Source organism: Proteus sp. fly-1008 (assembly GCF_040140305.1).
In the GTDB taxonomy this organism is placed as follows: Bacteria; Pseudomonadota; Gammaproteobacteria; order Enterobacterales; family Enterobacteriaceae; genus Proteus; species Proteus vulgaris_B.
In genome coordinates this window covers 1-115343 of sequence record NZ_JBEEWH010000012.1, presented here as the reverse complement: position 1 = coordinate 115343, position 115343 = coordinate 1, and the positions used below count along the sequence as shown (strand labels likewise).

The 115343-nt window shown below is 36.9% G+C and carries 95 protein-coding genes, 1 tRNA gene and 1 pseudogene (1 of these 97 running past the window's edge); 27 read left to right on the top strand and 70 right to left on the bottom strand.

The window, feature by feature from the left end; translation table 11 throughout:
* From mnmA to ABN256_RS16725, 6 genes are all read left to right on the top strand, one after another.
* Window positions 1-873: the 3' portion of a tRNA 2-thiouridine(34) synthase MnmA gene (mnmA, locus tag ABN256_RS16750; RefSeq protein ID WP_109409358.1), read on the top strand. Its footprint begins 231 nt before the window's first position; only the last 873 of its 1104 coding nucleotides appear in the window; its start codon lies beyond the left edge, outside the window; the stop codon is at window positions 871-873.
* Window positions 874-875: 2 nt separating this feature from the next.
* Window positions 876-1505, top strand: coding sequence for a high frequency lysogenization protein HflD (gene hflD / locus ABN256_RS16745; RefSeq protein WP_196553243.1), 630 nt, complete (start codon window positions 876-878; stop codon window positions 1503-1505).
* 31 nt (window positions 1506-1536) lie between these two features.
* A complete protein-coding gene (purB, locus tag ABN256_RS16740) occupies window positions 1537-2907 on the top strand; it encodes an adenylosuccinate lyase (RefSeq protein ID WP_197269339.1) in 1371 nt (456 codons plus the stop codon).
* A 213-nt stretch (window positions 2908-3120) separates the two neighbouring features.
* Window positions 3121-3795 (top strand): two-component system response regulator PhoP, encoded by a 675-nt coding sequence (phoP, locus tag ABN256_RS16735; protein ID WP_072069878.1) that lies wholly within the window; start codon window positions 3121-3123, stop codon window positions 3793-3795.
* Window position 3796: 1 nt separating this feature from the next.
* Complete coding sequence (gene phoQ, locus ABN256_RS16730; RefSeq protein WP_197269340.1) at window positions 3797-5260, top strand: two-component system sensor histidine kinase PhoQ; 1464 nt, start codon at window positions 3797-3799, stop codon at window positions 5258-5260.
* Between the two features lie 183 nt (window positions 5261-5443).
* On the top strand, window positions 5444-6565 hold the full coding sequence (locus tag ABN256_RS16725; protein ID WP_072069880.1) for a ribosomal protein uL16 3-hydroxylase: 1122 nt from the start codon (window positions 5444-5446) through the stop codon (window positions 6563-6565).
* Between the two features lie 97 nt (window positions 6566-6662).
* On the opposite strand, the gene ABN256_RS16720 is transcribed toward ABN256_RS16725, so the two are convergent.
* The 6 genes from ABN256_RS16720 to lolC all read right to left on the bottom strand — a co-directional run bounded on the left by ABN256_RS16720 (window position 6663) and on the right by lolC (window position 12743).
* Window positions 6663-6971 carry a hypothetical protein gene (locus tag ABN256_RS16720; protein WP_196553246.1) on the bottom strand — a complete coding sequence of 103 codons (309 nt, stop codon included), beginning with the start codon at window positions 6969-6971 and terminating at the stop codon, window positions 6663-6665.
* A gap of 332 nt (window positions 6972-7303) precedes the next feature.
* Entirely contained in the window at window positions 7304-8548 is a 1245-nt protein-coding gene (gene pepT / locus ABN256_RS16715; RefSeq protein ID WP_196553247.1) for a peptidase T, read from the bottom strand.
* A 52-nt stretch (window positions 8549-8600) separates the two neighbouring features.
* A complete protein-coding gene (cobB, locus tag ABN256_RS16710; RefSeq protein WP_196553248.1) occupies window positions 8601-9458 on the bottom strand; it encodes a Sir2 family NAD+-dependent deacetylase in 858 nt (285 codons plus the stop codon).
* 84 nt (window positions 9459-9542) lie between these two features.
* On the bottom strand, window positions 9543-10790 hold the full coding sequence (gene lolE / locus ABN256_RS16705) for a lipoprotein-releasing ABC transporter permease subunit LolE (RefSeq protein ID WP_349439785.1): 1248 nt from the start codon (window positions 10788-10790) through the stop codon (window positions 9543-9545).
* Entirely contained in the window at window positions 10790-11500 is a 711-nt protein-coding gene (gene lolD / locus ABN256_RS16700) for a lipoprotein-releasing ABC transporter ATP-binding protein LolD (RefSeq protein WP_072069987.1), read from the bottom strand. The genes lolE and lolD overlap by 1 nt, the downstream gene beginning before the upstream one ends.
* Window positions 11501-11540: 40 nt before the next feature.
* The gene (lolC, locus tag ABN256_RS16695; protein ID WP_349439784.1) at window positions 11541-12743 is read right to left on the bottom strand and encodes a lipoprotein-releasing ABC transporter permease subunit LolC; all 1203 of its coding nucleotides are present in this window, start codon (window positions 12741-12743) and stop codon (window positions 11541-11543) included.
* A 193-nt stretch (window positions 12744-12936) separates the two neighbouring features.
* On the opposite strand from lolC, the gene mfd reads away from it, so the two are divergent.
* Window positions 12937-16380 carry a transcription-repair coupling factor gene (gene mfd / locus ABN256_RS16690; protein WP_340896063.1) on the top strand — a complete coding sequence of 1148 codons (3444 nt, stop codon included), beginning with the start codon at window positions 12937-12939 and terminating at the stop codon, window positions 16378-16380.
* An 86-nt stretch (window positions 16381-16466) separates the two neighbouring features.
* On the opposite strand, the gene umoD is transcribed toward mfd, so the two are convergent.
* The 21 genes from umoD to yceD form a co-directional block, all read right to left on the bottom strand.
* A complete protein-coding gene (umoD, locus tag ABN256_RS16685) occupies window positions 16467-16967 on the bottom strand; it encodes a flagellar biogenesis regulator UmoD (RefSeq protein WP_196553251.1) in 501 nt (166 codons plus the stop codon).
* 853 nt (window positions 16968-17820) lie between these two features.
* Complete coding sequence (locus tag ABN256_RS16680) at window positions 17821-19128, bottom strand: NAD(P)/FAD-dependent oxidoreductase (RefSeq protein ID WP_349439783.1); 1308 nt, start codon at window positions 19126-19128, stop codon at window positions 17821-17823.
* Between the two features lie 449 nt (window positions 19129-19577).
* Window positions 19578-20117, bottom strand: a complete 540-nt coding sequence (ycfP, locus tag ABN256_RS16675) for an alpha/beta hydrolase YcfP (protein WP_072069889.1) — start codon at window positions 20115-20117, stop codon at window positions 19578-19580.
* A complete protein-coding gene (gene nagZ / locus ABN256_RS16670; protein WP_072069890.1) occupies window positions 20114-21133 on the bottom strand; it encodes a beta-N-acetylhexosaminidase in 1020 nt (339 codons plus the stop codon). The genes ycfP and nagZ overlap by 4 nt, the downstream gene beginning before the upstream one ends.
* A gap of 38 nt (window positions 21134-21171) precedes the next feature.
* Window positions 21172-22071, bottom strand: coding sequence for a phosphotransferase (locus ABN256_RS16665; RefSeq protein WP_349439782.1), 900 nt, complete (start codon window positions 22069-22071; stop codon window positions 21172-21174).
* Window positions 22049-22630, bottom strand: coding sequence for a penicillin-binding protein activator LpoB (locus ABN256_RS16660; protein ID WP_196553254.1), 582 nt, complete (start codon window positions 22628-22630; stop codon window positions 22049-22051). Before ABN256_RS16660 ends, ABN256_RS16665 begins: the two co-directional genes overlap by 23 nt.
* Before the next feature lie 17 nt (window positions 22631-22647).
* Complete coding sequence (locus tag ABN256_RS16655; RefSeq protein WP_072069893.1) at window positions 22648-23049, bottom strand: YcfL family putative periplasmic lipoprotein; 402 nt, start codon at window positions 23047-23049, stop codon at window positions 22648-22650.
* Between the two features lie 39 nt (window positions 23050-23088).
* Window positions 23089-23439, bottom strand: coding sequence for a purine nucleoside phosphoramidase (gene hinT / locus ABN256_RS16650; protein WP_098943364.1), 351 nt, complete (start codon window positions 23437-23439; stop codon window positions 23089-23091).
* Between the two features lie 42 nt (window positions 23440-23481).
* Window positions 23482-24267 carry a metal-dependent hydrolase gene (locus tag ABN256_RS16645; protein WP_340896053.1) on the bottom strand — a complete coding sequence of 262 codons (786 nt, stop codon included), beginning with the start codon at window positions 24265-24267 and terminating at the stop codon, window positions 23482-23484.
* 78 nt (window positions 24268-24345) lie between these two features.
* The gene (gene holB / locus ABN256_RS16640) at window positions 24346-25329 is read right to left on the bottom strand and encodes a DNA polymerase III subunit delta' (RefSeq protein WP_196553256.1); all 984 of its coding nucleotides are present in this window, start codon (window positions 25327-25329) and stop codon (window positions 24346-24348) included.
* Entirely contained in the window at window positions 25326-25973 is a 648-nt protein-coding gene (gene tmk / locus ABN256_RS16635) for a dTMP kinase (protein ID WP_196553257.1), read from the bottom strand. Before tmk ends, holB begins: the two co-directional genes overlap by 4 nt.
* A gap of 2 nt (window positions 25974-25975) precedes the next feature.
* Complete coding sequence (mltG, locus tag ABN256_RS16630; RefSeq protein ID WP_196553258.1) at window positions 25976-26998, bottom strand: endolytic transglycosylase MltG; 1023 nt, start codon at window positions 26996-26998, stop codon at window positions 25976-25978.
* A 17-nt stretch (window positions 26999-27015) separates the two neighbouring features.
* On the bottom strand, window positions 27016-27843 hold the full coding sequence (pabC, locus tag ABN256_RS16625) for an aminodeoxychorismate lyase (protein ID WP_349439780.1): 828 nt from the start codon (window positions 27841-27843) through the stop codon (window positions 27016-27018).
* A gap of 134 nt (window positions 27844-27977) precedes the next feature.
* Window positions 27978-29219 (bottom strand): beta-ketoacyl-ACP synthase II, encoded by a 1242-nt coding sequence (gene fabF, locus ABN256_RS16620; RefSeq protein WP_072069900.1) that lies wholly within the window; start codon window positions 29217-29219, stop codon window positions 27978-27980.
* A 74-nt stretch (window positions 29220-29293) separates the two neighbouring features.
* Window positions 29294-29530 carry an acyl carrier protein gene (acpP, locus tag ABN256_RS16615; protein WP_004247087.1) on the bottom strand — a complete coding sequence of 79 codons (237 nt, stop codon included), beginning with the start codon at window positions 29528-29530 and terminating at the stop codon, window positions 29294-29296.
* Between the two features lie 157 nt (window positions 29531-29687).
* Window positions 29688-30422, bottom strand: a complete 735-nt coding sequence (gene fabG / locus ABN256_RS16610) for a 3-oxoacyl-ACP reductase FabG (RefSeq protein ID WP_115349522.1) — start codon at window positions 30420-30422, stop codon at window positions 29688-29690.
* A gap of 8 nt (window positions 30423-30430) precedes the next feature.
* Complete coding sequence (fabD, locus tag ABN256_RS16605) at window positions 30431-31363, bottom strand: ACP S-malonyltransferase (RefSeq protein ID WP_196553260.1); 933 nt, start codon at window positions 31361-31363, stop codon at window positions 30431-30433.
* A gap of 19 nt (window positions 31364-31382) precedes the next feature.
* Window positions 31383-32336: a beta-ketoacyl-ACP synthase III gene (locus ABN256_RS16600; RefSeq protein ID WP_109409383.1), complete on the bottom strand. Its 954-nt coding sequence runs from the start codon at window positions 32334-32336 to the stop codon at window positions 31383-31385.
* Window positions 32337-32340: 4 nt separating this feature from the next.
* On the bottom strand, window positions 32341-33378 hold the full coding sequence (gene plsX / locus ABN256_RS16595; protein WP_197269343.1) for a phosphate acyltransferase PlsX: 1038 nt from the start codon (window positions 33376-33378) through the stop codon (window positions 32341-32343).
* 24 nt (window positions 33379-33402) lie between these two features.
* Window positions 33403-33573 (bottom strand): 50S ribosomal protein L32, encoded by a 171-nt coding sequence (gene rpmF / locus ABN256_RS16590; RefSeq protein ID WP_006537252.1) that lies wholly within the window; start codon window positions 33571-33573, stop codon window positions 33403-33405.
* Between the two features lie 5 nt (window positions 33574-33578).
* Window positions 33579-34112, bottom strand: coding sequence for a 23S rRNA accumulation protein YceD (gene yceD / locus ABN256_RS16585; protein ID WP_023582576.1), 534 nt, complete (start codon window positions 34110-34112; stop codon window positions 33579-33581).
* Window positions 34113-34253: 141 nt separating this feature from the next.
* Between yceD and ABN256_RS16580 the strand changes: the two genes are divergently transcribed.
* Together ABN256_RS16580 and ABN256_RS16575 are read left to right on the top strand one after the other, a co-directional pair.
* Entirely contained in the window at window positions 34254-34853 is a 600-nt protein-coding gene (locus ABN256_RS16580; RefSeq protein ID WP_196553262.1) for a Maf family protein, read from the top strand.
* Window positions 34854-34898: 45 nt separating this feature from the next.
* Window positions 34899-35294 (top strand): hypothetical protein, encoded by a 396-nt coding sequence (locus ABN256_RS16575; protein ID WP_196553263.1) that lies wholly within the window; start codon window positions 34899-34901, stop codon window positions 35292-35294.
* 106 nt (window positions 35295-35400) lie between these two features.
* On the opposite strand, the gene rluC is transcribed toward ABN256_RS16575, so the two are convergent.
* Window positions 35401-36354, bottom strand: coding sequence for a 23S rRNA pseudouridine(955/2504/2580) synthase RluC (gene rluC, locus ABN256_RS16570; protein WP_196553264.1), 954 nt, complete (start codon window positions 36352-36354; stop codon window positions 35401-35403).
* A 531-nt stretch (window positions 36355-36885) separates the two neighbouring features.
* Here rluC and rne point away from each other — a divergent pair.
* Window positions 36886-40383 carry a ribonuclease E gene (rne, locus tag ABN256_RS16565; protein WP_349439779.1) on the top strand — a complete coding sequence of 1166 codons (3498 nt, stop codon included), beginning with the start codon at window positions 36886-36888 and terminating at the stop codon, window positions 40381-40383.
* A gap of 182 nt (window positions 40384-40565) precedes the next feature.
* Here the strand turns inward: rne and tmaR are convergent, their stop codons facing one another.
* Window positions 40566-40904 (bottom strand): PTS system regulator TmaR, encoded by a 339-nt coding sequence (tmaR, locus tag ABN256_RS16560; RefSeq protein ID WP_036937771.1) that lies wholly within the window; start codon window positions 40902-40904, stop codon window positions 40566-40568.
* 255 nt (window positions 40905-41159) lie between these two features.
* Entirely contained in the window at window positions 41160-42422 is a 1263-nt protein-coding gene (locus ABN256_RS16555) for an MFS transporter (RefSeq protein WP_196553266.1), read from the bottom strand.
* A gap of 339 nt (window positions 42423-42761) precedes the next feature.
* On the opposite strand from ABN256_RS16555, the gene sbcB reads away from it, so the two are divergent.
* Together sbcB and ABN256_RS16545 are read left to right on the top strand one after the other, a co-directional pair.
* Complete coding sequence (sbcB, locus tag ABN256_RS16550; protein WP_349439777.1) at window positions 42762-44192, top strand: exodeoxyribonuclease I; 1431 nt, start codon at window positions 42762-42764, stop codon at window positions 44190-44192.
* Between the two features lie 161 nt (window positions 44193-44353).
* A complete protein-coding gene (locus ABN256_RS16545; protein ID WP_349439776.1) occupies window positions 44354-45343 on the top strand; it encodes a DUF4917 family protein in 990 nt (329 codons plus the stop codon).
* Window positions 45344-45403: 60 nt separating this feature from the next.
* Here ABN256_RS16545 and dld read toward each other — a convergent pair whose 3' ends face one another.
* Complete coding sequence (gene dld / locus ABN256_RS16540) at window positions 45404-47173, bottom strand: D-lactate dehydrogenase (protein ID WP_349439774.1); 1770 nt, start codon at window positions 47171-47173, stop codon at window positions 45404-45406.
* Window positions 47174-47406: 233 nt separating this feature from the next.
* Window positions 47407-48294: a LysR family transcriptional regulator gene (locus tag ABN256_RS16535; RefSeq protein WP_349439773.1), complete on the bottom strand. Its 888-nt coding sequence runs from the start codon at window positions 48292-48294 to the stop codon at window positions 47407-47409.
* A gap of 148 nt (window positions 48295-48442) precedes the next feature.
* Between ABN256_RS16535 and ABN256_RS16530 the strand changes: the two genes are divergently transcribed.
* A complete protein-coding gene (locus tag ABN256_RS16530) occupies window positions 48443-50092 on the top strand; it encodes an alpha-keto acid decarboxylase family protein (RefSeq protein ID WP_349439771.1) in 1650 nt (549 codons plus the stop codon).
* Between the two features lie 199 nt (window positions 50093-50291).
* Here ABN256_RS16530 and ABN256_RS16525 read toward each other — a convergent pair whose 3' ends face one another.
* Window positions 50292-50678 (bottom strand): hypothetical protein, encoded by a 387-nt coding sequence (locus ABN256_RS16525; RefSeq protein ID WP_349439770.1) that lies wholly within the window; start codon window positions 50676-50678, stop codon window positions 50292-50294.
* Between the two features lie 1179 nt (window positions 50679-51857).
* Here ABN256_RS16525 and ABN256_RS16520 point away from each other — a divergent pair.
* Window positions 51858-51992, top strand: a pseudogene (locus ABN256_RS16520) (IS256 family transposase); the annotation flags it as partial.
* A 73-nt stretch (window positions 51993-52065) separates the two neighbouring features.
* Here the strand turns inward: ABN256_RS16520 and ABN256_RS16515 are convergent.
* From ABN256_RS16515 to yieE, 30 genes are all read right to left on the bottom strand, one after another.
* Complete coding sequence (locus ABN256_RS16515; RefSeq protein WP_231619313.1) at window positions 52066-52590, bottom strand: hypothetical protein; 525 nt, start codon at window positions 52588-52590, stop codon at window positions 52066-52068.
* Window positions 52587-53957, bottom strand: a complete 1371-nt coding sequence (locus ABN256_RS16510) for a VENN motif pre-toxin domain-containing protein (protein WP_349439769.1) — start codon at window positions 53955-53957, stop codon at window positions 52587-52589. Before ABN256_RS16510 ends, ABN256_RS16515 begins: the two co-directional genes overlap by 4 nt.
* Window positions 53958-54185: 228 nt before the next feature.
* On the bottom strand, window positions 54186-54425 hold the full coding sequence (locus ABN256_RS16505; RefSeq protein WP_072069916.1) for a hypothetical protein: 240 nt from the start codon (window positions 54423-54425) through the stop codon (window positions 54186-54188).
* Window positions 54409-55635, bottom strand: coding sequence for a hypothetical protein (locus ABN256_RS16500; RefSeq protein ID WP_349439768.1), 1227 nt, complete (start codon window positions 55633-55635; stop codon window positions 54409-54411). The genes ABN256_RS16505 and ABN256_RS16500 overlap by 17 nt, the downstream gene beginning before the upstream one ends.
* A gap of 69 nt (window positions 55636-55704) precedes the next feature.
* Window positions 55705-55908 (bottom strand): hypothetical protein, encoded by a 204-nt coding sequence (locus ABN256_RS16495; protein WP_349439767.1) that lies wholly within the window; start codon window positions 55906-55908, stop codon window positions 55705-55707.
* A 545-nt stretch (window positions 55909-56453) separates the two neighbouring features.
* A complete protein-coding gene (locus ABN256_RS16490; protein ID WP_349439766.1) occupies window positions 56454-56786 on the bottom strand; it encodes a hypothetical protein in 333 nt (110 codons plus the stop codon).
* The gene (locus ABN256_RS16485) at window positions 56783-56956 is read right to left on the bottom strand and encodes a DNA/RNA non-specific endonuclease (protein ID WP_349439765.1); all 174 of its coding nucleotides are present in this window, start codon (window positions 56954-56956) and stop codon (window positions 56783-56785) included. Before ABN256_RS16485 ends, ABN256_RS16490 begins: the two co-directional genes overlap by 4 nt.
* A 514-nt stretch (window positions 56957-57470) precedes the next feature.
* Window positions 57471-59498: a VENN motif pre-toxin domain-containing protein gene (locus ABN256_RS16480; RefSeq protein WP_349439764.1), complete on the bottom strand. Its 2028-nt coding sequence runs from the start codon at window positions 59496-59498 to the stop codon at window positions 57471-57473.
* A gap of 190 nt (window positions 59499-59688) precedes the next feature.
* Window positions 59689-60288, bottom strand: a complete 600-nt coding sequence (locus tag ABN256_RS16475; protein WP_196553278.1) for a hypothetical protein — start codon at window positions 60286-60288, stop codon at window positions 59689-59691.
* Entirely contained in the window at window positions 60288-61703 is a 1416-nt protein-coding gene (locus tag ABN256_RS16470; protein WP_349439763.1) for a VENN motif pre-toxin domain-containing protein, read from the bottom strand. Before ABN256_RS16470 ends, ABN256_RS16475 begins: the two co-directional genes overlap by 1 nt.
* A gap of 600 nt (window positions 61704-62303) precedes the next feature.
* Window positions 62304-62444, bottom strand: a complete 141-nt coding sequence (locus ABN256_RS16465; RefSeq protein WP_349439762.1) for a hypothetical protein — start codon at window positions 62442-62444, stop codon at window positions 62304-62306.
* Between the two features lie 140 nt (window positions 62445-62584).
* Window positions 62585-63454 (bottom strand): VENN motif pre-toxin domain-containing protein, encoded by an 870-nt coding sequence (locus ABN256_RS16460; protein ID WP_349439761.1) that lies wholly within the window; start codon window positions 63452-63454, stop codon window positions 62585-62587.
* 80 nt (window positions 63455-63534) lie between these two features.
* Window positions 63535-63900 (bottom strand): ribonuclease toxin immunity protein CdiI, encoded by a 366-nt coding sequence (cdiI, locus tag ABN256_RS16455; protein WP_164526147.1) that lies wholly within the window; start codon window positions 63898-63900, stop codon window positions 63535-63537.
* Between the two features lie 8 nt (window positions 63901-63908).
* Complete coding sequence (locus ABN256_RS16450) at window positions 63909-77264, bottom strand: hemagglutinin repeat-containing protein (RefSeq protein WP_349439760.1); 13356 nt, start codon at window positions 77262-77264, stop codon at window positions 63909-63911.
* 81 nt (window positions 77265-77345) lie between these two features.
* Window positions 77346-79058, bottom strand: coding sequence for a ShlB/FhaC/HecB family hemolysin secretion/activation protein (locus ABN256_RS16445; protein WP_349439759.1), 1713 nt, complete (start codon window positions 79056-79058; stop codon window positions 77346-77348).
* A gap of 426 nt (window positions 79059-79484) precedes the next feature.
* The gene (locus tag ABN256_RS16440; RefSeq protein WP_340896033.1) at window positions 79485-80651 is read right to left on the bottom strand and encodes a hypothetical protein; all 1167 of its coding nucleotides are present in this window, start codon (window positions 80649-80651) and stop codon (window positions 79485-79487) included.
* Window positions 80652-80686: 35 nt separating this feature from the next.
* Window positions 80687-83272, bottom strand: coding sequence for a fimbria/pilus outer membrane usher protein (locus tag ABN256_RS16435; RefSeq protein WP_340896031.1), 2586 nt, complete (start codon window positions 83270-83272; stop codon window positions 80687-80689).
* Window positions 83273-83306: 34 nt separating this feature from the next.
* Window positions 83307-84053 (bottom strand): fimbrial biogenesis chaperone, encoded by a 747-nt coding sequence (locus ABN256_RS16430; protein WP_349439758.1) that lies wholly within the window; start codon window positions 84051-84053, stop codon window positions 83307-83309.
* A 4-nt stretch (window positions 84054-84057) separates the two neighbouring features.
* Window positions 84058-84750 (bottom strand): fimbrial biogenesis chaperone, encoded by a 693-nt coding sequence (locus ABN256_RS16425; RefSeq protein ID WP_197269355.1) that lies wholly within the window; start codon window positions 84748-84750, stop codon window positions 84058-84060.
* An 8-nt stretch (window positions 84751-84758) separates the two neighbouring features.
* Window positions 84759-85301 carry a fimbrial protein gene (locus ABN256_RS16420; protein ID WP_196553284.1) on the bottom strand — a complete coding sequence of 181 codons (543 nt, stop codon included), beginning with the start codon at window positions 85299-85301 and terminating at the stop codon, window positions 84759-84761.
* A gap of 10 nt (window positions 85302-85311) precedes the next feature.
* Window positions 85312-85866 carry a fimbrial protein gene (locus ABN256_RS16415; protein WP_072069924.1) on the bottom strand — a complete coding sequence of 185 codons (555 nt, stop codon included), beginning with the start codon at window positions 85864-85866 and terminating at the stop codon, window positions 85312-85314.
* Window positions 85844-86542, bottom strand: coding sequence for a fimbrial biogenesis chaperone (locus ABN256_RS16410; RefSeq protein WP_115351021.1), 699 nt, complete (start codon window positions 86540-86542; stop codon window positions 85844-85846). Before ABN256_RS16410 ends, ABN256_RS16415 begins: the two co-directional genes overlap by 23 nt.
* Window positions 86543-86600: 58 nt before the next feature.
* Window positions 86601-87152, bottom strand: coding sequence for a fimbrial protein (locus tag ABN256_RS16405; protein WP_072069926.1), 552 nt, complete (start codon window positions 87150-87152; stop codon window positions 86601-86603).
* 576 nt (window positions 87153-87728) lie between these two features.
* Window positions 87729-89108: an APC family permease gene (locus ABN256_RS16400; RefSeq protein ID WP_072069927.1), complete on the bottom strand. Its 1380-nt coding sequence runs from the start codon at window positions 89106-89108 to the stop codon at window positions 87729-87731.
* Window positions 89098-89307, bottom strand: coding sequence for a hypothetical protein (locus tag ABN256_RS19265; RefSeq protein WP_071788546.1), 210 nt, complete (start codon window positions 89305-89307; stop codon window positions 89098-89100). The genes ABN256_RS16400 and ABN256_RS19265 overlap by 11 nt, the downstream gene beginning before the upstream one ends.
* A gap of 767 nt (window positions 89308-90074) precedes the next feature.
* On the bottom strand, window positions 90075-92093 hold the full coding sequence (locus ABN256_RS16395) for a ligand-gated channel protein (RefSeq protein WP_072069928.1): 2019 nt from the start codon (window positions 92091-92093) through the stop codon (window positions 90075-90077).
* Between the two features lie 171 nt (window positions 92094-92264).
* On the bottom strand, window positions 92265-93047 hold the full coding sequence (locus tag ABN256_RS16390) for an ABC transporter ATP-binding protein (protein ID WP_349439756.1): 783 nt from the start codon (window positions 93045-93047) through the stop codon (window positions 92265-92267).
* Window positions 93047-94054, bottom strand: coding sequence for a FecCD family ABC transporter permease (locus tag ABN256_RS16385; protein ID WP_419775814.1), 1008 nt, complete (start codon window positions 94052-94054; stop codon window positions 93047-93049). Before ABN256_RS16385 ends, ABN256_RS16390 begins: the two co-directional genes overlap by 1 nt.
* Window positions 94055-94620: 566 nt before the next feature.
* Window positions 94621-96111, bottom strand: a complete 1491-nt coding sequence (locus ABN256_RS16380) for an amino acid permease (RefSeq protein ID WP_072069931.1) — start codon at window positions 96109-96111, stop codon at window positions 94621-94623.
* A gap of 118 nt (window positions 96112-96229) precedes the next feature.
* Window positions 96230-97123: a DNA-binding transcriptional regulator YeiE gene (yieE, locus tag ABN256_RS16375; RefSeq protein WP_072069932.1), complete on the bottom strand. Its 894-nt coding sequence runs from the start codon at window positions 97121-97123 to the stop codon at window positions 96230-96232.
* Between the two features lie 184 nt (window positions 97124-97307).
* Between yieE and ABN256_RS16370 the strand changes: the two genes are divergently transcribed.
* Window positions 97308-98402 (top strand): YeiH family protein, encoded by a 1095-nt coding sequence (locus tag ABN256_RS16370; protein ID WP_197269359.1) that lies wholly within the window; start codon window positions 97308-97310, stop codon window positions 98400-98402.
* A 168-nt stretch (window positions 98403-98570) separates the two neighbouring features.
* Window positions 98571-99413 (top strand): deoxyribonuclease IV, encoded by an 843-nt coding sequence (gene nfo / locus ABN256_RS16365; protein ID WP_115351016.1) that lies wholly within the window; start codon window positions 98571-98573, stop codon window positions 99411-99413.
* A gap of 46 nt (window positions 99414-99459) precedes the next feature.
* Here nfo and fruK read toward each other — a convergent pair whose 3' ends face one another.
* Window positions 99460-100398: a 1-phosphofructokinase gene (fruK, locus tag ABN256_RS16360; RefSeq protein ID WP_196553288.1), complete on the bottom strand. Its 939-nt coding sequence runs from the start codon at window positions 100396-100398 to the stop codon at window positions 99460-99462.
* Window positions 100399-100584: 186 nt separating this feature from the next.
* On the opposite strand from fruK, the gene ABN256_RS16355 reads away from it, so the two are divergent.
* From ABN256_RS16355 to yeiP, 3 genes are all read left to right on the top strand, one after another.
* Window positions 100585-101001: a nucleotide triphosphate diphosphatase NUDT15 gene (locus ABN256_RS16355; protein WP_072069936.1), complete on the top strand. Its 417-nt coding sequence runs from the start codon at window positions 100585-100587 to the stop codon at window positions 100999-101001.
* Window positions 101002-101291: 290 nt separating this feature from the next.
* Window positions 101292-102533 carry a tryptophan permease gene (mtr, locus tag ABN256_RS16350; RefSeq protein ID WP_349439755.1) on the top strand — a complete coding sequence of 414 codons (1242 nt, stop codon included), beginning with the start codon at window positions 101292-101294 and terminating at the stop codon, window positions 102531-102533.
* Between the two features lie 141 nt (window positions 102534-102674).
* Window positions 102675-103247, top strand: a complete 573-nt coding sequence (gene yeiP / locus ABN256_RS16345; protein WP_072069938.1) for an elongation factor P-like protein YeiP — start codon at window positions 102675-102677, stop codon at window positions 103245-103247.
* Between the two features lie 141 nt (window positions 103248-103388).
* On the opposite strand, the gene ABN256_RS16340 is transcribed toward yeiP, so the two are convergent.
* Complete coding sequence (locus ABN256_RS16340) at window positions 103389-103718, bottom strand: YmdA family protein (protein WP_349439754.1); 330 nt, start codon at window positions 103716-103718, stop codon at window positions 103389-103391.
* Window positions 103719-103984: 266 nt separating this feature from the next.
* Complete coding sequence (locus tag ABN256_RS16335) at window positions 103985-104296, bottom strand: YmdA family protein (RefSeq protein WP_349439753.1); 312 nt, start codon at window positions 104294-104296, stop codon at window positions 103985-103987.
* Window positions 104297-104642: 346 nt separating this feature from the next.
* On the opposite strand from ABN256_RS16335, the gene ABN256_RS16330 reads away from it, so the two are divergent.
* Window positions 104643-105350 carry a phosphatase PAP2 family protein gene (locus ABN256_RS16330; protein ID WP_349439751.1) on the top strand — a complete coding sequence of 236 codons (708 nt, stop codon included), beginning with the start codon at window positions 104643-104645 and terminating at the stop codon, window positions 105348-105350.
* Window positions 105351-105714: 364 nt separating this feature from the next.
* Window positions 105715-106329: a bifunctional murein DD-endopeptidase/murein LD-carboxypeptidase gene (gene mepS, locus ABN256_RS16325; protein WP_072069942.1), complete on the top strand. Its 615-nt coding sequence runs from the start codon at window positions 105715-105717 to the stop codon at window positions 106327-106329.
* Between the two features lie 125 nt (window positions 106330-106454).
* Here the strand turns inward: mepS and ABN256_RS16320 are convergent, their stop codons facing one another.
* From ABN256_RS16320 to rsuA, 3 genes are all read right to left on the bottom strand, one after another.
* The gene (locus tag ABN256_RS16320) at window positions 106455-106802 is read right to left on the bottom strand and encodes a YejG family protein (RefSeq protein ID WP_072069943.1); all 348 of its coding nucleotides are present in this window, start codon (window positions 106800-106802) and stop codon (window positions 106455-106457) included.
* 521 nt (window positions 106803-107323) lie between these two features.
* Complete coding sequence (locus ABN256_RS16315) at window positions 107324-108508, bottom strand: Bcr/CflA family multidrug efflux MFS transporter (protein ID WP_231619316.1); 1185 nt, start codon at window positions 108506-108508, stop codon at window positions 107324-107326.
* Window positions 108509-108545: 37 nt separating this feature from the next.
* Window positions 108546-109250 carry a 16S rRNA pseudouridine(516) synthase RsuA gene (gene rsuA, locus ABN256_RS16310; RefSeq protein ID WP_164526138.1) on the bottom strand — a complete coding sequence of 235 codons (705 nt, stop codon included), beginning with the start codon at window positions 109248-109250 and terminating at the stop codon, window positions 108546-108548.
* A gap of 193 nt (window positions 109251-109443) precedes the next feature.
* Between rsuA and radD the strand changes: the two genes are divergently transcribed.
* Entirely contained in the window at window positions 109444-111207 is a 1764-nt protein-coding gene (gene radD / locus ABN256_RS16305) for a DNA repair helicase RadD (protein WP_340896010.1), read from the top strand.
* 144 nt (window positions 111208-111351) lie between these two features.
* Window positions 111352-111636, top strand: a complete 285-nt coding sequence (gene rplY, locus ABN256_RS16300) for a 50S ribosomal protein L25 (protein ID WP_006537318.1) — start codon at window positions 111352-111354, stop codon at window positions 111634-111636.
* A gap of 83 nt (window positions 111637-111719) precedes the next feature.
* Here rplY and yejK read toward each other — a convergent pair whose 3' ends face one another.
* On the bottom strand, window positions 111720-112724 hold the full coding sequence (gene yejK, locus ABN256_RS16295) for a nucleoid-associated protein YejK (RefSeq protein ID WP_109408876.1): 1005 nt from the start codon (window positions 112722-112724) through the stop codon (window positions 111720-111722).
* A 155-nt stretch (window positions 112725-112879) separates the two neighbouring features.
* Between yejK and ABN256_RS16290 the strand changes: the two genes are divergently transcribed.
* From ABN256_RS16290 to ABN256_RS16275, 4 genes are all read left to right on the top strand, one after another.
* The gene (locus ABN256_RS16290; RefSeq protein WP_004247042.1) at window positions 112880-113107 is read left to right on the top strand and encodes a YejL family protein; all 228 of its coding nucleotides are present in this window, start codon (window positions 112880-112882) and stop codon (window positions 113105-113107) included.
* 26 nt (window positions 113108-113133) lie between these two features.
* Entirely contained in the window at window positions 113134-114870 is a 1737-nt protein-coding gene (gene yejM, locus ABN256_RS16285) for an LPS biosynthesis-modulating metalloenzyme YejM (RefSeq protein WP_349439749.1), read from the top strand.
* An 85-nt stretch (window positions 114871-114955) separates the two neighbouring features.
* Window positions 114956-115032, top strand: a tRNA-Pro gene (locus ABN256_RS16280).
* Between the two features lie 189 nt (window positions 115033-115221).
* The coding region (locus tag ABN256_RS16275; protein WP_349439787.1) for a DNA polymerase III subunit theta at window positions 115222-115343 on the top strand (122 nt) is incomplete at its 3' end.

Below are 115343 nucleotides of genomic sequence, written 5' to 3'. Positions count from 1 at the left end.
GAGTATTGGGATAATGTTTTTGAACATTTTTTATCTGAATATAAAGCAGGTCGCACTCCAAACCCCGATATTCTGTGCAATAAAGAAATAAAATTTAAAGCATTTTTAGAATATGCGGCAGAAGATTTAGGTGCTGATTATATCGCAACAGGCCACTATGTTCGCCGTCGTGATATCAATGGCAAAAGCCAATTACTTCGTGGCGTCGATAATAACAAAGACCAGAGCTATTTCTTATACACGTTAAGTCACGAGCAAATCGCACAAAGCCTTTTCCCTGTTGGTGAAATGGAAAAACCTGAAGTTAGAAAAATCGCTGAAAAGCTTGATTTAGCAACAGCAAAGAAAAAAGATTCAACGGGTATTTGTTTTATTGGTGAGCGTAAATTTACCGATTTCTTATCACGTTACCTCCCAGCTAAACCTGGTCCTATAATCACTGTTGACGGTGAAACTATTGGTGAACACCAAGGATTGATGTATCACACATTAGGTCAACGTAAAGGTTTAGGTATTGGTGGAACAAAAGACGGTGGAGATGATCCTTGGTATGTCGTTGATAAAGATGTTGAAAATAACATTCTTGTTGTGGCGCAAGGTCATGAACATCCAAGATTAATGTCTGTCGGCTTAATTGCTCAACAATTACATTGGGTATCGAGAGAGCCAATTACTGAAGCTTTCCGTTGTACTGTTAAAACACGATATCGCCAACCTGATATTGCGTGTACAGTAACACCATTAAGTGAAGATAAAATTGAAGTCCGCTTTGATTATCCCGTTGCTGCTGTAACGCCGGGACAATCAGCCGTCTTTTATCAAGACGAAGTCTGTTTAGGTGGCGGTATCATTGAAACCCGTATTCAGGAGTAGACGTGGCTAAAGATTTTCGTGATATTACACTTGCACTGGCAGGCGTCTGCCAGGCAAGTCGTCTTGTTCAGCAAATTGCTTACCAAGGTAGTGCGAACGAGAATGATGTTGAAGTGATGGTTAACAGTATTTTTAATCTCAATCCAACATCAACACTTGATGTTTATGGCAATCAAATCAGTCATTTAAAATTAGGCTTTCAAACACTGAAAGCTATTCATCAGGCAGTAAGAAGAGAAAAGTTAACGCTAGAATTGATGACTTATCAACAAGGTTTAATCAACTTAGAGCGCTTAATCGGACGAAATGATGATTATAGTTCACGGTTATCACAAAAAATTTCTCAATTAGAGCGCCAAAAAAGCTATTTTGAACCTATGTCCGAAGGTGTATTCAATGCACTCGCTGGAGTTTATGTTGATGCGGTTAGCCCTGTAGGCCCTCGCATTCAAGTTCATGGCTCTATTGAACTGTTAAAAAACCCAATTATTCAAGCTAAAGTTAGAGCGTTATTATTAACGGGTATCCGTAGTGCCGTGCTCTGGCGCCAAGTTGGTGGCCGTCGTTTTGATTTTTTATTGCATCAAAAGACGATAATCCGACAAGCTGATGATTTTCTCGCTCAATGTTAATACTTTAAATTCAACCTGGGAGTTGCCAACAATGGAATTATCTTCGCTGACAGCGATTTCACCGATTGACGGTCGTTACGGTAGTAAAACTTCGTCGTTACGTTCTATTTTTAGTGAATTCGGTCTTCTGAAATTCCGTGTACAGGTAGAAGTTCGCTGGCTACAAAAGCTGGCATCTTGCACCGACATTAAAGAAGTTCCCGCCTTTGAAAAAAACGCAAACGATTACCTTGATGCAATTGTTGCTAATTTTAATGAAGAAGATGCAACACGCATCAAATCTATCGAACGCACCACTAACCACGATGTGAAAGCCGTAGAATATTTCTTAAAAGAAAAAGTGGCGACTATCCCTGCTTTACATCAAGTTTCTGAGTTTATTCACTTTGCTTGTACTTCTGAAGATATTAATAATCTGTCTCATGCCATTATGCTAGAAACAGCCCGCCAAGAGATCCTGCTACCTGCATGGCGTGAACTTATTGATACAATTAGTAAAATGGCGCAAGAATACCGCGACTTACCTCTTCTTTCTCGCACTCATGGTCAACCTGCTACCCCGTCTACAATGGGTAAAGAGTTTGCTAACGTAGCTTACCGCATGGAACGTCAATATCGTCAACTTACGCAAGTTGAGATTTTAGGTAAAATTAATGGTGCCGTCGGTAACTATAACGCCCACTTGGCCGCTTATCCTGAAGTAAACTGGCACCAATTTAGTGAAGAATTTGTGACTTCATTAGGTATTACATGGAACCCATACACAACACAAATTGAGCCGCATGATTATATTGCTGAACTTTTTGATTGTATTAGTCGTTTCAATACCATTTTGATCGATTTCGATCGTGATATTTGGGGTTATGTCGCACTGAATCACTTCAAACAAAAAACTATTGCGGGCGAAATTGGTTCATCGACCATGCCACATAAAGTAAACCCTATTGATTTTGAAAACTCGGAAGGCAACTTAGGGTTAGCTAATGCCGTTATGGGGCACCTTTCTAGTAAATTGCCGCTTTCTCGTTGGCAACGTGATTTAACTGATTCAACCGTTCTGCGCAATTTAGGTGTGGGTATTGGTTATGCGTTAATTGCTTACCAATCAACCATGAAAGGCCTTAATAAGCTTGAAGTAAATGAAAAACATCTTCGCGAAGAGTTAGATTGTAATTGGGAAGTGTTAGCAGAGCCTATTCAAACTGTAATGCGTCGTTATGGCATTGAAAAACCGTATGAAAAACTAAAAGAATTAACTCGTGGTAAGCGTATTACTGAGCAAGATATGGTTATTTTCATCGACGGTTTAGAATTGCCTGAGCATGAAAAAACTCGTTTAAAAGCGATGACACCTGAAAGCTATGTTGGTTTTGCAACTCAGTTTGTTGATAAGTTAAACTAATTTTTCACACGAAAAGGCAGATAATTTCTGCCTTTTTTTATAACAAAAAAACGAAGAAAACTATCTATAACCTAAACACGTCGCTGGCTACAGTATTTTTTAATCAATAGATTGTCTATGATAACCTTATATTTTTATCTAATAGACTGACTATCATGTCCTATATTTATTTTACAACGGTGTATTTTTACCGATTGTACTCAAGGTGGAATAATGCGGATCTTAATTATTGAAGATAATATTTTACTTCGTCATCACTTATCCGTGCAGTTTCGTGATGCAGGCCATCAAGTTGATGCGGCAGAAGATGCCAAAGAAGCAGATAGTTTTATAACCGAAGGTACACCCGATGTTGCTATTGTAGATTTAGGATTACCTGATGAAGATGGCATTAGCCTTATTCGAAGATGGCGAGAAAACAATATTACGTTACCTATTATGGTGTTAACTGCGCGTGAAAGTTGGCAAGAAAAAGTCTCCGCATTAAATGCGGGCGCTGATGATTATGTGACAAAACCTTTTCATTTTGAGGAAATTGTTGCACGTATTCAGGCATTAATGCGAAGAAACATGGGAATTGCATCACAAATACTCTCTATTGAGCCTTTTGAGTTGGATTTGTCACGTAAAGAGTTCATGATTTCAGGCGAGCAAATCAAATTAACAGCGTTTGAATATACCATTTTAGAAACATTAATGCGTAATCAAAACAAAGTTGTTAGCAAAGATGCATTAATGCGTCAGTTGTATCCAGATGCTGAATTAAAAGAAAGCCACACTATTGATGTACTAATGGGGCGATTACGTAAAAAAATCTTAGAAAAATACCCTGATGATGTTGTCGTGACAGTCCGTGGACAAGGCTACCGTTTTGATATGAAACCTTAATATGCAAAAAAAACAGCGCTCTCCACTCTCATTACGAACACGATTTTTACTTGCAACGAGTGCTATTATTTTAGCTCTTACACTCTCTTATGGGTTGGTTGCTATAGTCGGTTCTATTGTCAGTGTAGATAAAACCACTTTTATGCTGATGCGTAGTCAAAGTAATCTTTATTACAGTTTAGCCCAGTGGAATAAAGGCAAGCTGAATATTGAATTTCCAACAAATTTGAATAATAACAATACATCGCTGGTGGTCGTTTTTGATGATAAAGGTAATGTCTTATGGACACCTTCTGATTTACCTAAAGCCATTCCTAATAGCATTAAGCATAAATGGCGCCATGAAGAAGGGTTATTTGAAATTTCGGTTGATGTCAAAACAACTCGTTTAATGCTACAACAGTTGCCTCAATACCGTGTTTATCTCAAACGACTCGAAGAATATTCAAGTAACGAATTTTTAACTCACTCCGTGGTAATTAATCATTATCCTGCGGCTGATAATATGCCTTATATGGCAATCGCGGTTATTGATCCTATCCCTCAGCGCATGCAAAAAGTCAGTCAAGTTTGGGACTGGTTTTTATATATTATTCTCGCTAATTTATTTTTAGTTGTGCCTTTAATTTGGTTAGCTGCACACTGGAGTTTACGGCCTATAAAACAAGTGATAGAACAAATCAGTGCATTAGAAAAAGGTACACGTAATGATTTGGATGAAAACCCACCAACCGAGTTAAAAGGCTTAGTTAGAAATTTAAATGTGTTATTGCGTAATGAACGAAGCCGTTATAGTAAATATCGCACAAGTTTATCTGATCTTACCCACAGCTTAAAAACGCCACTCGCCGTATTACAATCAACATTACGCTCTTTACGATCAGGTAAGCAAATGACGATAGAGCAAGCTGAACCTATCATGCTTGATCAAATAGAACGAATTTCACAACAAGTCGGTTATTATTTGCATCGAGCATCTATTCATGGTGATCACGACATTACCACGCGAAAACTCCATTCACTATCAGGGTTGTTAGATAATCTTTGTAGTGCATTAAGTAAAGTTTATCAGTCAAAAGGCGTTGATTTAACACTCAATGTTTCACCTGAAATCATGTGGTTAGGTGAGAAAAATGATTTTATGGAAGTGATGGGCAATATTCTGGATAACGCTTGTAAATACTGCTTAGAGTTTGTTGAAATCAATGTAAGTAATAATGAAAACAGCGTAATAATGATTGTTGATGATGATGGCCCTGGTGTTAGCTCTGAAAAAAGAGAGATTATTTTCCAGCGAGGAACAAGAGCAGACACGCTACGACCGGGGCAAGGTTTAGGATTATCTATCGCGGTAGATATTATTGAACAATACAGTGGCGAAATTACTATTACCGATAGCCCTTTAGGTGGCGCTCGTATCACTGTAATCTTTGCTGAACAGCAACTTACCACTGAGCGTGAATAACCATTCATGATAAAAAATGCTTTTTTATCAAACTCCCCACTCCGTATATTGCATTATGTATGATATCTGCTCAGTTATTACAGTGTTACTCGCTATTACTCACATTGCTCAAAGTAATGTTTAGCAGGAAGTTAGAATTCATTATACTATGGCTTCAGGCTTCCCGAATTCAGGATATACACAATGGACTATAAACTTAATTTAGATTGGCAATCATTTCTCGAAAGCCATTGGCAAAAACGCCCTTTATTAATTAAAAACGGCTTCTCACGTTTTGTTGATCCTTTATCTCCTGACGAACTTGCTGGTCTTGCAATGGAAGATGAAGTGGATAGCCGTCTTGTTAGCTGTCAAGACGGACAATGGGGAGTCAAACATGGGCCTTTTGAGCACTTCGAAGGACTTGGTGATAAAGATTGGTCTTTACTTGTACAAGCCGTCGATCACTGGCATTTTCCTAGTGCGGCATTAATGAAGCCATTTCGTGTATTACCTGATTGGCGCATTGATGATTTAATGATCTCTTATTCTGTTCCCGGTGGTGGTGTAGGCCCGCACCTCGATCAATATGATGTCTTTATTATTCAAGGACAAGGTCGTCGTCGCTGGCGTGTGGGTGAAAAAATCCCGATGAAACAACACTGCCCTCACCCTGATTTACTTCAAGTTGACCCTTTTGAAGCAATTATTGATGAAGAATTAGAACCGGGTGATATTCTTTATATCCCACCTGGATTCCCACATGAAGGCTATGCGATTGAAGAGTCGCTAAACTACTCTGTAGGTTTCAGAGCGCCTAATGCTCGTGAACTTTTCAGTGGTTTCGCTGACTATGTGTTAGCAAATGATTTAGGCAGCTATCGTTATAGTGATCCAGACCTAACACCGCGTGAAAACCCAGCATTAGTGCAACATCAAGAATTAAATAAACTTCATGACATGATGGAAGATTTACTTGCTCAACCAGAAGTATTCCGTCATTGGTTTGGTGAATTTATTTCTCAATCTCGCCATGAACTTGATCTCGCAGTTCCAGAACCTTTATATGAAAATGCAGAAATTCACGATTTACTGCAACAAGGTGAGCAACTCCATCGTTTAAATGGTATTCGTGCGTTACGAGTTGGCGATAACTGTTTTGTAAATGGTCAATTGATGGATACTGATCATATAGAAGCGGTAGATGCGCTTTGCCAATATGATTATATTAATAAACAACACTTGGGTGATGCATTAGCTGATCCAAAATTTGTACGTTTATTAACACAGTTAGTGAATCAAGGTTATTGGTATTTTGAAGATTAATTATCACTAATTATAGTGATAAGTTATAAAGCCCAGCCATGTTAATGGCTGGGCTTTTTTATTATTCAATATCTTAAAATATCTCTGATTTTAAAACTCAGCGAATTAAATAATTTATAGATCCTTTTAAAAGCACTCTTGTATTATGAAAGAAAAAAGGAATTGAGACAAAAAAAACACTTTGTAAGAAAAAGAGTAATAAAGTGTGCTTACTATTTGTAATAAATAAAGAAAATAAAATTATAAAAGTGATAGCGAAATAACTAAAAATAATAATAAATGAATGCTTTTCAGACTTTCTGATTAAATATTCACTTTCATTATTAATATAATTTTCTTTTTGTTTATTTGATTTAACTTGTTTTTCAATTATGGGGTCAACTAATTTTTCTGAAATCGAATCCATTCTACTACCCTTATAGTATCGTTTTATAATAATTATAAATGAAATATGAACATTCTAATTTATCAATCTATTACGATAAAATAGCGTATATTTTAAGTTTGAAAAACTCATAATTAGCACTATCATTATTATAAAGTAGTTTTATTTTAGATTAAGTAACCTCTATTCAATTTATTTTAGATTAATCTTCAGCAACCACTCCTATTTTATTAATTACCCTTAAGATAGAATTAAATTAAGAATGTAAATAAATAATCAAAACTAACAAGGTAGCTAAAAAAATAATAGCCGACATATCGGCTATTATTTTATTTTCTGAGCTATACAAGCGATTAATTAATCACTTTAGCCTTTTCTCTTTCAGCCGTAATTTCAGCAATACGCATGATCACACTCACCGCAGCTTCCATTCCTTCTAAAGAGATAAATTCATGCTTACCATGGAAATTATACCCGCCCGTAAAAATATTTGGGCAAGGTAATCCACGATAAGAAAGCTGAGCACCATCTGTGCCACCACGGATAGGCTTGATGTTAGGCTCAATATCACAATCAATCATCGCTTGTTTTGCAATATCAATAATGTGTGGGAATTGAACAACTTTATCATGCATATTGTAATAACTATCATCAATAGTCAGCTCAATATAGCAATCTGGGTGTAAACCTTTACCAACTTTTTCTGCAATCGCAATCATATTCTGTTTGCGTTTTTCAAATACGTTACGATTAAAATCACGGATAATATAGTGCATTTCCGCTCTTTCTACCGTTCCTTTAATACTTTGAAGGTGATAAAAACCATCATAACCCTCTGTATTTTCAGGCGTCTCATCAGTCGGTAATTCTTGATGAATGCGCGTTGCTAATCCTAATGCATTTACCATCACCCCTTTTGCACTCCCAGGGTGAACATTGTTACCAACAATTTTGATATTCACTGATGCGGCGTTGAAGTTTTCATATTCCAATTCGCCAACACCACCACCATCAACGGTATAAGCCCAGCTTGCACCAAATGCATTTAAATCGACATAATGCGCGCCACGGCCAATTTCTTCGTCAGGTGTGAACGCAATACGGATATCACCATGAGGTCGGTTCGTTTCTTTTAAACGCACCATAGCGGTAATGATTTCAGCAATACCCGCTTTATCATCAGCGCCTAATAAGGTTTTACCGTCTGTGGTGATTAATGTTTTACCAATCATGGAATGTAAGATTGGAAACATAACAGGTGATAACACTTCATCACCAATACCCAATGCAATATCTCCGCCACGATAATCTTCAAGCACTTGTGGTTTTACATGCTTACCAGAAAAATCAGGCGCTGTGTCAAGATGCGAAATAAAACCAATCACAGGCACTGGCCAAGAGACATTGGATGGCAAACTTGCCATTACACATCCTTTGTCACTGAGTGTTACATCAGCAAAACCCAGTTTTTTTAATTCTTGTGCCAATGCCTTAGCTAGTTTTAGCTGACCATCACTGCTTGGTGACATTTTTGAAGATGGTTTTGATTGTGTATCAAAATTAATATATTCAAAAAAACGTTCTAATAATTTATCCATTTTGCCCCCTAAGATCTCTCTAATAACAATAATAGGGAACTCTATAAAATAATTATTGCGTCAAATCAGCTTTAGGATCATTAATTAATTCAAACAATTTATGAACATATTCATCAACAACCTGACTTGCTGGCCCATAATGTTTTTCTTCAAACTGGCTTTCAACTAAACTTGGCTCAAGATTTAGCTCAACAGTATGAGCGCCAGCTAGCCTAGCTTCATGTACAAAACCCGCAGCAGGATAGACATTACCAGAAGTGCCAATAGAGATAAAAATATCAGCCTCAGCCAAAGCTCGATAAATATCATCCATGCCAATAGGCATTTCACCAAACCAGACAATATGTGGACGTAGTGGTGATGGAAATTGGCAACAATGGCAGTGATCTGTTGTTTCTAAATCACCTTTCCATTCAAAAACTTGGCGGGATTGTGGGCAACGTACTTTTAATAATTCACCATGCATATGTAAAATATGCTGACTACCTGCTTTCTCATGTAAATTATCAATATTTTGCGTTACAAGAAGGAAGTTATCTTTACCTAAGCATTGCTCAAGTTTTGCTAATGCATAATGCGCTTCATTTGGCTGAATTGTAGGTTGTTGTAATTGGCGACGACGTTCATTATAAAACTGCTGGACCAATTGTGGGTTGCGTTGATAGCCTTCAGGTGTAGCAACATCTTCAACGCGATGTTCTTCCCACAATCCATCTTCTGAACGAAATGTTTTAATTCCTGATTCAGCAGAAATGCCAGCCCCTGTTAATACGACAACTTTGGGTAAACTCATTTCATGTTCCGTTTTATGGGTGAGATGAAAATAACGACAACGTGAATGTTGTCGTCGTAAACTTTTGATCTTACGAAACTTCCTAAGCCGACGATGACGAAGTTTAAGTTTCATCATTACAATCCTTGGTTTTCAAATTTAAATATTGCGTTTCTAGCGTTACTATTTTAAGTGTTTTTTCTTCTTTGTATGTCAATAAACTTATTGTCCACTTAAAATTCTTGCAGGATCTAGTTTAGTGGCTCGACGAGCAGGATACCAACTTGCTATCAGGCTTAAGATCACAGTGGTGATAAATACAGAAAAAACATCAATCAAATGTACTTCTGAAGGGAGGAAATCGACAAAATAAACATCACCAGAAAGTACACTATGCCCTGTTAATGATTCAACAACAGAAACTAAAGGTGTCAAATTATAAGCCACTAATACACCAAAAATGACGCCTGCAATACAGCCAATCATGCCTGATAATAAGCCGTACCATAAAAAGATATTACGGATATGACTATCACGTGCGCCGAGCGTACGTAAAATAGCAATGTCACTGCTTTTATCTCTTACCGCCATAATCAGCGTCGATACAATATTAAAACAAGCCACACCAATCACTAAGATCATGGATAAATACATAATGCTACGGATCATTTGAATATCGCTATACATATAGCCATAGTCACTTATCCAACTTTTAGCATAAACATACTCTTCACTATTTAAACCCACATTATGAATAATTTCATTAGCCAAAAACGGATCAACCGTTTTCACTTCAATTCCTGTAATACCTTGGCCGTAATCCATATATTGTTGAGCATCTGCTAGAGGAATTAATGCTAATTGGTGATCGAGCATTCCACTCAATTTAAATATGCCACTAACTTGTAAGCGAATACGTTTAGGCTGTAATAACTTAGTTGGATCATCATTATTCGGGATTAATACTGTTAGCCAATCACCCTGTTTAATTTTTAATGCGTCTGCAACACCTTGCCCAACAATAATTTGTTGCTTACCCGCACGAAAATCTTGCCATGCATTATTTTGTACATAGCGAGGTAATAAGCTGATATCTCCTTGTTTTTCAGGAGATACTCCCATAACTTGCACTGCTTTTAATTCAGTTCCTTTCTCTAACAATCCCGTTAATAAGATATACGGCGCGGCCGCGACAACTCCTGATGTTTTTTCAATTCGAGGTAATGCCGATTGCCATTGTACAAATGGCTGTTCTACTGAATAGATTTGCCCATGAGGCACTACCGATAAAATACGGTTTTTTAATTCGCGCTCAAAGCCATTCATGGCACTTAAGCCAATAATTAAAACAGCCACGCCAAGCATAATGCCCAGTGTTGAAATAACCGAGATTAACGAAACCATTCCCGCACGTTTTCGCCCTCTTGAAAAACGTAATGCGGTCACTAATGCAAGTGGCAATTGCGCCATTATTTCACTCCTGAAATCATATTTTGTGGCTGTAATTGACCATCTTTCATTTCAAGTTGACGCTGAAAACGAGCCGCCAGTGATAAATCATGCGTCACCACCAGAAAAGCAGTTTGCTTCTCTTTATTTAATTTAATCAATAACTCGAAAATACCTTCGGCGTTTTTCTGATCAAGATTACCTGTTGGTTCATCCGCAAGTACTAATGCAGGATCGTTAACCAATGCTCTCGCAATCGCAACACGTTGTCTTTCGCCACCTGAAAGCTCTGAAGGACGATGATGAGCACGCTCTTTTAAGCCAACCGCTTCAAGTAAAGACATTGCTTTCTCTTTCGCCTTTGCAACACTAACCCCACCAATCATTAATGGCATTGCCACATTTTCAAGTGCAGTAAAATCCGGTAATAAGTGATGGAATTGATAAATAAAACCCAGTTGTGTATTACGCAGGTCGGCTTTTTCTGAAGAAGATAATGTATTAAGTGATTGCCCTTCAAAGAAGACTTCGCCAGATGTCGGTGAATCTAAGCCACCTAATAAATGCAATAAGGTACTTTTGCCTGAACCAGAACTACCCACAATCGCTAAAAAATCACCTTTTTCCATTTTAAATGAAACCGATTTCAGCACTTGGGTTGAAATTGTACCGTCTTGGTATTGTTTACACAGGGCGTGACAATCCAATAAACAATTTTTGTCAATTTGCATGTTTTTTTCTGATGCCATTGGCTGTTTATTAATAGAAGAATTACTCATAACGTAGCGCCTCTGCTGGCTGAATAGTCGCGGCCCGCCAAGACGGGTATAAAGTAGATAAAAGGGAAATCACAACGGCTGCAAAGCCAATCATAAATACTCTTCCCCATTCAAGCGTTGCAGGTAATTCAACACCTTGTGGAATAAGCCCTACCGCTGGCATAATAGTATTTAACTGGCTAGAGAGTAATGCCCCCAAAAGACCACCAGCAACTGCACCTAACATACCGGCACCAGCACCTTGCAACATAAAAATGGACATAATCTGGGAACGTTTTAAGCCCATAGTTTGCAAAATAGCTACTTCTCCTTGTTTTTCCATCACTAATAAAGAAAGTGAGGTAATAATATTAAAAGCAGCCACAGCAATAATTAAGCTTAATAATAATCCCATCATATTTTTTTCCATTTTAACTGCCTGGAAAAATTCACCTTTACGTTCGCGCCAATCTTTCCAACTTAAGTTTGTAGCTAAAGGCTTAGCACTGTATTTTTCAATATTGAGAGGATCAGAAAAGAAAAGACGCCACCCTGTAATATTACCAGGCTGATAACGCATTAAACGCGCCGCATCTTGTTGATTGACTAGAATTTGAGAGGCGTCAGCATCCCCACCACTTTGGAAAATACCTTTAACAGTAAATAATCGTTGACTGGGTAATCTTCCCATTGGAGTGAGTTGACTAACACTTGGCACAATCAGACGGATTTTATCCCCTTCTTTTGCTTTTAGTTGTTTAGCTAAGCCACTTCCTAAGATCACGCCATATTCACCCGATTTAAGCATAGAGAAATCACCATAACGAATATGTTTTGTTAAAGGTTCATCTTGTGCTTTTTCAATCCCTAACATGACACCAACGCTGATATTATCTTTACTCTGCAAAACAACATCACCTTCTACTAAAGGGACAACGTTTATGATACCTTCTCGCGTCAGTAGATTTTCGGCTATATTTGATTGTCGGGGTAATTGCCCGTTAGGTGATGTCACTATGGCTTGTGGAAGATAAGCAAGAATGCTTTCTTGCAATGAACGCTCAAAACCATTCATGACAGAAGTCACTGTGATAAGCGCTGCTACACCTAACATGATCCCTAAAGCGGATAGCCATGAGACGAAGCGACCGAACTTATCGACCGCGCGACCCCGCATATAACGGAGCCCTATATAAAATGAGACAGAATTGTACATGAAATCTGTGCTGTTCCTGTTGCTAATGCGAAGTGTTCAGGGATAATAAAGGGTAGTCTTACTGAATGGAACCACTCTATTCCCAAACTGTGGTTTTTCTTTTATCTTAACCTGCCCGCCAGTTTAAGCTTTAGCGAGTACGCTGAAGATGTGTTGGGAGTTAACTACAACAAAGAGTTCACATTACACGCTTATGTCCTCAGAATATCGTTATCAACTTCCTATAAAACAAGGGGATACTCGCCAGCTAGGTCAACTGACTGGTGCCGCTTGTGCTCTAGAATGTGCAGAGATCATCAAACGTCATTCTGGATTAGTCGTCCTTGTTACTCGTGACATGCAAAATGCATTACGTTTACAAGATGAAATCCGTCAGTTTTGTGATTATCCAGTAGAGACATTATCGGATTGGGAAACGCTGCCTTATGACAGTTTTTCACCTCACCAAGAAATTATCTCAAACCGCCTTTCTACGCTATACCGTATTCCATCACTTCTCAAGGGAATTTTAATCTTACCCGTCAATACGTTAATGCAGAAAGTTTGCCCTACGGATTATCTCGCAAGTCATGCGTTGGTAATGCAAAAAGGAGAGATACTTTCTCGTGATAATTTACGTAAAACACTCGATGAAGCGGGATATCGCCATGTAGAGCAAGTATTAGAACACGGTGAATATGCAACACGCGGTGCATTGCTTGACTTATTTCCTATGGGAAGTGAATTTCCTTATCGTATTGATTTTTTCGACGATGAAATTGATAGCCTGCGTACTTTTGATGTTGATACCCAAAGAACATTAATAGAAGTGGAGCAAATAAATTTATTGCCCGCACATGAATTTCCTACTGATGCCAATGCAATTGAGCTTTTTCGTAGTCAGTGGCGTGAGCGCTTTGATGTAAGACGCGATCCTGAACATATTTATCAGCAAGTCAGCAAACACATATTGCCTACTGGGATTGAATATTGGCAATCGCTGTTTTTTGAACAACCGTTATCTAACTTATTTGCTTATTTTCCTAAAAACACGCTGATAGTGACGCAAGATCTACAAGATTTTGCAGATAAATTCTGGCAAGACATCAACCAGCGTTTTGAAAGCCGTCGTGTTGACCCAATGCGACCCTTGCTTCCTCCTGATGATATTTGGCTTAGTGTTGATAAATTTAATAAAGAACTTAAACAGTGGCCACGAATTCAACTTAAAACAGAAACATTGCCAGAAAAAGCTGGACAAACTAATTTAGGTTATCAACCACTTCCTGATTTATCGATCAACGCACAAAGCAAATCCCCTTTAGACAATCTACGTCGATTCCAAGAACAATTTTCAGGTAGTGTGATTTTCTCTGTTGAGAGCGAAGGCCGACGTGAAACAGTACAAGAACTGTTATCACGGATAAAAATTGCACCTAAACAGATCATTGAGTTATCAGATGCCCAAGAAAAAGGAGCCTATTTTATTATTGGTGCAGCTGAACACGGTTTTATTGATAATCATCGTCAATTAGCCATGATCTGTGAAAGCGATATGTTAGGCGAACGAATTAATCGCCGTCGTCAAGACAATCGCCGAGCAATTAATACCGATACTTTAATTCGTAACCTTGCCGAATTAAGCATAGGTCAACCTGTTGTTCATCTTCAGCATGGTGTTGGACGCTATCAAGGCATGACAACCTTAGAAGCGGGAGGCGTTAAAGCTGAATACTTGATGTTAAGCTACGCAGGTAATGACAAGCTTTATGTCCCTGTTTCATCATTGCATTTAATCAGTCGTTATTCCGGTGGTGCTGATGAAAATGCCCCTTTACATAAATTGGGGGGCGATGCATGGGTAAGAGCTCGTCAAAAAGCAGCTGAAAAAGTCCGTGATGTTGCAGCAGAGCTGTTAGATGTTTATGCCCAGCGAGAAATAAAAACGGGATTTGCCTTTAAAATGGATAAAGAGCAGTATCACGCATTCCGACAAAGCTTTCCTTTTGAAACCACTCCCGATCAAGAAACAGCAATCAATGCCGTATTAAGTGATATGTGCCAAGCCATTTCAATGGACAGATTAGTCTGTGGTGATGTTGGTTTTGGTAAAACAGAAGTGGCAATGCGCGCGGCATTCCTCGCGGTTAACAATAATAAACAAGTTGCGATTTTAGTCCCAACCACCCTATTGGCCCAGCAGCATTTTGATAATTTCCGCGATCGTTTTGCCAATTGGCCCGTTAATATTGAGATGATCTCCCGTTTTCGCAGTGCAAAAGAACAGCAACAAATTACAGAAAAACTGGCTGAAGGTACTGTTGATATTGTCATTGGGACACACAAATTACTGCAACCTAGCATTCACTGGAAAGATTTAGGACTCCTCATTGTTGATGAGGAGCATCGCTTTGGCGTTCGCCACAAAGAACGCATTAAAGCCATGCGTGCTAATGTAGATATTTTAACACTGACAGCAACGCCTATTCCTCGTACGTTAAATATGGCCATGAGTGGTATGCGTGATCTTTCTATTATCGCAACGCCACCTGCACGCCGTTTATCCGTAAAAACATTTGTGCGGGAATATGATGATTTAGTGGTGCGTGAAGCCATCTTGCGTGAAACATTGCGTGGTGGGCAAGTCTATTATTTGTATAACGATGTTGAAAATATTGAAAAGGCGCGTGAGAGACTGGCTACACTTGTACCTGAGGCACGTATTGGAATTGGTCATGGGCAAATGCGTGAACGTGAACTTGAACGTGTGATGAATGATTTCCACCATCAACGTTTTAATGTGTTACTTTGCACCACCATCATCGAAACGGGTATTGATATACCAAGCGCGAATACCATTATTATTGAACGTGCCGATCACTTTGGTTTAGCGCAATTACATCAGTTACGTGGTCGTGTAGGTCGTTCTCATCATCAAGCTTATGCTTATTTGTTAACGCCACATCCTAAAGCCATGACAAAAGATGCACATAAACGTTTAGAGGCGATTGCTTCACTAGAAGATCTGGGCGCCGGTTTCGCATTGGCAACACATGATTTGGAAATTCGAGGTGCGGGTGAATTACTTGGTGAAGAACAAAGCGGTCAAATGAATACCGTAGGCTTCTCACTTTATATGGAGTTATTAGAAAGCGCAGTAGAAGCCCTTAAAGATGGCAGAGAGCCATCACTTGAAGATCTCACTAATCAACAAACAGAAATTGAATTAAGAATGCCTGTCTTATTGCCTGATGATTACATTCCAGATGTAAATGTCAGACTCTCATTCTATAAACGAATTGCAAGTGCGATTGATTTAAATGAGCTTAATGATTTAAGAGCAGAGTTAATTGATAGATTTGGTAAATTACCTGATGCTGGTCGTTATTTACTGCGTAATGCGGCCATTCGTTTAAATGCCATGAGCCTCGGTATTACTCGTATTGAAGCCCATGACAAAGGTGGATTCATTGAGTTTGGCGAAAAAAATAAGGTTGATCCAGGCTATTTGATTAGCTTGCTTCAAGAACAACCTACAGTTTTCCGCTTAGATGGCCCATCTAAATTGAAGTTTATTATTGATTTAGCTGAACGAGAAAAGCGTCTTACTTATATTGATGATATGTTAAGTGCATTCGATGATCATAAGATGAAATAACACAAGAGCTAACCGTTCTTTAAGCTAATAAAAAGGCGTAACTGAAATGCTCATCTCCTTCATTACGCCTTTTTATATTATTGATATTAATCTTTACGGCAAGGGACTTTTTCATTCATTGAACAATAGGGTTCTTGTTCTAAGATTAGCCTACCATCAGCATCTAAAGCAATAACTTCGCCAGGTTTAAACGTGGTGCGCACTTTCCCCGGCGTGCCATCAATAGTGTAAAGCACATCATAACCCACAGTTCTACGTTCTTGTCGATAAATAGGAATACACTCTTTGAATTGAGGATAAGGGAAATTTGCAATATTGCTGTTATTAAGTGCTTCAATCATGTAAAACACACGACATTCTTGCTCTGCTGGATGAAATCGTGACAATTTTTCGGGTGTAAAAGGTGTTGGTAAGCCGATTCGATGACAGTATTCTTCTGTCACAAATACCGTTGATTTAATCGGTGTAGCGGAAACGACATGAGCAAATTGAGGTTGGGGGAAAACCCACCTCCACGCAATAAATAAAAGAATAGCTAATGCAATGATTAGTCCTATCAGTGTGTACTTTCTGACATCAACACTCACTTTTACCCCTTTTTATCTGTTTTATCCTTAATTGCTACAGATATGCAATACAAAGCCACTGTTTTACGATAACTGGCTAATATATTTAGTATTCAATAAATGAACTCTCTATCTGATAGCTTAATTCAACATCCATGCTGATTAGCATAATAAGCAAACTACGTATTTATGACATGTTAAATACACCACTTATTTCTGTTTTAATTACTTAATTAAATAAATATCACCACTTTTTTAGGATTTACCTATTATATTAAGAGTGGTCTTAATTTATTTTTCTGAAAAAATTGAAATCGTTATACTATTTATAATACATCATTATGATAACACGAGGTTAACAATTGTTGCTTAGAAATATGTGGCATTTCATTTTAAATTCATATTTTAAAATTTATCTCCAAGACTTATGAAAATATTTTAATCAATTAAAATTGAGTGAAAATAACAAGTTAAGCTTAACTTTAACGTTTTTTACTTATTATATTTTTAATACAAATTAAAGAAATACCATAACACTTTATTTGATTAATTAATGAATTAAACATCATTTTTTATTTAAGAAAAGTCTTAAATAATTCAGCATAATAACCAAAAACAGAGCCGAGCTTTAATATTACTCATTTATTCTTAATGATAAAATTATATTTACTATTGTCTTATTGAACTTTAGAGTTACTGGTTATTTTTGATATAAACAGATAAATCATCTAGTCATTTATGCTGAGATTATTTATATTATTTAGATATTCTCATTTAATTATTTAATTTGAAAGAAAAAACAGATAAAAAACCCTCATATTATATGAGGGTTTAAAAAGATAACTTTTGCCTTACTTGCAAAGCAAAAGATAAATTAATGAAGTTTTAGCTTAGGTCTGATCACTCTGTTGATAGAACCAACCAACATCATAAGCCCTGTTTTGATATAACCATGTAATGCAATTTGATGCATTCGATATAAAGAGATGTAAACAATCCGAGCAATCCTCCCTTCGATCATCATGTCACCTTTCATCAGATTGCCCATTAAACTTCCTACTGTACTAAATTTAGAAAGAGAAACTAATGAACCGTGGTCAGTAAACACATAATCTTTTAACGGCTTATTTTTTAACATTGCAATAATATTGCTATAACAGCGACTCGCCATTTGATGTGCCGATTGTGCTCTTGGTGGAACAAAGCCACCTTCTTTACGAGGACATGATGCACAGTCACCAATAGCAAAAATCGATTCATCTAAAGATGTTTGCAAAGTCGGCTTAACAACCAATTGATTAATACGATTGGTTTCTAGCCCTGCGATCTCTTTCATAAAATCAGGTGCTTTAATACCTGCTGCCCACACCATTAAGTCAGCATCAATATGCTCACCTTCTTTAGTGTTTAATCCACCTTCATCTGCACTTGTGACCATAGTTTTGGTCATGACTCGCACACCTAATTTTGTTAATTCATGATGTGCTGCGCTCGAAATACGTACTGGTAATGCAGGAAGAATTCGCTCTCCCGCTTCAACTAAAGTGATATTTAATGCAGAAGGCGCTAGTTTTTTTAATCCATAACTATTTAATTGGCGCACTGCATTGTGTAGTTCAGCAGAAAGTTCAACTCCCGTTGCACCACCACCAACAATAGCGATATTCACTTTGCGATCTTCAGCTTGTGCATTAGCATCAGCTGAATATTTCAAGAATAAATTCAGCATTTCATTATGGAAACGATGGGCTTGTTGTGGGCTATCTAAGAAAATACAGTTTTCTTTAATGCCTGGAGTACCAAAATCATTCGATTTACTGCCTAATGCCATGACTAAAATATCATAATCAAGCGTGCGTTCAGGGACGAGCAATTCTTGGCCTTCATCATAGATAGCCGCTAATGTAATATTTTTTTGTTCACGATCAAGGCCCATAAGTGAGCCTAATTGGAAGTTAAAATGATGGTTGTAACCATGAGCTAAATAACTTAGTGCATCAACTCCATCGTCTAAAGAGCCTGTCGCTACTTCATGTAATAACGGTTTCCATAAATGGCTATTATTACGATCGACTAAGGTGATTTCTGCTTTTTTGTTGCGGCCTAATTTATTGCCTAATTTTGTCGCAAGTTCCAAGCCACCAGCGCCACCACCGACAATAACAATTTTTGTTAATGACATTTAACGTCACTCCATAAAGATATTTACTGTTGTTATTTAAATAGCCTTGGTGAAATCTACTTATATAACGACAGTTAAATCGTTTCGGCTGTTATTTTTGTTCTTAAACAAAGTAATTGGAAAGATGGTCATACCAAAGTTGATTTATATCAAAAATAGTTGAATATTCATATCTCTTTTTTGAAGAAATCGACGATAACGTACCTTTATTTGATGATTAAACAACCACCAGAAAGATATACATAATGGATTTTTAAATAAATACAAAAAGTTAGAGCATAAAAAGAGACATTAGTGTAATAAAACAGGCTTTGATCATTAGCTGATGAAAATCTCATCTTAAAACAATTGTTCTAAAGTTGAAGGAAGTAAGAAAGAGATAAAAATCTTAGACGGGTAAAAATAAAAATGGATGGAAAACCACCCATTTTTTAGAAACGATTTTAATCTTATTTTTTGCTATAAAATGCTTTAATTTTAAATAGATGCTCAGAGAGACTCTTAAATTTATGCATCTGCACTTCATCCCAAATCACAGAATAATAAGGTGATAATTCATCAGCAGAACGCTGATTATCTAAGATCTCATCATTGCGAGATAAAATCACTAAAGCATTATCTTTGTTTTTAGAACGAAAATCTTTAATGCATTTCGTTGCTATATCTAAATATTCTTCAGGCCTGTCGATCTTATCAGTCATATTTTCATAAGGAAAAAGATTAGGATTAATCATTACCTGACGAATATTACATAAGAAACCAATACGCTCTGCCCAATATCCCCCTAACCCAACACCGCAAATTAATACGGGCTCTTTAGTGGACTTAATCACTTTATCCGTTTCTTTCAGTAAATGTTGCATATCATGACGAGGATGCAAGGTACTGTAGCTTAGAAAACGAACGTCAGGATCAATAAACTGTAGCTGTAAAACTTTCTCATGATTTCCAGGACTTGTGGAATCAAAACCATGTAAATATATAATCATGCGCGCTCCTGCCATTGCTCCTGTAATTGGGTCAGCAACTGATTCGCTTTTTTCCAGCGATCAGAAGTTTGTAGCTCACTCAATGTGTAACGACCACGGTGATGGTACAATGTGGAAATACGTTCTGCTTTGACTGAGGACAGGTTATCTAACACACTCACAGCCCCTTTTCGGTTATTACACACTAAAAGCATATCACAACCCGCATCAAGGGAGCGCTGTGCTCTTTCTGCATAACTACCCATAATAGCAGCACCTTCCATGGATAAATCATCAGAGAAAATAACGCCTTGGAAGCCAAGTTGTTCTCGTAGAATTGATTTCAACCAGTAGGATGAACCACTTGCTGGGCGATCATCAACCTGAGAATAAATAACATGAGCCGGCATAATCGCATCTAATAACTGGCGTTGAATAAAGTCTTTGAAAATAGACATATCACGTTGGCGAATATCATTTAAAGAGCGATCGTCACGAGGTGTTTCTTTATGAGAGTCAGCCCTTACCGCGCCGTGGCCAGGAAAGTGTTTACCTGTTGATTTCATGCCCGCAGAGCGCATACCTTTAATAAAGCTCTCTGCCATTGTCATGGCAATCTCAGGTGAATCATGGAAAGAACGCTCACCAATCGCAATACAGTTATGACCTAAGTCGAGCACAGGTGCAAAACTGATATCAATATCCATGGCAATCATTTCTGATGCCATTAACCACCCAGCTTCTTGTGCTAAATGGCTAGCTTGATAACTTTCATTTAATGCTGCATAGGATTGTGCCGCGGGTATCCGTGTAAAACCATCTCGAAAACGTTGTACCCGTCCACCTTCTTGGTCAACGGCAATCACTAGGCGTTCATGAGATGCATCACGAATTTGACGAACTAATTCATTTAATTGTTCAGCATCGTGGAAGTTGCGGGTAAAAAGGATTAATCCGCCGACAAGAGGATGCTTTAAAATTTCACGCTCTTCACTATCGAGTTCATATCCTTCAACATCAAGCATTACTGGACCCATAACATTCCTCTCTTTGTAATTGTGACAAGATAATGTCTTTAACTCGTCAGACTAAAATAACGACGTAAAGGTTCAGACATTATTAAAAATGATCCATTTTTTGTTTGTTGCCAACGAACTTCATACCACATTAGCATCATATAAAAAATAAATGGTTCTCTTGAAAGAATACGCTTTCTTAACTCTCTGACAGAATAAGAGTAAACCTCTTTTTGCTCTGTATAATGACTATGATACGAACAATAATAATCTAAAAATGCCGTTTGTTGCATTTCATCTAATTGATTAGTGGCAAAGAACGTCATTAATGAATCAGCAGTATCAATATCAGCCGCATATTCCCAATCGATAAATTTTATACCTGAATCACTAAGAAGAATATTCTCAACGTGCAAATCCATGTGAGCTGGCGCGTATTTTATGAGATTGCATCGCGGTTGGTGTAAAAAATGTTGTTGTAAGCGTAACCATTTAGCGGATAACCGTTTTCTATCGATTTGTTGCCAATAAAGGGATAACTCATGGTTTAAATTAAGAGGAAAACCAAATGGTGTTTGCTGATGTAACGTTGCTATTTTTTCAGCTAATGGCTTTAAATAGACACTAAAAAGTGATTGATGGGTAAGGTGCTCACCGGATAACCAATGAAGAAAAAACCATTCTCCATGGCGTGTTGCAACTTCAGGGGATAAATCAAGACCCGCCAGTTGTTTTAAAATGGCGTATTCTTTTCTTCCGTGTACATAAAGTTCTTTTCTTTCATTTCCGTAGTAGCGAGCAATCCAATCAATATCAGCACATTGCACACGAAAAGACCCACCACCTAATCCTGTTAATGCCGTTATTCTCCATTTACTTAATGCCGTTGCAGGGAAAAGTGTTTGCAAGGCATTAAGTAAACTTGAGTCATACCGATCACTCAACCTTGTTGCGTCCATTCCAAAGAATTTCGCCAGAAGAAACTGACATTAATTGCATACTAATAACGCGGTTATCTTTTTTGCCATCAACAGTTGAGAATAAAATATAATCTGCTTTTAAATTCCGCGCTAACCCAATAGCAGCACTACGAAGACCTAAACTGTCCTCTCCTGATAAGCCGAGCGCTTTTCGTGCTGACATCATTTGTGCATAAGGTACTGTTTGTAATGAACTAATACTATTAACTGATTCTATAATTGCATTGGTTGCATTTACTGCTTGGATATTTCCACCTGAATTATTTTTGACATTATCAATGACAATTAATTTACCCGTTTCTAAATCGTCAGTAACCGCCATCTCTCTAATTAAAGGAGTTACCACATTATTCCAATTAATACTGGTGATTTTAGGTGGTGTTGGTACTACTTCAATTGGTGGCTCTATCGGTTTAGGAGGCTCTACAGGCTCTGTCGGCGTTACTGGCTCTACAGGCACAGGAGGTTGTTGTGGCAACATAGACGGACAACCTGCTAATAAAAACACAGACATCGCCACAAATAGAAGTCTTTTCATACTCGCGTTACCTTATCCTAAGTAAAAAGATAAACTCTGACATAACTAATGGTTTTATCTGGAACATCAGCGCTAATTTCCGTATCTCCATCACCAAGAATAGTCACATCATTTACATGTCCAGCAGGGGATACTTCAAGCCCTTGTTCGTTATACCAGTAAAAGCGATAGCGAATTGAAACAGGGTAAGATTGTGTATTTGATAGCATAACTGTCGCTCTTGTGCCGTTAGTATGGTGTTCAAGGATCGGTTGTCCTGCCACAATTCCCACAGCTAAGACCGAAGGCTCCATAATAATAGCCTGCTGCCGATTAAAATAGAGTTTATTATCTGAATGAGATGATAAACACCCAGAGAGCAATGTCGTCATACACATAGCGATAAGTAATGAGTAAATAGCCTTACTTTGTCTTATCATGTATTACTTCCTGTTATCTCGCTTTTAGCATCATATCGATCATTGACTTAATAATGGCCCTAATGGTTTTCCACCTAATAAATGCATGTGAATATGGAAAACTTCTTGTCCACCATGTTTATTACAGTTCATCACTAGGCGATAACCATCTTCAGCAATACCTTCTTGTTGAGCTATTTTTGCAGCAACAACAAATAGGTGTCCTAACACTTGTTCATCTTCAACAGTAACATCATTTACCGTAGGGATAAGTTTATTAGGAATAATCAAAATATGTGTGGGTGCTTGTGGCGAAATATCACGAAATGCAGTGACTGTATCATCTTGAAAAACAATATTAGCCGGAATTTCACCACGAATAATTTTACTGAAAATTGTTTCTTCTGCCATTACCATCACCTTATTATTTATTTTAATTCCTGATTAATTCAATTAAGCAGGTAAGTTTTGAATATGAAAGAGCTTAGCAAAATTGCGCGTTGTTTGTTGTGCTAACTCCTCGACACTCACCCCTTTTAATACAGCCATATATTCTGCAACGTCACGAACATAAGCGGGTTGATTTTCTTTGCCGCGATGAGGAACTGGCGCTAAATATGGGGAATCTGTTTCAACTAAAATTCTATCAAGAGGAACAATACGTGCAGCTTCTCTAATTTGTTCCGCATTTCTAAATGTCACAATACCTGAAAAAGAGATATACATTCCAAGGTCGAGCAATGCTGTTGCCGTTTCTTTATCTTCAGTAAAGCAATGCAATACACCACCACAATCTTGCACATTCTCTTCTTTTAAAATCGATAACGTATCTTCACGTGCGCTACGTGTATGCACGATAACGGGTTTGTTAACTTGTCTGCCAATACGGATATGCTCACGGAAAATTTCACGTTGTAATGCTGCATTTTCTTGTTGGTAATAGTAATCCAGACCTGTTTCACCTAAAGCCACAACATCAGGTGCAGCAGCTAAGCGCGTTAATTCTTCAACATCGTAGCCTTCGTCTAAATTCAAGGGATGAATACCACAAGAGAATGCAATATTGTCACGTTTGCCGATAAGTTCACGCATATTTTTGAAACCTGGCAAAGTTGTTGCTACAGCTAACATATATTGAACATCACGCTGCTGTGCTTTTTCGACAACATCATCAATATTTTCATGTAGTTTTTCATAATCTAAGCTGTCGAGATGGCAGTGTGAATCAACTAAAAACATAACGTACTCTCATTTATCTGGTATGACTTATAGGTGTTTTTTATTACGGCTAGATCACAATTAATTTTATGTTGCTAATTAATGTTGTGTTACTAACTGATTTTCCCAATCTAGTAACTGTTCTGCTAGTAATAACTCTTTATTTAAGGCTGGAATGGTCATTAGCTGATAACGACACTGTTTCCATCCATCAATAATGGCTAACACAATATTTGAAGGCGATTGTGATAACGCCATAATTAAAGGTTGTTGATCTTGGTTGATACAATAAGCTTGTGCATTTGTTTGATACTTTAATGCATCGAGTAAAAGCGATAACAACCAATACAAGCGACGATCTACATTATCTTGATTTAGCTGTGGAAGAAACCCAAATAAATCATGCCGTTGTAAACTTGAATATAACGCTTGGCAAAAAGTTTCTCTTTCTTGCCATTCATCTTTCAATAATGAAAGTGCCGCTATTGGTGCATTCTGTGACAAATTTAACGCAGTTACACTATTAGCGTAAGAGACATTCGGCAACTGCTGTTGTATCCAATGGGTAGCGTGCTGATGATCAGGCGAGGCTAAATGGTAATAAAAACAGCGGCTACGCAATGTAGCTAACAAAACTTCAGGTTGCTGGCAATTAAGTAAAAAATACGTATTTTTAGGAGGCTCTTCTAACGTTTTGAGTAATGCATTTGCCGCAGCCTCAGTTAAGGCTTCAACCTCTTTGATCCAAACAACTCTTGCACCGCTTTGCTGAGCATGTTGTTCCAGTTTTTCTGTCACTTTTCTAACGGCTTCTACGCCAATAGATGTCTTGCCCTTTTCATTTTGCAAAAGATGCCAATCAGGATGTGTTTCGGCAAGCATCAAGCGGCAACTATGGCACTCATTACAGCTTTTTAATCCCTGTTTATTCTGACACATTAACCAACGGCTTAATCCATAAGAGAGAGCATCTGCTCCCATTCCTTCGGTCGCATGTAAAAGCAAAGCATGATGACCACGCCCTTCTTGATACATGCTAATAAGTTGCCGATATGCCTGATTTAGCCAAGGATACCAATTCATAATACTTTATTTTCCTGCTGGACTAACCATGTAGTGAGTGCTTGGCGAATATCCGCTTGAACTTTATCGATAGTTTGAGATGCATCTATTGTAATAATAGAGTCATCACCTTTGGTTAATGCCTGATAACGTTCACGTGTGCGATAAAAAAAGTCCATTGACTCTTTTTCAATTCGGTCTAATTCACCTCTAGCGCGTGCTCTTGCAAGCCCTATAGCTGGATCTAAATCAAGATATAACGTTAAGTCTGGGCGAAAATCACCAAGAACCGTATTGCGAAGTGACAGCATAAGATCTTTATCTAAGCCACGACCACCGCCTTGATAGGCTTGTGAAGAAAGATCGTGTCTATCGCCAATCACCCATTTACCTTCGGCTAACGCTGGTTTTATCACGTTTTCAACGAGCTGAACACGTGCTGCATATAGCATTAACAGTTCCGCTTTATCGGTAACTTTCTCACCCTCAATGCCTTGTTTAATAAGCTCTCGTAATTTTTCAGCAAGTGGGGTGCCTCCCGGTTCTCGGGTAAATGCTAAGTTGGTGATGTCTTTTTCTTTTAACGTATTAATAACGGTTTGAATTGCGCTCGTTTTTCCAGCGCCTTCTAATCCTTCAATTACAATAAATTTACTGTTATTCATAATTATCTTTGTTGTAAGCGTCGATATTGTGCGACAGCTTTATTATGTTCATTAAGTGTGGTTGAAAATTTATGACCACCCGTTCCATCCGCAACAAAATAGAGATAACGTGTATCCGCTGGATGTGCAGCGGCTCTGATTGAAGCAACACTAGGCATCGCAATTGGTGTTGGTGGCAATCCATCGATTTGATACGTGTTATAAGGGGTATAACCATTTAAATCACTGCGATAAATTGTACCTCTGTATTTATCACCTAAGCCATAAATCACGGTAGGATCGGTCTGTAATCTCATATTTGTTTTTAGTCGATTAATAAATACCGACGCGACTTTTGTTCTTTCTGCATCAATCCCCGTCTCTTTTTCAATAATTGATGCCATGATAAGCATTTCATAAGCCGATTTATACGGTAGGTCACTATCGCGTTTAATCCACTCTTCTTCTAATGTTTTTTCCATTTGTTGGTAGGCGCGCTTTAAAATTGCGACATCTGTTGTACCTGCCGTGTAATGGTATGTATCTGGTGCAAACCAACCTTCTAGGTTAGTAATTTCAGGTTTTATTCCTATTTCTTCACGTAATTTATCGCTATCCATTGTATGTGCGACAGTCATAAGTTGCGGAGCTTGTTCAAAAATAGATTGCCAGTCTTGTAAACGACTACCTTCAATAAAACGGATCGTAAATTGAGCCTCTTTACCACTTTTGATCAATAATAAAACATCACGCAAAGACATACCTTTTGTTAAACGATATGTACCTGCTTTAAATTGGCTAAGCTCTGGTTTTACTTTTAGCAAAATTTGAAAATAATCGCCTTGGTTAAGTAGATTATTTTTTATTAGCAGTTGTTCCATGGCTACGCGCCCTGTTCCTGCTGGTACGGTGAGTAACATTTCATCTTGCTTTATAACAACATTTTCTTCTAAGCCACGAATATGTTGCATCATATACAACGCAATTGCACCAATACTAATTAATAAGGCAAAAAAAACTATCCATACTATTTTTTTTATCTTCATTTATAACTCATCAAATTCTATTTAAGTGACAAACTGTGTTGTAAAACAACATGATAATACTCTCTACTCGAATACTGATAGCACTTATCATCCGAGAAAGTGATACTTGAAACAGGAAGTACAGGCATTAAGCTATTTGTTAACCAAACTTCATCTGCTTGATAAAGCGTTTCCGGCTTCTCTCTCACAATAACAATTTTCCAATTCAATTTTTGTGCTAATTGAATAATTGATTGGCGCATAATGCCATTTACACCAGAATCCGTCAGATCCGGTGTGAAAAGTGTATTCCCTTTACGCCAAAAAAGATTTGCCGCATTTGCTTCAACTAAATATCCTTCATTATCACATACTAAAACATCATCAAATTCTGTTTTTTCTAAATGGTGCTTAATAAGAACCTGCTCTAAACGATTTAGGTGCTTAATTCCCGCCAATTGTGGGTTTTTTCCTAAAGTAACAGGACTGATCGCCAGAGATATACCTTCAGTTTGCTGGTGGGAATAATGGGTAGGATAGGATGACAATGAGGTTATAACTGTTGGCGTAATAAATCCATTTGAAGAATAACCACGGCCACCACAACCACGACTAATAATAATTTTAATAACACCTTTCGCTTGAGTGTCAGAAGCGATATCTATAATGTGCTTTTTTAAATCAGGCCAATTTGGATGAGGTAGAAAAAGTGCCTCACAGCCTTGTTTTAAACGATTAAGGTGTGCGGATAGCATGGAAGGCTTGCCCTGCTCTATTGCTAGGGTAGTAAAACAGCCATCGCCAAACTGTACTGCTCTGTCACTTGCATCTACATTTTGTTGCTGTTGTCCATTTACCCAATGCATCTAACACATCCTAAATCTATGTTATTGATATCAATCTGCACATGATAAAACAACTGGCAGTAAAAGGACAAAAATAAAAGACCCAGAATAATCCTGGGTCTTTAAGTATATTTCAACTTTCTGCAAAAAACGGTTTAAACGCGCTTAAAGAGAATTGAACCATTAGTGCCACCAAAGCCAAATGAGTTACACAGAGCATATTCCATGTTCTCAACTTTACGTGCTTTATGTGGAACAAAATCAAGATGACAATTTTCGTCTTGATTATCAAGGTTAATTGTTGGAGGTACGATTTGATCACGTAGCGAAAGAATAGTAAAGATAGACTCAATAGCTCCAGCAGCGCCTAATAAATGGCCTGTCATAGATTTTGTTGAGCTAACTAATACATCTGTGCCTTTACCAAATACGTTTTCTACTGCTTGTGCTTCAGCAACATCACCCGCATTCGTTGATGTACCATGTGCGTTGATATACCCCACTTGAGATGCATCAATACCCGCATCTTTTAGTGCGTTTGTCATCGCTAGCGCACCGCCTTCGCCATTTTCTGCTGGTGAAGTCATGTGATAAGCATCGCTGCTCATACCAAAACCTACCACTTCAGCATAGATTTTAGCGCCACGTTTTTTAGCGTGTTCGTATTCTTCAAGAACAAGAACACCCGCGCCATCACCTAACACGAAACCATCACGATCTTTATCCCACGGACGGCTAGCCGCTTGAGGGTTATCGTTCCGTGTTGATAATGCACGAACTGCACCAAAGCCACCTAAACCTAATGGAGTAGTTGCTTTTTCGGCACCACCTGCGAGCATTGCATCTGCATCGCCATAAGCAATAATACGTGCAGCGTGACCAATATTATGGACACCTGATGTACATGCTGTTGCAATAGAGATTGTAGGGCCACGAAGACCATACATAATGCTTAAATGTCCTGCAACCATGTTAATGATGGTTGAAGGTACAAAGAATGGGCTAATTTTACGAGGGCCACCATTTGTCATTGACGTATGGTTTTCTTCGATAAGGCCTAAGCCACCAATACCAGAACCAATAGCAGCTCCGATACGACTTGCATTGGCTTCTGTTACTTCAAGACCTGAATCCGCAATGGCTTGCACACCTGCCGCAATACCATATTGAATGAAAAGATCCATCTTGCGCGCGTCTTTACGCGAAAGATTATAATCTTCATGATTGAAATCTTTTACCAATCCTGCGAATTTAGTCGCATGATGACTGGTGTCAAAATCTTCGATAAGGCCGATACCACTCTGTCCGGCACACACGGCTTCCCAAGAAGCTGTTGCGTTATTACCGACAGGAGATAACATGCCTAGTCCGGTCACAACTACACGACGCTTAGACACGCTTATCCTCCAAGGAGGGAAAAAGTTTAGGATTAAAAATATAGGCGGTCGAGTGACCGCCTAGATTAGCAAGCTTATTTACCTGCGTTTTCAACGTAATCAATAGCAGCTTGAACTGTAGTAATTTTTTCTGCTTCTTCGTCTGGGATTTCGATATCGAATTCTTCTTCCAGAGCCATTACCAGCTCAACTGTGTCAAGAGAATCAGCGCCTAAGTCATCAACAAATGAAGCTGAATTTACAACTTCTTCCTCTTTAACACCCAGTTGTTCAACAATGATTTTCTTAACGCGTTCGTCGATAGTGCTCATACTATTAAATTTCCTATCAAAACTCGCTTGCGCGATGATTTTCTTAGTTTATAAATACAGGAAAAGATCTAACCAATCCCGACTGTGTGGACTACTTTATTCGCTATATTTTGCATTATATTGTACGCAAAAAGCAAATATAAAGACGTCCCCATAATTAGATCATGTACATGCCACCATTGACATGCAATGTTTCACCCGTGATATAGCTCGCTTCATCAGAAGCTAAGAAAGCTACAGCACTGGCAATCTCTTTGGCATCACCTAAACGGTTAGCAGGAACTTGAGATAAAATACCTGCTCTTTGGTCATCTGTTAATGCTCTTGTCATATCAGTTTCGATAAAACCAGGTGCAACAACATTTACCGTAATGCCTCGGGAAGCAACTTCGCGTGCTAATGATTTACTAAAACCAATCACACCCGCTTTTGCCGCCGCGTAGTTTGCCTGTCCTGCGTTACCCATGGTTCCAACAACAGAACCAATGGTAATTATACGACCATAACGTTTTTTCATCATAGCACGCATAACAGCTTTAGACAGACGGAAGACTGATGAAAGATTTGTGTTGATGATATCTTGCCACTCATCATCTTTCATGCGCATCAACAGGTTATCACGAGTAATACCTGCATTATTGACCAAAATATCAATTTCGCCAAATTCAGCACGCACTTCAGCTAAAAATTTTTCGATAGAGTCGTTTTCTGTGACATTTAACACAAAACCCTTACCTTTATCGCTTAAATATTCGCTGATAGCTTGCGCACCGTTTTCACTCGTTGCAGTACCAATTACGGTCGCACCGCGCGCAACTAAATCCTCTGCAATCGCACGGCCAATGCCACGGCTTGCACCAGTAACTAGCGCTATTTTTCCGTCAAATCCCATGAGATCCCTCAGTCATTTCCTAATGCAACATCTAATGACGCAATATCATTAACTGCTGCAGCGTTCATTTCTTTAGAAATACGTTTAGTTAAACCAGTTAATACTTTTCCTGGACCGATTTCTAATAGTTGTGTGATGCCTTTTTCGGCGATAAGTTCAACCGTTTCAGTCCAACGAACTGGGTTATACAGCTGGCGAACTAACGCATCACGGATAGCATTCGCATCAGTTTGCGCTTTCACATCAACGTTATTAACGACCTGAATTTCAGGTTGTTTAAATTCAATTTCTTGTAATGCAATTGCAAGCTTATCAGCGGCTGGTTTCATTAAAGCACAATGCGAAGGCACACTTACCGCTAATGGCAATGCACGTTTAGCGCCAGCTTCTTTACATAAAACACCAGCACGCTCTACTGCCTCTTTGTTACCTGCGATAACAACTTGGCCTGGTGAATTAAAGTTTACAGGTGAAACAACTTGCCCTTGAGCAGCTTCTTCACATGCTTTTGCAATAGCATCGTTATCTAAACCGATAATCGCATACATTGCACCTGTACCTGCAGGTACAGCTTCTTGCATCAATTGACCGCGCAATTCTACTAATTTAATGGCGGCGGCGAAATCAATAACACCTGCACACACTAAAGCAGAATACTCACCAAGACTGTGACCTGCCATCATTTGTGGCATTTTGCCTTGTTTTTCTTGCCACACACGCCAAACAGCAACGGATGCTGCTAATAATGCTGGCTGTGTCTTCCATGTTTTGTTTAACTCTTCTTCTGGGCCATTTTGAACTAAATCCCACAGAGAGTAACCCAATACATCAGATGCTTGAGCAAATGTTTCAGTCACTATCGGATATTGCTCTGCAAGTTCTGCAAGCATTCCAACAGTTTGCGATCCCTGTCCAGGGAAAACCATTGCAAAATCAGTCATGTTTATTTTCCTGATAATATTAAAAACGGATAAGTGCAGAACCCCAAGTAAAACCGCCACCAAACGCTTCCAGCAAGATTAACTGACCACGTTGAATGCGATTGTCTCTTACAGCTTCATCTAATGCTGTTGGGACTGATGCTGCTGACGTATTGCCGTGGCGATCTAATGTCACCACTACTTTATCCATTGTCATATCCAGCTTTTTCGCTGTCGCTGAAATAATTCTTAAATTTGCCTGATGAGGCACAAGCCAGTCCAGTTCAGATTTATCAATATTGTTAGCTTCGAGTGTCTCATCCACAATGTGGGCAAGTTCACGAACTGCGACTTTAAATACTTCATTTCCTGCCATTGTAACGTAAGCAGGTAAATCTTCATTTTCTTTACGCTGATAAGGTAATGCTAATAAATCACCAAAACGCCCATCAGAGTGTAAATGTGTAGAAATAATACCTTCGTCTTCTGACGCTCCCACAACTGCCGCACCTGCCGCATCACCAAATAAAATAATGGTGCCACGATCGTTAGGATCTAACGCATGGGATAATCTATCAGCACCGATCACAAGAGCATGTTTAACAGAACCTGCTTTAATAAATTGATCAGCAATGCTTAATGCATAAACAAAGCCAGAACATGCGGCTGCAACGTCAAAAGCGATGCAATCATTGATGCCTAACGCATTTTGAATCTGACATGCTGCGCTTGGAAATGCATGTGAGCCTGATGTTGTGGCAACAACAATCAATCCAATATCTTGTTTATCAATACCAGACATTTCTAGTGCTTTTTCAGCCGCACCTGCGCCCATCACAGCAACAGTTTCTTCTTCTGTTGCAATCCGACGTTCATTAATACCTGTTCGGGTAACAATCCATTCGTCAGATGTTTCAACCATTTTTTCTAAATCGGCATTAGTTCGCACTTGTACAGGCAAGTAACTACCAGTACCTAAGATTTTTGTATACATTCTATCAATCGCTCTTGGGTAATACTGTTGTCAGTCGAGAAGCGATCCGTTCTGGGATTTTTCGCTCAACGGCATGAACAGCCTGTTCTATTGCTGCTGTAAACGCGCTTTCATTTGCGCCACCATGGCTCTTAATGACGATACCGCGTAATCCTAACAGAGAAGCACCGTTATACTGGTCGGGGTTCATGTGTCCAAAACGCTTAATTAGCCGTTTTTGTAACCATTTCTTCAATATTTTCATCCACCACGACGTTTTTTTATTTTCAGTAGTAGAAGATTTAATCAATGAAAGGAAAACTCGAATAACTCCTTCCATCGTTTTAAGGGAGACATTACCTGCGAAGCCGTCACACACCAATACATCTGTTTTGCCTGTCAGTAATTCATTACCTTCAACATAACCAATATAATTGATATTAGGTGTTGACTTTAATACTGTAGCGGCTTCGCGGATATTATCTAATCCTTTGCTCTCTTCTTCACCAATATTCAAAAGTGCTACTTTAGGTGAACTAATCCCTGCAATTTCTTCGGCCATCACTGCGCCCATTACGGCAAACTGTACTAACATTTGACTATCACAATTAACGTTAGCACCTAAATCCAGAACGACAGTCTTACTTTTTTTCTGGTTGGGTAATACTGAAACCAGTGCAGGACGTTCAATTCCATCAATAGCATTAAGTCGCAGTTTTGCTAATCCCATTAATACGCCAGTATTACCAGCACTTACACATGCTTGTGCTTCGCCTGTTTTCACGAGATCAAGTGCCACTCGCATTGATGTACCTTTACTGGCTCTAATACCGTGTGAAGGTTTAGCATCATTGGCGACAATATGTTCTGCGGGTATAACATGTAAACGGGAGATTAGCTCAGCATTTTGATCTGCAAGCAGAGGAGAGATAGCGTCTGGTTGACCTACCAGCAATATTTTTAAATGAGGATTAGATGCCAGCGCCCGCAAACAAGCAGGCACTGTGATGCGAGGACCGAAGTCCCCGCCCATCGCATCTAACGCTATGGTTAGATTTGTCAAGGTATCAACGAGCTATAAAGCTAATTACTTGTTGATAACCTTGCGACCACGGTAGTAACCGTCAGCAGTTACATGGTGACGCAGGTGAGTTTCACCAGAAGTTTTGTCAACTGAAACTTGAGTTACTGTCAGCGCGTCATGAGAACGACGCATACCGCGTTTAGAACGAGTTGGTTTGTTTTGTTGTACGGCCATTGACCTTACTCCTTAGTACTTTTCTTTAAACTGGCTAATACGGCAAATGGATTTGGTTTCTCTGATAATTCTTCAGGGAGTTCACCAAACACCATATCCGCGTCGGACACTTCACAGTGTTCAAAATCATGTACCGGAACCACCGGCAAGTTGAGGATTATTTCATCTTCAATCATCGCCAGCAAATCTATTTCACCAAATTCGTTTACATAAACTGGTTCATATTCTTCCGGTAATGTCTCGGCCCGTTCATCACTGACAACAGGGCTAAAACAATATGTTGCGTGAACATGATAAGGAAAATGGCCACCACAACGTTGACATTCTAAAGTGACATCCACATCGGAATGTCCTTTAATCACGGCAAGACGTTGATGGTCAATATCAAATGATAAAGCCACATCAATATTACTGTCCACACTGACCACCGATTCAGCTAAGCGGCTTACTTGCTCTGGAGAATAATGACCGTCATAGTCTAAATTCTTCTGAGCTGCTCGCAGCGCATCAATGGTCAGGGGTAATTTTACCTTTTGCATAAGGCGCGCATATTATCTTTGTAATGGAATATAGTCAAAGAAAAAGGCGGGTTATCTACACCTTTCCACCAAAATTCGCTTTATCAGCGGCGCATAGTTTAGAATGTCAGGCATCATTTTGCTACGGATTTTAAAAAAAATATGTTGCCACTCGTTCTTGCGTCTACTTCACCCTTTCGAGCTCAGTTGCTGAAAAAGCTTGGAATGCCCTTTATACAGGCATCTCCCGATATTGACGAAACCCCGAAGCCCACTGAATGTGCTCAAGATCTTGTCACTCGCTTATCCTATGAAAAAGCTAGCGCTTTACAAGTAAAATTTCCACATCACCTTATTATTGGCTCTGATCAAGTTTGTGTGTTAAATAAAAAAATCACAGGTAAGCCCCATAATTTTGATAATGCTTTCGCACAATTAAAACAAGCTTCAGGACAATGTGTGTCGTTTTATACCGGATTAACAGTATACAATAGTTTAACTTTAGAACATCAAACACATTGTGAATTATTTCAAGTATACTTTCGCCATCTAACTGATGATGAAATTACCCATTATTTAAATAAAGAAATGCCGTTCAATTGTGCGGGAAGTTTTAAGTCTGAAGGGTTAGGTATTACTCTTTTTGATAAAATGGAAGGCAATGATCCAAATTCTTTAATTGGTTTACCACTTATCCGATTGAATAAAATGTTACTCTCGCAAAGAATAAACCCAATATTATTCTCTGATGATCAAAAATAAACCCGATCATCTTATTTTTAATCTTATGTAGCGATAAAACGTATTATGAATAAACTAACATCCGTCTTGATAGCGTTAGTGATGGCAACAGCATTAGTAGGTTGTTCCGATGAAAAAGACTCAGAAATAGCCAAAACGACTAATGTGGCCAATACTGTCCAAGACAGTGTAATTTCAAATAAAAAAGATGACAGCACATCCTCATTCAAAAAGAATTTTGTCAGTAGTTGCATATTAGGATCAGGTATTACTGATGATGCACTCATTCCTCAAATTACAGAAGTGTGCGAGTGCACCTACGACAGCATCATTAAAAATTACGGTATTACCGAATTTATTCGTGTTGATATGGAAATGCGCAAAAATGGTTCAAAATCACTGCCTAAAGAGTGGGATATTGATAACATTGTTGAGCAATGTATGACAAAAGTAGAAAGTTAATGGTATTTTTAAATTAACGATTTTACATAATGTTAGCAAAAAATACGCCCAGCTAACTGGGCGCATTGAGCGTTCGGATTTTCTGTCGAAATAAGAATTTTCAGACCTAAGATTTTTGACTACGTAACACCTGCAAACAATGGCGTAATGTATTATCCATTGGTGCTTCAATTCGCATCTGTTCACCCGTTGAAGGATGAGTGAATGTCAAAGAACTTGCATGTAAAAATAAACGATTAAGCTTTGTTCCAACCAATTGCGCATCAAAATCACGATCACCATAACGATCATCAAAAGCAATAGGATGACCTGCATGTAATGTATGTACACGGATTTGGTGTGTTCTTCCGGTAACAGGGCTTGCTTTCACCAGAGTAGCAAACTCAAAACGCTCTTCCACTTTAAAACGTGTCTCTGAAGGCTTCCCTTCATTACTCACTTTTACTACACGTTCACCACTTTGAAGAATATTTTTCAATAACGGTGCTTGTATCACTTTAGTGTGTGATTGCCACTGACCACGAACTAATGCCAAATAATCTTTTTGCATCTGTTTTAAACGTAATTGCTCATGTAATGCACGTAGTGCTGAACGTTTTTTTGCAATTAACAATACACCGGAAGTATCTCTATCAAGGCGATGAACAAGCTCTAAAAAGCGAGCTTCTGGGCGTAATGCACGCAAGCCTTCAATAACACCAAAGCTTAAACCACTGCCACCATGCACTGCTGTACCTGATGGTTTATTAATCAACATTAAATGTTCATCTTCATATAAAATACAATTAGCTAATGCAGAAACTTTGTCTAATTTTGGTGATACAGCAATTTCTTCTTTTTCTGCTACTCTCACCGGTGGAATACGAATACTGTCACCTGCATTTAATTTATATTCAGGTTTAATTCGCCCTTTATTGACTCGAACTTCCCCTTTACGGATAATTCGGTAAATCATACTCTTTGGTACACCTTTTAAGCGTGCCAGTAGAAAATTATCGATACGCTGGCCTGCTTCATCGCCATCAATGGTGACGAACTGAACTTGATTAAATGATTTCATAGTGGCGATTCTTTGGCTCTCTTAAAATAAAAATAACAAACAACTTTGTGGTGCACAAAATAACATCAATTCTGTCGTCTATTTTAACCTGAATAATGGGAAAAAGACGAAACATTAGCTAATCTCTCATATTTATACAGAAAAAGTCACCAAAGCGGAAAAGTCATCTTGCTATAACCCTAACACCAATGGAATAATGCAGACTCTCCTGATTATGTTTATCAGGTATATTTATGAAAATTTTGTTTGTTTGATTTTCAAAATGCAGCAATGGCGTAAGACATAGTCGAAAATCAAACAATTTAGTATGCCACAAATACATCGCTTATTGAGTTGAAACATTGTGTTCAATTAAAGAGTGCTGAATTTTTGAACTAAAAATCAGACTCACCGAGATATTGCACCTCTATACAATCGACAACCGTGAGGTTGACGCATTTGTAAAAGACACGAGGTCATCGGTTATCAATAGTGTAATTACGTATGTTAGTGGCACATTATAAAACGTGAAAATAACGAGTAAGTCACAATATGAAAAGAATGTTAATTAACGCGACTCAACAGGAAGAGTTGCGTGTTGCCCTTGTGGATGGGCAACGCTTGTACGATCTGGATATCGAAAGCCCCGGTCATGAACAGAAAAAAGCGAATATCTATAAAGGTAAAATCACTCGAATTGAACCCAGCCTAGAAGCAGCTTTTGTTGATTATGGTGCGGAACGCCACGGTTTCCTTCCTATTAAAGAAATAGCCCGCGAATACTTTCCTAGCAATTATCACTCCCATGGCCGTCCTAACATCAAAGATGTCTTGAAAGAAGGTCAGGAAGTTATTGTTCAAGTAGATAAAGAAGAGCGTGGTAATAAAGGTGCTGCATTAACCACTTTTATCAGCCTTGCAGGAAGCTATTTGGTATTAATGCCAAATAATCCTCGTGCAGGTGGTATTTCTCGCCGTATCGAAGGTGAAGACCGTACAGAACTCAAAGAAGCCTTATCAAGTCTTGAAATTCCAGATGGTATGGGTCTGATTGTACGTACTGCGGGTGTCGGTAAATCGGCTGAAGCACTACAACAAGATTTAAGCTATCGCCTAAGACATTGGGATGCCATTAAAAAAGCAGCAGAGAATCGCCCCGCTCCTTTCTTAATCCATCAGGAAAGTAACGTAATCGTTCGCGCATTCCGCGACTATTTACGTCCTGATATTGGTGAAATCTTAATTGATAACGCAAAAGTTGTTGAAATGGCTCGTAGCCATATCGAAGCGATTGGTCGTGGTGATTTTGCCAGCAAAATTCGTCATTATACTGGCGCTGTTCCATTATTTAGCCATTATCAAATTGAATCACAAATTGAATCTGCATTTCAACGTGAAGTTCGCCTACCTTCCGGTGGTGCATTAGTTATTGATACCACTGAAGCATTAACAGCAATTGATATTAACTCTTCTCGTTCAACGCGTGGTGGTGATATCGAAGAAACTGCATTCAATACTAACTTAGAAGCCGCTGACGAAATTGCACGTCAATTACGTTTACGTGACCTCGGTGGTTTAATTGTTATCGACTTTATCGACATGACGCCAGTGCGTCATCAACGTGAAGTTGAGAATAGAATGCGCGAGGCTGTACGCCAAGATCGTGCTCGTATTCAAATTGGACGCATCTCTCGCTTTGGCTTATTAGAGATGTCTCGTCAACGCTTAAGTCCTTCATTAGGTGAATCAAGCCATCACGTTTGTCCTCGTTGCTTAGGCACTGGTACTATTCGTGATAACGAATCATTATCTCTTTCTGTGTTACGTCTAATTGAAGAAGAAGCACTGAAAGAAAATACCCATGAAGTACATGCAATTGTCCCTGTTCAAATTGCCTCTTATTTGCTTAACGAAAAACGTAAAGCCGTAACAGATATTGAACTACGTCAATCTAACGTTAAAGTGGTTATTGTACCTAATGACCAAATGCAAACTCCTCATTTTTCTGTTATTCGAGTGCGTAAGGGCGAAGAAATTACGTCTCTAAGTTACAACTTAGCGCAATTTCATGAAAGTCAGTTAAATGAAGCTGAAGACGATGTTGTCACAGAGCGTAAAGTGCCTGAGCAACCTGCAATTTCAGCCTTTGGATTGCAAGAAGAAAACACTCCAGAAACGACGACGAAAAGTAAAAAAGCACCTCAACCTCAAGCTAAGCCAGTTAAATCAGAACAAGCCCAAGGTACTGGCTTCTTTGCCTCAGTTGCAAAATTCTTCTCTAACTTATTTGGTAGTGAGCCAGAGCCTGCGGTAACACAAGAAAAACCACAGGAAACCAAGAAAGAGAACACAGACAATCGTCGTGAGCGTCGTAATAATAACAATCGACGTAACAACAATCGCCGTGACCGCGATAACGATCGTAATCGTGATAACACGAATAACGAAGACAACCGCAAGAATCGCAATCAAAAACCACAAACAGCTCCAACAACTGAAGTGAGTAGTGAGCAAGAGATTGCAGAACGCGAAGCGCGTCGCCAACAACGTCGCGAACAACGCGCAGAGCAACGTCGTCGCCAAGAAGAAAAACGTCAACAGCAACAAGAAGCCGCGAAAGCACAAGTTGCACTTAGCGAAAATGATACGACTGGAAAAGACAGTGCTGATGAGAAGAAAGAAGAACCTCGTCGCCCTGCTATGCAACGTCGTAATCGTCGCCAATTAACGCAATCTGTGCGTGTAACCGACAGCGATACAACATTAACCATTGCTCCTGTTGCAACTGTTGCAACAACAGAAAAGGCAACCTCAGAACCTCCTGTAGCTATCGCACCAGCTAAAGTTGCTCCAACGGAAAAAACAGCACCTAAAGCCGATGCTGTTGTAAAAGTTGAAACAAATGAAGCACAACCAGTAAAAGCCTTATCTGATGTAGCACCAAAAGCACAAGATGATAATAAAAATGAAGATAACAACGGGCAAGAAAATGTCATGCCTCGTCGTTCTCGTCGTTCACCTCGTCATTTACGTGTAAGTGGTCAACGTCGCCGTCGTTATCGTGATGAACGTACATTAACAGTGTCACCAATGCCACTTACAATGGCAGTTGCATCACCTGAGCTTGCTTCTGGTAAAGTATTTATTCGTTACCCTGTAACACCAGTCAGTGATGCTCCATTTATTGAGAATAGTGTTGAAAATAATAACAATATCGTTGAAAAGAACATTATTACTCATGCAGATCCTCAAATGGTTGCTATCGCACCGGCGGTTTCAGAAGCTATTGTTGCAAAAGTGGAACAAGCAGACACAGCAGAATCAACCTATACTGTGACTGTTAGCTCTGAATCAACCACTGAAGCTGTTGCTGAGATTATTGCAGTAGAGCCACAATCAGCACCGGCAGAAGCAAATAGCATTGAGAATCAAGTTGAAGAAAGTGTTGTCAACAACGTTATCGATGATGTGAATACCGAAGAACATGTCACTCGTAAAGAAAACATTTCTGCGGTATTAAACACAACTGAAGCTTATATGCATGAAGCTTCACAGCAAGTAGAAACAGACGCAGAGGCTGAAAACGTTACACAAGAAGTCATTGCACCAATAGAACGAGAAGTAAGTGAAACATCTACTCCTGAACCTCAACCTATTGCTACTTCAGTTACAACCGAAGAAATAGCAGAGCAACACAAAGAAAATGATGCTGAAGCTATTGTTGAAACAGCTGTTGAGCCTGTCGTTGAAACGGCTATTGAAAGTCAGCCTGAAGAGAGTGAAAGTGTAACGCCTGCAGTAGAGCCAGTACCAGTAAAAGAAAGTAAACCTACAGCTGTTATTATTCGTCAAGAGCCTGTAGTACGCCAACTTCATGCAAGCGCACCAATGACAAAAGCGCCAGCATCTGATGAACCTACTGTCGCAATTGAAATCAAAGCATGGGAAACTCGCCCTGCTTTTGATAAAAAAGGCCGTACTGGTGCAGGTGGGCATTGTTCAACCAACCAAGCTTCATCAGTAATGACTAAAGCTGAAAGTCAAAACTAATAATAAAGTGTTATTAAGAATATCTTGATAATACCTTTAAATTGAGAACCCACTTTTTAGTGGGTTCTTTTTTTGGATAACTATTAGCAAATTAACTTAATGTACTTAACCTCAAATAAGATAAAAAAAGCCCCTGAATATTCAATTCAGAGGCCTTTAATTTCTTATTCTTAGTAAAATAATCAGTCTTTTAGATCAGGAAGATTTTTAATTTCACCCATCGCTTTTAACTGTTTAGAAAGCTCACGGCGTTCTTTAGACAGATCTGCATTTTTAATAATATAATCATCAACACGATCGTCATAGTCACTACGCATATTCGCAATAATACCTAGAACATCCTCGATAGACATACCAGGTTTAATATATTCACTTAAGTTGTCTAATAAAAGAACACGCTTTTGGTTATCACGGATCTTTTTCTCATTGTCAGTGATCTCACGACGGATTTTGTTTTTACGACGATACATACGCACAAACTCCAGTACGTTTTGGAAAGACGGCTTGTTTGCGTTATCCATTTCCTACACCTTTACAATTGATATTTAAGATAAATAGTTCTGTTTAAGATTATCGCTTAATCGTGTCAATAAACAAGCAAAGTTTACAAATTTAATTGATTTCACTTAATTAACAAATAATTAGGATTATTTGTATTAATAAATATAGTCAACATTTTTTAATGAGTAAATGTTGACTTACTTATGAGTAAAAAATGGCTACACATTTTCATGGGTAGCCAAAATCGACACGACAAAGGATAAATTAGAGCACGATTAAACAGGCTGAGCTTTATTTTGATCTCCATGTTGTAAGTTATCAAATGGCAATAACGCTTTCGAATCTGAGCGTAAAAATACAGCTGAAAGAAGCGTTGTTCCTATCACAATACAGCCCATCACCATATAAGTTGGTGCAAACCCATAATGATCATATCCATAACCTGCTAATGGTGAGAGCAATGTTGCAACAATGGAACTCACACATTGGAAACCCACTAAATAGAGTGTTGAAGATAAACGTTTATCAAAATGTTGACTGTTATATTTAAAAATTGAAATTAATAAAATAGGTAACTCAACGGCATGTAATAATTTCATACAAGAGATCAAGATTGGCCCTTCAACTAATCCAGAACCAATAATACGCGTGGCCATAACGCTACTAGCTAGCAATAAACCGTTTTTAGCACCAATTTTATTGACTAAGAACGGAGCGATAAACATACCACCAGCCTCTAGGAACACTTGTAATGAATTTAGATATCCATACATCTCATTACCCTGCTGTAAAGTAGCAAATTGTGATGAGAAAAAGACTGGAAACTGTTGGTCATAAACACCATATACACAGGTTCCAATCACAAATAAAATAAGAGCCCAAAAACGAGGTAATGAAAGTAAATTAAGTGCGTCTTTTACAGTAATACCTGATGTTTTCCCATGCTCTAATTGATTAAATGCGTCTGATTTACCTGTTTTTAATAGAGCCAAAAGAATTAAGAACACGACACCAGAAATAGATGCCATCACAAAATTATAATTAGGATCGATATTAATATTGTGCCCAGCAACAAATGTTGCAGATGCCCACCCAAGCGAGCCCCACATTCTCGCCCTACCATATTCAAAACCACGAATACGACTCACACGTTCTGTATATGACTCTAATACACCAATACCTGCATTAAAGGTCATACCTACATATAACCCCCCAAAAATGGAACCAATAAAAATATTCCAACGTAGTATTGAAGCAAAACCAAGAAAAAATGGCCCAGAAAGAATAAGTAATATCGCAATTACTAATAACAGATTTTTTCTTAGACCTAACTTATCCTGAATAAAGCCATATAAAGGTTGTGCACATAATGCAATAAGAGAAATTGCAGAGAATATCAATCCGGTATCAGTCGCCTTTAACCCAACATACTGGTTTAGCCAAATAGAAACTAATGAAAATGATGAAGACCAGGTAAAAAAGAAGAAAAATAACAGCGCACTTAAAATCGCATAGTATTTTTTTGAGTCTTTGTTCATTGGTTAAGCGCCTTATAAAGTCATTCCACCCCTAAATGTTAACGTTAACTTTTCACTTAACAAACTACTATCTCACTATAATGTGATATAAAGCACAAAAGTTAACGTTAACAACATTGAGTTATGTGTTCTAGCTCTGCTTTTATTTTTCATTGCTATTGTTCAAATAAAACGCACAAAAAGAGATAATATAAGTGGGGTATTCTTTTACTTATCCTCACGCTAATGCCCTCTCTCAGAAACTTTATTAACCTGCTTTAATCTGATATTTCACGTTTTCAACTTTATGGTTTACCATGTCTGCATATCTATCAAGCAAATAAATCATGGAAGGAAACCTTGTCTAATTCAGCGAAAACGCCCACATTTTATGTTCACGACTACGAAACCTTTGGTACACACCCAGCGCTAGATCGCCCAGCTCAATTTGCAGGTATAAGAACTGATATGGATTTCAACATAATTGAAGATCCTCTCGTTATTTATTGCAAACCTAATGACGATTATTTGCCCCACCCCGAAGCGGTAATGATCACGGGAATAACACCACAAATTGCGTTAAAAAACGGTGTTATTGAAGCTGAATTTACTCGTCAAATTCACCAATCATTTAGCCAACCCAATAGCTGTATTATGGGTTATAACAACCTTCGATTTGATGATGAAGTAACCCGTAATATCCTTTATCGTAATTTTTATGATCCTTATGCCTATAGTTGGCAAAAAGGGAATTCTCGGTGGGATTTGCTCGATGTATTACGAGCCTGCTATGCACTACGTGCAGAAGGTATTGTTTGGCCTGAAAATGAAGACGGTTTCCCAAGCTTTCGTCTAGAGCTATTAACTAAAGCCAATGGCATCTCTCATGAGAATGCACATGATGCAATGTCTGATGTTTACGCCACCATTGCGATGGCAAAAAAATTAAAACAAGCACAACCGCGGATGTTTGATTATTTCTTTAATTTACGCGATAAACGTAAAGTTCAGGCGTTAATTGATATTCCCGCCATGACGCCAATTGTACATGTTTCAGGTATGTTTGGAGCTGCTCGTTCTAATTTAAGTCTTGTGGCACCATTGGCATGGCATCCTGATAATCGTAATGCTGTTATTGTGTGCGATTTATCTGCCGATATATCCCCATTATTAACCTTAACATCAGACCAATTACGTGAGCGTTTATATACACCACGCAGTGAATTGTCAGTTGATGAGCCACCTGTTCCCATTAAATTACTGCATATTAATAAATGCCCTATTGTGGCTCCACAAAATACATTAAGACCACAAGATGCAGATAGAATTGGTTTAGATGTTGATACTTGTTTAAATAATCAAGCTATTTTATTTTCACATCCTGAAATACGCAATAAAGTCGTAGAACTCTTCGCTCAACAGGCACCTTTTGTTGTCTCTGATGATGTTGATTCTCAAATTTATAATGGTTTTTTCAGTGAAAATGATCGTAGTGCAATGGACATTATTCGCTCAACACAACCACAGAATTTACCTGCTTTAGATTTAACCTTTGAAGATGCAAGAATGGAGCCGTTATTTTTCCGTTATCGTGCCAGAAATTATCCATCAACATTAAATTATGATGAGCAACAGCGTTGGCTCGCGCATAGAAAAGAAGTGTTAACGCCCGAAAAGCTGACTGAATATATCAATACGATCCAGCTTTTAGCAGAAGAACATAGCGATAACGAAGAAAAACTAAAACAATTACAAGAGCTTTATTTATATGCTCAAGAAATTGCGAGTTAACACTATTCAATAAATTATTAATCAATACCAGAGATTATTATAATCTCTGGTATTAACACACCTTTTTAGGTATAAATTGATTATATATTTACGAATAGCTACGCATAAAAACTAAATGCAAATAAATAAAATAACCACTCATATTTTATACTGAGGTTATTATGCGTTTTAATGTAAAAGAGTGGAATGCTGTTTCTGAGTTATTTACAGGAAGTTTATTATTAGGAAATGGATCATCAATTGCTATAGATCCTAATTTTAATTACTCTAATTTATTTTCCAATGCAAAGTTGCCAAAAAATGTAAAAAATATTTTTGATTCTTTTCACTCTCAAGATTTTGAATATATTTTAAGAAAGTTCACCCAAGCTACAGTAATTAATAGCATCTTCAACATTGATTGTAATGATATTCATATTGCTCACAGTCAAGTGAAAAAAACCTTAATTAATACAGTGAAAGGTATTCACCCTTGCATTGATAAAGTGAGAGATAAAATTAATAATTGTGCTAGTTTTATTAGGCAATTTGACACAATATTCAGTTTGAATTACGACATTATGCTTTATTGGACTATCATGCAAGTTAATGATAATCATCCATATCCACTTTTTAAAGATTGTTTCAATCGTAGTAGTTTTTATGAAGATTTTGAAGAATACCGCGAATACAGAGGTAATCGTTCTAATCTTGTTTTTTATCCTCATGGTAATCTTATTCTTGCAAAGAATGAAAATGATGAAGAGTTAAAATTAAGTATTCAAGGTGATAACCATCTTATCGATCAAATTAGTCAAAATTGGGATGATCATAATTACTCTCCGCTGTTTATCTCTGAAGGTACAAGTGAGGAAAAACTAAAAACCATACGTTCAAGTAACTATTTAACACGTATTTATCATGAAGCTATTCCAACCATTAATGATAGTTTACTCATTTTAGGCTGGAGTATGGGTACTCAAGATGAACATATTTTAAAACAAATCCCTTTTGATAAAATCAACCATCTTGGGATCGTGATTTTTATGAATGATAATTACGAAGAGACATGCGATTATTTTTATTCTCGCATTCGTCATTTTATTAACCCTGATGAAATTGATGTTCATTTTATTGCTCATAACAGTGAAGCATTATGGGCTAATGACTAAATAAACAAAAGGCAGGTTTTATCCTGCCTTTATTATTTTCAATCACAAAGAAATAAAATTTTATTCTTTATTCTCAATGTTACTTATTTTAGGTTCACTATGTGCATGCCCACAGCCACACTCTTCTCCCCAATATTTTAATTTCGAGGTTTTACCTATACCTGGATTCATACTATTGGTTGGATCGTTATGTTTATAGAACGCTTTTAATTGAGGCTTCGCATAATACATATGGCCAACATTATGCTCTGCGGGGTACTCTGCTCCACGTTTATCTAATAACGCTAACATTTCTTCTTTTAGCGCCTTCGCATCAACACCTTTTTTAATAATGTAGTCCTGATGCATAACGTGGCACATAAAATGACCACAATAGAGTTTATAAAGTAATTTACTTTCTATTTCTGGTGGTAATTTTTCAAACCAATCTTTGTCATTACGACGCAATGCAATATCTAATGGCAATACATCTTCAACGTCATTCACATGAACAGCATGATAACGAACAGCGGCACCAGCAGCAGCAAAACGGTGCAAGAATGCTTTATTCCCTTCCTCTTCAGTGCATTCAAAATAATCACCCGAAGCTTGTTTAAAGTATTCTTTTAAATAGGTTGATGCCTCTTCAATGCCCTCATCAGCCATTCTTAACATTAAATGATGTTCATATTTATCGCGGAAATCTGTCATACGTTCGGGTAAATGAGCTGGCCATAATTTGCTCATAAACTGCATGGTTCTATCGACCATATTTTTAGGTAAAAAAGGGACTTTATTTAATACCGCATCTACTCGCCCTTTCACGGTAAATAAAATAGGCATTTTATCTGTACCCAATTTATCAATCACTAAAAATGTATCTTTTCCATACACTTCAGCCATTTTATAGTAGCTTCTATGCATATACTCTCCTGCAACAGGAAGCTTTTTAAAATGACTTAAAATATGGCGACGAACATCTTCTAGCTCGTCAGGATTATTAGTACCAATATAAAAGACTTGAGTACGATGATCCGCTGGGAATGTATCTAATCGCACAGCAAAAACAGATAATTTACCCGCACTCCCCGCGGCCTCATATAAACGGCGTTCATCATTATTAAATCGAGAAGGCGTATTGGCATCTACATCACGCACACGTTCATGATATTCATGATCGGATGCTAATTTTTCTGTCGCTTGTATTTGTTTCTCATGGTAATGACGATTATCTAAATTGGTTAAAATCTCTTCTGGGGTTTCGCCTAAATCAATTCCTAAATGGTTAACTAATTCAGCCTCGCCTTTTTCATTAACACGTGCATACAGCGATAATTCTGTATAAGCAGGTCCTCGACGAACTAAAGCTCCGCCGGAGTTATTGCAGATCCCTCCAATAACAGAAGCACCAATACAAGACGAGCCAATAACAGAATGAGGTTCACGTCCTAATGGCTTTAATACTTTTTCTAAATGCCACAGCGTGCTACCAGGAAAGGCAATAACTTGATTATGCTCTGAGAGAACCTGTATTTTATCTTGACGTAATGTACTAATAATCACAATATCTCTATCATAATCATCGCCATTAGGCGTCGAACCTTCTGTTAGTCCCGTATTCGCCGCTTGCATAATAATAATTTTATCAGCTTCAACACAGGTTTTAAAAACACGCCATTGTTCTAATAAATTGGCAGGAAATACAACTGCTAATGCCTTTCCTTGTCCTGAACGAAAGCCTTTACGATAACGTTCTGTTTTATGTGCTTGTGTTAATACCTGTTTTTTACCAACAATACTTTCAAGTTTACGAATAAAATGTTGATTTACAGAGCTATTACTCTCATTCATTTTCCCTATCCTATTCCTGTCTTGTCTGATTAATTTGTATTTTGCTCGCTTTTATTATTACTCATAAGGCTACGTGCAAAATATAAACTTATCATTTATATAACTGCTTTTATACTGCTATCCACATTTCCAAAAAAAAATAACATAATTTGTGTTCAGCCATTTTTGTTATTTAAAAATATTTTTGATATTTATTTCTTAAACAGAATATAGATAAGCCTCAATTTGCTATTTTATTCTATTATTAGCTTTTCTCTTGCTAGTCGATCCCATGCTTGGCAACTTCGACTTTTATAACCATTTTTATTATTTGCTAATGCCAATTGATATGACAATATAGGTTCAACAACAGGAAGTACCACTAAATCACCTATGGGATTTTTATTGCACATACTCCTAGGCAGTAGCGTTACACCTACACCCGCTTTTACCATCGCTATAATTAAATCTAAATGATTGCTACGTCCCGCAACAATAGGCGTTGTATTATAAATACCACAGGCACTATAAACTAAATCATTAATGCGAAAATCTTCAGAGAAGAAAATAAATGATTCATTAATCAACTCGTTAAAATGTACTTCTTTTTTGATGGCTAAAGGATGTGATGGAGACACTAATAGCATCAAGCTTTCTTCTGAAAAAGGTGTTAATTCAAATATATCATTATTAAAAGGTAATACTACGGCCGCGGTTTCTACTTTTCCCTCTATCATCGCTTCTGCCATTTGTTTAGTTCCTAATTCAAATATTTTTAGTTCAACCTGAGGGTGTAGAGAACTAAATGCCATAATAATGTCGGCAAAATATGTCGAAGCTATTACCGGAGGTAATCCCACATTTAATGCCCCTGTCAATGGTCCAGACTTGTCTTGTATAGCTTTATTCATACTATTAAATTGCGTGAGTATCTTTTTTGCATGTTCAAAAAGTATTGCACCATCATCAGTTAACCTTACACCATTGACCTCTCTCACTAATAAAACAACACCTAATTCATCTTCTAATTTTTTAATACTGCGACTAATCGCAGGTTGCGTAATAAACAATGCATCAGCTGCTCGGCTAAACCCATTTAATTGAACAACCTCAACAAAATAGCGAAGCGTGCGAATATCCATTAGCAATACTTACCTTATTACATTTAGTTATACCATCAATAATAATAAACCATTTCATATCAAATAATATCCGCGATAAAACATTAAGCATAATATAAATGAATAATTCTATTTTTAGAGATTATTATTCTGATTTTATGGAGATAATATGAACAACACCGTTATTGAATATATTTTAAACCAATTATATGACTTAGGTATAAGTGATATTTTTGGCGTTGCCGGCGATTACGCCTTTCCTATTGAAGACACAATTTGTAATAACAACCATCTGCGTTGGATTGGTAACTGCAATGAATTAAATGCGGCTTATGCTGCTGATGGTTATGCTCGAATTAAAGGTATGGCAGCGTTATCGACAACATTTGGTGTGGGTGAATTAAGTGCGATTAATGCTATTGCAGGCTCTTATGCAGAAAATCTACCTATTTTTCATTTAGTGGGTATGCCAGCAAGTGGCGTACAAAAAAGCAAACGTCTCGTTCACCATACCTTAGGTAATGGCGATTTTGATATTTTCTATCAATTAGCCCAACGTCTTGCGTGTGCTCATGCAATATTAACGCCTGAAAATTGTATTGCTGAAATGGAGCGTTTAATTGCAACAGCATTAAAAGAACGTCGTCCTGTTTATATTGGCTTACCATCTGATTATGCAGTGATGCCAGTAATAGAAAATACATCTGTTACCACACCGAAAAAACCAATAAGTGATAAAGAAATATTAGAAAAAGTGGCATCACTGATTATTGATAAGCTTACACAAAGCAATAATATCTGCGTATTACCCGGTATTTTATCCGCACGTTTAGGGTTATCAGATAATGTCCAAGCTTTTATTGATAAAACAGGTTTACCTTACGCCACTATGTTTATGGATAAAAGTATATTAAGTGAATCTAATGCTCAATATGTTGGGATGTACGATGGAAAATTAATGACGCCTGATGTCAGAGAGTTTGTCGAAAATAGCGAGTATATATTAGGGATCGGTGCAATGATGACAGACTTTAATACCGGTAGTTTTACCGCCAGTATTAAACCAACGCAATTTATCAGCATCATGTCAGATTATGTTGAAATTGATTCTGTTGTTTATGACGATATTTATATGGAAGATGTTCTCTCCGCGCTCACAAAACAACTACCTTATAAAAAATATCATCAGATAAAGGCTAAAGGGTTAAACAACGCGGTTTTATCTGAACATGGTGAAATTACGGCTCAATATCTTTATCCTCGTTTAGAAAAATTCTTTAAACCTAATGATATTATTATTGCTGAAACAGGCACCTCATCAATGGGATTAGGTTTTACTTTATTACCCGAAGGTGCACAATTTCATAATCAAACACTGTGGGGCTCTATTGGTTGGGCAACACCAGCTTCATTTGGTGCTGCACTTGCCGCGCCTGAAAAACGCGTTATTTTAATTACAGGTGAAGGCTCACATCAATTAACCGTACAAGAAATTAGCCAATTTGTTCGCTTTGGACTAAAACCAATCATTCTTGTTTTAAATAACGACGGTTATTTAATTGAACGACTGTTGTGTGATTATCCCGAAGCTTATTATAACGATCTTGCTCAATGGAATTATCATCAATTGCCTAAAGCTTTCGGTGCAAAAGATTGGCATTGTGAGAAAGTTACAACGATAGATGAATTAAATAAAGCACTTGAAATAGCCGAATCAATAGAAAGTGCCTCTTACATCGAAATAGTAACAGAGCGATATGAAGCTTCTGAATTAGCACAAAAATTAAAAGAGTCTAAAGATTCGCTTTATTCGTTTTAACGTAAACATGTAAAACTAAATCTTAAATAAACTCATTTTATTAGGCTATAAAAAAGCCTAGCTATTATTTTAATCTTTTTTAGCTAGGCTTTATTTAGATGTAAACATAACATAGTAAAATATAAATTAATTTATAATTCCATGAGTTTACAATTAATTGATTTTTATTTTACTAATAATACAAAATTTATGTTATTAATTATAAATAACGTAATTCAAGTTTTGACATCGAAGATGCTACCGAATCTTTATCTTGAGGATTTTCTTTTATATAGTTTTTTGATATAACTCGCATTAATTCAACAAAATTTTTAGGTGATATAGTTGAAGATTCATAATCACCAATAAAAAAAGTTACCTCTTGAAAATCAGCGGGATCATCTAAATCCATATCTAATACATATTCAGAACCTTCACAAATAACATTACCAATTCCCCTAGATGCATCATAAATAAATTGTCTAAAATTCATTTTTTCCATTTTATACATCGTCTCTAATAAGTAGAATAAATCTCCACCATTATTTTCATAGAGATAATGTTCACTTTCTTTCAACCATTTTAAATTATCACTAGACTTCATCATCATAAGCACCTTGAGAATTAATCACTTTGTATATGGAAATAGATATTTTAGTTAAATGATAATAAGCTCACTATCTCTATCAAAAGGTTTTTTTACATCATAGTGATAAATTTTATTAGGATCATCAGTTGCTGTAAGTAAAAAGTAGTACTGAGTATAACTTTCCACTGAGATAAAAAGTGATTTTTTTATCTAATAAATCATACTATTGAATAGTAGGTAGTTCCTCTCTCATTCCTGATTACATCAATATACTTCCTCTTATTGTTTTTTTGATTTCTATAAAAAAGAAGAGGATCATCGCCAAAGAGACCACCACTAAAACGCCCTATGCTGGTTAAAAAATCATAAAGGCTTGGTAGAGATTGGTCGTAATTTAGATTTGAAAAACTAGCGTCAAAGAATTAGTACTAAATAGCGATTCCAAAACTGACATCATGGATAATTAATCGAATTTACTAAAATTTATGGTTAGAAATCGCTTTATCCTCACATGCTACGCTGGATCGTTGATAATTCAATTAACTATGGTCTTCATCACCACAGGGCAATTCAACATAACACTAGGAGATTATGTACAATTGATACTACCCAATCACGTATAATCAGCATTATGTCTTGCGCCCTTTAGTGATAATAATTACAGACTGATGTCTGGCTGGACACTACAAAGTTAATATCTATTTAATGATTGACTTAGCCACTCAATGTTTATTTTCCCAATAATTCACAAATAGATGAATACCACTAAAACTCAAACCAAATACTCCCCCCAAAAACAATCGGTTTTTTTAAAAAAAATATATCAATATAAAAAACACCTAATTTCATATAATGAATAAATTCAACAATAAAACCAAGCAATAAGAATGTAATAAAAACCAGTATAAAGTAACAAAAAACAACATTAAAAAATAATTAATTACTTTCATTTTCGTTCTCTATTGTGATTTCCTTCAATACTTCGCTAGTCTCTTTATTTAAATATTCTGAACCCGCAGATCCAAGGAGGTTACCTATAATTCCAGGCATTGGTGATACACTCGGTGGAGCTATCATTGATGGCATTACGACAAATGGGCGTTCTTTAAACCCGCTAGACCAAGGATTAAATTTATTTTCAAGACGATGAGTTAACCATTTTGTGCCTCCGTAGCCGAATGTTGAACCAGCTAATTACTGAACAGCGTTATTAGGCATATGACAAAGGAAAGAAAGATATTTTCATCGGATAAATCAGTAAAAAAGTGGACCATGCTGATACAAAATTGGCGCTCAGCAATGAACTGGTTTATGATCCACTTTGATAGTTGAATAAATGACCACCTACAAATAATACATGGGTTACTTACACAAAGTTATCTACAGGCTCCAATGTAAATACCAATTAAATTAAAATAAGTTCTCCGCATTCATCAAAAGGCGCTTTTATTTTATAATTTCGAGTATACACATTAATAATATGCCTCAAATAATTTTTTAGATCCCAATCAGTAGCCTTAACTGTTTCCTCATTCTCATCATACTGATAAACACGATTAGGAAATTCAGAATTTGTGAGTAAAAAAAAGTACTGTGTATAGCTTTCTACTGAGATAAAAAATGGTTTTTGTGGTAATAAATCATGTCTCTGTATAGAGGCCAAGTCTTGCCTCGATCCTATTTGAAACAAAATATCACCTCTAATTGTTTTTTGTCCTTGATAAAAAACAAGAGGGTCATCACCAAAAAGACCACCACTACAACGCCCTATGCTAGTTAAAAAATCATATAGCTGATCTTTCACTTCGATATCATATAAACGTTCGATTTTTTTTATTTCATCATCAGAATAACCTCGCATATAGCTAACATCGATAGGTAATTCTGGATAAACTGAGTGTAGAAATTCGATTAATTCATGGTTTATCATTTATTTCCTCCCGTAGAGCCTTGATAAATAGTTACATTAAGATTTTTATTATTCTCAGCAAAGTTTTGGCTTGTATAACCACAACCAACACACATTCCTGGATCTCGTTTAGATGTATTTTGTATTGCCATATTCACATCAGCTTCTTTTCCTTTATAAGCATCTTGAATATGGTTAAACAATTTTTGTTCCGCATGATTAAAATTTGTTTTCTTAGCATCAATATCACCAATACTAGTAAAACTATTTTTATCATCCCGTATAACTTTATAGTTTATCCCACCAATATTCACTGTATCTGGTGATTGACCAGACCAAGATTTACCACTCACTGAAAGATAATGCTCTGTTTTACCATTTACAGTTACCGATGCTGTAGCATAACTCACCGCAGCATCCTCTTTTTGGGCGCCTAACTTAAGATATTGTTTTGTTTCCTGCCTAATTACATTTAAGTTCAGTGCAGGATCAGTCACTTGTTTCAAGTCGTGAACTTGATAGTTATTTAACTTATCACCATTAATCTGACTAGGCGTAGTTTTCGGCGGTATTTTTTCATTTGGCTTTGTTGGTGTTACACCTGGCTTTGCCGTCGATGATGTATTACTCCCTTTCGAACGTCCATCAATCAATCCATTTTCATTCATCACAATCACAGCTGCTAAAATACCCGTTAGCTCTTTTAGGTTCTCTGTTTGCGATGAATGATTAGCGATCCTTTTTTCTAATGCAGGCTTGAGTTTAGATATTGAATCTCTAACCATTTCTTGGCATTGCACATTACAATCAGGTAACCCTTCCAATGTTTTCAAGCTATCTAAAGCACTCTTCATCTCATTGGTTGATATTCCCCATCCTTCAGCCTGTGCCTGAAGTTTATTGTCTAGTTTATCAATATCTTGTTGTAACTTTTCTCTCTCTTCTGGTGTTTTTGCATTAGCGAATTCACCAACGAAAGTAATGATTTTTTCAGCATGCAAAAAATTATTCTCAACCACCACTTTCCCGGCTTGGGCGGCATTGGCGACGCCTGCGCTATTATCGCTGATTAAACCGCCGGCAATCCCTGAAGCTAACGTTGCCCATGCACTTATATTCTGCTTTTCAGCCTCGGTAAGTTCTTCGGGGGTTTTGCCATAAAGTGAGTGCGATAAAATACCCACCGTTTCGCCGGTCATTGCCCCAGTGGCTTGTGCCGCCGCATTTTCGCCTTTTGCCAGTGCAAGACCCGCATTGAGTAAACCATGCGCTATCGTGCGCTGAATATCACTTTCAACACGGTTACCTTGGATTTGGTTTTTCACTTCATGGGCAAGATAAGGGGCGGAACCATTGGCAATCGCGGTAACAATGTTGTTACCCATCATACCTTGCGTAAATGCCGTGATAGCTTGGATTGCTCGGTTGTATTTACCGCCCGTACCAAAGTCAGATTGGTTGGTGTGATCCTGTCATACTTGCTGAAAACGGCAGAATTTGTAGCTGGGCAACCGGTGTAGGTCTGTGCATTGACCACAGGCAGTTGATTATCCGGATCATTGAGACAGAGTAGTAGCTAAAAGGAAAATCCCAGCACTTGGACTGGGATCTTAACATCATCTACGTAACTTATATTCTGCAAACCAAGTCCCTACTCCAGCTATTGGACCTGTGATCAAACCTACCCTAAAAGCCTTTTTCACATACTCATAAGAAAAAGTAAACTCTCCACTTACAAACCACCAAATTAGGCATTTGCCAATAAAAAAGAATATTATAATTATTAGAAACATGGCAAGCCCACATATAATGCTCATTATAACCACAAACATTAGTTGTTCATTTTTTGCTCTCATCCATTTTCTCCTTAATCTTTTTAATTTCCTCTTGCATCAGAGCATTTGTTGTTTCAGTTAGACCAGCAGCCCCCATATTTCCCAAAAGACCAGGAACTATGCTCGGTTTCATATCCTTCGAAAGTCCGTATAATCCGTTTATAGCTCCCCCCTGCAATTTAGGGTTGTATTTGGGATCCCAACCTTCTGTTTTCCACAATCTATATTGATTCCATCCATAACTGATAGGCTTACCCGCGAAGCTATACCCCATACTAGAACCAAGACCTGCACTGAACGTATTTGTAAAGATTGCAGAAGGATCATCACCTTTAAATATGCTTAAAGCTCCCCCCATGCCTGCATTCCAAGCAACAGTTCCCCCTAATTTCGTGTACACCGTCATGCTGCCCGTCCCAAAAGCAAACACCACATCCACCGGGTTGACTTCTCCTGTAAACACATATTGAATCCCAGCATTTGCTGTAGCTCCTATTGTTCCGGTTGTAAGCATCATTTTGCCTACTCCATCCCCCAAGAAATATGTTGCCATTCTGCCTGCCCCACCCAATAACGGCGCCATAACTTTGCTTGCTACACCTCCCTGCAATACCTGAAGGGGAGCATCGCCTATAGCCGCATTATCTCTATGGTAACCATACGTATTGACTAGATTATTGGCTTTTTTGAATAGTTTTTCTTCTTCTGTTTGTGTACGCGTCCAGTTCAGAGCACCCAGCCATCCGTCTTGCTCATACACCTGTAGTCTTTCCCGATCCGCCCAAGCATTTTTCGCGTCGGTGCTACCCGCGTATGGGAACCCTTTGTTTGGGATCAGCGATGAGTCTCCCTCTTTTAACAACAAAATGACCAACTGTTCAGCAGTTTCTGTACCGTACAACTGAGTTTTTTCATAGGCATATTGCTGTAATTCCTGCACGAATCGCTGTTGCTGCTCCGGCGTCAGAGACGCAGGATCTTTCCGATATTGATTTAGCAGCTCATCGCTGATTTGGTCACGGACTTCCAGCGCCAGCAACTCACGAACATCCCTCTCCGTATATTTGTTTTCTCGTAACGCCTCACGGCTTTTATCCAATGCCTCACATGAAATATCCCCCAAAAAGTTATTCTCAACCACCACTTTCCCAGCTTGGGCGGCATTGGCAATCACGTATTGTCCATGTGCCTTGTGATACCGCAGATTGGGTAGTGTTTTCAGCGCTGTCACTGTGGTTTTATACTCTCTGTAGCGCTGTAGCGCTGTAGCGAATTTTTTATATTTATAACCTATCAAAAGCTAACGAATATTAAATCTCATAACAATCCAAACGACTGTTCCAACACTGCTACCAATGAAGCCACCTAGTTTGATAGAATTCACCCAATCTAATTGGTTTATACTTTGATCTGTTAAAAGCCATTCTCCTGATAAAGATAAAAAAGAAAAAAATAAACCATATATAAAAATCATAAAAAATAAGGAATATATTGAGAGTTTCATTAATATGCACCTTTATCTAATTCTAAATAATGTTGATCTTCATTGTTATCCTCTTTAACATCCTTATTTTTCATAATATATCATCCTAATAGACTACCACTTAGCTCTAATTCAAATGAACTAGCTACCCCACCTACAATCCCTGGGAGAGGACTTAATTTAAAGCTTTCTGTCATAAAATTTGAATATTTGCACTCCATTCATAGCCGTAGGTAATATTAGAATACTCATATTCTTAACCTGTTCTTCTATATAGCCCAAAGAATATTTTCATTTAAATATAACCAATACTATAAACAGCTCAGTTTTAAATAATTATTTCCAAATACTATATCTACTCGCTATTTAACTCACATTAAACAATTTAATTAGAGGCTTTCGAATCAACTTATTAAAGTCAATTTCGATTATTCATTTCTTTTACGAACGCAGGTAAAAAAACACTCTAAAAAACTTCGTCTAAAGTTGCCTACTTTTAATTATAAACTAACACATCAAAAGCAGGCAAATACACAATATAAATTACAATTTTGGAGTATCTTACTTTAATCTTCGTACCTAAAATCCATATTAATTTTCATTGTTTCCAAATCTAAAGTTACTTCACAGCCTTTCCAAATAGGTAGACCATTAGTTAAATTATTTTCTATATAATAGTTTCTTAATTCAACCAAATAGTGAAGCATCTTTGTATTTGCAACACCACCAGCTGTAAACCATTTTAATAAATTTTCATTATCAATATAATCATATTCATATTCACATGTATTACCTTCCACTGATAAACTAGCCCTCATATTTATCTTTTTAGCACCATTAGGAGCTATATCATATAATAACACACCTATATTATTATATATTTCCTGATCTGTTTTCATTTTTCACCTTTAGGTTCATTAATAAACGTTTTTTCTTTATGAGGTTCATTCCCTTTTTTGTATGTAACGTTAATACTACTTGGTCTATCACCATTTTCTATATATACAGGCTCTATCTTAACACTTATCTCTTTATTATCTTTTAACGATCTTGCCCATATATTCTCCATTTTTTCCATTCAGTACGATTTAAATTAGAATCCATTTACACTATGTTTATTTTTCACCAGACACTAAAAACATGAACAAAAAAATTTTTTATAGAATATAATTAATTTATTATTTAGTCTCTTTTCTGTTCACTAATATTGTTAATTTTTTCTTGGGATTCTATATTAGTCATTTCGGTTGATATCGCTAACTCTATAATGTTTTTTATTTCATTGACTTTAAGTAAATTTGGATTATCTGAATAAAATAAAAAAATTCTACTAAAAAAAAGATAATACTACTGATGAATATAATTATTTAAACAAACGCATCATTTAATATTAAAGTGAAACATTAACCAAAAAGTAATGCCAATCCCCCCACCAAGTAGACTACCAAGCTCCAAGCTATCTATCCAATTAAGCTGATATACGCTCTTATTAGTCAGTAGCCACTCAGACGCTACAAAACCTAACGAACATGTAATAATACAAATAAAAATCAATAAAATTAAGTGGTTAAATGATAGTTTCATTAACGTTTATCCTCTTGATTCACTTTATCACTAGTCATTTTATTACTAATATCATTTTTTTCTATTATTTGATCACTTGTAATATTACTGTTCATCCCTGCTCCACTATATTCCAGAAAACCAGAACCCAAAGCACCTCCTGCAATCCCAGGAAATGGGGGTAATGTAAATTCCTGCGATATATAATTGGAATAAAAAGGTATTTCAGTATACTTTAATGCATAACGGCTTACTGGCATACCAAAATGACGCTTAATCAATTGCTTTTCCCAATAATTAGTGACCCCAAAACCAAGCCCATACCCCAGCGTTGTTCCAAATATAGCTCCAACCACTGCAGCTTCTGAATTTTCGCCTGCTATTTTACTCCCTAAATAAGCACTACCTGCGTTTAATTGAACATTGGAATGTAGATTTCGACCTGTTCCTGTCCAACCGGTAAAGCCTGCTAGCCCAAAGCTTAGATAATCAAATTTATCACCAGTATTACCGTTGTATATTTGTACACCTGCATTTGCACTCATACTCAATCCAGTTCCTATCAGTTTAGCCTCTGCTGAGGCTGCTGAATTAAATAATGCCCTGCCACCTAGGTACAATCCGAAAACATTTTCTGGCTCTCCAACAAAGGAGGCAAATCTGTCCCAGTTATCTGAGTGTTTATTAGCAAATTCAATATCCTGATTATTAATATACAATACAGCATTTCTAACATCTTCATTATCTAAAGAACCATAAAGCCATGTTGGTCTCTCGGCCGCCGAAATTCCTCCATTCAGCTTGAGCCTTTCATAGCCAGCTGTGCATTCTAATGAGTTTCTTTGGCATGCCTTTCTAAATTCTTCTGAATTTTTTCCATGAATTTTGGCATATTTGTCAATGATAGGCTGGCAATTCTCACCAGCTGCTTTACATATTGTCATTTCTTTATCAAACGCACGAGCCTCATCAAAACTCAGATAATTATTCTCAACCACCACTTTCCCGGCTTGGGCGGCATTGGCAACTCCGGCGCTATTATCGCTGATTAAACCGCCGGCAATGCCGGAAGCTAACGTTGCCCATGCACTTATATTCTGCTTTTCAGCCTCGGTAAGTTCTTCGGGGGTTTTGCCATAAAGTGAATGCGATAAAATATCCACCGTTTCGCCGGTCATTGCCCCAGCGGCTTGCACTAAGGCATTCTCACCTTTTGCCAGTGCAAGACCCGCATTGAGTAAACCATGCGCTATCGTGCGCTGAATATCACTTTCAACACGATTGCCTTGAATTTGGTTTTTCACTTCATGGGCAAGATAAGGGGCGGAACCATTTGCAATCGCGGTAACAATGCTATTGCCCATCATACCTTGCGTAAATGCCGTGATAGCTTGAATAGCTCGGGTGTATTTACCGCCCGTGCCAAAGTCAGACTGGTTGGTATAGTCCTGTAAACGTTGTTGGAAAAGGTAATTTTGAACGTCACGCTCAGTGACGTTATCTTTAGTTTCTGAAAGGGCTTGATAGATATCGTCGTAAGTGGTGTCTGAAAGGCGATTTAATGTTGACTCTTCTTTGGCAATATTAGTGCCACGAAGGGTATCAACCGTGGTTGCCAAATCGATAACCTGCGCACCAATTTTGCCCACTAATTGCTGTTTCTGTTGGCGGTTTTGCTCTTTTTCTTTGTCGAAGATTTTATTTAACGTGCTGTGGGCGTTATCGGTGTCTTGGCTTAATTGCGCGATATCTTGCTGTTGATTGTCGCTATCACGTACTGTCCATGTGCCTTGTGATACCGCAGATTGAGTGGTGTTCTCAGCGCTGTCACTATGGTTGCCTGCCATTGCTAAAGCGTGCCCCATATTCGCCAGCATATTGCCTTCAACGCCACCTGAAGTACTTACACCACCAGATTGATGCTCAACTTTATATTCTGCGTAGTTATGGATATCACTAAAGCCTAATGTGCCTGTATCGAGCTGATTATTTTTAGCCTCTGCGGTACTGCTGATCACGGCACCATCAAGTTGGGTATGTTTACCCACGCTAATATCAAACCCTTGATTGCCTGCAAATAAGGCTGATTAAATAACAAGTTAACACGGAACCATGTGGGAATACGGTTCCCCAACATGGCTAAACTAAACAGTTGACTATCTGGTTGAATAAGGAGTGAGTAACGTATAAAAACTTAAGGAGATCTTCGCTTACGCTAAAATATCCTTAGTAATACTATTACTTGCTATACATTCTTGGAAAGTATTCATCAATTTTATCGTTATCCAATACTCTATTGAGAGTAAAATCTACTGTATCAGAAACGGCTATTCCATGACGTAATTCTTCAGGAAAGTCATAGATTGAAGCGTATATCGTTGGTACTAAGTACCTAAAATAATCACCCATTTTAGTTTTTCCAGTAAAACCAACCGGATAATCTTCCCCTTCCATATTACCTTCTATACCGTGATATATAAAAAAGCCTTTTCTAGATGGCATATTAATTTCATTAAGTTCTCCACTCAGATGCCTATTTACCCAATATTCAATATCTTCTCTATGTTTGAAACCTCGATATACAAGAGATGAGTATAAATCAAGAATAGTTTTTCCATTTTTATTTTCAGGATATGTAGTATATTTTTCTGATTCTTCCCACTTAAATTCATTGAGTTCATCTAATAAATTTTCAAAGTTATTAATTGATAAAAGAGAGTTAGGTAACCAGCCCCAACAATTATTAACCATTACAGCTATCTTTCCATTTTTATCCATTGCAAACCAAGTATAAATAGTACCAAAACCGGGTTCCCAATGACTGTTTGATGTATTCATTATTTTATTTCCTTTGGCCATGTGACTTTACAATTATCGCATGTTTCAATAATTATCTTTTCTGAATTTAAATTTCCATTCTTTTGACTAGATGCTTGCCTAAATGCTTTAGGTCTTAATGCATCAGTAAATTTAATATTTTCAGGTTTAGCACCTTGGCGAACCAATGAATCTGCCGCCGATACCTCAGCACATGCACCAACTTTATTTTTACAAAAATGAGTAAACTCACCTATTTCGACTCCTAACTGTTTCTTAATATAATCTACTGTTGTTGGGTGTAGCGAATCTGCAGTAATTTCTTTATTGCTATATCCTACGGCTGTTTTACCTGTTTTAGAATCGTAAGCACCAATCATTGTTGCAATTTTTTCAGCTTGAGTATTAGATTTAAACTTACCTATTTCATTGATAAGTTCTTGATGAGCCTTAGTCGCAAATATTTGTTCTTCTTTAGTTAAATAATCACCAAACTTCGAAGATTCATTTCCTTTCTGACTTACTTCTAAATTCTTTTTCAGAGCATCTTCTATTGCATGTTCACCTTGAGTGATCTTGTCCAGATAGACAACATCATCTAGTGTTGGTTTTTCGGGTAGTGGTGTTTCTGTAAAGTTATCTCTTGGTTTAGGTATCTGGTCACCACCAGTATCCGTCCAAAGCTGATCATGTATTTGGTTACCACCAGTATTATTCTGCCCTTGGTCTGGTATCTGATTACCACCAGTATGTGATGGTATACCAAGTCTGTCACCCCAAGGTTCAGATCCAAATATTAACCTTGCGAGCCCTTTGTCATGAATTATTTGTTCATCAATATAAGCAACCTGTTCCGGTAAAAGGTTCCTCATAGCTTCTATATCACCATTTCTAGCAGCGTTTCCTGCGTCTATGGCTTCTTGAATTTGTGCTGATGTTAAACCAAAATTTACCCCTAATTGCATAAGACTATTTCGACAGGTCACATTTTTCATGCATGATTCGTAACCCTTTTCTAAGCCTTTTATGATTGGCTTAGTAGCACCTATCGCATTATTCTCAACCACCACTTTCCCGGCTTGGGCGGCATTGGCAACTCCGGCGCTATTATCGCTGATTAAACCGCCGGCAATGCCGGAAGCTAACGTTGCCCATGCACTTATATTCTGCTTTTCAGCCTCGGTAAGTTCTTCGGGGGTTTTGCCATAAAGTGAGTGCGATAAAATACCCACCGTTTCGCCGGTCATTGCCCCAGTGGCTTGTGCCGCCGCATTTTCGCCTTTTGCCAGTGCAAGACCCGCATTGAGTAAACCATGCGCTATCGTGCGCTGAATATCACTTTCAACACGGTTACCTTGGATTTGGTTTTTCACTTCATGGGCAAGATAAGGGGCGGAACCATTGGCAATCGCGGTAACAATGTTGTTACCCATCATACCTTGCGTAAATGCCGTGATAGCTTGAATAGCTCGGGTGTTACCGCCCGTACCAAAGTCAGATTGGTTGGTATAGTCCTGTAAACGTTGTTGGAAAAGGTAGTTTTGAATATCACGTTCAGTGACGTTATCTTTAATTTCTGAAAGGGCTTGATAGAAATTGGTCGTAATTTAGATTTGAAAAACTAGCGCCAAAGGATTAGTACTAAATAGCGAACCTCTAACTAACTATTATAGGTAATTAACTGAATGAGTTTAATGTTACCCCCTTCATACGCCAAACCAGATTGTTAATAATCCAGTTGGCTGAAAAATAGGGTAGTCATACAAGACCCAGTGTGACGCTAATTTTTTCTTTGTAAGAATATTAGTGTCTTTTATGTTCAAGATAACTAACTAAGCAAGCTACTATACTAAAGAAAAAACCAAATCCTATTCCCAAGCATATATAATCTATAATATTCTCTTTAGTAAGAGAAAAAAGACTATATTCTATTAAGCAATAAAACATTAATTCTATTAGAGTTTTTATTATTAATAGAATAAAAAAAACCATAAAAGAGAATGCAACCCAAAGTAGAATAAAATATTTAAACAATTTCATTTTTGTTCCTTGTCATTCAATTTTTCTATTTTATCTGTAACTATTTTATTCGCACCTTCAGCACCTAGAGCACCAGCACCACTTCCAACAATACTTGGTACTACTGATACACTCGGTGGAGCTGTCATTGATGGCATTACGACAAATGGGCGTTCTTTAAACCCACTAGAAAGGATTAAATTTATTTTCAAGACGAGGAGTTAACCATTTTGTGCCTCCATAGCCGACTGTTGAACCAGCTAATGCGCCTCCCATTGAGACCCAAGGTGATTGTCCATCAATTAAACTTGAAATACCCGCACCAGTTGTATTGGTTGTGAGCGTTTGTATTGGTTGTGAGCGTTCCCCAATACCCCATTCCTGGTGTTATTCCTGGTGTTAACAAAGAAGAACCAAAGCTTGCATAGCTAAAGCTAGTTTCTGGGTCTTGGTAAATATTATACCCTTGCATGCCTAAATTTGCTGTACCTGTAGTTGTTACACCTATCACACGGCTAGCGACAGTTGTGCTACCTAACCAACTAGAAACATAGGGACTAATTGCCTTACTCATTATTGGTAAGCCTAATGTTGTCGTCGCAACAATAGCTCGTGGAATATTATTCCCTCGCTGTAACTCACTATAATGTTCAATGATAGGATCCAGTTTTTTGATATTAGATTCAGTAATTGATTTACAATGAGCATTACAATTTGCTGATTGAATAAGTAAGATCAATTCATCTTGTTGTTGAACCAAATGTTCTTTAGTGATCCTAGTTTCTATCGCTTTTTTCTGTTGTTCTGCATCAACATTATTTCCTAAGCCAACTAAATGTTTCTTTTCTTCATCCGTAGAAGCAAGATAATACTTTTCAAGCCATGTAATTATTTGTTTGGCTGTTAAATAATTATTCTCAACCACCACTTTCCCAGCTTGGGCGGCATTGGCGACGCCTGCGCTATTATCACCCACTAAACCACCAGCAATGCCTGAAGCTAACGTTGCCCATGCACTTATATTTTGCTTTTCAGTTTCAGTCAGTTCTTCTGGGGTTTTGCCATACAGTGAGTGCGATAAAATGCCCACGGTTTCACCTTTTGCTAATGCAAGGCCGGCATTGAGTAAACCGTGCGCTGAATATAACAGTGAGATACCACAACTCACCTTAAGCGGTAAATAGCTGGCTGAGGAGGAATAATACAGCTAAGGAGAACCCTGAGTGGGACTGGGTCAAAATTATTACACTAGAATGGCATTTTTAACAGTAAACTATCTATAATTTCTTTGTTTTCGGGATGCAACTTTAAATATTTTTCACAAGCCAAGCGAACATAATGATAGAAAGTATTTTCATCAACTATAACAGTATCTTCCTCCGTTGGCGGATAACCTATTGCAATTTCAACGCCTTTAAAATGATCTTCGACATCAAAACTATCCATATCAGGAAAGTGACAATAAGCTCCATCTGTATTTAGTGCCCATTTTTTTGATAAGAGCTCTATTGCCTCTACAAACCTTCCATCTTTATACATTCTATCAAAATATGATATAATGATTGGATTTAAACCAGCATTAACATCAAACCGTTCAAATAATTCTTTTTTCATATAGCACCTCAATTAGGATGAAAATTACGAACTTTACCAGTTGTTTTATCAATGTATATTCTAAAACTGACACCATCAACTGTTGCTGTAGCTTGTCCATCTCTGCTGTTCATTGCTTCTTTGTATCCTTTTGCTGACGCTTTCTGACCTAAGTCTAGTATTCTTTGATCTGAAAAAACTTTAGGATCATAAACTGTTTTTTCAAAGATTTCATTTTTATAGCCCCCATCAAGTTTTCCCGTTCTATCTTTGGTTGGTATTTGATAAGTAATATGAGTAATTCCTTTTACGTCAGTAAGTGTTTCAGACAAAATCTTTATGCTATTATCAGTTACAGCTTTATAAAATGAGTCAGAATTATGACCTCCAGAAATTCCTCTTTTTTGACTAAAACCATCGACTTTAGATACATGACCCGGCAATTTTTCTATATCAAAATTTATACCATTAGGGTAATCTATACGGCCTACTTCTGAGACATCTTTTCCTTTACTACCAGAGACTTGTTTTCCTGGATCTATCTTATTCTGAGACTCTTTATTATCCTGCTCTGGTGTTGGCTTTTTATTATTCTCATTACCCCTAATCGCCGTCGTTCTAACTGTTATCCCTGAATCTTTAGAGGGTCCTGACATACCAATACTATCAAAACCTTCCTTGCTTCCTAAAGCAACTCTTGCCCCAAAAGTCGCTGAATTGAAAATACTTTGGGCGCTTTGTTCATTTTCATTTTTTACGAAATTAACCAGTTGCCGTCTATCTTCTGCACTTAAAGAATCAAGCCAAGCAATCCATTTTAACGCATCTGCTTGGTCAATTCCGGTTTTTGTACTTTCCCATGAAGCAATCGTCTCAGGAATTTTTCCCTCTTTACCCTCTGCTATTGCTTCTTGTCTACGCCTTTCACTGATTTCACGATATTTTGCATAAATTATTTCTTTATCTGAACCCGTTTTGCTCGCTTCTATCAGCGCTTGCCTCATATCGAGCACATCTTTATTAGTCAGATAATTATTCTCAACCACCACTTTCCCGGCTTGGGCGGCATTGGCGACACCGGCGCTATTATCGCTGATTAAACCTCCTGCAATGCCGGAAGCTAACGTTGCCCATGCACTTATATTCTGCTTTTCAGCCTCGGTCAGTTCCTCTGGCGTTTTGCCATAAAGTGAGTGCGATAAAATACCCACCGTTTCACCGGTCATCGCACCAGCGGCTTGTGCTGCCGCATTTTCACCTTTTGCCAGTGCAAGACCCGCATTGAGTAAACTATGCGCTATCGTGCGCTGAATATCACTTTCAACACGGTTACCTTGGATTTGGTTTTTCACTTCATGGGCAAGATAAGGGGCGGAACCATTGGCAATCGCGGTAACAATGTTGTTACCCATTATACCTTGCGTAAATGCCGTGACTGCTTGAATAGCTCGGGTATATTTACCGCCCGTGCCAAAGTCAGACTGGTTGGTGTAATCTTGTAAACGTTGTTGGAAGAGGTAATTTTGAACATCACGTTCAGTAACGTTATCTTTAGTTTCAGAAAGGGCTTGGTAAATATTGTCGTAAGCCGTATCAGAAAGATTGTCGAGTCTTGAATCTTCTTTCGCTTGATGAGTACCACGAATGGTATCAACCGTGGTTGCCAAATCGATAACCTGTGCACCAATATCACCCACTAATTGCTGTTTCTGTTGGCGGTTTTGCTCTTTTTCTTTGTCGAAAATTTTATTTAACGTGCTGTGGGCGTTGTCGGTATCTTGGCTTAATTGCGCGATATCTTGCTGTTGATTGTCGCTATCACGTATTGTCCATGTGCCTTGTGATACCGCAGATTGAGTGGTGTTCTCAGCGCTGTCACTATGGTTGCCTGCCATTGCTAAAGCGTGCCCCATATTCGCCAGCATATTGCCTTCAACGCCACCTGAAGTACTTACACCACCAGATTGATGCTCAACTTTATATTCTGCGTAGTTATGGATATCACTAAAGCCTAATGTGCCTGTATCGAGCTGATTATTTTTAGCCTCTGCGGTACTGCTGATCACGGCACCATCAAGTTGGGTATGTTTACCCACGCTAATATCAAACCCTTGATTACCTGCAAATAAGCCCGTTTGTTCTTCCACTGAACGGTATTTGCTGTCCATTTTATCGCGACTAAACGAAATATTTGCCGAGCCACCCGGTGTGCCCATTACATTGACACTACCACCGGCACTTTCACTCGATTGCTTCGATTTGTAATCATCAATCGCTTGCTGGCTTTCAAGATGTAAATCACCGCCCACCTTAGCAATAACTTTATCGCCTTGCGCTTGCGCGCCTTTTAAGGTCGTATCTTGACCACTTTGTAATGTGAGCGTTTGCCCTGCATTTAATGTGCTATTGGTGTAATAGGTGTGATCACCCTCTTCAAATCCTTTCGCTCGGCTACCATTAGCATTAATATTTACCCCGATGCCACCCGAGCCCACCGTTACACCTACACCAATGGAAGCGCTTTTGCTGCTGTTTTTGCTGTCTATCGTCTCTTGGTTTTGTGCTGATTGTAATGTGATATCACGCGTAGCATTTAAGGTAAGATCACCTCCCGCCTGTAGCTCACTGCCTGTAATGGTGATATCGCCTTGCTCTTTTCCTATTGCCGTAATAGAGAGGTTTTCACCTGCACTTAAGCTACTGCTTTGAGCAATGTCTTGTTGCTGTATACGCTCAGATTCAGAGGTGCTTTTACCATAAGCAACATTAGCACCAATCAACGTTGTGCTTTCATTATCAGTGCCTGATTGGGCATTATCTAACGCCACTGCACCTGCTGCCTGAGCACCAGAAAGCCCCGCCTTAATGCCTTGAAGTGTGCTAATTTGGCTATCATCAGTTTCTTTAGATGCCTTGTAACTTGAAATAGCGCCATTAATTGCACTTCCTGCGGTACCACTTAGTGCGACGGTAAAACCACTTTGCTTAGTTTTGGTTTTACTTAGCTCGGTGTAACTGTTTTCAGATGAACGAATATCAACGGAGTCCCCTGTAAGAGATATTTCCTTTTTGGCAATTACTTCACTGCCATCCATGGTGAGATTATTCCCTGAACTGATGCGAATATTGCCATCAGTACTGCCGATTACACCGCCTTTATAGGTAATAGCATCACTACTATTCAGCTGTTCAAATGTGGATTTCCCGACAGTAAAGCCAATGCCACCTGTCCCCCCAATGCCCGATTTTTTAATTTTTTCTTCATAAGATTGGAAAGCAAGCTCTTGTGCGGTAGTCAGCGATAATTGATTACCCGCATCAAGATTTATATCTTGTGTCGCAATAATCTCGCTACCCTGTGCCATTAAATCATTGCCCGCAGAAATAGAGATTTCATTTCCTTTTAACTGCGTTCCTGTTGCTTGTTTATTATGAATTTCAGCATGTGTAGTGCGAGTTTCCGAAGAACCAAACGATTTATCTTTCGCCACACTGTGTGCGATTTGGTCAATAGAGGAATAACCACTTTTCAATGAAATATCATTACCGGCAGTTAATCCTAGCGAACCTGTAGCTTGAATATCTGTGGCAGTAAGATGAATATCTTCGCCCGATGTTATTGAGATATCACCTGCATAAAGATGAGTTCCAATCTCCTCTTCGGTAGTTTTATGCAGATAATTATTACTATCCCAATCAATATTCTCTTGGCGACGCGTATTAATAGTGCCTAATTCAATATTTTTACCTGCGGTTAACGCCAATTGACTGTTATCACCATTCGCTAGAATATCTGTTGCGGTTAACGCTAAATTACGCGTTGCTTTTAATGCAATCTCACCCTCTGGCTCTGTTAAATAAATAGCCGCACCACGGTTTAGCCATTGGTCGGTACTATTACCCGATACGGTTGCTGTACTAATAATGTCATTACCCGCTTGCAGATTAATACGGTTTTGTCCTGCAATTTGTCCACCTTCATTTTTAATATCTTGCAACGCCAGTAAATCTACCGTTTGCCCTTTAATTAGCCCTTGGTTAATTAAATTATCGGTTGAAGCTTGTAATCCTGTTTTACTTAAAATCGTACCTTCATTTTTTAACTCAGGAATATTATTTAAAATAACTTCACTACCTGAAAGTAATGCACCACTGTTTTGTAAATCACCCGGTAGAACACGCGCATAAACTTGAGGCACTAATATTTTTTCAACGGAGCCATTAGGTAATGTAATATCTCTACGGGTTAATAGCACCATATCCGTTGTGATCATTGCCATCTGTTCAGCCGTTAATGTCACACCCGGTTTAATGCCGAACTCTTCACTAAAACGAATACCTGCATCCATTAAGGCATGATATTGCTGTTCGTTATCATTATGCCCATCAAGATATTGATTACCAGTCAGCTGAATAATTTGATCACGGACTATGCGTTGTTCATAGAAACCATCACCAATACGTTTATGCGTATTATTGTGATCAACAGATAATGCATTTTGCATATAATCTGAGCTTAACCACTCTCTTTTATTGGTAAAACGAGAGTCTGTTTCAACAATATATTGACTATCGGTTCCTTTGTTTAAAGTAAATAAACGGTTTTCAGGAAGCTTTAATATAGGCGCTACGGTCTGAATTTTAACTTCTATGGTTTTCTCTTCCGTTGGCTTTTCTAACTGAGGAACGGTAATCACTTTACCAATCGGAAATTCAGGTTGTTTTTCTGCCCGTTTTACTTCTGGTAATACACTATCCGGTTGCGTAATCGCAGTTTGTTCAGCGTTAAATATTGAAACGGTGTCACCACTTTCTAATACAATTTCGGTCGATTGATTACCTTTAATCGCATCATCAAGTTTTGTCGTAGTTATTTTATTAAAGAGAGCAAGATCACTTTGGTCTGTTAATAAACCCTCTTTATATTTTGTTAATGATAGAGAGTCCCCCAAATCATAATCTGTTTTTTCAGGCATAATAGCGGTTAGCTCCTCAGTATCAACATCGACTTGATTATGATGAGCAATTAACTGACCAAATTTTCGGGTAGTGAATACTTTTATTTCACTCCGTTCACTTAATTCAGGGCGTTTATCTGAGGTGAGATCAGTATTTTCTTTATATTCAAGTGATCCTAATGATAAGGATTTAACTACTTCAAAGGGACCATAATCACTACTTGACGTTGAACTGCTTTTCTTCTTACGACCCGTTTTACGTTTACCCGGTCTTTTATGCTTTATTGCTGTACCTTCATGGTATTCAATACGCTGACCTGCGGTTTCCTGATTATTAATATGCATACCATCAATAATCAATTTGCCACCTGCAATAATATGGCTATCAATATTGTTTAAATTATCACCTTTTAACGTGATATCTTTACCCGCCAATATTAATGCCGGATCACGATGTAATAATTTTGACTCTTCTGTAATTATCTTATATTTAAACTCATAGAAGTCTTTATATTGATGACCATTAATATTTAATAAATGTTCACGCGTATTGATGTTGTACCAAATTCGCTCATCATCAGAATCAAATTTATCACCACTATGATCGACACCAAATTGATACATTGGTACTTCAGATACTTTTTCGGGATCACTGATTTTTAAATAGAGGTCACGGTTATTAATTTCTGAAACATGAGCATATAAATTTCCACTCGCTTCAATTGATGCGCTTTCATTATTTAATACATTAGCAGCAACACTTTCTGGTCGATTCTCTGTTTCAAAACCCGCAATAGCCATATCGCCACCACTGTAAATAAGGGCGTGATTACGGTTATTTATTGTATTACTAAATAGTTGTAGATTTTCACGAGAAGCTAATACCGGGGCAAGATCTTCAAGCTGTGCATAATTATCAAATTGCTGGCTTTTTAGCTGGATATTATCACCATAAATGCGCCCACCCGCTTGGTTATAAATAGTATGAGCAACTAATGTGAGTGTGCCACCAAAAGCATCAATCAATCCTGTATTTTGCAGTTGTTCTGAAATAGTTAATGTCAACTGCTTTGCACTCATTTCGCCGTTACGTTTTTCATTATCATCGATACTTCTTTTGCTGCGAGTCGTCACCAAATCATCACTTTCTACTGGTGCTACTGATCCACTGTTATTTAAGTTCGTCGCTTGAAGTGAAAGCCTCTCACCCGCATAAATAAATCCAGCATTATGAATTTCATCCTCTGAAGAAAGTGTTAAAGAGTTCTGCGCTTTAATTTTGGCATCTTGTTCTAACTTAAAGGCGGTTTTTAATTGAATTTCACTATCACCAGCCGAAATAATTTCGCCATTACCACTCAGCTTTTCAGCCCATAAACGAAGCTGTTGTGTCGCGGCTAATAGCCCCTTTTTATTATCAATAGCTAATTTGTTTTCGCTTTTACCTTCAATGACCAACATTGCAGCAGATATCAAGCCATGTTGATTATTCAGGTTTTCAGTAGGAATTAATTTGAGTTGCTCACTGGCTTGAATAACACCTTGATGATTAAGCAAATCGTTTACTGCAATATGAATATTATTTGCTTTTAATCCTAGGTTTTCATCGTCTGTTTGCTGATTATCAAGCCGTTGAGCCGTTACAGTGAGTTGTTCTTGAGATTGGATCTGACCTATCTGGTTATTTAATTCCTGACTTAGCGTGATTTCGGTATTGTTACCCGCAAGAATAACGCCTTGTTGGTTATCAATACGCTTACCGTTGATCAGTAAGTTATTAGCTGATAATAGTGTTCCTTGCTGATTATCTAACTCACTTTGATTTAACTGAATATTCAGTTTGTCAGTTGCCTGAATATGCCCTTTTTGGTTATTAAGCCCTGCAACATTAAGTTGAGTTTCAGTCGCACCAATAACTTTGCCATTTAAATTGATCAGATCATTTTGTCTGGTATTTAACTTAAGTTGGCTATCTGATTGCAATAAACCATCGGTATTAACCAATTCTTGAGAATGGATATTTAACGCTTTTCTGGCGTATAGAGTGCCTTGATTATTCTGTAACTTACCGCTGTTAATAGTGACCGCATTAAGCGCAGTTATTTTCCCTTGCTGGTTATCAATATCGCCACTGTTTAATAAAATCGCACCAGAAGATACAAGCGTCCCTTCACGATTAATAAGTGGTGTATTGGAGTGGCTAATCGTTAATAAATCGCCAGAAGAAATTTTTCCTTGATAGTTATTTAACTGTTCTGTTTGTAGGTCTGCTTTTTGCCCCACCGTTATTAGCCCTTGCTGATTATTTAATTTTTCAGGGCTAATTAATTTCAGCATACCAGCGACAGAAATTAATCCATTTTGGTTGTCTAGTTGCTTAACCGTTGCGTTCAGATTATGTTGAGTAATAATGCCTGCAGTCGCTTTGTTATCCGTATTCGTTAACTTACCATCGGCATTAATGGTGAGCGCTTTAACCGCGTAAATTAGCCCTTTCGCATTATTTATATTATTGGCATTAATGGTTAATTGATGGCTATTACTGGCAATGCTCCCTTGTCTATTATCAAGATCGGTCACATTAATCGTTGCTTGCTTATTGGTGGTTATTTTTCCTGTTTGATTAACCAGTTGTCCACTATAAATAGTCAGGTTAGCTAATGCACTTATTAGTCCATTTTGGTTATTAATATTTTGTTTCTGTGTGTTAATAACGACATTTTGACTCGCACTAATCACACCTTTTTTATTATCAATTTCAGCTGATTTTAAATTTAACCCACCCTGTTTGCTGCCTAATTGTGCTTGGTGATTAATCAATTTTGCACTAGAAATATTTAAGTCGTCATCAGAAATAATGCGCCCTTGAGTATTATTAAGCTCACCACTTTTTAGATCTAATTTTCCTTGGCTAATAATACCACCCGATAGCGTCTGATTATTATTTAACGCATAGCCTTGTGTATCTAAAGTGAAATTATCTGCTGAATAAAGTGTGCCTTGCTGGTTATCTAATGTTTGAGTCGTTAACTTAAAGCCGTTTGCCTGACTAATAACTTCGCCACCACGGTTGCGCATCCCTAAGTTATTAAGCAATAAAGATTTAGCAGAAAAGATATAGCCAGATTGATTATTTAAGTTACCTGTCACAAGGTTTAATACCCCATGACTAATAATCCCGGCTTGAGACAACGTGTTGCTATTATCTAATTGATTATTTTTCGTTGTGATATCTAATTGTGTTTTTGCCTTAATAAGACCATTTTGGTTATTAATAGCACCACTTTCGATTAATACCCGCTCTTCTATGCTACCAATCTTACCTTTCTTATTATTAATATCTTCAACAAACAGTGACTGTTTAGCCGTTGACGTGATTTTACCTTCAAGGTTATCAATATTACCGGCGTTAATTTCTAATTCGCCTTTACTTATAATACCGCCACTTGTTGCTGTATCAGTATTATCAATGCGCTGTTTGTCAGTATTAATATTTAATGCTGTATTCGCCGTGATAAGACCTGCATGATTTAACAATTCATGGCTGGCAATAATTAACTTGCCTGTTTGGCTTGCCAATACACCTTGCGTATTATCTAGTCGCTGTCTGTTGGTATTAATCTTTAATTCTGTTTTGGCTGTAATTAATCCTGATTGATTAAGTAACTGAGCGCTTTCTATTGCCAGTTTTCCAGCTTGGCTTGCTAGTGTGCCTTGGTGATTATTAATTTCACCTAATGTTAGCTTATTTTCTTGTTTCGCAATAATGCGACCTTGCTGATTATTTAATGACTTGGCTGTTATTTCGATATCACTATGACTTATCACACCAAGATCATCTAACGTATTGTTATTACTAAACTGATCAGATAGCTCTATTTGCAGTTTTTCTGATGAATAAATCAACCCTTCATCATTATCAAGTTCACTGCCTTCTAATACTAAATTTTGCTTAAGGCTTGCCAGTTTGCCTTGTTGGTTATTTAACTGATTGAAGGTAATTTTGCTACCATTCTCAGCCGTTAAATTCCCTTCATTGTTGTTAATATCACCGGCATTAAGAATTAGATTAGCTTTGGTTAAAATACCCCCCATATTTTTGCTGTTACTATTATCAATAACATTCCCGTAGGTATTAATTACCATCTCTTTTAGGGAGTAAATTAACCCGGAAATATTTTTGATTGAGGCTGAATCAATAGAAATTGTGCCATTATCAGCGGAAATAACCCCCTTATTATTAACGATTTGTTGCTGATACGTGTTGATTATTGCATTGTCTTTTGCAATTAACTGACCATCTTGATTATTGAGTGCGCCACTATCTATGGTGATGTTTTTTTGGCTAACAATTCCGCCACTTTTCAAGGTTTGTGAGTTATCGATAGCATATTTATTTGAATCTAATTGCAGAGAACCTTGAGCAGAAATAACGCCTCTACGGTTGTCAATTTGATGTGTATTTAAAGTCAGTGATGACTTCTCACTTCCTAAACGACCTTGATAGTTAATTAAATCGCCATAAGATAAAACACTCGCACTATTGCGCGCAATTATTTTACCGAGCGAGTTATCTAATTTTGCTTTAATTTCAATGAATAATGCATCTTGGCTAGTGATTTTTCCTTTAGTATTATTTAACTCACTCTCCATTATAAGTGTCATTAATTTATTAGAGACAAGTGATCCTTGCGTATTATTTAGTGCTTTTTTTACCTCAATTTCTAACGTCTCATGACCACTTATTTCTCCTTGAGTATTGTTTAATTCGCCATTAGTTAAAATATTAACTGAAGCATTACTAATCAACTTTCCTTTGGTGTTATCTAATTCACCCGTTGTAATATTGAGTGCATTTTTACTCAATATTTGACTATTGGTTTTAGTACTTTGGTTACTTAAACGCTCACCTTGTGTATTAATGGTGATATTATTGGCACTTATTGAGCCATTATCATTAACCAGTTGTTTCGTCGTAAGTGATAAATCGCTGTTTAGACTGCCTAATATGCCTTGTTGATTGATTACGTTGCCACTTTTAACAGTTAACTGATCAGCAGAAATAATACGACCTTGTGTGCTATCAATATCCCCACTATGAATAGTTAATGTTCCTTTTGCTTCTATCCCCTTATTACCATCAATCGTTTGACGATTAATCAGGTTATCACGTAAAGTTAATTGTAATTGTTGAGGAGAAAACAGATGCCCTTGGCTATTATTTAGCGATATTCCTTTTAATGTTAAATTCGCTAATTCACTCAGAATTTGGCCCGATTGGTTAGTCACCGTGTTAGTTTGTAAGTCAACTTGTTGCTTTGCTAGAATTTGTCCTTGTTGATTATCAAGATCACCACTGTGAATATTTAATCCACCTTGACTAACTATTCCGCCACTTTTTTGTGTTTCACTGTTGGTTATTTTTTGCTGGTGGCTATCAATAATGAGATCTTTACCGGTAATAATCAGCCCAGCGTGATTATTTATCGCACCTGTTTTTAACGTTGCATGATCAGATAATATTAATTGACCAAGTTGGTTGATAAAACCCGCTTTGGCTGTATTTAATTGCAATTGACTCGCACTAATCTCACCTTGGCTATTATCTAATGATCCCGTATTCAGTAGTAAGTTTTGTGTTGCCTGAATACCTTGATCTTTTTGTGTATTACGATTAATTAGCTGCTGGTTATTTGAGTTAATAGTGATATTAAATGCCTGTATTAACCCTGATGTATTATTCCATCCTTGCGTATTAGCCGTAAAATCGCCTAGTGTAACGATTTTACCCTGTTGGCTATTAACCGTTTTACTTCGCAGATCAAGACTATTTTTAGCATTGATAATCCCTTGGCTATTGTTAATGTCACCAACGTCTAGATGCAATTCTCCTCGACTAATAATACCGCCAGATTGATGCGTATTTTGGTTATTTAACTCGCCGTCTTGTGTTGTTAACCACAAAGATTTTTCTGATTGAATAACCCCTTGGCTGTTATCAACGTTATTTGCCGTTAATCGTAGTTTGTCTTGTGAAACAATTACACCTTGTTGGTTATCTGCATTTCCCGTTAAAGTGATATTTAACTCATTAGCGCCAATTTCACCTTTAGCGTTATTTAATGTACTCGCTTTTATTTCACTATTGCTTTTACTGACAATTTTCCCAGCCGTGTTATCAAGCTTATTGTTCAGGATGAGAACAATGGTTTTATCAGCATTAATATTGCCTTGCTGGTTAGTTAATATATTGGTATTAAGTTTAAGAGTGTCAGTGGATATCAATACGCCTTTATTGTTAGTCATGGTTTCTTTGGCGGTTATATCTAGGCGACTTTGATTTAAGGCTCTCACTTTACCTTGTGTATTATCTATCTCTTGGGCATTGAGTGTTAATGCACCTTGCGTTTGAATATTACCACGTTGGTTACTGAGTGTTTTTTCTACGTTAATCGATGTAAGTTCAGTACCCGTTTGCTTTAAATTAGCGTCATTATGGTTAAGATTAACGGCACTAATTTCTATTTTTTTCGCTTGGGTTGTGGCTTTTTCTAAATCTAAATTTTGCCCTTGCAAAGCAAGCTGCCCCGTTGTTAATAAGGAACCTTCTTTACCTAATAGCATTTCGGTTTTTAGGGTGATAGCACCTTGTTGGGGGAGTGATATTGTGCCTTGTTGATTATTAAGCACTGTTGTTTTAATCATTAATTGGCGACCAAGACTTTGAATATCACCTTGTTGATTATTCAGCTTTTGATGATTTAAAGAGAAGTTTCCAGCAGTATTAATTTCACCTTCTTGGTTATTAAATACAACAGAATTGAGTTTTAAATCATAACGACCTGATTGGCTTAATTTACCTTCACGATTATCAATAAGGTTAGGCGCAATAAGTTGAAGCTTATCACCGCTGATCTCGCCTTTATGATTAATAATGTCTGTTTTGGCATTAAGCATTACCGTATTGGCATTAACTTGAGCAAGCTCTGTTTTAATTTGCCCTACTGATGCCGTAATTTGTAGATCTTTACTTTGCGTTTGGCTGTTTGAAATATTGACATTTTTAGCCGTCAGCTTAATTTTATCGCCACTTAAATGCTGACCTGCAGAAATAATATCATCCGCTATATTCAATGTTAGCGATGCCGAATTAACTGCATTACCGCTATTATCGACACCTGCACCTAGTTGGCTCTTTTGTGTTGCCAAATAACCTTTAGCATCAATTTGAATATTCTCTTGAGCGACTATTTTGCCTGATGCGGTTTGAGAAATGTTTTCTGTTGTTTTTAGCTGAATATTATTTTTAGCTTGTAGCGTGCCACTATTAACAAGATCACCAGAGGTATTTAACGCTAGGTTTTTATCGCCTGCAATGACACCTTGGTTATTTACACTTGCCGTATTAATTTGTAATTGTGTTTTAGACTGAATGAGCCCCGTATTTATTAGCTGTCCATTTTCATTGAGTGTTAACCCTCCAATATCTGCGCCTATTTCCCCTGCATTGCGTACACCAACACCATGTTCTGTACCAACCAATTTAATTTTGTTGGCATACATACCACCAACCAGTGCCACATCAATGGCATAATCATTTTGTTTAGCTGCCGAGTTGTCTTGGCTAATCACATTGCCATCGTTATCTAAGGTATTCTTACCCGTCGTAATTTCTAATTTATTGGCTTGAATGCGTGAATTGACTTCTACGGCGCGCGCTAAGATACGCGTGTAATCACTACCAGTGTCATTTAATCCATTTTCTGAAATAACAATTTTACCATTGTTAATTTCATATCCGGTTATTGCACCTTCTTGTGTTAACGCATTTCCGGCAACGAGTGTGGTGTTAACCGCATTAATAAACCCACATCCTTGGCAACTAATTCCTGCTGGGTTGGCAATAATAATTTCAGCTCGTTTGCCAGCAACTTCAATAAAACCATTAAGCTGGCTCGGATTTTGGCTATTAATTTCATTTAAAATAACGTTAGCTTCACCATTAACAAGCCAAGGGTTGCCCGTTACCATGCCCGCTAATTGAGTTTGCGTATCTTGTAGACTGTTATTAAGGATCGCGCCTTTATTATCAATATCAAATTGCGTAAATTGGTTACGTGATACACCATGTTGATTGGGTTGTTGAATATTAACTTGAGCTAAACCATTGCTTGTTTGCAATACTGTGGCTTGTTGATTTTGAGGAGCTTGTTGATCAGCAATAATCTGGCTCGCTTGTGCTGAAAAACTCACTAATCCCTGCATCACTAATAGAATAAAGGCGACACTATTAAGTGAAGTACGGATAGATGAGGCAAAAAGGCTATTTCGCTTATTGCTTTCGCCACAAGATTTCGTTAATTCAGAAACGACAACCATTAATTGTCGAGTACGATTATAAATAACGCGATAACATAATTTATTCATGTGTGAGATCCTTGCCAAAAAGACAATATAAATTTCATTTAATTATTATTTTTTATTTAATATTTAAGTTAATGCTGTATTTTAATAATTAAAGTTAATACTAAATCCTAAATTAACATGATCCGTTTTAAATCCGTCTGGTTTAGATAATGGCGTACCAATAAACGAATCATATTTTATTGTGGATGAAAATAACGAGCCTTTTATGCCCACGACACCACCCGCAAGATGTTTACCTAATAATCGAGGATTATTCGCGTTGGTTTTTAGCTCACCATAATCAGTACCAAAATAAATACATTGTTCTGATTTAGGGTATTGCCAACTTAATGTATTTTGTAAATACCAACCTTCATTAGCGCTCAGTGTTCTTTCACCATCAAATCCACGAATAGTCCAACGATTTCCGATTGCAAACTGATCAATGGGCGTTAATGCATCGTGCGTCATTTGTTTACGATAACTTACTTGGTATTTAAATTGCTGCTGAGCAATAGACATTGGAATATCTAATTCAGCACGCCATGTTAAAATATCAGCTTTATCTGTTGCATAATAATTATCACGATATTGTTCTTCATACGCTGCGACTGAACCAAACCAGCGTGTGCCTTTTTGATAATGAATACTGGCATCAAAGGTCGCAAAACTAAAATATTGGCGGTGAGATAAGTTAATTAACCAGTGACTAACCCTTCGCCGCTGAATTTCAATTTCAGTATTATCAACATAATTGCGTAAAACTTTAGCTTGGATAGCATAACGTAAGGTCGTTTTACTTTTCTGATTACGAAAAAGAGTGTATGACACACCCGCATTAATACTCTCACTTTCACCTGAATAGAGAATATCTTTGATATGACCTGCAACTGTTTGGGAATAATCATATTTAGAAGCGTTAATATCAAATAGCCAATACCCAAAAGGCACAGAGTAATGCGCCATAATATTTTGATTATTTTTATTCCCAGCGAAGTCTAAATCACGTTCTGTTGATAAATAGAACAAATCACTCAGCGCTAAAGGATTATCTAGTGCTAACATTAAGCCACCTTGATAACGCCCTGTTGCAGGCGATCCGGCATCATTGATCCATAATGAAGTATGCCAGAAACGAGATTGTTTTCGTTTTATCACAATATCGCTTTCCCCTGCATTTTTCCCTGGTTTAATTTCCATTTCAGCACTCACAACCGGCAATCGCTGTAGGTTTTCTAGCCCTTGTTCAATATCTCGTAAATCGAGTAACTGTTTTTTATGCGCAGGCATACTGGTATACAACAAGGCGTATTTATCAGAGTCATCAGTAAATTTAACATTACGAATAATCCCCGGAACTATTGTTAAATATAATGTTCCACGACTAATATCTTGTTCAGGTACAACAATACGTGTGGTGATCCACCCATGCATTAATAGACGATTTTGCATTCGAGTGACGACGGTATTTATTCCTTTTATACCCAAACATTGCCCTATAAATTCTGTTTTAAAACGAGATAAATTAACCCAATGAGGAATAACTTCTGCATTGGTTATTTCAATATGCTCTATTTGGAAACAAAGCTTTTCTTCTGTTTTATGCTCTATTTTTTCATATTGGCTAATATCAAAATATATATTAGGTACTTCAGGTATTAATTGTTGATAAAGCGCTTCTTGTTGACTTTGATTATGTTGTTGTTGCTGATTAAATATTTCAGTCGTTTTCTCAGAAGTATCAGCTGAAGATATGGGAATATTAAATAGCGCAAAAAATAACCATAATTTTAAAAAGAGTATAATTTTTTTCATATTGTGCAATAAATAGGGTCTGTGATTTTAATCATATTTATTTATGATACATCTAATCTTTAACATTATTGATATTAAAATATATAAAGTAAATATCAAAAAATGAATAACAAATAAAACACCATAACTTTTAGAATATAAAGATTAAAAAAATCAACTTATGTTAAAAAATTAGTCTTATATAATCACAAAAATCACTTAACAAGTTAATTAATGTTAAGCTTATTTAATTATAAAAATTAAAATAAATTTTATTTAAAATAAAAAATTGATCATTTATTTAGTTTAAACAATCTAATTTAAAATAGTTTGTAATTGAAATATTTATTCGATTTGAAATAAAATTTTAAGTTGAATTAATAGAGGTAAAAATATCTTTCATAAAAAAAGTGGACCCTATGATCCACTTTTTTTAAAACACTATCTTTATCCACGGACAAAAATATTCACATCCACTTTTCCGCGATATTCACCCGCTTTTGTGCCATCTGGTTTGCAAAGAGCCCATTTGATACCAAATATATCAGGTTGGTTATTCCCCATATTGGTTCCTTTTAGCTCGATATCTGTATTATTGAACTTTAATAAATTGTTATTATTTTCATCAGCACATTTTAAATTCGGTGTTGAAGTTTGCTTATAAGGCAATCCTATAACCCAAGGTTTTTTGTTAGATACAGTACCATTAATAGGTGCTAAGACTAATTTATTTACATTACTTGGATCTAAACTTCCCTCTTTAATCACCGCAGACATATTTACAGGGTTACCTGTACCACCACAGGATAGTGTAAATACAGAATCTTTAATGACTTCATTCGTAAATGTCATATTTTCATTAATTTGTTGATTAGATACACCAGTAACAGCACAAGAACGTTTTACTGTTACATCTGCAATTACGTTAACTTGTGCAAAAAAGTCACCACTAGCACTCCGACCAAAACTACCTACATAAAAAGGAGTACCTCTATACGTTAACTTACCTGGCGTTAAATTAGCATCAATATAAACAGGAAATGAACTTGGTGTTGTGACGCTAATAACTTTTGAACCACCACCAGGAACTGCTGTTGTTGCATAATTATATGGCACAAAACATACATTAATACTAGATGATTCTTTATCAACAAGATTACTGTTTACCTGAAAAAATTGTCCTGAATAAGCACTTTGATAATTAGAGCTAAAATTAGATAAACTGACATTGAAGTTAAATTGTGGTGTTACATATACTGCAGTCCCTGAATTATTGGCATGCGTTAACTTCAGACCATATTTATTAGTTTGCCCAGGAATTTTAGAAACAAATGTGGCATCACATCTCGTTTTTGACTGACTTAATGAAATAATCGCATACTTAGTATCCCAGGAAGAGTTACTGCTACTATCATAAACAGGACTCCCAGGAAAACTACTAGTTCCACTCAATGTACCATTTATATATTGAACTTGAGTGGGGCTAATGTTCATATCAATCACCCCAGTTAAGTTTAATGTCATAGCCCCCCTATCTGTTCCAGCTAAAATATTAAATGACGAAGTCATTAATACTGAAGTCAGTGATGCCATCATTAAATTACGTATTTTCATAGTTCTGCATCCACCTATAAAATAAGGATTATTTTTTATTGGCAAGAAAGAGATAAAATTCTTATTGGTTGCTTGCTATTGACTTCAATATTACTTAAGCCACTATATGAAACGTTGCAACTTTGCTGGATTTTATTACCCCATTTCACTAACAGCTTGCCATTATCAGGAAGTCCACTCATATAAAGCTGACCATTTTCACCAACAATACCTGTATTCAAATCATTAGGATTATCAGCATCAATTAACGTAGCAATAGCACCAAATGGGACAACACTTTTATTCTGAGAAAGATTTAAAATAGCTTGGAAGCCAATCTTTGTTTTAAAGGCAACCTTAACAATAGCGCCTTTTGTCGGAACTACATTTTGAGATGTTGATTGTAGAGTCGTATTATCAGGCAATGTATTGACATTTAATGCAATTGTGTTTTGGCGGTATTCTGTAAGATATGGTGATAACGCATATCCTTGACCATTAATCGCACCATTTCCTGAACTTAACTCAGTTCCTTTTGCTCCAGGCGCTTCAACAATAGCCATACTATTACCCATACTTCTACCCAGCAACAAACCATCTGAATGTAAAAGTAAACCACCATTCATGCTGCCATTAACATTATAATAGTCACTTGAATAATTATAATTTAGAGAGGATGTACCGTAGTTACCTGAATAATTAGCATATGCTGAGCCATTATTAGGTTGGCCTTGGTTAGCCCAAGATTGAGAAATACCATAAGATAAGGAGTTATCAAATGCACTACCAGATAATCCAACTTGCTGATTAGTTCTTCCATTATTATCATGGTTTATCATGTAAGTGCTATTAAAATTACTAAGCGCAGGCGAATTACTAAACACACTAAATGGAACACTCACATTAAAACTAATTTGCCTGTTCTCAGGCCAGCTATCATCTGATTTTATTCTATCAATACTGTAATTAATGCCAAAGTTAATACCATGAATATTACCATTATAGCCTGTCGTAAGTTGAGTAACATTCTTATCTTGTTCCCAATAATTATAACGGCTACCAGATAAATAAATACTACCGTATTGACCTAATGATTGTGATAATGAAGTTGTAAAACGACTTTTTTCTCGTTCACCTAACCACGGTGAAGTACCATCTTTTAACCGATAATCTTCAGTATTAAATTGATTAAAATCGTAATAATCTTTAGTTGAAAAACGTAATGCCGTTAAGTCAACAGAGGTTCCTGTAGTAGTCATATTTTTAGAATAACGGAATCGATAAGATTGCCCATTTTGAGAGCCTATAGTATTAAAATCAGCATGAGCATGGGTGATATCTGTAGACAGAGCCCCCCAATTACCTAATGAAATTCCTATCCCAGAGGAAATAGCGTAATAATCTTTCGCCCCTAATAACCCACCATAAAGAGTGACATCATAAGGTAAACCATAAATACCGCTGGCAAGCAAAAAATCTGCCTTTTTAGAGCCAACCGTTGTGCCACCATCAAATCGCCCAGTACTAATTTCATATTTCCATCCCCCCGGTCTTAACATTACGGGTAATGATGAAAAAGCAACGGTAAATGTCCTTTCTGAACCATCTTCTTCTTTCACTGTGACATCCAAGTTCCCCCCTGAGCCACTCGCATAAAGATCCGTTATTTTAAATGCGCCGGGTGCAACATAAGTTTGATAAATAACATTCCCATTTTGTCGGATAGTAATTTGGGCATTAGATTGAGCAATCCCACTCACATCTGGAGCAAAACCTTGTTGACTCGCTGGTAACATTTGTTCGTTAGAAACTAAACGCATACCTTTCATTGGAATACTATCAAAGACATCATTTCCAGTTGTAGTTTCACCAATTATAAATTCCGACCGTAAAGAATAAAGATTACGTGAAAGGTATGTATTAGAAAATTTATTACTATTATTACTTTGAGTCTCTGCATTATTTGAATTTCGGGTATACGTCTGTGTCATTGTAGAACGTAAACGCCAATCATAAAGATTAAACCCAGCTCTTAGTTGAGCAAAGAAATTATCATTTTTTTGTTTTCCATTATTATTCATTTTATCAGAATGACTATCGTTAGAAGAATGGCCTCCACTAAACATATAATTGATAAACATGGCAGTAACACCACTATCAAAAGAGGCTGGATCAATATAGCCAACGACATCATTAGACATAACAATTTGAGGAAAACTAGTGATTAGTTTTAATTCAGATAAATTTACTTTTATTAATGCATCAGGAATATATTCGTTAATATCATAAATCACCTGATCGTTTTTTAACGCATTTAATTTAGGTATTACCTTAGTATTAACACCTAATTTATCTAATAACTCTCTGGTTATTTCAGGTACCACTTTATTATTAGGCCCTTTTACTAAATTAATGACGAATTCACCATTGTTATTATTATTGACATAAACTAACAAAGATATTTCACCTTCAGGTAACGCATCTTTTTGTGAAAATTGGCTTAAATCAATTTCATTTGCAGATGCACCTAATTGTCCATCAAGTAATGCGGGATCAAAATAATCCTCTGAAAAAGAATTAAATGAGAGCAAAATAAGTGATGTAAAAAAACTGTATCTAAACATTGCCATTGATTTATTCATTTTTACACTCTTAATATTTGGCTTTATAAATTTATTAATTTACTGTTTTCATTTTTTCATCTAATGGGAACATAAATTCATCTAATACTTGCCAATGAATAGATGTAATATTTTCTTTATTTAAAAATAAGTATTCTTGCGTACCAAATGGAGGCACATTTTTCGATAACTCTTGCAGTTCGATCTCTTTTCCATTTATCTTTATTGTGTTAAAAGCTAGATAAATAGGTGAATCATTTTTAGCAATTATTTTATTACCATCAATTGAGAATGTTAATTTTTTTTCTGCATCTTTTATTTTTATACCTTCAAGAGATTTTGGTCGATAATATACTTTAAAGTTTAATGCCCTAATAAAGTTCATCTGCACATTTGGTGTTTCTTCAGATGTGGATGGTATTAATCGAAATTGAGAAATATAAACACTCTCTCTATCTGTTGATAACGCACTTTCTGAACCAGTAAACTTAATTACCCACTCATAGTATTCTTCAGGTTCTATTTTTTGTAATAGCGGAGTTAAAATAAAAGGAGGATTCTCTTTTTTATCAATTAATTGTAACCCTGTAGATTCATCTAACCATCTCATACTAGCTTGAACAAGATACGCTTTTTTTTCATTATTTCTTAAACCGATAGAGATGCTTTTACTACCTTCATTATATGTCATTCTTTGTAATGAAAATTCAAATGCATTATTTGCAGGCCATGCTAATTGGCAATAAAAAAAACCTAAGACCAAAATAGTAATAAAAAAAATACGACTATTCAAAACGTTCATTTCATTAATCCTTATATTTGAATTCTTTTGATAACTCACCATAGTCGTTAATTATATGCCAGCTAGCTTCTTTTATTGAAAGTTCTACTAATTCAGTTTTACTATAAGGTGCCAACAAGAAAGTTTTATTATACTTTTCATTATTAACTGTAATTGATGTCAATGTCATATAATATGGAGTTGGATTATCTAAAAACCACTTTCCTTCCTGTTTTTTAATAAAAACTTTTTTATAATCTTGTTCTAAAGGCCTAGCTATATTTTCAGGTCGATAAATTACTTTAATCACAAAATTAGTTATTAATACTAATTTTGATTCCTGTAATTCACTTTCATTAGGTCGTTTAGTAGATGGTATAATTTTTGTATTCAAATAAAAGAGTGACTCTTTATTGCTGGATAAATCTTGAGTGTCTTTTAATAAGATACGTAAAGATGATACACTCTTGCTTTCTAAACGAAATACAGGAGGAGTAACGATAAAATTAGATGACAAATTCCCATCAATTTTTTCAGTAACGCCAGCTTGTATTAAATAAGGTTGATTATCATCATTTGAAATATATACACTTTCACTTGAACTACCTTCAGAAAAAATAACCCGTGTTTTGCCTAAACTAACCCCTTGAGCGTTAGCATTAAAATAACTAAAAGCTAATATTAAAATGACAGAGATTTTTATAAAAAAATTATTCATATAATATCTTAATCAACGATATACGAAAAAGTTAATGTTGCCGAAAACTCTCCAGATTCGGGATCACAAACAGTGGGATCTTTGCATTTGACATAGGTATAAAGTGTTTTTTCTAATTTATCTTTACTTATGTTATTCCAAACAGTATCTTCAGATTTAAAAAAATCCGTATTAGTATTAGATTGAGCAACATTATTTTTACTTGATACTCTAATACCAAAGCTTTTATTGAGATCATCATTAAAAGTAATCGTATTTAAAGTACTTTTTGCCTTCATCGTCACATAAGTATCAAAAAAGTCATTCGTTTTACAGTCACTCAGTAATACCTTTATCGGAATAGGCTCTATAAGATTATTTTTAATTTTATTCGATTGAATACTGCCAAAATCAACTTCATTACTACTTGTTCCTGAAACTGATAGCTTACAGGTCTGTTTATCAATGGTCACTTTAAAATCAAATTCAATACTTTGAGCACTAAAACTAATAAATAGTATTGGTGTAATAAATAAACTTAACAAACTCCTTTTCAATAGAAATATATTCATATTTACTTTCTCAAGGTTGTATAAGTGTTAATGCTAATATTGCTTTTAGCGTACCGGGATTAACCGCTGAACTGTCTTTCTTAACGAGCTCGACTTCAAAGTCTTTATTTTTATTACCATTTCCTGTTGTAATATAAACAGAACTTGTTCCAGCATTAAAATTAACTAAAGAACAATGATCATCTTTACAATCGTATAGAGCAAAACTCGCATTAGTTGGATTATTCACCGGTGATATTTTGTTATTTGCAATTTGTGTTCCTGATCCCGCTTTTATAACAACTTCCATATCAGGTGTTTCATCAACATAATCCTGGCAAAGATAATTAACTGAAAAAGGTATTTTGTTTTCTTTTTTTACACCTATTTCATCAACATTTTGCATTAATATTGATTGAGAAAACTTCACCGCTTGGTCTGATAAAGTAAAAGCACACGTTCCTTTTGTTACTGAGCCTTTTACTATTACAACCGCAGAATCATCAACAGCGCTATATCCATAAAAAGAGATACAAGTTAATAATGCACCCAATACAATTGGTTTAAAATGTGGCTTTATGTTCATTAAATCCACCTAAATCATCTATTGTACGCCATTGAACACTTCCTTTAGTTACACCTGTAGGTAAGGTATATTTTATCGAACTATAAGGCGCGATCATGGCATTGTTATTGGCCAAACTAACATCTAGCTTTATATTGTTGACAGAAAACCCAGCAAAGTTGACATAATAAGGGGAATTATTAACTACCTTTAATTGTTTACCTTCCACACTAAATCCTAATTTCTTTTGCGCATCCTCTGATGTCATCGGTAAATTTTTAGGTCGGTAGAAAAGTTTTATAACATTATCAAATCCCACACTTAGGCCCGCTGTGTCAGAATTATTGCTTTGTCCAGGGATCATCTTTGCATGAAAATAAAAAATACTTTCTCTATCTTTCGGTAAAGAATTACTCATGGCATAAATTTTCACTTCATGCCTTGATAAACTATTAATTCTAAAAAGAGGTGGAGTGACTTGAAATACAATTGGGTTTTCATCAGAGGAAATATAGGCTTGTACCAAATAATTCATTTTTGGTTCTTCATTACGAATGATAACACCTACACTATTCTCACCTTCAGGATAAATAATACGTGTAGCGTTTAAACCCACACCTTTAGAATAAGCAAGTGGAGATATAATCATTAGTAAAATAACAAAAAATTTTCTTATTCTATTTGTAATTTTAATCATTATATTTCTTCTTTAATGAGAGGCTCTATTAGATAGAGCCTCTAAAAATTAAGTAATATTAGTTATAAGCAACAGTAAAAGTAACAGGTACTTTTAATTCATCACTTGTTACTGCACCATTTGTTAAATACAGACCAGCAGTCATCGGAATACGACCAGTACCATCTTTAATGATCTCTTGTCCTAATTTCAGACCTGTTTCAACATTTGGTTTAACTAAAGTATTACTTGCTGTTGCTAGCAATTTTACAGCTAAAGAAGCGGCTGTTGCGTTAGCAAACATTTCAGAATCAAAGTTTGATTTATTACCACGAGCATAAAGGTTGATTGTTCCATCAGCTGCTAGTGCTGCTGTACAATTAGAAAGCTCTAAATTAAACGTCTTGTTATCTCCTAATTGATCACCGACGTTTTTGCCAGAAACTTCATCACTCGTGAAGGTTCCCCAATCAATTCTAGAACCTTCTGTTGTTGAAGAAACATCACAACTTGCGGCACGAATTAATGCTTCGAATGACACAGTTGTACCCTGTGTTGCAGCAAAAGCATTACCTGCAACCATAAATCCAGACAACACGATAAACGGAGCAACTTTCTTAATTAAAGACATATTGTTACCTTTCGTTTTTTAAATAAATCGTCTATTGGAATTAGTATTATTCCCTTAATTACCTCAATTAGATGTGAACTAAGAAAATATATTTTCTAATTCTTATTAAAGCGTAGCACAACAATCAAAGCTTACTTATATAACACGCTTAAATTACATAAGGATAATTATTTAAAATTCTTTATTTATAAAACATTTTCTTTATTTTTAGAATATTCAGCTAATCTTTAATTGAGCATCGATATAATACTTAAAAAATAAAAAAGTATATTTCCAATATATATACTTTGTTTTTCATATATATAGATATGTTTATGTTAATATAAATAATAATTTAATTTAATCTAAATAGGTAAATATAACTAAATACAAATACTTAAGAATAAACTTAGATCCCACATAAAATTATTTTTAATTTTTTTATTTAAATGAGTAAATACCCTTAACTTTATTGTATTCAAATTAATCAGTTGGTTATTTATTATCCTGTTCAATTCTAATACTATTTATTCAATGCAAAAAAATGGCCTCATTACTGAGGCCATTTTATTTATCATAATGACAATTCTTAGAATATTACTTCTCTGGCATTTGTGGCATTGGGCGACGGAAACGACGTGTGATCCACACCATATAAAGTATACCAATAGCGCCCCAAACAAGGCCTAATTCCATAGAACCTGGCTCAAGGTTTATCCACAAGACCCCCATTGTCGCTGCACCAATAATAGGTAATATCAGGTAATTAATGTGGTCCATTATTCCTTTATTACGGCGCTCACGAATATAGAACTGTGAAATTACAGACAAGTTCACGAAAGTAAACGCAACCAACGCACCAAAGTTAATTAATGCCGTTGCAGTGACTAAATCGAAGAACACTGCACCTAAGGCTAAGAAACCCACTAATAGCACGTTAAATGCTGGGGTACGCCATTTAGGGTGTACATAACCAAAAGTCTTCTCTGGGAATACCCCATCGCGTCCCATAACATAAAGTAAACGAGCAACACCTGCATGAGCCGCCATGCCTGATGCTAATACTGTTACGCAAGAGAACACTAATATAATGGACTGGAATAAAGCTCCAGCAACATACAGCATTATTTCTGGTTGTGATTCTTCTGGATTTTTGAATCGTGAAATATCAGGGAAATACAGTTGTAAAAAGTAAGAAACCGCAATAAAGATAATTCCGCCAATCAGCGCTGTTAAGAAAATCGCTTTAGGGATAACTTTACCTGCATTTGGTGTCTCTTCTGACAATGTACTGATACCGTCAAAACCTAAGAATGAGAAACAGAGTATTGTTGCTCCAGTTATCATCGGTATAACTTCTGCATCAACAGACGCAAATGGTCTAAAGGTCCATAACTCCCCTGCACCTTCTCCGTTATATACACCGTGGATAAGTAACCCTACAAATACAACCATTACCGCAACTTGCACAATAACAATTGCTGTATTTAAGTTAGCGACAACGTTAATACCACGTAGGTTAAAGAACGTCATTAAAGCCACTAAACCAAATACAAAGATCCACGGTTCAACACCCGGGAATATTGCTTGTAAATAGATTTTCGCCAATAAGATGTTGATCATTGGCATAAATAAATAGTCGAGTAAAGAAGACCAACCCACCATAAAGCCCACATATGGACTCATGGATTTTTGAGCATAAGTATACGCCGAGCCGGCTGATGGAAAACGCTTAACTAATTTTCCATAACTTACTGCAGTAAATAAAATTGCAACTAAAGCAATTGCATACGATGTTGCTACGTGACCATTGGTAATGCCAGAAACGATACCAAATGTATCGAAAATAGTCATAGGCTGTAAAAAAGCAAGCCCCATCATGACTACCTGCATTAGTGTCAAGGTTTTACGTAGTTGAACTCGATTGTTAGCACCAGTTTGGTTAGTGCCGATAGAGGAGATGACGTTATCTGACATTCGCGAACCCTCCCATAACTTCGGTTTGAGTATTCAATAAACTCAACCGACAGTTACTGGGAAGACTTCGCATCTGCCTATAAACAGAATAGAATGAAGTTTTTAAGGATGTGTATGTGTTTAGGAGACGCCGTGCTCCGTAGTCATCATTACCGCAGGTGCCGTTTGGCCCGACTGCGAAAGAGAATAATTGTACCATATTAGCATTCCTCTATCATGACAACCCTTTCTCTAAGGGGCTGGCTGCTAATCAAATTATGTTATCTATTCAGACTCAAATGAATCTGACCTCTTGGTGTAGTAATAAATAAAAATGCAAAAAAAAACCGATGCACTTTAAACGCATCAGTCATATTTTTAGTGGGCGCATTTTGCACGTCTCAGACTTAAATAGCAATACATTTTCATCAAAAAGCCCTCTTTTTTTACGATCTTTTCAATTCGCAAACTAAGTCAACATATAACGCCACATTTAATTAACAATGTTCGTGCTTTTATCACAAATATTGAAATGCAAACATTTAAAAAAATAGAATAACCATAAAAAAAACACACCTACAACCAATTGATAAATAAGACTAAAAGCGAATTTAAATTTACCATCAATATCAAATCATCAAAATAAAGCATTTAAAATACATTAATAAAACTAATGATATGATTTTGTTAAAATTCATTTCCATTTTTTAAATAAAACGTTTTTTAATAAAAAACACCTATTTTTTATAGGTTTATTTCGCATAATAAAAATGTCAGTAAACAAATTAAGAACAAAATGATAAATAATACGTAGAAATAACAATATGATAGTCAGAATAAAGCGATTGATAAGATAATTTATTGAGCTAAATATAGACCTCAACATTTAAACTTTCCAGTATTAATTCTGAGCAAATAAAAGAAAATAAGAGATAAAAAAAGACTCCACAAGTGGAGTCTTAATGACACAAACTGAGGGGTAATTAATTAGAAGTTATAGTTCAGACCAATATTGTAACGACGACCTTCTAATGTAGTATTAAAATGTTCTTGGTCAATACGACGATCTAACACATTGTAAACACCACCAATCACATTTAATTGCTTGGTTAAGCTATAGCTGGTACCAATATCAACAAATGCATAAGAAGGCGTACCATGTGACATAGAGGTGCGTGATAAGTAATCAGAGGTTTTACCACGGAAGTTAATACGCGCCCATGTTTCCATTTCTGGCGTTGTTTCCCAGTTTAAAGTTGCATTAGCCATATGACGTGGCTGTTTATTTAATGGCTTACCTTTGAAATCACCACTTTTTTGTTCAGTATCTGTAAAAGTATAGTTAGCCGCTAAATTCCACTCTGGTGATATTGTCCAGTTAAAGGTGGCTTCAATACCACGCATATTAGCTTTATCTACATTCGTTCTATCGCTTACAAAGTCATAAGGGCCGCCACTATTTCCGACACCATCTGCTAATGTACAATCACGTAGATCCGTCATTTTAGAGCCGTCTTTATTGGTACGGCTATCACAACGACGCTCTTCCATGATCTTATCTTTAAAGTCGGTATTGAACAGACCAAAACTTGCTGTCAGGTTTTCACGGTTATCCCAAATAATCGAGATTTCTTCGGTAACTGATTTTTCAGGTTTTAAGCTTGGATTACCATAAATAACCGCATCATAGTTACCACCACCCGTACCTTGTCCCCATGATGCTGTTGCTTGACGTAAATCAGGTGAACGATAACCGGTAGATACCCCACCTTTTAATGTCCACTCGTCAGCAAGATGCCAGACTCCGTAAACACGAGGTGTCCAGTGTGTACCAAAGTTTTCATCTTTATCCATACGCAAACCGCCCGTTAAAGCGAAATCATTGGTCATCGCCCATTCATCTTCAGCAAATAGTGCCCAACTATAACGGTCTAATTTATTGCTACCTTTAAGTTTATTCCCTTCATCTTTTAATTCTTCATAACGATACTGGGCACCAACACTTAAGGTATGATCACCGAACATTAAAACTGTCTGATTACGTACTGTTGTGTCGTCATAATCCATTTTACGGGATGGATTACGGCTTTCATCACGCTGAACATAAGTATTCATCGTACCAAAGTCATAAACACCATCATGAGTAAGTGCATAATGTGTCAGTTCATAGTCGGTAAAACTACTTTCAGGGGCTTTTCCTCGACTAGGTGCTCCTGATTTAGAATGCCACACGCGAGAGTCACGATGTTGATTATCTTTTTTAAATTCAAAATCAATCGTGTTCTGCTCATCAGGCGTCCAACTTAAAGTACCACCACCTGTTGCTGTGATCTGACGGTTATAGCCATTCACAATTTTGTCTTCACTACGATGTGAATATTGACCTTGAATTTTCAAGCCCAACACATTATCAATTAGTGGACCACCCGCATAAAAACTGCCTTGATTAGTGTTACCTGAATCTTTACGCTCTGTGATAGTGCTGTCTGCACGTAAACTAAAGTTCCACTCTTTTTGCGCTTTACGGGTAATAATATTGATAACCCCACCCATTGCATCAGAACCATATAAAGAAGACATTGGGCCACGTACAACTTCAATGCGTTCAATGGCAGGTAAAGGCGGTAACCAGCCTTGTTCAATACCCGAGTTATCACTATTAGGACGCGTCTCACGCGATGCAACACGCTTACCATCAACCAAGATCATGGTATATTTTGCATCCATACCACGAATACTAATATCAGAACTACTTCCACCACCTGTTACTAATACGCCAGGAACGTCTTTTAGCGCATCAGTCACGTCACGATAAGACTTAGTTTCTAATTGTTCACGTGTAACAACAGAAACTGACGCAGGCGCATCTTCAACCGTTTGTTTAAACCCAGAAGCAGTTGTAACAAGTAGTTTTTCTACATTTTCAGCTGTTGCAGTCATTACAAAACTTGATGCAATAGCAGCAACAACGCCAAGCGCGATTTTATTTTTATTTAACACTACCATTCCCGATTCTCCAAGAATATATATTCTTTACATTTTATATAGATGGACAGATCGACAATTGCTCAGAAATTAAGGTAACAAATAAAATTTAGTTACCCTTAGTTATTTTAATATTATTTTTATATCCCTATTTACTGCATCCCTATATTTACTTTTTTCTTTTTTACTTCTCTATAATTTATCCACTAAACCATCAATAATAATTTGAGGTATTCCTTGTGAACAATATTCCAATCGACCTTGAACGCCATAAACATCAGCAAGGCTTTGTGCTGTAATAACTTTATCTGGTGCACCTTGCGCCATTAACTGCCCTTGCTTTAACATTAATATATGTTCACCATGTCGTAAGGCTATATTAATATCGTGGACAACAACGACAGTAATAATATTTCTACGGTGTGTTTCTTTAGCGACTAAATCCATTACATGATATTGGTAATTAAGATCTAATGCGCTTAATGGCTCGTCCAATAATAATAAAGAGGGTTGTCTAATCAATGATTGTGCAAGCCCAACTAATTGTTTTTGACCACCTGACAATTCATCTAAATAACGTAACGCTAAATGCTCAATACTTAATTGACGTAATAAGTGCATTACCTGAGCTTCACTATGTTCATTATTTAATCCACCAGAAGCACGCTGCGCCACAATAATGGATTCTAAAACATGTAAATGAACACCTGCTGGTAATGTTTGTGGCAAATAGACGACATTTTGGGCACGTTGTGCAAAATTCATCGACGCCAGATCGTTCCCATCTAAACTGATAACACCTGATGATTTATTTAATCCAGCCAATGCTCTTAATAATGTTGATTTTCCACTCCCATTTGGCCCCAATAGTACAGTGACCTTTCCTTTAGGTAATGGCTCAACATCAAGTGCCTTAATGATGAGATGTTTAGCATAACCAGCGCTAAAATCTTGAATTTTTAATCCTTCAATCATTAGATATTCCCTCTATGACGTAAAATCATGCTGAGGAAAAATGGCACACCCACCAGCGATGTCACAATACCAACAGGAATAATAACACCAGGTATTAAATTTTTAGATGCAATCGACGCCAATGATAAAACTAAAGCACCGATTAATGCGCTTGCTGGTAAATAGAAACGATGATCTTCACCAAACATCATACGGGCAATATGAGGTGCAACTAACCCAATAAAAGCAATTGGTCCAACAAAAGCAACCGCCAGTGCCGTTAAAATACTGATCCGCAGTAATGAGCCTAATCTTAAGCGTTTTACATCAATACCAAAGCTAATCGCCCTGTCTTCACCTAATCGTAATGCGGTTAGTTTCCATGAACTTAGCCATGAAATCACCATAATGACAGCGAAAGCCCCAGCCATAACCCCAAGTTTTATCCATGTTGCACGCGCTAAACTTCCCATTGTCCAGAAAACAAGTCCTTGAAGAGTATCTTCTGTCGCAATAAATTGCATCATTGAAACCAATGCGTTGAAAGTAAACACCATGGCAATACCAAAAAGCACAACACCTGATGTCGGAACACGAGTCCAACGTGTAATTCCATCCAATAACAAGGCTGATAACAATGCAAAAAGAAATGCATTGGCTGAAATAAACCATTGATCAGGAATGCCAGGAATACCAATACCAAGCACAATGGCTAATGCCGCACCAAATGATGCCGCATTTGATAAACCTAATGTAAATGGGCTTGCTAAAGGGTTATTTAAAATGGTCTGCATTTCTGCACCCGCTAACCCTAGCGACATGCCGACCACCACTGCCATTAAGGCATAGGGTAAGCGAATATCCCATACAATTACTCTTGAACCTGCATCAACAAGCTCAGGCTGAAAAAGTGTTGTTAATAATTTATCCAGTGATAAACCTGAAGGTCCCATGGTGAAATCTAACACCACCGAACCACAAATAATTAAAACAATTACTCCTAACCATAACATGCGTTTATTCATCATTTTTCGATAATGTACCTTTACATTATCTGATGTACTTTTTGCTTGTTCTTCTGTGGTAAGTCGCTCTGGCATAATGCTCATATCAATTGTTGTACCTAGTCTTTTTTTACGTTCTTCTGCTTTTTACCTGTGTTTTACGTTGGAAAAAGCATACCGTACAACTCATCAAATGCTTTTTATTGCATGGAGCAAATTATCAATCAGGGACTATTTATCTAACAAAGAAATGAGTCGCCAAATCATTATACGGTGAAACATATTCGTTATGTAATTTATTATACTATGCTGAGTGACAGTTCTGCTGTAATGAGCAATAGAAGGACTAACAATGATCAGACTTATTACATTAAGCATATTATTTACAATCAATAGCGCCGCTATTTTATTTATCAGCCAATAAATCACGCGCTAACAATAAAGCAAATAATAATAATTATCAATGCGATTGCCAATATAATTGAAGATTTTGTATATTTTCTATAATGATTAAATTGAAAAATAAAAAAACGCCTGTTTTAATGTGAACCAAATCACAAAACAGGCGTTTTAATATATTGAATTATCGGTTATTTTTTATTCGCAATATGTGTTGGAAATTCCATTTCGTTATAACGAATAAAACGGGTTTTCTTCACAATTTTATAAGTAAACCAGATTAACAAGAATAATGGGATACCAATATACGTTGCAATAGCACCATACCAATCAATTGTATCTTCCAAAAATGCTTGGTAATTTTGACCTAATGTAATAATTAAACACAGTACAAAGGCAAAAATTGGACCAATTGGGAAGAAACCCGAGCGATAAGGTAAATCATTTAAATCACGCCCTTGTGCTACATAACCTTTACGGAAACGATAATGACTAATTGCAATGCCTAACCATGCAATAAATCCTGTCATTCCTGAGGTGTTTAATAACCATAAGTAGACAGTTTGGTTTCCATACATTGAGCTTAAGAAGCACAGACCTGCAACAACGGTTGTTGCATAAAGTGCGTTACGTGGCACACCATTTTTAGACAATTTACCAAAGCATTTTGGCGCTTTGCCTTCTCTTGCTAGTGTAAATAGCATCCGAGTTGAGGCATACATACCTGAGTTACCCGCAGAAAGAACCGCCGTTAAAATTACGGCATTCATAATTGCAGCAGCAGACAATAATCCTGCATTTTTAAAGACTAACGTGAATGGGCTAACGCTGATATCGCCAACATCATTACGTAATAAACTTGGATCAGTATAAGGAATAATTAAGCTAATGATTAAAATAGCAAAGATATAAAACAGCAAAATACGCCAGAAAACTTTACGCACAGCCTTTGGAATGTTTTTAGCCGGATCTTTAGATTCTCCCGCCGCGATACCAATTAACTCTGTACCTTGGAATGAGAAACCAACAATCATAGCGACACCAATCATGGCTGCAAATCCACCCGCAAAAGGTGCATCACCAATTTCCCAATTATGCCAACCTGCGTTTTCAGCTCCTTTCATAATGCCAGTGATCATCGCAATACCTACAACAATAAAGATAATCACGGTGGAAACTTTGATCAAAGAGAACCAATATTCAGCCTCACCAAATCCTTTTACAGAGATATAGTTAAGCAAGAATATAACGCCAAGGAATAGAGCACTCCAGATCCAACCATCAACATCAGGGAACCAATAGAGCATGACTAATTGTGCAGCAACAAGGTCAACTGCAATGGTAACTGCCCAGTTGTACCAATAGTTCCAACCTAATGCGAAACCAAAGCCTTCTTCTACATACTTAGAACCGTAAGTTGAGAAAGAGCCGGATACGGGCATAAATGCGGCTAACTCACCAAGGCTTGTCATTAGAAAATAGACCATCAGCCCAATTAAAGCATAAGAGAGTAATGCCCCACCAGGCCCAGCTTGAGCAACCGTAGCCCCTGATGCGACAAAAAGCCCTGTACCAATTGAACCACCAATAGCGATCATCGCTAAATGCCGCGCCTTTAATTCTCGGCGCAAAGTCTGCTGTACTGCGCCCGACTTAGCAGTACTTTTTTGTTGTTCTGACATAACATTCCACTTTTATATTCACTTTTCTGACGAGGATTGTAGCAAATCTGTCGTTCGTGAATAGCAAGGATCCATGATTATAAGATACCTTCATAATCGGGCGTCAATTATTAGCAATTTATGAAAAATTGCTGATTAAGTGTTCAGCATTACAATATGTCAGCAGTTTTTTCAGTGCATCAGAGACATGTTTTTGGCGGTGATACACCAGATATAGGGTACGTTGTAATGCCAACCCTTCTACTTTTATCTCTTTTAATGAGCCGTTATTAATCTGTTCCTCAATAACTCGACGAGATAAACAACTGATACCCATTTCATACATAACTGCGTGTTTTATCGCTTCTGAATTACCTAATTCCATTTCAATGCGATAGCCTGGCAAAGAAGCAAAAAGAAGATGATTAAGAACATCTCGAGTTCCTGAACCATTCTCTCGTAAGATCCAAGGTGCTGATTGTAAATCAGCTAAAGTCACTTTTGTTGCTTTAGCTAAGGGATGATCTGGTGAGCAAAAAATAACCATTTCATCTAGAAGCCATTTTTGGCTAATTAACTCAGAACTTTGACAAGCACCTTCAATTAATCCTAAATCAACCCGAAACTCACTCACGAGCTTAACGACTTCTTCTGTATTCCCAATGCTCATTTCTAATGGAATATCAGGGTAATTACGATGAAAATTACCCAGCATTTTTGGAAGAATGTAATTACCTATTGTGGTACTAGCAGCAATACGTAAAGCACCATTTCCAGCCTGAAATAGTTGTTCAATTTCGATTGCACGTTCAAGTAAAGATAATGCTCTGGGATAAAGTAATCGACCATGTTCATTCGTAACAAGACGTTTTCCCACCCTATCAAAAAGCTGTACTCCTAATTGGCTTTCTAGATCAGTTAAAGAAGCACTGACAGCAGATTGAGATAGAGCAAGCTGTTGTGATGCTTGCGTTGTAGAACCACTTTTAAGAACTTCAGTAAAGACTTCCAGTTGCCGCAACGTAATTCGCATGTCCATTCCACCTTTGAGCCGTCATTGTAATAACATACTATCCACAAACCAGTAACATACCAAGCACATTTAAGAAAATACACCTATATTAATTTTACTGGTTATTATTATAAAAATAATGAGTTTAATAAATAAGATTGGTTGTTATATGCTTATGCAAAATTCATATAAGCAAGGTTTTTCTATGTCAGAGCAAAGTCAACCTATTACATTGGCGAAAAAATGTGTTACTCCAATTTATCGCTGGCTCCCTGGTTTATTATTAACAGGCGTATTAACTGCGCTTGCTATTTATATTGGTGACATCCCTTGGTTTTCTAACATGGGTTTAGGTGCATTAACGCTGGCGATCTTATTCGGTATTATTATTGGTAATACGCTTTATCCTGTTGCAAAACCCTATAGTGATGAAGGTGTCAAATTCGCCAAACACTATTTATTACGCACAGGTATTATTTTGTATGGTTTCAGACTAACGTTTCAGCAAATTGCTGATGTGGGTGCAACCGGTTTAATTATAGATGCAATTATGCTGACATCGACTTTTCTTATTGCAATGTGGATCGGTCGAAAATATTTTGGGCTAGATGAACAAACGGTGATTTTAATTGGTGCTGGTAGTAGTATTTGTGGTGCGGCGGCTGTTATGGCAACAGAGCCGGTTGTCAAAGCACAAGCAAGCCAAGTAGCGGTTGCGGTGTCTACGGTTGTGATTTTTGGGACTATTGGTATTTTTCTTTATCCTTGGTTCTATCATTTAAATGCATTTGCAGGCTGGTTACCATTTACAGAAGAAACTTTTGGTATTTTTTCAGGTTCAACAATTCATGAAGTGGCTCAAGTCGTTGCCGTAGGACACTCAATTAGCCCTGACGCTGAAAATGCAGCAGTTATTAGTAAAATGATCCGCGTAATGATGCTGGCACCATTCTTAATTATTCTTTCAACTTATTTAAGTAAAAAGAAAAGTAAGGCAAACAATGACGCACAAACTACTGAAAAAAGTCCAATCACTATTCCTTGGTTCGCCGTATTCTTTATTTTAATGGCTGGTTTCAATTCTTTAAATTTAATTCCAGCGTCTATTGTTAGTTACATTGTGACTATCGATACCATTTTATTAGCAATGGCAATGGTGGCATTAGGTTTAACAACGCATATTAGCGCTATCCGACAAGCCGGTATCAAACCATTATTGTTAGCTTTATTCTTATTTTTCTGGTTAACCCTTGGTGGTGCGATAATTAATATCTTTATTCAAAATGTGCTGATGTCTTAATAGGAATATCGATAAAAATTACCCTCCCCTTAAATTTTCGCCTTGAGAAGTATTTTTTATTATTGCGCAACTTTTTAGTTGCGCTTTTTTGCTTTTATTATCTCAATATGATGTTATACGCTTGTATGTTTGTTATCGTGGTGTGAAATAAATCTAAGGAGAGAAGTAATGAAATTTGTTGGCGCACATGTCAGTGCTGCTGGTGGCGTCGATCAGGCGGTATTACGCGCACATGAAATCAAAGCTACTGCGTTTGCTCTTTTTACTAAAAACCAGCGCCAGTGGAAAGCCGCTCCATTATCCACAGAAGTCATTGATAAATTTAAAAAGAACTGTGAACTTTATGGTTATGGCCCTTCTCAAATTTTACCCCATGACAGTTATCTAATTAATTTAGGCCATCCTGAAGAAGAAGCGCTTGAAAAATCGAGAGACGCTTTTTTAGATGAAATGCAACGTTGCGAACAACTTGGCATTGAACTACTTAATTTTCATCCTGGTAGCCACTTAAATAAAATTGATGTTGATAAATGCTTACAAAAAATAGCTCAGTCAATTAACATCACTTTAGAAAAAACAAAAAATGTTACCGCTGTTATTGAAAATACAGCTGGCCAAGGTACTAATTTGGGTTACCGTTTCGAACATCTTGCGGCGATTATTGATGGTGTTGAAGATAAATCTCGCGTTGGCGTTTGTATTGATACTTGTCACACCTTCGCTGCTGGTTATGATCTAAGAACCCGTGAAGAGTGTGAAAAAACCTTTGCTGAGTTTGAAAAAATAGTCGGCTTCCAATACTTAAAAGCGATGCACTTAAACGACGCTAAAAGTGAATTAGCAAGTCGAGTTGACCGTCACCATAGCTTAGGTGAAGGTAATATTGGCAAAGTTCCTTTCAGTTATATTATGCAAGATGCACGTTTTGACGGTATTCCACTAATTTTAGAAACTATTAACCCCGATATTTGGCCTGATGAAATCGCTTGGTTAAAATCACAACAAGCCTAAATTTGGTATTCTTTGCGGTTTATCCCAAAATAAACCGCAAATAGCATTATTTTATTGGTATTAACTCAATTTTAGTCATCATCTGAGCAAGTTGGCTTCTATCTTTAATTCCTACATCAGGCTGACTCACAGATAACGCAGAAATGGCCGTTGCTAAACGTAGCGTATGTTCGCTAGTTTGGCTCATTAATAAACCGTAAACTAATCCCGCAACCATTGAATCACCAGCTCCCACAGTGCTTACTACATCACAATGCGGTGGTTTAGCTAGCCAAGCACCAGAAGCATTTACCCATAATGCTCCCCTTTCACCTAATGAAATAACAACATGTGCAATGCCTTTATCCCTCAATTGATGCGCTACTTTAATAACATCTGTCATTTCAGTCAGTGAATGTCCAACCCAGGCTTCTAACTCCCGATGGTTTGGTTTTATTAACCAAGGTGCGGCTTTTAACCCTGCCACTAGTGCATCACGACTACTATCAAAAATAATACAAGGACACAACTGCCTTAATTTAATCATCCACCGTGTAAAGGCTTCAGGGTCAACACCATTAGGTAGGCTGCCACTAACAACCACCATATCAAAATGCCCCAGCCAATTAAGTGAGTCTGTTGCAAAGCGCTGCCAATCTTGTGGTGATACCGTAAACCCTGAAAAATTAAAATCAGTAACCTGCCCTTTTCCCTCAGTCAATTTCACATTAATACGTGTACGGCCAGATACCAAATAAAAGCGGTTAGCCATTCCATTTTCACTAAAAAAATGCTGAAACTCTTCTTGATTCTCGCGCCCCATAAATCCGCTGACAGTAATATCTACCCCTAAATCACGTAAGACTTTCGCGACATTATTACCTTTCCCCGCGGGATTAAGCCCAGCTGTTCGGACTAAATTAACACCACCTACGTCAATCGCGGAGCAAGCACCAACAAGATCATAGGCAGGGTTTAAAGTGATCGTAGCGACACGGCGACTCATGCCTTTACTCTCCAATCGTTTTTATTATGAATATTTAGGGGCTATATATAGCACTAATTAACCTTAAGTTCAGTGAAATTGCATCGGTTCTTCTTGACTCTCACTCTTCTCCAAGGACAATAATGCTCATAAAAAATGACTTATCTATCCGTTATCAATAACTATATAAAAAATAAGGAGCCTAGAATGTCAGTCGTGGTCGGTGTTGGCGTGATTATTGTAAATGAAAAAGGTGAAGTATTATTAGGAAAACGCTGTGGAACTCACGCACCTTATTGGTCAATTTTTGGTGGTCATGTCGATGATGGCGAAACCTTTGAACAATGCGCCATTCGCGAAATAAAAGAAGAAATCGGCATAGCTATTACATCACCTAAAGTAATTGGCATTAGTAATAATTTAGAAACTTACCAATTAGAAGGTAAACACACTGTTTCTATTTGCATGATTGCACAATACCAAGGCGATGAGCCTAAATTAATGGAGCCAGACAAATGTTCTGAGATCCGCTGGTGTTCACCGAATGATTTACCTGAACCTCATTTTGAAGCCAGCCGTAACTCCATTGCATTATGGAAAAATAAACAGTTTTACCAAAGCTAATTGGAACCCATCTATCACCTTCATTATTCTGAATGTTTTTTGTTCAGAATAATGTTTTCAACGTTTGATCTTGCCTAAAAAACTACTTATTTAATTCTCGATTTCTTTATCATTTCTGATAATGCTTACACTAATCTATTGATTTATATGATCGCCTCCTTCTACTGTATTATTTTTATTCACTTTTTTCTTTTATAAAGCACAATAACCTCTATTTACACTCTGAATACAAACGTGTATTCTTTACACTATCAAGCTAGTACATTGAGTCAATTTAATAAGGACATCTTATGTCAGAAGTCACATCAATAACAAAGCGTCCATCCATACTTGGTGGCGCAATGATCATTGCAGGCACCGCTGTCGGTGCTGGCATGTTTTCCATCCCTATTGTGACTTCCGGTGTCTGGTTTACCGGTTCTATTTTTCTTTTGATCTACACTTGGTTTTGTTTATTTATGTCTGGGTTAATGATCTTAGAAGTGAACCTTCATTATCCTTTAGGCTCAAGCTTTCATACCATTACCAAAGACTTATTAGGAAAAGGCTGGAGTACTATTAATGGACTATCGATTGCGTTTGTTCTTTATATTTTAACTTACGCTTATATTTCTGCGGGTAGCTCCATTATTGTGCAGAACTTTGCAGAGGTGGTCAGCGTACCACAAGCTATTGCAGGTTTAGTCTTTGCATTAATTGTTGCTTTCTTTGTTTGGTTATCAACACGTGCAGTGGATAGATTAAGCACCATTTTAATTGGCGGGATGGTAATTGCCTTTGTATTAGCCATTGGTGGATTATTTACAGAAGTAAAAATGCCTGTGTTGTTTAATACAAATGAAAGTAATGCGAGTTATTTACCCTATGCTTTAGCCGCACTCCCTTACTTACTGACCTCATTTGGTTATCATGGCAATATCCCAGGCTTAGTAACGTATTACCGTAAAGATGGCAAAGCCGTCATGAAAAGCTTGTTGATTGGTACACTGATTTCACTAGCAATTTATATTTTATGGCAGTTTGTTGTACAAGGTAATATTCCTCGTGAAGGATTCAAGCAAGTCATTGCTGATGGTGGGAATATTGGTAATTTACTAGCACAAATGCGTTCAACAACGGCCAATGCTACTGTATCATTGTTACTAGATTTGTTCTCTTATATGGCATTAGCAAGCTCATTCTTAGGAGTTTCATTAGGATTATTCGATTACTTAGCGGACTTCTTTAAATTTTCCAATACAGGAAGTGGTCGATTTAAATCTGCTCTAGTGACGTTTATACCACCGACTATTTTGGCCATTATTTTTCCTGATGGTTTCTTATATGCTATTGGATTTGCAGGACTCGCAGCAACTATTTGGGCAGCAATTATTCCAGCCTTAATGGCAAAGGCCAGTCGCCAACGTCATCAAGGTCAGAGCTTTAAAGCTCCAGGTGGTATGTTTATGATTGGATTTGTTATTTTATTCGGCATCATCAATGCTAGTGCACATATTTTAGCAAACTTTAATCTTCTTCCTATCTACCGCTAATCACTTCACTAAAAGCCAGCATTGCTGGCTTTATTTTTTCATCAAATCTTATAAAAAATTGCGTGAATAACTTGCCAAGTTTCTGCACTGCGAGTAATTTTGTCGCCATTATCGTCAATGTTATTTAATGGAAGGTTTTATATGGCAAAAGCCAATGAAATTAAACGTGGTATGGCTGTTAGTTATAACAACAAATTATTACTGGTAAAAGATATCGACATTCAAGCACCCAGTGCTCGAGGCGCAAGTACTCTGTATAAAATGCGTTTTACCGATATCCGTACAGGCCAAAAAGTAGAAGAGCGTTTTAAAGGCGATGATATGGTTGATACCATCAACTTAACTCGTCGTGCTGTTAGCTTTTCTTACATTGATGGTGATGAGTATATCTTTATGGACAACGAAGATTACACTCCTTATACCTTCAAAAAAGATCAAATCGAAGACGAATTACTGTTTATTCCTGAGGAAGGCTTAGCGGGAATGCAAGTATTAACAATGGATGGTCAGGTTTTAGCATTAGAACTGCCACAAACTGTTGATATGGAAATTGTTGAAACTGTTCCAGGTATTAAAGGTGCGTCAGCAAGTGCGCGTACTAAACCAGCAACATTACCTACAGGATTAGTTATTCAGGTCCCTGAGTACCTTTCTACTGGCGATAAAGTGCGTATCCATATTGCTGAACGTCGCTATATGGGACGAGCTGACTAAAATTAATGGTCAAAACATCTACTCATTAGCGTATTGCTAATGTTGCTCTAAATAGGTCAGATAATCGTAAGAAACCCAATGTGACAAACGATTATTTGACTTGTTTATCTTGGTTACTTTTCTCTACAACCCATTGATGCTTTAAAAGTATTGAACGTCAATAACACCATTTTTTTGCGTATTATCCATCCAACGGATCTCAGCTTTGCCCATATCTTGAGGCAAAATTATTATTTGTTGGGATTTATCAAAAGAAGCAGGAACAATGGATTGAGTAGATGTAAACACTTTGTTGTGTTTGTAACACTGATATTCAGCTTTATCTAAAGTGAAATTCATTTCACATGCAGGATCAACAATCGCACCCCGCAGATAAATCTGCCCTGTTGTTTGAATGGGATCAGATGCCCAAACTAATGATATCGAACTGGAAACGAGAAGACTGCATACTACGGTCAGATATTTTCTCATAACGACCTCACTTCTTGTTTGCGCTAGTAGGTATGAGGATCACACCCACCCGACATATTTTCATCATAGCAATAAAATATGACATTCATATAGACATAAGAAGAATATTTGATGTCTATCAAATATAATTGTTCGGTATTTATAAATAAGAAATCAACGTTGATCAAACTTAAGTCAAATATTTGTAACTTTAATAACTGTTTTATAAAATCATTAAAATTTTATTTAATAAATACAATTATTGTTATTATTCTATTCTCGTGTAATTAATTATAAACAATATTCATTATAGCTAAATTGTCATTAATCCACTTAATATCCATAGAACCTTTGTTGTTAATCAATTTCGAGCTAAATTGTTTATTACTTTCTAACTGATATTGAGATTCCTGCATTTTACTTCCATTCCAACACCTTGTTTTAAAAGTGTTTTTATCTGTATCCATTAAACAATTACCTTCAACAATCGCACCAACAAAAGTGATTGTTCCGGAGCCTATAACTTTATTTTCCTTACCAAAAGAAGGTGCACTTAATAATAAAGGTAAGCACATGGCTGCAATATAAAGCTTCTTCAAAACTGATCTCCTCTGATTATTGTGCGTAGAAATCTGACAAGCCAATATGTTATTAAAGTCATAACTAATATCGGCTTGTTACTTTATTTATTTAATTTTTATCTTTAATAAAAGAATAGAAAAAAATTATAGAATGCTCAAATTAAGACTACCCAAAAAAAACACTATAAATTTAAGTTAAGTGAGAACGAATGGGGATAACAAAAATGAAATAAATAGGTAACATTTATCCAAGCAATAAATTGCAAAGATATATTTTTTTATTTTGACTATAGTCCTATAATCAAACTTAAATTTATTGTGATCTAGATCACCAAAAACATGTGAAATTTGTTATTTAATTATTATGAAACTTTCTAATTTTCACCAAAAAGCTCTCGCTATTTTTCTACTTAACCTTGTGAGTATCATTATTTTCCTCTCTTGGTATCTTCCAGCACAACATGGATTTTGGCTATCAATAGACACTCATATTTTTTATTATTTTAATCAACATATTTTGCCTGATACTTTTTTCGCGACTTTTGTTGCTTACGTTAATAATAGAAAATTTGATTTAGTCATTTTGTTAGCTATGGGCGTACTTTATTACAATACTTTTCGTCAAAAAGATTATAAAGGTAAACGCCATCTTATAATTGTAGGATTAGTGATGGTAATCAGCGCTGTACTGATTAATCAAATTGGACAAAATATTCCAATAGAAAGACCCAGCCCAACACTTTATTTTCAAGATGCACATAGAGTGGGAGTTGTGACTGGCATTCCAACAAAAGATGCCTCTGGTGACAGCTTTCCTGGCGATCATGGCTTAATGTTACTTATCTTTTGTAGCTTTATATTACGTTATCTTTCATTCCGCGCTTTCTTATGGGCACTGCTTATTACCGTTGTGTTCGCATTACCGCGAGTAATGGCTGGCGCACATTGGGCTTCTGATATATTAGTTGGTTCTATTTCTTTAACTTTAATCACAACAAGTTGGTTATTAATCACACCATTATCAGATGTTATTGTCAGACAATTAGAAAAATATCTTCCTTTTAAAAAATAAAAGAAAAAATACCTCAGATTAATTAAAAAAGAATAAGTGCAAACATAATGGCACTTATTCTTTTGGTCATTTTTTGACATTTGAATGATATTATGATGACAAATGAGATCTATTTTAAGTATTAGCACTTTATTATCTAATGTTTTGTAAATTAAACCTCTTTTCTCTCGCCATTTAACGCCTCTTTCTGTACACTTTTCTGGTTTCCTCATTATTTATTGTTTAATGTGGATATTTACGTGCTTTAGAGCACGTTTTTCGCGAAATAGGGTTGCCAGAGTTAAATTACACTATATTCTCTGGTTATTTGGTGAATAATTCAGGTGCACTTCTGCACGTAAGGATGTAAGGGAAATCTGTCACAATGAGAACAAAACCGTATATGAGAATGCTTAAGCTCATACCGGCGTTCATTGTTGTAGCTACGCTATCGGCCTGTAGCTCACAGAACGCAAATTCACGCTTAGCGAATTCAAGCACTACCCCACTTAATACATCATCAAGCACTTCTATTTCCCAAGCATCTCAAGATGAATTTGAATCATTGGTGAAGAATCTCGATATAAAATCTAAGATACTTGACCAATATGCAGACTGGAAAGGCGTCGCTTATCGCTTAGGTGGAGATACTAAAAAAGGCATCGACTGCTCTGCCTTTGTACAAAGAACCTTCCTTGACCAATTCGGTGTAGAACTACCTCGCTCAACCTCAGACCAACAATTCTCAGGTACTCAGGTTAACAAATCAAAATTACAAGCAGGTGATTTAGTTCTATTTAAGACAGGCCGTACTATGCGCCATGTTGGTATTTATATAGGAAATGATAAATTTGTACACGCATCCACCAGCAATGGGGTGACGGTGTCAGAAATGTCTAATGTCTACTGGAATAAACGTTTTTACGCGGCAAGACGTGTTATAGAAAATAATGATGCAACCCTTGCTGAGAACAACTTTTCAAAAAGTGTATTAAGATAACTAATTCCCTTATATCTTATTGCAAATAAAAAGCCTCATTATCAAATAAATGAGGCTTTTTTGTGTTCTTTAATCATTTTGTAAATCACACAATCATCACGTTAGTTTTATAACGATAGGTAGTGTTATAAATAAGAGTACGCCGTTGGAAAGGGCTCAGCAATAGCAACACCTGCATTCTTCAAGCAACATAACGCAGCACATTCATCATCACTACATAAGAAAAGGCATGGCACGCCATCCCACTCGATCACAACACTATCAATATGGAGATTACTCAGATACTGACGCAAATTCTGTATTGCTTCATCCAGTGTCATACCATCATGACTTAATAATTTTAAGCCAATCAGTGTATTTTGCTTTCCAGCATCATTTTCAGGCAGTATCTCTACTCTTGTACCTGCAAAGCCTGCTAGCCACCGATAACTCAGCGGCAGCTTATGAACTACCGAAAGTTGTACATTATCCACAAATCAATCCTGTTTCATCAACACGTTAATTTAATACATCATCAATACGAGTTTGAACTGACTTGCTCACACGTCATATTAAAACCTTGCTAATCATAAAACATAATTATTACAATTATTTTACAATAAAAGCGAAGAGACGTATCAAACCATTTATTTAGCTTAGCGTTTGTACGTATTCATTTCTACGATGATTAATCTCTTCAATTATTCTTTCATTTTTTTAACATTTTATCAACCATATAAAATAATTGTATAAAATATTACGCATTCAAGTAAAACAATTCATCAATTTTTATCACTATGCTTCATACCAACAAAACAATAATAGATGATTATTAAAATAAATTTCACTTAATTTAACAAAACAACAACATTGAGTATTGATTCAAATCAAAAAAGCATACTAATTTGAAACGATTCATAAAGTACAGCAGAGGAAAATGTGGCTTATTCAGTGGGAATAAAGGAGAAAAAGGAGAAGCACGCTATAAATATCTCTTATTTATAGCGTGATATTCTTATTTGTAACGACGTGCAAGTAAAATAAAGCCCATAGCAAATAGCACACAAAAAGCCATAGCACTTACCATTGGCCATTCTGATTTTGCTGGAAACATAGCAATAGCCGTTCCAACTAAAGCCCCAACACCAAAACGCACAGTTCCTGCCAAAGAAGAAACCGTCCCTGCCATATGAGGATAATCATCAAGAATAACAGCCATAGCGTTTGATGTGATCATTGCAATACCACCAACATACATCGCTACTCCCACAACGAGATAATAGAAATGTAAATTAAGGGCAACAACTAATAGTAAAAAGATCCCCATAATACATTGAATAGTTAGCCCTAAACGCAACATCTTCAACGCACCAAATCGACGAACATATCGCCCATTTATGCTTGTCATGATAATCAAAAAGATAATATTAAAACCAAAGTACAAGCCAAATTGATCGAATGGGATACCGTGTAATTCTATATAAACAAAAGGCCCTGCACTCAAAAATGAGAACATGCCGGCAAAAGAAAAACCTGATGCCAGAATATAACAAAGAACACGACGAGTTCTAAATAAACTAATAAATTGGCTAAATGTTACTCTTAAGCTAAAGCGCTGGCGACGCTCTTTGGGTAAGGTTTCAGGAATATAAAATGCAATTAATGCACCTGCAATCACAGCGGCTATCGCAATACTCCAAAAAATAGCATGCCATGAAAACCAATTCATCACCCAAGCACCTAGTAATGGTGCTAATAAAGGCGCAATCGTCATCACTAATGCAACGAAAGACATACTTCTAGAGAAATCATCTCTAGAGAACATATCTCTCATTAATGCATTAATAACCACACTCGCAGCAGCTGCCGCAAAGCCATGGAGAAAACGCATACCAATTAGCATATCAATAGATTCAGATAATGCACATGCACTAGAGGCAAAAGCAAAAACAATCACACCGCCCAAAATGACAGGCTTACGTCCCAAACTATCCGCCATAGGACCATAAACTAGTTGCCCAATAGCAAAACCAAAAATATAGATACTTAATGTCATTTGCACTTTACCACTAGGCACACCAAAATCTTGCGCGATAGTAGGTAAGCTTGGCAAATACATATCTATGGCCAATGGCATAAGCATGGAAATGAGTCCCAATATTAAAATGAGACTAAGGTACGACGAACGTTGCTGTTGCACGCAAATAAACTCCCAAAAACGACAGGACAGATAATAATTATTGAGGTAAGTGAATGCTGTTGATCTCTTCTTCTGTTAATGGACGATATTCGCCCTCAGCTAAAGTTTCATCTAATGTAATATCCCCAATACGCTCACGATGTAATGCGCTGACATGATTACCCACAGCTGCAAACATACGTTTTACTTGATGATATTTGCCTTCACTAATTGTGAGTTTCACTTCTGTAGGTGTAATAATTTCTAATTTGGCGGGTTTAGTCAGATCTTTTTCACCATTCAGCTGCACACCTTTTTGGAATTTTTCAGCGACACCTTCAGCAATCGGCTCTTCCAATATGACATGATATGTTTTTTCACAATGATGTTTTGGCGCTGTAATACGATGTGACCATTGACCATTATCAGTCAATAATACAAGCCCCGTTGTATCAATATCTAAACGCCCAGCAGCATGTAATTTATATGCCAGAGGCTCATCAATAAAATAAAGGATAGTTGGATTAACTGGATCATCTGTTGAACACACGTAGCCAATGGGCTTATTCAACATAAAATAACGGGGCCCTAAAATTTGAGTTAACACATTACCGTTATAAGCCACTTCTTGTTCTGGTGCTATTTTGGTCGAGCCGCTTTTCACCATTTCACCATCAATTGTTACAAGCCCAGCTCTTAACTCACGAAGTATCAAGCTACGGCTAATCCCCAATTGCTGGGATAAAAATTTATCTAATCGCATGAATTTCTCTGAAAAATGGATGAATACCATCTGATATGAGGTATCTATTAAAAATGAATATTAACAATAAAACAACTAATTAATTTATAAATAAACTATTACATCCTTTACTTATCAAGCAGCACTTACCTTATTCGCGCTACCTATAAAAAAATGCTACGCTGACGCCCTGTTTGATTTCTTATGTAGAGTTATGGCATTTACACTCAGACCTTATCAACTTGACGCCGTTAACGCGACAATCTCTTATTTTCGTCAACACAACACACCCGCGGTGATAGTCTTACCCACTGGTGCAGGAAAAAGTTTAGTTATCGCTGAACTTGCTAAAAGAGCGCGAGGACGTGTCTTAGTCTTGGCACACGTAAAAGAATTAGTCGAGCAGAACCATAACAAATATGAAGCTTATGGTCTATCTGCGGATATTTATGCCGCAGGCTTACAACAAAAAGAGAGTAGTGGAAAAGTTGTTTTTGGTAGCGTGCAATCTGTTGCACGTAATTTATCGCAATTTAATGATACGTTCTCGCTTCTTATAATCGATGAATGCCATCGTATTAGTTTATCTAAAGATAGCCAATATCAACAAGTTATTAAACAATTACAATCCATTAATCCCAAATTACGGATCTTAGGATTAACTGCAACACCTTATCGTTTGCCTACAGGTTGGATTTATCAATATCATTATCACGGTATGATTAGAGGTACTGAAGAGTGTTTTTTCCGTGATTGTATTTATGAATTACCATTGCGTTATATGATAAGCAATCATTTTCTAGTCCCTCCAACTCGATTAGATATGCCCATTTTGCAATATGACTTTAGCCAAGTCCGAACAAGTCAAAATGGAATATTTAATGAAGAAGATCTTAATCGTGAAATAAAAAGACAAAAACGTATTACTCCCCACATTGTTTCACAGATTATTGAATATGCAGAAAACTGCCGTGGCGTCATGATATTTGCAGCCACCGTTGAACATGCAAAGGAAATTCTTTCTCTTTTGCCCCAAGATGAAGCGGCATTAGTGAGTGCAGATACGCCTTCTCATGAACGAGATACGCTGATTTCTCGTTTTAAACAGCAACAGTTACGCTATATGGTCAATGTAGCCGTGCTAACAACAGGCTTTGATGCACCTCATGTTGATTTAATTGCTATTTTGCGCCCTACAGAATCAGTCAGCTTATATCAACAAATTGTAGGACGAGGATTAAGATTATTTGCAGGAAAAACCGAATGTCTGATATTGGACTATGCGGGTAATCCTCATGATCTTTATCTTCCTGAAGTTGGCACCAAAAAACCCAACCCTAATAGCAAACCCGTACAAGTATTCTGTCCTGTTTGCCAATTTGCTAATACTTTTTGGGGAATAATAGATGCTGATGGCGATATCATTGAACATTATGGACGGCGTTGCCAAGGCTGGGAACTAAATGAACATGGGCAAAAACAGCAATGTGAATTCCGCTTCCGCTTTAAATTATGCCCTTATTGTAATGAAGAAAATGATATTGCCGCGCGTCGTTGTGTTCACTGTGATGAAATATTAGTTGATCCTGATGATATGCTTAAAGCCGCATTAAAGCTAAAAGGAGCGCTTGTTTTGCGCTGTGGTGGCATGCAATTTCAATCAGGGAATGATGTTAAAGGAGAATGGTTAGACATCAATTATTACGATGAAGAAGGCACTTCTGTATCAGAGCGTTTTCGCTTAACCACCCCAGCACAACGTAAAGTTTTTGAGTTGAAATTTCTACGTGAACACCAACGAGCACCCGCTGTTCCTTTTGTTTGGCATAATGCTAACGATATCATTAAGCAGTTCGATTTATTACGCCATCCTGATTTTATTGTCGCCCATAAAGGTAAAAAAGAACATTTTTGGAAGATAAGAAATAAGATTTTTGACTATACAGGACGCTATCGAAAAGCAGATACCTTATATTAATCTGGATTTATATTTGCTGTTAGTGGACTTTTTCGTTAAAATGCGCCCCGCTTTATCTATTTTTAGATAAACCAAATCTCGAGCTTGTTGCTGGGTCGCCTGTAACAAGTATGTATTTTCTTTCTTTTTTATAAGAGAAAAAAGATGTTAACTATTAATGCAACTGTACGTAAAGAGCAGGGTAAGGGTGCGAGCCGCCGCCTGCGTGTGGCTAACCGTTTTCCTGCTATCGTTTATGGCGGAAATGAAGAGCCAATCGCTATCGATTTAGATCACAACGAAGTGATCAACCAAGAACACAAATCTGAATTCTATTCTGATTTCGTTAACCTGGTAATCGATGGTAAAGAAACTAAAGTTAAAGTTAAAGCAGTGCAACGTCACGAGTATAAGCCAAAAATTACTCATATTGACTTCCTGCGCGCTTAATAAGCCACCCTTCGAGCTTTATTTTTCGGGACGCCGAGCATGTAACGCCACTTAATGTGGCGTTATTTGTTTCTACTAGATTATTATTTTTCTGATGCTCTACGCTGTAATTGATCACGTAAATTAGGTGGAGTACCCTTGATCGTGAGTGTATCTGTTGCTGGATCCCAGAATATTCTTTCACCCAATAATTTCGCATCAAAATTAACGGTTAATCCACCGCCACTACCAGAATATTTCATCAATTGGCGTAAAGTACTGCGATCAGCCGGAAAAGTATCAGCTAATTCATAGCCCTTCTCTTCGGTAAATTGAACAAAGTTTTGATCACCCAAAGATGGTAATTCCTCAGCAAGCTCAGTTAAGGCAATTTCTTCACCAGATTGTAATTGCTCATTACAGTAACTATATACTTGTTCACGACAAGTCTGACGTGCTTGCTTGTCCATTTCAGAAGCTTCACAAAAGTCATCAACCGCTTGTAATAAACCTTTATTTTGAACTTTAGCGTTTAAACCTTCTTGAGCACCTAAAAAGTCCATAAAAAAGTCAGAGACTTTGCGTCCTACTCGACCTTTTAAGAAAGTTAAATAGCGCAGAGAATCTGGAGCCGTTTCCCATTCAGTTAAATCAATACGAGCAATAATATCTGCATGAGGAATATCTAGATAGCGTGTTGATGAAACATCAAGACTGTCATTCACCCACATACTATTGCAGCTACTCAATACTGCAATTAGAAGATAATCCACCGCTAAATAACGATAATGACAAAAGAGAACCGTTCCCCCTTCTGCAAAGGGGTATTTTGCTAATTCATCTTTTAATCTCACTGTGGCGGCACGCGAAAAGCCTAAAAAGTTTTCTTCACCTTTGCGCTGCAAACGTAATGCTTGCGCTAATTCACTTTCTTCATTAAACAGACCATAAGCTTTATTTTTTGCACTGTAGACACGATGCAACTCTTCAATCATTTCCTGAACAACAGGTTCAATCTCTAATACTGAATCGCGTAACACAACTTCTAATGTCTGCTCATCTCGCTTGATAAGCTGATGTAAGACTAACTGACTAATATCTAGACTCATGGTCGTCCTCTTTTATTCCTTCACTTTCTCATGCGCGTATTCAAACACTCCCCACTTTCAGTATCAAGGGAAAATTAATTAATTTAATAGCGGAAAAAGGCCCAGTAATACGGTAATATATAGCGTTTTATTCATTTAGTAGGAATTCTGATTTTATGCCACAAAAATCCCGTTATAGTGATGAACAAGTTGAGCAGTTATTAGCAGAACTTGTCAGCGTTCTTGAAAAACATCATACTCCTACAGATCTTTCTTTGATGGTGTTGGGAAACATGGTGACAAACTTAATTAATACAAGTATTGCCCCTGCTCAACGGATGCTGATTGCTGATTCTTTTGTTCACGCATTGCGTGCTTCAATTGATGAAGGCAATATTCACTAATAAACATAGAAAAATTATTTATAGACATGGTAACGAGACCTCAGTCCTATCGTGAAAAAGTATCCCAAATGATCAGTTGGGGTCACTGGTTTGCGCTATTTAATATTATTCTAAGCTTATTGTTTGGAAGCCGTTACCTGTTTATTTCAGATTGGCCTGCAACTTTTGCGGGTCGTTTTTACGCAATTGTAAGTTGGATGGGACACTTTAGTTTTATTGTTTTTGCTATCTATATTCTTGTTCTTTTTCCACTTACCTTTATAGTCGTATCTCAACGGCTACTTAGGGTGATCTCTTGTGCTCTTGCCAGTGCGGGACTCACTATCCTTATCTTTGATATGGCTGTTTACCAGCAATTTCAGCTTCATCTGACTCAACTTGTTTGGGATCTAGTCATTAATCCAGATGAAGGTGAAATGGCTCGAGAATGGCAACTTATTTTTATTGGCATTCCTATTATCTTTCTTGTTGAGATGCTTTTTGCAACATGGAGTTGGCAAAAATTACGCAGTTTAAACCGTCAGCGATGGGGTAAACCATTAGCGGGTATTTTTATTACTTGTTTTGTCTTATCTCACTCTATGTCAATTTGGGCTGATGCTAATTTTTATCGCCCGATTACAATGCAACGCGCCAATTTACCATTATCCTACCCGATGACTGCACGTAAGTTCTTGGAGCGCCATGGTTTTATTAACCAATCAGAGTATGAACAACGAGTGATCAGTGAAGGTAACCCAGCCGCACAAGGTATTGCCTACCCTCTTGCACCATTGATTTACTCAAAAGAAACATATTCTTATAATCTATTAGTCATCGTTGTTGATGGATTAGGTAATGAAGAAGTTCCTGAATTACCAAGCTTGCAAGAATTTGCACAAAATAATCTCAATTTTACCCATCATTATTCATCGGGTATTGATAATGATACGGCGTTGTTTGGTTTATTTTATGGGATCTCACCTTCTTATTTAGATAGTGTATTGAGTAGCAGAAAAAACTCTGCACTATTTGATGCCTTAAGTTATCGAAACTATCAATTAGCAATGTTCTCAACATATGGCTTTCAAACACCATTGTTTAAACAAGCGTTGCTATCAGATTTCTCTATTCCAACATCACGCAGTGGTAATAACGATGCCACCATTGATAGCTGGCGCAATTGGCTAATAAAAAATAACCAAACAACACCTTGGTTCTCTTTCTTACAAATTAATGGTCACACCAATAAAACGTCTCAACGTATGACATTAAATCAGCAATTAGAGCGCGTTTTTAATACATTGCAAGAAACCAAAGTACTCGATAATACCGTTGTGGTTGTCACTTCTAGCTATCATCAAGACGGTGATAAACAACAAAATAACCGATGGCTTTCTGATAAAACCACCTTTAACTTAAGCCAATCACAAGTGCCTCTAATGATCCACTGGCCAAACATGAAACCACAGTTGATTGATAAAATGACTAGTCATCAAGATATCATGACAACCTTAATGCAACATGTTTTACGTGTGATTAGCCCTGCGGATAACTATTCACAAGGTGAAGATTTATTTGCAAGCACTCGTAATCATCCATGGATTTTTACTGGTGATGACGAAGCATTTGTGGTCTTTTTACAAGACAATACTTTGTTGATAGATAAACATGGCCGATATGCTTTATTTGATAAATCAGGAAAAGAAATTAGCTCTGCAAAACCTGACTTAAAATTATTACTACAAGTTCTTGCCGAACAAAAACGTTTTATTGAACGCTAACACATTTAGTGATGTATAAAATTACGTCACTTAATTAGCAAAGGGTTGCTTTAGTAGCTAAAAACAGTAATATACAGGGCACAAACGGCATGTAGCGCAGCCTGGTAGCGCACCGTCATGGGGTGTCGGGGGTCGTAGGTTCAAATCCTATCATGCCGACCAACAATATTTAAGAAAACCAACCGCTTATGGTTGGTTTTTTTATGTCTGAAATTTGCCACTGGTAAAACTCTGGTAAAACTCTGGTAAAACTCTGGTAAAACCCCCATCAGATTTACCAGAGTTAAAGCTCAATTCTTGTCATATTCCTATGCTATAATCTCCCTCAAATTCATTAATAGAGCTTATCAAATGAAAAACCTCGCTGAACTCCACCAAGAAGAAAAAGACAAGATTAATGTCGATTTATCCGCAAGTGGTGTCGCATATAAAGAACGACTCAATATGCCAGTTGTTGCGTCCGAAGTTGAACG

Bases quoted from the DNA above. Each gene is read 5' to 3' on its own strand.
- purB (WP_197269339.1), top strand. From the start codon at position 1,537: ATGGAATTATCTTCGCTGACAGCGATTTCACCGATTGACGGTCGTTAC.
- phoP (WP_072069878.1), top strand. From the start codon at position 3,121: ATGCGGATCTTAATTATTGAAGATAATATTTTACTTCGTCATCACTTA.
- phoQ (WP_197269340.1), top strand. From the start codon at position 3,797: ATGCAAAAAAAACAGCGCTCTCCACTCTCATTACGAACACGATTTTTA.
- ABN256_RS16725 (WP_072069880.1), top strand. From the start codon at position 5,444: ATGGACTATAAACTTAATTTAGATTGGCAATCATTTCTCGAAAGCCAT.
- ABN256_RS16720 (WP_196553246.1), bottom strand. From the start codon at position 6,971: ATGGATTCGATTTCAGAAAAATTAGTTGACCCCATAATTGAAAAACAA.
- pepT (WP_196553247.1), bottom strand. From the start codon at position 8,548: ATGGATAAATTATTAGAACGTTTTTTTGAATATATTAATTTTGATACA.
- cobB (WP_196553248.1), bottom strand. From the start codon at position 9,458: ATGATGAAACTTAAACTTCGTCATCGTCGGCTTAGGAAGTTTCGTAAG.
- lolE (WP_349439785.1), bottom strand. From the start codon at position 10,790: ATGGCGCAATTGCCACTTGCATTAGTGACCGCATTACGTTTTTCAAGA.
- lolD (WP_072069987.1), bottom strand. From the start codon at position 11,500: ATGCAAATTGACAAAAATTGTTTATTGGATTGTCACGCCCTGTGTAAA.
- lolC (WP_349439784.1), bottom strand. From the start codon at position 12,743: ATGTACAATTCTGTCTCATTTTATATAGGGCTCCGTTATATGCGGGGT.
- mfd (WP_340896063.1), top strand. From the start codon at position 12,937: ATGTCCTCAGAATATCGTTATCAACTTCCTATAAAACAAGGGGATACT.
- ABN256_RS16680 (WP_349439783.1), bottom strand. From the start codon at position 19,128: ATGTCATTAACAAAAATTGTTATTGTCGGTGGTGGCGCTGGTGGCTTG.
- ycfP (WP_072069889.1), bottom strand. From the start codon at position 20,117: ATGATTATATATTTACATGGTTTTGATTCCACAAGTCCTGGAAATCAT.
- nagZ (WP_072069890.1), bottom strand. From the start codon at position 21,133: ATGGGTCCAGTAATGCTTGATGTTGAAGGATATGAACTCGATAGTGAA.
- ABN256_RS16665 (WP_349439782.1), bottom strand. From the start codon at position 22,071: ATGGACGCAACAAGGTTGAGTGATCGGTATGACTCAAGTTTACTTAAT.
- ABN256_RS16660 (WP_196553254.1), bottom strand. From the start codon at position 22,630: ATGAAAAGACTTCTATTTGTGGCGATGTCTGTGTTTTTATTAGCAGGT.
- ABN256_RS16655 (WP_072069893.1), bottom strand. From the start codon at position 23,049: ATGATAAGACAAAGTAAGGCTATTTACTCATTACTTATCGCTATGTGT.
- hinT (WP_098943364.1), bottom strand. From the start codon at position 23,439: ATGGCAGAAGAAACAATTTTCAGTAAAATTATTCGTGGTGAAATTCCG.
- ABN256_RS16645 (WP_340896053.1), bottom strand. From the start codon at position 24,267: ATGTTTTTAGTTGATTCACACTGCCATCTCGACAGCTTAGATTATGAA.
- holB (WP_196553256.1), bottom strand. From the start codon at position 25,329: ATGAATTGGTATCCTTGGCTAAATCAGGCATATCGGCAACTTATTAGC.
- tmk (WP_196553257.1), bottom strand. From the start codon at position 25,973: ATGAATAACAGTAAATTTATTGTAATTGAAGGATTAGAAGGCGCTGGA.
- mltG (WP_196553258.1), bottom strand. From the start codon at position 26,998: ATGAAGATAAAAAAAATAGTATGGATAGTTTTTTTTGCCTTATTAATT.
- pabC (WP_349439780.1), bottom strand. From the start codon at position 27,843: ATGCATTGGGTAAATGGACAACAGCAACAAAATGTAGATGCAAGTGAC.
- acpP (WP_004247087.1), bottom strand. From the start codon at position 29,530: ATGAGCACTATCGACGAACGCGTTAAGAAAATCATTGTTGAACAACTG.
- fabG (WP_115349522.1), bottom strand. From the start codon at position 30,422: ATGGGATTTGACGGAAAAATAGCGCTAGTTACTGGTGCAAGCCGTGGC.
- fabD (WP_196553260.1), bottom strand. From the start codon at position 31,363: ATGACTGATTTTGCAATGGTTTTCCCTGGACAGGGATCGCAAACTGTT.
- ABN256_RS16600 (WP_109409383.1), bottom strand. From the start codon at position 32,336: ATGTATACAAAAATCTTAGGTACTGGTAGTTACTTGCCTGTACAAGTG.
- rpmF (WP_006537252.1), bottom strand. From the start codon at position 33,573: ATGGCCGTACAACAAAACAAACCAACTCGTTCTAAACGCGGTATGCGT.
- yceD (WP_023582576.1), bottom strand. From the start codon at position 34,112: ATGCAAAAGGTAAAATTACCCCTGACCATTGATGCGCTGCGAGCAGCT.
- ABN256_RS16580 (WP_196553262.1), top strand. From the start codon at position 34,254: ATGTTGCCACTCGTTCTTGCGTCTACTTCACCCTTTCGAGCTCAGTTG.
- ABN256_RS16575 (WP_196553263.1), top strand. From the start codon at position 34,899: ATGAATAAACTAACATCCGTCTTGATAGCGTTAGTGATGGCAACAGCA.
- rluC (WP_196553264.1), bottom strand. From the start codon at position 36,354: ATGAAATCATTTAATCAAGTTCAGTTCGTCACCATTGATGGCGATGAA.
- rne (WP_349439779.1), top strand. From the start codon at position 36,886: ATGAAAAGAATGTTAATTAACGCGACTCAACAGGAAGAGTTGCGTGTT.
- tmaR (WP_036937771.1), bottom strand. From the start codon at position 40,904: ATGGATAACGCAAACAAGCCGTCTTTCCAAAACGTACTGGAGTTTGTG.
- ABN256_RS16555 (WP_196553266.1), bottom strand. From the start codon at position 42,422: ATGAACAAAGACTCAAAAAAATACTATGCGATTTTAAGTGCGCTGTTA.
- ABN256_RS16545 (WP_349439776.1), top strand. From the start codon at position 44,354: ATGCGTTTTAATGTAAAAGAGTGGAATGCTGTTTCTGAGTTATTTACA.
- dld (WP_349439774.1), bottom strand. From the start codon at position 47,173: ATGAATGAGAGTAATAGCTCTGTAAATCAACATTTTATTCGTAAACTT.
- ABN256_RS16535 (WP_349439773.1), bottom strand. From the start codon at position 48,294: ATGGATATTCGCACGCTTCGCTATTTTGTTGAGGTTGTTCAATTAAAT.
- ABN256_RS16530 (WP_349439771.1), top strand. From the start codon at position 48,443: ATGAACAACACCGTTATTGAATATATTTTAAACCAATTATATGACTTA.
- ABN256_RS16525 (WP_349439770.1), bottom strand. From the start codon at position 50,678: ATGATGAAGTCTAGTGATAATTTAAAATGGTTGAAAGAAAGTGAACAT.
- ABN256_RS16515 (WP_231619313.1), bottom strand. From the start codon at position 52,590: ATGATAAACCATGAATTAATCGAATTTCTACACTCAGTTTATCCAGAA.
- ABN256_RS16510 (WP_349439769.1), bottom strand. From the start codon at position 53,957: ATGATGGGTAACAACATTGTTACCGCGATTGCCAATGGTTCCGCCCCT.
- ABN256_RS16505 (WP_072069916.1), bottom strand. From the start codon at position 54,425: ATGAGAGCAAAAAATGAACAACTAATGTTTGTGGTTATAATGAGCATT.
- ABN256_RS16495 (WP_349439767.1), bottom strand. From the start codon at position 55,908: ATGAAACTCTCAATATATTCCTTATTTTTTATGATTTTTATATATGGT.
- ABN256_RS16490 (WP_349439766.1), bottom strand. From the start codon at position 56,786: ATGAAAACAGATCAGGAAATATATAATAATATAGGTGTGTTATTATAT.
- ABN256_RS16485 (WP_349439765.1), bottom strand. From the start codon at position 56,956: ATGGAGAATATATGGGCAAGATCGTTAAAAGATAATAAAGAGATAAGT.
- ABN256_RS16475 (WP_196553278.1), bottom strand. From the start codon at position 60,288: ATGAATACATCAAACAGTCATTGGGAACCCGGTTTTGGTACTATTTAT.
- ABN256_RS16470 (WP_349439763.1), bottom strand. From the start codon at position 61,703: ATGATGGGTAACAACATTGTTACCGCGATTGCCAATGGTTCCGCCCCT.
- ABN256_RS16465 (WP_349439762.1), bottom strand. From the start codon at position 62,444: ATGCCATCAATGACAGCTCCACCGAGTGTATCAGTAGTACCAAGTATT.
- cdiI (WP_164526147.1), bottom strand. From the start codon at position 63,900: ATGAAAAAAGAATTATTTGAACGGTTTGATGTTAATGCTGGTTTAAAT.
- ABN256_RS16450 (WP_349439760.1), bottom strand. From the start codon at position 77,264: ATGAATAAATTATGTTATCGCGTTATTTATAATCGTACTCGACAATTA.
- ABN256_RS16445 (WP_349439759.1), bottom strand. From the start codon at position 79,058: ATGAAAAAAATTATACTCTTTTTAAAATTATGGTTATTTTTTGCGCTA.
- ABN256_RS16440 (WP_340896033.1), bottom strand. From the start codon at position 80,651: ATGAAAATACGTAATTTAATGATGGCATCACTGACTTCAGTATTAATG.
- ABN256_RS16435 (WP_340896031.1), bottom strand. From the start codon at position 83,272: ATGAATAAATCAATGGCAATGTTTAGATACAGTTTTTTTACATCACTT.
- ABN256_RS16430 (WP_349439758.1), bottom strand. From the start codon at position 84,053: ATGAACGTTTTGAATAGTCGTATTTTTTTTATTACTATTTTGGTCTTA.
- ABN256_RS16425 (WP_197269355.1), bottom strand. From the start codon at position 84,750: ATGAATAATTTTTTTATAAAAATCTCTGTCATTTTAATATTAGCTTTT.
- ABN256_RS16420 (WP_196553284.1), bottom strand. From the start codon at position 85,301: ATGAATATATTTCTATTGAAAAGGAGTTTGTTAAGTTTATTTATTACA.
- ABN256_RS16415 (WP_072069924.1), bottom strand. From the start codon at position 85,866: ATGAACATAAAGCCACATTTTAAACCAATTGTATTGGGTGCATTATTA.
- ABN256_RS16410 (WP_115351021.1), bottom strand. From the start codon at position 86,542: ATGATTAAAATTACAAATAGAATAAGAAAATTTTTTGTTATTTTACTA.
- ABN256_RS16405 (WP_072069926.1), bottom strand. From the start codon at position 87,152: ATGTCTTTAATTAAGAAAGTTGCTCCGTTTATCGTGTTGTCTGGATTT.
- ABN256_RS16400 (WP_072069927.1), bottom strand. From the start codon at position 89,108: ATGTCAGATAACGTCATCTCCTCTATCGGCACTAACCAAACTGGTGCT.
- ABN256_RS19265 (WP_071788546.1), bottom strand. From the start codon at position 89,307: ATGGTACAATTATTCTCTTTCGCAGTCGGGCCAAACGGCACCTGCGGT.
- ABN256_RS16395 (WP_072069928.1), bottom strand. From the start codon at position 92,093: ATGGTAGTGTTAAATAAAAATAAAATCGCGCTTGGCGTTGTTGCTGCT.
- ABN256_RS16390 (WP_349439756.1), bottom strand. From the start codon at position 93,047: ATGATTGAAGGATTAAAAATTCAAGATTTTAGCGCTGGTTATGCTAAA.
- ABN256_RS16385 (WP_419775814.1), bottom strand. From the start codon at position 94,054: ATGATGAATAAACGCATGTTATGGTTAGGAGTAATTGTTTTAATTATT.
- ABN256_RS16380 (WP_072069931.1), bottom strand. From the start codon at position 96,111: ATGTCAGAACAACAAAAAAGTACTGCTAAGTCGGGCGCAGTACAGCAG.
- yieE (WP_072069932.1), bottom strand. From the start codon at position 97,123: ATGCGAATTACGTTGCGGCAACTGGAAGTCTTTACTGAAGTTCTTAAA.
- ABN256_RS16370 (WP_197269359.1), top strand. From the start codon at position 97,308: ATGTCAGAGCAAAGTCAACCTATTACATTGGCGAAAAAATGTGTTACT.
- nfo (WP_115351016.1), top strand. From the start codon at position 98,571: ATGAAATTTGTTGGCGCACATGTCAGTGCTGCTGGTGGCGTCGATCAG.
- fruK (WP_196553288.1), bottom strand. From the start codon at position 100,398: ATGAGTCGCCGTGTCGCTACGATCACTTTAAACCCTGCCTATGATCTT.
- ABN256_RS16355 (WP_072069936.1), top strand. From the start codon at position 100,585: ATGTCAGTCGTGGTCGGTGTTGGCGTGATTATTGTAAATGAAAAAGGT.
- mtr (WP_349439755.1), top strand. From the start codon at position 101,292: ATGTCAGAAGTCACATCAATAACAAAGCGTCCATCCATACTTGGTGGC.
- yeiP (WP_072069938.1), top strand. From the start codon at position 102,675: ATGGCAAAAGCCAATGAAATTAAACGTGGTATGGCTGTTAGTTATAAC.
- ABN256_RS16340 (WP_349439754.1), bottom strand. From the start codon at position 103,718: ATGAGAAAATATCTGACCGTAGTATGCAGTCTTCTCGTTTCCAGTTCG.
- ABN256_RS16330 (WP_349439751.1), top strand. From the start codon at position 104,643: ATGAAACTTTCTAATTTTCACCAAAAAGCTCTCGCTATTTTTCTACTT.
- mepS (WP_072069942.1), top strand. From the start codon at position 105,715: ATGAGAACAAAACCGTATATGAGAATGCTTAAGCTCATACCGGCGTTC.
- rsuA (WP_164526138.1), bottom strand. From the start codon at position 109,250: ATGCGATTAGATAAATTTTTATCCCAGCAATTGGGGATTAGCCGTAGC.
- radD (WP_340896010.1), top strand. From the start codon at position 109,444: ATGGCATTTACACTCAGACCTTATCAACTTGACGCCGTTAACGCGACA.
- rplY (WP_006537318.1), top strand. From the start codon at position 111,352: ATGTTAACTATTAATGCAACTGTACGTAAAGAGCAGGGTAAGGGTGCG.
- yejK (WP_109408876.1), bottom strand. From the start codon at position 112,724: ATGAGTCTAGATATTAGTCAGTTAGTCTTACATCAGCTTATCAAGCGA.
- ABN256_RS16290 (WP_004247042.1), top strand. From the start codon at position 112,880: ATGCCACAAAAATCCCGTTATAGTGATGAACAAGTTGAGCAGTTATTA.
- yejM (WP_349439749.1), top strand. From the start codon at position 113,134: ATGGTAACGAGACCTCAGTCCTATCGTGAAAAAGTATCCCAAATGATC.